Annotated in this window: 104 protein-coding genes, 3 tRNA genes, 1 pseudogene and 3 other annotated features (1 of these 111 running past the window's edge); of the genes and pseudogenes, 14 read left to right on the top strand and 94 right to left on the bottom strand. The window is 35.0% G+C overall.

Annotation, left to right across the window (positions count from 1 at the left end; all coding sequences use genetic code 11):
* Window positions 1-1,439 carry the 3' portion of an N-acetylmuramoyl-L-alanine amidase gene (locus tag ACTNDN_RS00540; RefSeq protein WP_031540608.1) on the top strand. The gene continues 88 nt to the left of window position 1, outside the view, so the window shows 1,439 of its 1,527 coding nt (coding positions 89-1,527); its start codon lies beyond the left edge, outside the window; it ends in the stop codon at window positions 1,437-1,439.
* A gap of 97 nt (window positions 1,440-1,536) precedes the next feature.
* Here the strand turns inward: ACTNDN_RS00540 and dtd are convergent, their stop codons facing one another.
* From dtd to ACTNDN_RS00495, 9 genes are all read right to left on the bottom strand, one after another.
* A complete protein-coding gene (gene dtd, locus ACTNDN_RS00535; RefSeq protein WP_031540609.1) occupies window positions 1,537-1,977 on the bottom strand; it encodes a D-aminoacyl-tRNA deacylase in 441 nt (146 codons plus the stop codon).
* 11 nt (window positions 1,978-1,988) lie between these two features.
* Window positions 1,989-4,184, bottom strand: coding sequence for a RelA/SpoT family protein (locus ACTNDN_RS00530; RefSeq protein WP_235247726.1), 2,196 nt, complete (start codon window positions 4,182-4,184; stop codon window positions 1,989-1,991).
* A 514-nt stretch (window positions 4,185-4,698) separates the two neighbouring features.
* Complete coding sequence (locus ACTNDN_RS00525) at window positions 4,699-5,211, bottom strand: adenine phosphoribosyltransferase (RefSeq protein WP_031540612.1); 513 nt, start codon at window positions 5,209-5,211, stop codon at window positions 4,699-4,701.
* Entirely contained in the window at window positions 5,202-7,322 is a 2,121-nt protein-coding gene (gene recJ, locus ACTNDN_RS00520) for a single-stranded-DNA-specific exonuclease RecJ (protein WP_441130425.1), read from the bottom strand. The genes ACTNDN_RS00525 and recJ overlap by 10 nt, the downstream gene beginning before the upstream one ends.
* 132 nt (window positions 7,323-7,454) lie before the next feature.
* Window positions 7,455-9,338, bottom strand: a complete 1,884-nt coding sequence (gene ltrA, locus ACTNDN_RS00515; protein WP_435406665.1) for a group II intron reverse transcriptase/maturase — start codon at window positions 9,336-9,338, stop codon at window positions 7,455-7,457.
* 710 nt (window positions 9,339-10,048) lie between these two features.
* Window positions 10,049-10,342, bottom strand: a complete 294-nt coding sequence (locus tag ACTNDN_RS00510) for a hypothetical protein (protein WP_251627463.1) — start codon at window positions 10,340-10,342, stop codon at window positions 10,049-10,051.
* A gap of 212 nt (window positions 10,343-10,554) precedes the next feature.
* Window positions 10,555-10,854, bottom strand: a complete 300-nt coding sequence (locus ACTNDN_RS00505) for a LapA family protein (protein ID WP_031540617.1) — start codon at window positions 10,852-10,854, stop codon at window positions 10,555-10,557.
* A 122-nt stretch (window positions 10,855-10,976) separates the two neighbouring features.
* Entirely contained in the window at window positions 10,977-13,229 is a 2,253-nt protein-coding gene (gene secDF / locus ACTNDN_RS00500) for a protein translocase subunit SecDF (RefSeq protein WP_031540618.1), read from the bottom strand.
* A gap of 389 nt (window positions 13,230-13,618) precedes the next feature.
* A complete protein-coding gene (locus ACTNDN_RS00495; RefSeq protein WP_031540619.1) occupies window positions 13,619-13,918 on the bottom strand; it encodes a post-transcriptional regulator in 300 nt (99 codons plus the stop codon).
* A 215-nt stretch (window positions 13,919-14,133) separates the two neighbouring features.
* Between ACTNDN_RS00495 and spoVB the strand changes: the two genes are divergently transcribed.
* Entirely contained in the window at window positions 14,134-15,678 is a 1,545-nt protein-coding gene (gene spoVB / locus ACTNDN_RS00490; RefSeq protein WP_031540620.1) for a stage V sporulation protein B, read from the top strand.
* Window positions 15,679-15,765: 87 nt separating this feature from the next.
* On the opposite strand, the gene ACTNDN_RS00485 is transcribed toward spoVB, so the two are convergent.
* Window positions 15,766-16,407, bottom strand: a complete 642-nt coding sequence (locus ACTNDN_RS00485) for a DUF421 domain-containing protein (protein ID WP_031540621.1) — start codon at window positions 16,405-16,407, stop codon at window positions 15,766-15,768.
* 231 nt (window positions 16,408-16,638) lie between these two features.
* Between ACTNDN_RS00485 and ACTNDN_RS00480 the strand changes: the two genes are divergently transcribed.
* Window positions 16,639-17,058 (top strand): TIGR04086 family membrane protein, encoded by a 420-nt coding sequence (locus ACTNDN_RS00480; RefSeq protein WP_311296540.1) that lies wholly within the window; start codon window positions 16,639-16,641, stop codon window positions 17,056-17,058.
* Window positions 17,059-17,139: 81 nt separating this feature from the next.
* Here the strand turns inward: ACTNDN_RS00480 and yajC are convergent, their stop codons facing one another.
* The 11 genes from yajC to safA form a co-directional block, all read right to left on the bottom strand.
* Complete coding sequence (yajC, locus tag ACTNDN_RS00475; RefSeq protein WP_031540623.1) at window positions 17,140-17,442, bottom strand: preprotein translocase subunit YajC; 303 nt, start codon at window positions 17,440-17,442, stop codon at window positions 17,140-17,142.
* Window positions 17,443-17,472: 30 nt separating this feature from the next.
* Window positions 17,473-18,612, bottom strand: coding sequence for a tRNA guanosine(34) transglycosylase Tgt (tgt, locus tag ACTNDN_RS00470; protein ID WP_031540624.1), 1,140 nt, complete (start codon window positions 18,610-18,612; stop codon window positions 17,473-17,475).
* 161 nt (window positions 18,613-18,773) lie between these two features.
* Window positions 18,774-19,802 carry a tRNA preQ1(34) S-adenosylmethionine ribosyltransferase-isomerase QueA gene (gene queA, locus ACTNDN_RS00465; RefSeq protein ID WP_251627458.1) on the bottom strand — a complete coding sequence of 343 codons (1,029 nt, stop codon included), beginning with the start codon at window positions 19,800-19,802 and terminating at the stop codon, window positions 18,774-18,776.
* A 37-nt stretch (window positions 19,803-19,839) separates the two neighbouring features.
* Window positions 19,840-20,046 carry a DUF2905 domain-containing protein gene (locus tag ACTNDN_RS00460; RefSeq protein ID WP_031540626.1) on the bottom strand — a complete coding sequence of 69 codons (207 nt, stop codon included), beginning with the start codon at window positions 20,044-20,046 and terminating at the stop codon, window positions 19,840-19,842.
* 144 nt (window positions 20,047-20,190) lie between these two features.
* Entirely contained in the window at window positions 20,191-21,186 is a 996-nt protein-coding gene (ruvB, locus tag ACTNDN_RS00455; protein WP_251627457.1) for a Holliday junction branch migration DNA helicase RuvB, read from the bottom strand.
* Between the two features lie 114 nt (window positions 21,187-21,300).
* The gene (gene ruvA, locus ACTNDN_RS00450) at window positions 21,301-21,912 is read right to left on the bottom strand and encodes a Holliday junction branch migration protein RuvA (RefSeq protein ID WP_441130420.1); all 612 of its coding nucleotides are present in this window, start codon (window positions 21,910-21,912) and stop codon (window positions 21,301-21,303) included.
* A 209-nt stretch (window positions 21,913-22,121) separates the two neighbouring features.
* A complete protein-coding gene (locus ACTNDN_RS00445) occupies window positions 22,122-22,652 on the bottom strand; it encodes an intercompartmental signaling factor BofC (protein WP_349204616.1) in 531 nt (176 codons plus the stop codon).
* 146 nt (window positions 22,653-22,798) lie between these two features.
* A complete protein-coding gene (locus tag ACTNDN_RS00440) occupies window positions 22,799-23,722 on the bottom strand; it encodes an NAD-dependent epimerase/dehydratase family protein (RefSeq protein ID WP_349204617.1) in 924 nt (307 codons plus the stop codon).
* A gap of 284 nt (window positions 23,723-24,006) precedes the next feature.
* Window positions 24,007-24,654, bottom strand: coding sequence for a YhcN/YlaJ family sporulation lipoprotein (locus ACTNDN_RS00435; protein WP_031540631.1), 648 nt, complete (start codon window positions 24,652-24,654; stop codon window positions 24,007-24,009).
* Window positions 24,655-24,763: 109 nt separating this feature from the next.
* Window positions 24,764-25,744, bottom strand: coding sequence for a phosphotransferase (locus ACTNDN_RS00430; protein ID WP_441130418.1), 981 nt, complete (start codon window positions 25,742-25,744; stop codon window positions 24,764-24,766).
* Window positions 25,734-27,455: a SafA/ExsA family spore coat assembly protein gene (gene safA / locus ACTNDN_RS00425; protein WP_441130416.1), complete on the bottom strand. Its 1,722-nt coding sequence runs from the start codon at window positions 27,453-27,455 to the stop codon at window positions 25,734-25,736. Before safA ends, ACTNDN_RS00430 begins: the two co-directional genes overlap by 11 nt.
* A 479-nt stretch (window positions 27,456-27,934) precedes the next feature.
* Here safA and ACTNDN_RS00420 point away from each other — a divergent pair, with 479 nt between their 5' ends.
* On the top strand, window positions 27,935-28,477 hold the full coding sequence (locus ACTNDN_RS00420) for a transcription repressor NadR (RefSeq protein ID WP_031540635.1): 543 nt from the start codon (window positions 27,935-27,937) through the stop codon (window positions 28,475-28,477).
* Window positions 28,478-29,044: 567 nt separating this feature from the next.
* On the opposite strand, the gene pheA is transcribed toward ACTNDN_RS00420, so the two are convergent.
* From pheA to ACTNDN_RS00280, 28 genes are all read right to left on the bottom strand, one after another.
* On the bottom strand, window positions 29,045-29,899 hold the full coding sequence (pheA, locus tag ACTNDN_RS00415) for a prephenate dehydratase (protein ID WP_031540636.1): 855 nt from the start codon (window positions 29,897-29,899) through the stop codon (window positions 29,045-29,047).
* A gap of 118 nt (window positions 29,900-30,017) precedes the next feature.
* Complete coding sequence (locus tag ACTNDN_RS00410) at window positions 30,018-30,473, bottom strand: ACT domain-containing protein (RefSeq protein WP_031540637.1); 456 nt, start codon at window positions 30,471-30,473, stop codon at window positions 30,018-30,020.
* 201 nt (window positions 30,474-30,674) lie between these two features.
* On the bottom strand, window positions 30,675-31,964 hold the full coding sequence (obgE, locus tag ACTNDN_RS00405; RefSeq protein ID WP_031540638.1) for a GTPase ObgE: 1,290 nt from the start codon (window positions 31,962-31,964) through the stop codon (window positions 30,675-30,677).
* 214 nt (window positions 31,965-32,178) lie between these two features.
* Window positions 32,179-32,730: a Spo0B C-terminal domain-containing protein gene (locus ACTNDN_RS00400; protein WP_031540639.1), complete on the bottom strand. Its 552-nt coding sequence runs from the start codon at window positions 32,728-32,730 to the stop codon at window positions 32,179-32,181.
* Window positions 32,731-33,231: 501 nt separating this feature from the next.
* On the bottom strand, window positions 33,232-33,522 hold the full coding sequence (rpmA, locus tag ACTNDN_RS00395; RefSeq protein WP_016201696.1) for a 50S ribosomal protein L27: 291 nt from the start codon (window positions 33,520-33,522) through the stop codon (window positions 33,232-33,234).
* A gap of 17 nt (window positions 33,523-33,539) precedes the next feature.
* Complete coding sequence (locus ACTNDN_RS00390) at window positions 33,540-33,872, bottom strand: ribosomal-processing cysteine protease Prp (protein ID WP_031540640.1); 333 nt, start codon at window positions 33,870-33,872, stop codon at window positions 33,540-33,542.
* 12 nt (window positions 33,873-33,884) lie between these two features.
* Window positions 33,885-34,193, bottom strand: coding sequence for a 50S ribosomal protein L21 (rplU, locus tag ACTNDN_RS00385; RefSeq protein WP_016201698.1), 309 nt, complete (start codon window positions 34,191-34,193; stop codon window positions 33,885-33,887).
* A 15-nt stretch (window positions 34,194-34,208) separates the two neighbouring features.
* Window positions 34,209-34,289: a sequence feature (ribosomal protein L21 leader region), on the bottom strand.
* A gap of 79 nt (window positions 34,290-34,368) precedes the next feature.
* Window positions 34,369-35,805 (bottom strand): Rne/Rng family ribonuclease, encoded by a 1,437-nt coding sequence (locus tag ACTNDN_RS00380; RefSeq protein ID WP_284561808.1) that lies wholly within the window; start codon window positions 35,803-35,805, stop codon window positions 34,369-34,371.
* Between the two features lie 167 nt (window positions 35,806-35,972).
* A complete protein-coding gene (locus ACTNDN_RS00375; protein WP_031537103.1) occupies window positions 35,973-36,839 on the bottom strand; it encodes a M50 family metallopeptidase in 867 nt (288 codons plus the stop codon).
* The gene (locus ACTNDN_RS00370; RefSeq protein ID WP_031537102.1) at window positions 36,832-37,602 is read right to left on the bottom strand and encodes a M23 family metallopeptidase; all 771 of its coding nucleotides are present in this window, start codon (window positions 37,600-37,602) and stop codon (window positions 36,832-36,834) included. The genes ACTNDN_RS00375 and ACTNDN_RS00370 overlap by 8 nt, the downstream gene beginning before the upstream one ends.
* Window positions 37,603-37,971: 369 nt before the next feature.
* A complete protein-coding gene (gene minD / locus ACTNDN_RS00365) occupies window positions 37,972-38,775 on the bottom strand; it encodes a septum site-determining protein MinD (RefSeq protein WP_031537101.1) in 804 nt (267 codons plus the stop codon).
* 1 nt (window position 38,776) lies between these two features.
* Window positions 38,777-39,454 (bottom strand): septum site-determining protein MinC, encoded by a 678-nt coding sequence (gene minC, locus ACTNDN_RS00360; protein WP_031537100.1) that lies wholly within the window; start codon window positions 39,452-39,454, stop codon window positions 38,777-38,779.
* 746 nt (window positions 39,455-40,200) lie between these two features.
* Window positions 40,201-40,716: a rod shape-determining protein MreD gene (gene mreD, locus ACTNDN_RS00355; RefSeq protein WP_031537099.1), complete on the bottom strand. Its 516-nt coding sequence runs from the start codon at window positions 40,714-40,716 to the stop codon at window positions 40,201-40,203.
* Window positions 40,713-41,600, bottom strand: a complete 888-nt coding sequence (gene mreC / locus ACTNDN_RS00350) for a rod shape-determining protein MreC (protein WP_031537098.1) — start codon at window positions 41,598-41,600, stop codon at window positions 40,713-40,715. The genes mreD and mreC overlap by 4 nt, the downstream gene beginning before the upstream one ends.
* A gap of 21 nt (window positions 41,601-41,621) precedes the next feature.
* Window positions 41,622-42,644, bottom strand: a complete 1,023-nt coding sequence (locus ACTNDN_RS00345) for a rod shape-determining protein (protein ID WP_441130410.1) — start codon at window positions 42,642-42,644, stop codon at window positions 41,622-41,624.
* A 169-nt stretch (window positions 42,645-42,813) separates the two neighbouring features.
* Entirely contained in the window at window positions 42,814-43,488 is a 675-nt protein-coding gene (radC, locus tag ACTNDN_RS00340; protein WP_441130565.1) for a RadC family protein, read from the bottom strand.
* A gap of 70 nt (window positions 43,489-43,558) precedes the next feature.
* The gene (locus ACTNDN_RS00335; RefSeq protein WP_031537095.1) at window positions 43,559-44,137 is read right to left on the bottom strand and encodes a Maf family protein; all 579 of its coding nucleotides are present in this window, start codon (window positions 44,135-44,137) and stop codon (window positions 43,559-43,561) included.
* A gap of 301 nt (window positions 44,138-44,438) precedes the next feature.
* A complete protein-coding gene (locus tag ACTNDN_RS00330) occupies window positions 44,439-45,536 on the bottom strand; it encodes a hypothetical protein (protein ID WP_441130408.1) in 1,098 nt (365 codons plus the stop codon).
* 118 nt (window positions 45,537-45,654) lie between these two features.
* Window positions 45,655-46,401 carry a hypothetical protein gene (locus ACTNDN_RS00325; RefSeq protein WP_048716622.1) on the bottom strand — a complete coding sequence of 249 codons (747 nt, stop codon included), beginning with the start codon at window positions 46,399-46,401 and terminating at the stop codon, window positions 45,655-45,657.
* Window positions 46,398-47,027, bottom strand: coding sequence for a hypothetical protein (locus tag ACTNDN_RS00320; protein ID WP_031537092.1), 630 nt, complete (start codon window positions 47,025-47,027; stop codon window positions 46,398-46,400). Before ACTNDN_RS00320 ends, ACTNDN_RS00325 begins: the two co-directional genes overlap by 4 nt.
* A complete protein-coding gene (gene pilM, locus ACTNDN_RS00315; RefSeq protein ID WP_251627444.1) occupies window positions 47,028-48,014 on the bottom strand; it encodes a type IV pilus biogenesis protein PilM in 987 nt (328 codons plus the stop codon).
* 11 nt (window positions 48,015-48,025) lie between these two features.
* Window positions 48,026-48,772, bottom strand: a complete 747-nt coding sequence (locus tag ACTNDN_RS00310; RefSeq protein WP_441130406.1) for a prepilin peptidase — start codon at window positions 48,770-48,772, stop codon at window positions 48,026-48,028.
* Window positions 48,773-48,790: 18 nt separating this feature from the next.
* Window positions 48,791-49,267 carry a competence type IV pilus major pilin ComGC gene (locus ACTNDN_RS00305; RefSeq protein ID WP_349204805.1) on the bottom strand — a complete coding sequence of 159 codons (477 nt, stop codon included), beginning with the start codon at window positions 49,265-49,267 and terminating at the stop codon, window positions 48,791-48,793.
* Between the two features lie 103 nt (window positions 49,268-49,370).
* Entirely contained in the window at window positions 49,371-50,582 is a 1,212-nt protein-coding gene (locus ACTNDN_RS00300) for a type II secretion system F family protein (RefSeq protein WP_349204803.1), read from the bottom strand.
* A complete protein-coding gene (locus tag ACTNDN_RS00295; RefSeq protein ID WP_441130404.1) occupies window positions 50,569-51,621 on the bottom strand; it encodes a type IV pilus twitching motility protein PilT in 1,053 nt (350 codons plus the stop codon). The genes ACTNDN_RS00300 and ACTNDN_RS00295 overlap by 14 nt, the downstream gene beginning before the upstream one ends.
* Before the next feature lie 11 nt (window positions 51,622-51,632).
* Window positions 51,633-53,288, bottom strand: a complete 1,656-nt coding sequence (locus tag ACTNDN_RS00290) for a GspE/PulE family protein (RefSeq protein ID WP_349204801.1) — start codon at window positions 53,286-53,288, stop codon at window positions 51,633-51,635.
* A 69-nt stretch (window positions 53,289-53,357) separates the two neighbouring features.
* On the bottom strand, window positions 53,358-54,689 hold the full coding sequence (locus tag ACTNDN_RS00285) for a VanW family protein (RefSeq protein ID WP_031537084.1): 1,332 nt from the start codon (window positions 54,687-54,689) through the stop codon (window positions 53,358-53,360).
* Between the two features lie 73 nt (window positions 54,690-54,762).
* Entirely contained in the window at window positions 54,763-55,533 is a 771-nt protein-coding gene (locus tag ACTNDN_RS00280; RefSeq protein WP_441130401.1) for a hypothetical protein, read from the bottom strand.
* Window positions 55,534-55,739: 206 nt separating this feature from the next.
* Between ACTNDN_RS00280 and ACTNDN_RS00275 the strand changes: the two genes are divergently transcribed.
* Genes ACTNDN_RS00275 through ACTNDN_RS00265 form a run of 3 tightly spaced genes read left to right on the top strand, consistent with a single transcriptional unit; the run spans window position 55,740 to window position 58,387 of the window.
* The gene (locus ACTNDN_RS00275; protein WP_031537081.1) at window positions 55,740-56,210 is read left to right on the top strand and encodes a type IV pilus modification PilV family protein; all 471 of its coding nucleotides are present in this window, start codon (window positions 55,740-55,742) and stop codon (window positions 56,208-56,210) included.
* Window positions 56,211-56,224: 14 nt separating this feature from the next.
* Window positions 56,225-56,680, top strand: a complete 456-nt coding sequence (locus ACTNDN_RS00270) for a PilW family protein (RefSeq protein WP_441130399.1) — start codon at window positions 56,225-56,227, stop codon at window positions 56,678-56,680.
* Window positions 56,681-56,698: 18 nt separating this feature from the next.
* On the top strand, window positions 56,699-58,387 hold the full coding sequence (locus ACTNDN_RS00265) for a hypothetical protein (protein ID WP_031537079.1): 1,689 nt from the start codon (window positions 56,699-56,701) through the stop codon (window positions 58,385-58,387).
* 91 nt (window positions 58,388-58,478) lie between these two features.
* Here ACTNDN_RS00265 and ACTNDN_RS00260 read toward each other — a convergent pair whose 3' ends face one another.
* The 5 genes from ACTNDN_RS00260 to spoVID form a co-directional block, all read right to left on the bottom strand.
* Window positions 58,479-60,194, bottom strand: a complete 1,716-nt coding sequence (locus ACTNDN_RS00260) for a sensor domain-containing diguanylate cyclase (protein WP_441130397.1) — start codon at window positions 60,192-60,194, stop codon at window positions 58,479-58,481.
* Window positions 60,195-60,377: 183 nt separating this feature from the next.
* The gene (locus ACTNDN_RS00255; RefSeq protein ID WP_441130395.1) at window positions 60,378-61,679 is read right to left on the bottom strand and encodes a bifunctional folylpolyglutamate synthase/dihydrofolate synthase; all 1,302 of its coding nucleotides are present in this window, start codon (window positions 61,677-61,679) and stop codon (window positions 60,378-60,380) included.
* 150 nt (window positions 61,680-61,829) lie between these two features.
* Entirely contained in the window at window positions 61,830-64,475 is a 2,646-nt protein-coding gene (locus ACTNDN_RS00250) for a valine--tRNA ligase (RefSeq protein ID WP_441130394.1), read from the bottom strand.
* Window positions 64,476-64,540: 65 nt separating this feature from the next.
* Window positions 64,541-64,768 (bottom strand) — a binding site (T-box leader).
* 161 nt (window positions 64,769-64,929) lie between these two features.
* The gene (ysxE, locus tag ACTNDN_RS00245; RefSeq protein WP_031537072.1) at window positions 64,930-65,991 is read right to left on the bottom strand and encodes a spore coat protein YsxE; all 1,062 of its coding nucleotides are present in this window, start codon (window positions 65,989-65,991) and stop codon (window positions 64,930-64,932) included.
* A gap of 239 nt (window positions 65,992-66,230) precedes the next feature.
* Window positions 66,231-67,403, bottom strand: a complete 1,173-nt coding sequence (spoVID, locus tag ACTNDN_RS00240; RefSeq protein WP_035416366.1) for a stage VI sporulation protein D — start codon at window positions 67,401-67,403, stop codon at window positions 66,231-66,233.
* A gap of 310 nt (window positions 67,404-67,713) precedes the next feature.
* Here spoVID and ACTNDN_RS00235 point away from each other — a divergent pair, with 310 nt between their 5' ends.
* Together ACTNDN_RS00235 and ACTNDN_RS00230 are read left to right on the top strand one after the other, a co-directional pair.
* A complete protein-coding gene (locus ACTNDN_RS00235; RefSeq protein ID WP_441130392.1) occupies window positions 67,714-68,463 on the top strand; it encodes a polysaccharide deacetylase family protein in 750 nt (249 codons plus the stop codon).
* A 10-nt stretch (window positions 68,464-68,473) separates the two neighbouring features.
* The gene (locus ACTNDN_RS00230) at window positions 68,474-69,439 is read left to right on the top strand and encodes an ABC transporter substrate-binding protein (RefSeq protein ID WP_031537068.1); all 966 of its coding nucleotides are present in this window, start codon (window positions 68,474-68,476) and stop codon (window positions 69,437-69,439) included.
* A gap of 290 nt (window positions 69,440-69,729) precedes the next feature.
* Here the strand turns inward: ACTNDN_RS00230 and ACTNDN_RS00225 are convergent, their stop codons facing one another.
* The 8 genes from ACTNDN_RS00225 to hemA form a co-directional block, all read right to left on the bottom strand.
* Complete coding sequence (locus tag ACTNDN_RS00225; RefSeq protein ID WP_251627424.1) at window positions 69,730-70,482, bottom strand: ABC transporter permease; 753 nt, start codon at window positions 70,480-70,482, stop codon at window positions 69,730-69,732.
* A gap of 2 nt (window positions 70,483-70,484) precedes the next feature.
* Window positions 70,485-71,222: an ABC transporter ATP-binding protein gene (locus tag ACTNDN_RS00220; RefSeq protein ID WP_235247781.1), complete on the bottom strand. Its 738-nt coding sequence runs from the start codon at window positions 71,220-71,222 to the stop codon at window positions 70,485-70,487.
* Window positions 71,223-71,658: 436 nt separating this feature from the next.
* Window positions 71,659-72,948, bottom strand: a complete 1,290-nt coding sequence (gene hemL, locus ACTNDN_RS00215; RefSeq protein WP_031537063.1) for a glutamate-1-semialdehyde 2,1-aminomutase — start codon at window positions 72,946-72,948, stop codon at window positions 71,659-71,661.
* Between the two features lie 14 nt (window positions 72,949-72,962).
* Window positions 72,963-73,937 (bottom strand): porphobilinogen synthase, encoded by a 975-nt coding sequence (hemB, locus tag ACTNDN_RS00210; protein ID WP_031537062.1) that lies wholly within the window; start codon window positions 73,935-73,937, stop codon window positions 72,963-72,965.
* Between the two features lie 17 nt (window positions 73,938-73,954).
* Window positions 73,955-74,719, bottom strand: coding sequence for a uroporphyrinogen-III synthase (locus ACTNDN_RS00205; RefSeq protein ID WP_031537059.1), 765 nt, complete (start codon window positions 74,717-74,719; stop codon window positions 73,955-73,957).
* Window positions 74,712-75,647, bottom strand: a complete 936-nt coding sequence (gene hemC, locus ACTNDN_RS00200) for a hydroxymethylbilane synthase (protein ID WP_031537057.1) — start codon at window positions 75,645-75,647, stop codon at window positions 74,712-74,714. The genes ACTNDN_RS00205 and hemC overlap by 8 nt, the downstream gene beginning before the upstream one ends.
* Window positions 75,648-75,688: 41 nt before the next feature.
* Window positions 75,689-76,513, bottom strand: a complete 825-nt coding sequence (locus ACTNDN_RS00195; protein ID WP_031537056.1) for a cytochrome C assembly family protein — start codon at window positions 76,511-76,513, stop codon at window positions 75,689-75,691.
* 206 nt (window positions 76,514-76,719) lie between these two features.
* On the bottom strand, window positions 76,720-78,069 hold the full coding sequence (gene hemA / locus ACTNDN_RS00190; protein WP_031537055.1) for a glutamyl-tRNA reductase: 1,350 nt from the start codon (window positions 78,067-78,069) through the stop codon (window positions 76,720-76,722).
* 370 nt (window positions 78,070-78,439) lie between these two features.
* On the opposite strand from hemA, the gene ACTNDN_RS00185 reads away from it, so the two are divergent.
* Window positions 78,440-78,928, top strand: coding sequence for a LiaI-LiaF-like domain-containing protein (locus ACTNDN_RS00185; protein WP_031537053.1), 489 nt, complete (start codon window positions 78,440-78,442; stop codon window positions 78,926-78,928).
* A 130-nt stretch (window positions 78,929-79,058) separates the two neighbouring features.
* Here ACTNDN_RS00185 and yihA read toward each other — a convergent pair whose 3' ends face one another.
* The 14 genes from yihA to ACTNDN_RS00115 all read right to left on the bottom strand — a co-directional run bounded on the left by yihA (window position 79,059) and on the right by ACTNDN_RS00115 (window position 98,307).
* A complete protein-coding gene (gene yihA / locus ACTNDN_RS00180; RefSeq protein ID WP_031537052.1) occupies window positions 79,059-79,646 on the bottom strand; it encodes a ribosome biogenesis GTP-binding protein YihA/YsxC in 588 nt (195 codons plus the stop codon).
* Window positions 79,643-81,970, bottom strand: a complete 2,328-nt coding sequence (lon, locus tag ACTNDN_RS00175) for an endopeptidase La (protein WP_441130386.1) — start codon at window positions 81,968-81,970, stop codon at window positions 79,643-79,645. Before lon ends, yihA begins: the two co-directional genes overlap by 4 nt.
* Before the next feature lie 544 nt (window positions 81,971-82,514).
* Complete coding sequence (lonB, locus tag ACTNDN_RS00170) at window positions 82,515-84,188, bottom strand: ATP-dependent protease LonB (protein WP_031537050.1); 1,674 nt, start codon at window positions 84,186-84,188, stop codon at window positions 82,515-82,517.
* Between the two features lie 612 nt (window positions 84,189-84,800).
* Complete coding sequence (clpX, locus tag ACTNDN_RS00165; protein WP_031537048.1) at window positions 84,801-86,066, bottom strand: ATP-dependent protease ATP-binding subunit ClpX; 1,266 nt, start codon at window positions 86,064-86,066, stop codon at window positions 84,801-84,803.
* 363 nt (window positions 86,067-86,429) lie between these two features.
* A complete protein-coding gene (tig, locus tag ACTNDN_RS00160; protein WP_441130383.1) occupies window positions 86,430-87,716 on the bottom strand; it encodes a trigger factor in 1,287 nt (428 codons plus the stop codon).
* Window positions 87,717-87,931: 215 nt separating this feature from the next.
* Window positions 87,932-88,951: a tetratricopeptide repeat protein gene (locus ACTNDN_RS00155; protein ID WP_441130381.1), complete on the bottom strand. Its 1,020-nt coding sequence runs from the start codon at window positions 88,949-88,951 to the stop codon at window positions 87,932-87,934.
* A 226-nt stretch (window positions 88,952-89,177) separates the two neighbouring features.
* Window positions 89,178-89,768 carry a 3-isopropylmalate dehydratase small subunit gene (gene leuD, locus ACTNDN_RS00150; protein ID WP_031534703.1) on the bottom strand — a complete coding sequence of 197 codons (591 nt, stop codon included), beginning with the start codon at window positions 89,766-89,768 and terminating at the stop codon, window positions 89,178-89,180.
* A 14-nt stretch (window positions 89,769-89,782) separates the two neighbouring features.
* Complete coding sequence (gene leuC / locus ACTNDN_RS00145; RefSeq protein WP_441130379.1) at window positions 89,783-91,195, bottom strand: 3-isopropylmalate dehydratase large subunit; 1,413 nt, start codon at window positions 91,193-91,195, stop codon at window positions 89,783-89,785.
* 144 nt (window positions 91,196-91,339) lie between these two features.
* Window positions 91,340-92,440: a 3-isopropylmalate dehydrogenase gene (gene leuB / locus ACTNDN_RS00140; protein ID WP_441130377.1), complete on the bottom strand. Its 1,101-nt coding sequence runs from the start codon at window positions 92,438-92,440 to the stop codon at window positions 91,340-91,342.
* Window positions 92,441-92,488: 48 nt separating this feature from the next.
* A complete protein-coding gene (locus ACTNDN_RS00135) occupies window positions 92,489-94,024 on the bottom strand; it encodes a 2-isopropylmalate synthase (RefSeq protein WP_031534714.1) in 1,536 nt (511 codons plus the stop codon).
* Window positions 94,011-95,033, bottom strand: a complete 1,023-nt coding sequence (ilvC, locus tag ACTNDN_RS00130; RefSeq protein WP_031534716.1) for a ketol-acid reductoisomerase — start codon at window positions 95,031-95,033, stop codon at window positions 94,011-94,013. Before ilvC ends, ACTNDN_RS00135 begins: the two co-directional genes overlap by 14 nt.
* Window positions 95,034-95,082: 49 nt before the next feature.
* Entirely contained in the window at window positions 95,083-95,601 is a 519-nt protein-coding gene (gene ilvN / locus ACTNDN_RS00125; protein WP_031534718.1) for an acetolactate synthase small subunit, read from the bottom strand.
* Window positions 95,598-97,313 carry an acetolactate synthase large subunit gene (ilvB, locus tag ACTNDN_RS00120; RefSeq protein ID WP_031534720.1) on the bottom strand — a complete coding sequence of 572 codons (1,716 nt, stop codon included), beginning with the start codon at window positions 97,311-97,313 and terminating at the stop codon, window positions 95,598-95,600. The genes ilvN and ilvB overlap by 4 nt, the downstream gene beginning before the upstream one ends.
* 116 nt (window positions 97,314-97,429) lie before the next feature.
* Window positions 97,430-97,683, bottom strand: a binding site (T-box leader).
* A 432-nt stretch (window positions 97,684-98,115) separates the two neighbouring features.
* Window positions 98,116-98,307: a YolD-like family protein gene (locus tag ACTNDN_RS00115; RefSeq protein WP_031534722.1), complete on the bottom strand. Its 192-nt coding sequence runs from the start codon at window positions 98,305-98,307 to the stop codon at window positions 98,116-98,118.
* Between the two features lie 572 nt (window positions 98,308-98,879).
* Between ACTNDN_RS00115 and ACTNDN_RS00110 the strand changes: the two genes are divergently transcribed.
* The gene (locus tag ACTNDN_RS00110; protein WP_441130374.1) at window positions 98,880-99,305 is read left to right on the top strand and encodes a general stress protein; all 426 of its coding nucleotides are present in this window, start codon (window positions 98,880-98,882) and stop codon (window positions 99,303-99,305) included.
* A 379-nt stretch (window positions 99,306-99,684) separates the two neighbouring features.
* Here ACTNDN_RS00110 and ACTNDN_RS00105 read toward each other — a convergent pair whose 3' ends face one another.
* The 9 genes from ACTNDN_RS00105 to ACTNDN_RS00065 form a co-directional block, all read right to left on the bottom strand.
* On the bottom strand, window positions 99,685-100,299 hold the full coding sequence (locus ACTNDN_RS00105; RefSeq protein ID WP_441130372.1) for a LysE family translocator: 615 nt from the start codon (window positions 100,297-100,299) through the stop codon (window positions 99,685-99,687).
* A gap of 1 nt (window position 100,300) precedes the next feature.
* Complete coding sequence (locus tag ACTNDN_RS00100) at window positions 100,301-100,780, bottom strand: Lrp/AsnC family transcriptional regulator (protein WP_235247797.1); 480 nt, start codon at window positions 100,778-100,780, stop codon at window positions 100,301-100,303.
* Window positions 100,781-101,271: 491 nt separating this feature from the next.
* Window positions 101,272-101,344: transfer RNA gene (locus ACTNDN_RS00095), tRNA-Arg, on the bottom strand.
* Between the two features lie 411 nt (window positions 101,345-101,755).
* A complete protein-coding gene (locus ACTNDN_RS00090; protein ID WP_031534730.1) occupies window positions 101,756-102,172 on the bottom strand; it encodes a hypothetical protein in 417 nt (138 codons plus the stop codon).
* 80 nt (window positions 102,173-102,252) lie between these two features.
* The gene (locus ACTNDN_RS00085) at window positions 102,253-102,726 is read right to left on the bottom strand and encodes a VanZ family protein (protein ID WP_048717716.1); all 474 of its coding nucleotides are present in this window, start codon (window positions 102,724-102,726) and stop codon (window positions 102,253-102,255) included.
* Window positions 102,727-102,771: 45 nt separating this feature from the next.
* On the bottom strand, window positions 102,772-103,125 hold the full coding sequence (locus ACTNDN_RS00080; RefSeq protein ID WP_031534734.1) for a hypothetical protein: 354 nt from the start codon (window positions 103,123-103,125) through the stop codon (window positions 102,772-102,774).
* Between the two features lie 16 nt (window positions 103,126-103,141).
* Window positions 103,142-103,783, bottom strand: a complete 642-nt coding sequence (locus ACTNDN_RS00075; RefSeq protein ID WP_031534736.1) for a hypothetical protein — start codon at window positions 103,781-103,783, stop codon at window positions 103,142-103,144.
* A 23-nt stretch (window positions 103,784-103,806) separates the two neighbouring features.
* Window positions 103,807-104,349 (bottom strand): helix-turn-helix domain-containing protein, encoded by a 543-nt coding sequence (locus tag ACTNDN_RS00070; RefSeq protein ID WP_031534737.1) that lies wholly within the window; start codon window positions 104,347-104,349, stop codon window positions 103,807-103,809.
* Window positions 104,350-104,998: 649 nt separating this feature from the next.
* Entirely contained in the window at window positions 104,999-105,580 is a 582-nt protein-coding gene (locus ACTNDN_RS00065) for a recombinase family protein (protein ID WP_441130368.1), read from the bottom strand.
* A gap of 548 nt (window positions 105,581-106,128) precedes the next feature.
* On the opposite strand from ACTNDN_RS00065, the gene ACTNDN_RS00060 reads away from it, so the two are divergent.
* On the top strand, window positions 106,129-106,833 hold the full coding sequence (locus ACTNDN_RS00060) for a class I SAM-dependent methyltransferase (protein WP_031534740.1): 705 nt from the start codon (window positions 106,129-106,131) through the stop codon (window positions 106,831-106,833).
* Between the two features lie 106 nt (window positions 106,834-106,939).
* Here ACTNDN_RS00060 and ACTNDN_RS00055 read toward each other — a convergent pair whose 3' ends face one another.
* The 8 genes from ACTNDN_RS00055 to ACTNDN_RS00020 form a co-directional block, all read right to left on the bottom strand.
* Window positions 106,940-107,986, bottom strand: a complete 1,047-nt coding sequence (locus ACTNDN_RS00055) for a tyrosine-type recombinase/integrase (RefSeq protein WP_441130366.1) — start codon at window positions 107,984-107,986, stop codon at window positions 106,940-106,942.
* Window positions 107,987-108,130: 144 nt separating this feature from the next.
* Window positions 108,131-108,207: transfer RNA gene (locus ACTNDN_RS00050), tRNA-Arg, on the bottom strand.
* A 159-nt stretch (window positions 108,208-108,366) separates the two neighbouring features.
* A tRNA-Arg gene (locus ACTNDN_RS00045) sits at window positions 108,367-108,440 on the bottom strand.
* A 130-nt stretch (window positions 108,441-108,570) separates the two neighbouring features.
* Window positions 108,571-109,080, bottom strand: a complete 510-nt coding sequence (locus ACTNDN_RS00040) for a metallophosphoesterase family protein (RefSeq protein WP_441130364.1) — start codon at window positions 109,078-109,080, stop codon at window positions 108,571-108,573.
* 1 nt (window position 109,081) lies between these two features.
* Window positions 109,082-109,687, bottom strand: coding sequence for an XTP/dITP diphosphatase (locus tag ACTNDN_RS00035; RefSeq protein WP_441130362.1), 606 nt, complete (start codon window positions 109,685-109,687; stop codon window positions 109,082-109,084).
* 268 nt (window positions 109,688-109,955) lie between these two features.
* Entirely contained in the window at window positions 109,956-111,023 is a 1,068-nt protein-coding gene (locus ACTNDN_RS00030; protein WP_441130360.1) for a GerMN domain-containing protein, read from the bottom strand.
* 165 nt (window positions 111,024-111,188) lie between these two features.
* Complete coding sequence (gene racE, locus ACTNDN_RS00025; protein WP_251627410.1) at window positions 111,189-111,986, bottom strand: glutamate racemase; 798 nt, start codon at window positions 111,984-111,986, stop codon at window positions 111,189-111,191.
* A 9-nt stretch (window positions 111,987-111,995) separates the two neighbouring features.
* Window positions 111,996-112,454, bottom strand: a complete 459-nt coding sequence (locus ACTNDN_RS00020) for a MarR family winged helix-turn-helix transcriptional regulator (RefSeq protein ID WP_251627408.1) — start codon at window positions 112,452-112,454, stop codon at window positions 111,996-111,998.
* A gap of 196 nt (window positions 112,455-112,650) precedes the next feature.
* Here ACTNDN_RS00020 and ACTNDN_RS00015 point away from each other — a divergent pair, with 196 nt between their 5' ends.
* Window positions 112,651-113,508 (top strand): manganese catalase family protein, encoded by an 858-nt coding sequence (locus ACTNDN_RS00015; protein ID WP_031534757.1) that lies wholly within the window; start codon window positions 112,651-112,653, stop codon window positions 113,506-113,508.
* Between the two features lie 317 nt (window positions 113,509-113,825).
* On the opposite strand, the pseudogene ACTNDN_RS00010 reads toward ACTNDN_RS00015, so the two are convergent.
* Window positions 113,826-113,915, bottom strand: a pseudogene (locus ACTNDN_RS00010) (DNA-binding response regulator); the annotation flags it as partial.
* A 709-nt stretch (window positions 113,916-114,624) separates the two neighbouring features.
* Between ACTNDN_RS00010 and ACTNDN_RS00005 the strand changes: the two are divergent.
* On the top strand, window positions 114,625-115,083 hold the full coding sequence (locus ACTNDN_RS00005) for a hypothetical protein (RefSeq protein WP_152910813.1): 459 nt from the start codon (window positions 114,625-114,627) through the stop codon (window positions 115,081-115,083).
* Window positions 115,084-115,343 lie beyond the last annotated feature (260 nt).

Genomic DNA, 115,343 nt, shown 5'->3' with positions numbered 1-115,343 from the left:
CGAATACGGTGGTAAATGTTAGAGAAAATCCCGGGCTTGATCAAACCGTAATTGGAAAAATGGAGATAGGAAAAGCGTATCCCTTATTAAAAGAAGAAAAGGATTGGATAGAAATTCAATATACTTCTAGTTCTACTGGATGGGTTGCTGCTTATTTAGTAACAAAAAATGGTCAGAACACTGATAATGGAACAATAGAAACGGAACAGTCCACTTCTATTTCAACGAAAGCGACCATCACAGAAAATGGTCTCCGCTTACGAAAAGGACCTGGTACGAATTACCAAGTCATTACAACTTTGGGAAAAGGGATTGAGGTTACTGTTCTTTCCACTAGTGGAGATTGGTATCAAATCAAAACAAGTTTAGGATCTGGCTGGGTACATAATGATTATCTTCAATTTGGAAAGTCCGAAAGCCAATCAAGTACAATTGAGGAGACGGAAGATTCTAATCTGCAATCAGCGACTGTTATAGAGGATCAAGTTAATCTTCGCAGTAATCCATCTACAAACGCTGATATCATTGGCAAAATCAGTATAGACACTGTAATTACCATTATAGAAGAAGAAACGGAATGGGCAAAAATTCAATACTCTGGTAATATTGGCTGGGTACATAAAGACCTGTTAGAAAGTGGTGATATCGAAAGCAGAAAAGGACAAAAAACAGATAAAACGATTAAGCTTCTTTATGACAGAACAAATATTAGAAGTGATGCAACCGTAAATTCAAAGGTTTTACTTATTGCAGATAGCGGTGCAACCTTTCAAACCGTAGAAGTACTGGATGATTGGTATAAAATTAAGCTTTCAAACGGTGAATTCGGATATATTGCAGAATGGATTGTAGAAGACATCGCAACAGAAAGCGAAGATGCTAATGAAGGAAATTCTACTGATTTAAAAGGAAAGACCATTGTTTTAGACCCTGGTCATGGAGGAAAAGATAGCGGCACAATTGGGGTAATAGGTACATTAGAAAAGGATTTAAATCTTCGTACAGCTAAATTGCTTGCCAATAAACTAGAAGCTTCTGGCGCAAACGTAATCCTTACCAGAAAAGATGATATATTTATATCACTGCAAAGCAGGGTCGATATTAGTCATTTCTATCATGCCGATGCTTTTATCAGCCTTCATTATGATAGTATTAATGATAGCTCTGTTAATGGTGTCACTAGCTATTACTATACATCTAATCAGAAAAAACTTGCTACTAGCTTACATAAAAGTATTATTGATGCAACAAATCGAAAGGACAGAGGTGTTAGAAAAAATGAGTATGTTGTTCTAAAGCAAAATAGACAAGCAGCAACTCTATTAGAATTAGGCTATTTAAGTAATCCTGCTGAGGAACAAACTATGCTTTCTAGCAAATATCAAGAAACCATTTCTACGGCTATTTATCATGGTTTGGAGAATTATTTTAGTTATTAAGTTATGAAAAGGAAAAAACTTAACATAAGCAAAAAAGAACTTTCAAAGGATCAAATTCTTTGAAAGTTCTTTTTTATTTTCTTTTTTAGTAGTAGGATTATTTACTATCCAATATCAGTGTTACAGGTCCGTCATTGACTAGATGTACATCCATCATGGCACCAAATATGCCTGTTTCGACGGTTAGGCCGTGATTACGTAAAAGCATATTAAATTGGTCATATAGCTCTTTTGCCTGATCTGGTTTTGCTGCATTCATAAAATTGGGCCTTCTCCCTTTACGAGTATCTCCATAAAGGGTAAACTGAGAAATCGAAAGAATCGAGCCTTGTCTATCCAAAATACTTTCATTCATCTTCTCGTTTTCATCCTCAAATACGCGAAGATGGGCAATTTTATCTGCAAGATATTTCGCATCCTCTAGCACATCGCTATGTGTTATGCCAACTAGAAGAACAAAGCCTTTCTCTATAGATCCAACTACTTTTCCATCTACTTCTACCATTGCTTCTTTTGACCTTTGCAATACGACACGCATATCATTACTCCTTAGTTCATTATTCTTCGAACAGAATAGACATCTGGAATTTGTTTGATACGATCCACTACTTTATGAAGATGATTAACATTTAAAATCATTATGCTCATATTAATCGTAGCGACTTTGTTACGGTCAGATTTGCCAGATACTGCCGATATATTAGTTTTTGATTCATTTACTGCCTGTAGAACTTCGTTTAATAAACCTCTTCGATCATAGCCGCTTATTTCAATTTCGACATTATATTCTTTTCGATTATTTAAATTCGTTTCCCATTCAACTGGGATTAATCGAGCTTTTGCATCCTCTGTATCAATATTCGTACAATCCGCTCGATGGACTGAAACTCCTCGTCCTTTTGTAATGAATCCAACTATTTCATCACCAGGAACTGGGTTACAGCAGCGAGATAGACGGATTAATAAATTATCAATTCCAGTAACTCGAACACCTGAAGCGCTTTTTTTATTATTAGGGAATGACTTCAATTCCGCAACAGCATTTGTAATGGTAGATATTTGTTCTGCATCTCTCTTTTTACGCCATTTTTCTGTTAATCTATTTGCTACTTGGAGTGCAGTTATTCCATTATAGCCAACAGCTGCATACATATCATCTTCCGTCATAAAATTAAATTTCTCAATAACAATCTTTACATTTTCTGGTGTAAGAATTTCCTTAATATCAAACTCCATATTACGGATTTCTTTTTCAACTTGTTCCTTGCCTTTTTCAATATTCTCTTCGCGCCGTTGTTTTTTGAAAAATTGTCTAATTTTATTCTTTGCTTGGGAAGTCTGGGCTATTTTTAACCAATCCTGACTTGGTCCATAAGAATGTTTACTTGTATGAATTTCAATTATATCGCCTGTTTTCAACTTATAATCGAGGGTTACCATCTTTCCGTTCACTTTAGCACCAATGGTTTTATTCCCTATCTCTGAATGGATTCGGTATGCAAAGTCAATAGGTACAGAACCAGAAGGTAACTCAAATACATCTCCTTTTGGTGTAAAGACAAATACCATATCAGAAAATAAATCAATTTTCAGACTTTCCATAAACTCTTCCGCATTGACGATATCATCTTGGAATTCTAGTATTTCTCTAAACCAAGTTAATTTTTCTTCAAGAGAAGATCCTTCATTTACCGACTTTCCTTCTTTATATGCCCAATGTGCAGCAATCCCATATTCTGCAATTCGATGCATATCTTGTGTACGAATTTGTACTTCTAATGGGTCACCTTTTGGGCCGATTACAGTTGTGTGTAAGGACTGGTACATATTAGCCTTAGGCATTGCAATATAGTCTTTAAAACGACCTGGCATTGGCTTCCATCTTGTATGAATAATGCCTAAAATCGCATAGCAGTCTTTAATACTATTGACAACAATTCGAACTGCTAATAAATCATAAATTTCATTAAATTGTTTATTCTGAATAACCATTTTGCGATAAATGCTATATATATGCTTTGGTCTACCTGAAATATCAGCCAGAATATTTACTTCCTTCGTTCCCTCACGAATTTCAGTGATTACCTCATCTAAGTATTGTTCTCTTTCCGCTCTTTTTTTCTTCATCAAGTTTACAATACGATAATATTGCTGTGGATTCATATAACGTAATGCTGTATCCTCTAGTTCCCATTTAATAGTAGAAATTCCTAGACGATGTGCAAGTGGGGCAAAAATTTCCAAGGTTTCATTTGAGATGCGGCGCTGTTTTTCAGCCGGTAAATGCTTCAGAGTTCTCATATTATGAAGTCTATCTGCAAGTTTAATTAAGATGACACGAATATCTTGCGCCATAGCTACGAACATTTTACGATGATTTTCTGCTTGCTGTTCTTCATGAGATTTATATTTAATTTTCCCGAGTTTCGTTACACCGTCAACGAGCATGGCCACTTCACTGTTAAATGCTTTAGTTATATCTTCTAAAGTAATTTCAGTATCTTCAACAACGTCATGGAGAAAACCTGCTGCAACTGTTGCTGGATCCATTTCTAAATCAGCCAAAATGCCTGCTACTTGGATTGGATGAATGATATATGGTTCCCCAGATTTTCTATATTGTTCACGATGAGCATCTCTTGCATATTCATAAGCCTTTTCAATAAAAGCTACGTGCTCCTCGTTTAAATATCCTCTAGTCTTATCGATGACTTGTTCGGCGGTTAATACTTGATCATTCGCCATGTAATCACCTTTCATATCACAATTATATTATTATATTTAAACATTCTTTCTATTTCACTATTTTTAAGCTAAGCACATTAAAAAGAATAAAATTTATTTTAGAATGATTATTACTATTATCGAAAAAAAAAGGAAGATTGTAAAGGGATTGGAAGTAAATTTTATACAGAAACATAGAAAAATGTCGAATGAAGGCGATTTCTATAAAAAACTAGTGAATTTTCTTCCTTTTTTCCGTTTTAAATTAATTTCTTTTTATAATATATTTGTTGCAATAAGTGCACCGTCTAAAATTCATGTTTGATTGCTTTGGTCTAGCTCAAGCCTAACTTAGCTTCTGGGAAGCCAAACCCTTATCTTAGTCCCAATAATATGTCTACATATAGTCGGCTGGTCCCTTATGCTTAAAAATATCTACAAGAAAAAACTTAGGAAACTGCCTTAGTTTATGAAAAAGAGCGCTCTTAATTAGCGCTCCCTCAAAATATTTAAGCTACAACAATCCTTCTATGGGTTAATATTCCATTAATGTTAAAACATCGTATCCATCTAAATTTTTACGTCCTTCAAGATAAGATAATTCAATTAAAAATGCAATACCAGCTACAATGCCACCAAGCTCTTCTACTAATTTAATTGTTGCTTCAATTGTTCCACCTGTTGCTAATAAATCGTCTGTAATTAGGACACGCTGACCTGGTTTAATAGCATCCTTATGGATTGTTAATACGTCTTTACCGTACTCTAATCCATATTCTACTTTAATTGTTTCTCTTGGCAATTTTCCTTCTTTTCGCACTGGTGCAAAACCCACTCCAAGGGAATATGCAACTGGACAGCCAATGATAAACCCTCTAGCCTCTGGTCCTACAACTATATCAATTTCTTTTTCTTTCGCATACGCTACAATTTGATCTGTTGCATATCTATATGCTTCGCCATTATCCATTAATGTTGTAATATCCTTGAATCTGATCCCTTCTTTTGGCCAATCTTCAACGATCGTAACAAATTGTTTTAAATCCATTCTTTTACTTCCTCCTCATTATTAACGGATTTTATTAGAATAAGATCAAACCAATTTTTTAGTTGCTCATAAGATGAATAAATTAATTCATTTTCTAGCTCAAATTGCGCTTGCTTTTGTTGAAATGAGATCGACTCTGATAAATCTCTTTTCGGTACATTCTTATTCAATGAAATAAATCCATCCTTCATTGTAACAAAATTTAGTTCAAAAAACACCTTTGACATAAAATCTACCGTTTCTTTGCTCCAACCTTTCCTTCTAGCAAGCTCGCCACCAAATTTATCAAGGTGAAACATTCCCTGTTTTGCCAAAAATGCATAGAACCATTTGAAATGGTCACGAGTTGGCATTGTACTAAAAAAATCACTTTGTTGTTTATAAAAAACGGCATAGATTCTTTCAGGTTGATTGTTAGCAAGCAATGTTTTTAACATATCCAAATTTGGAGGATAATCTGCAAGGACGATAGACTTATCCACCGAAACAAGTAAGGCAGCATCCTCTATCGTTTCAATTACCTGGTAGGAGACTCGCTGTTCCATCCCTTTTAGAACAGAATCTTGATGGAAAAAGATCCAGAGAGCATCATTAGGAACTGTTTCATATAAATGATCCATTTTCCTTAAACTTCTATAGTCAAACAACTGCCAGTGAGAAACCTCCATATCTTGTATAAAGATTTGTGGTTTTTTACGATTATTCCATTCATTTATTGAAAGCTCACCAAGAACAGATACCTTCGCACTTGGTGAAATATGATCACATAGCTCTCCAATTCCAAATCCTATTCCATCTAAATCAAATTCGTCTTGCTTTAAGATAATCTTTAAATGGTTTTGATTGGAGCCTATTTTCCTCATATTCTCTATTTCTAGGTCATGAAAAGTCATTTTCGGCTTGGGATTATCTACTCCAAACGGAGCAAGCATTTGCATATCTTCGATTGATTTGATGGAAATCTCTTTTAGAGAAAAGCTTCCATCCACCTTTGTTAGTGGAACGAGATTGTCTTTCGTTAGTTGTTCAAAGGCTAATTTATTTAAGTTACTTCTAAGCACTTCTACATCATCTATTTTTAATGACATTCCTGCTGCCATAGGATGTCCACCAAAATGAGGAAGAATATCTCTGCATGTGGATAAATTATGATACAAATCAAAGCCTTCTATACTCCTAGCAGAACCTTTAGCAATTCCCTTTTCATAATCAAAGCTTAATACAATCGTTGGACGGTAAAATTTCTCCACTAATCTGGAAGCAACGATTCCGACCACACCAGGATTCCAGCCATCTTTTCCAACAATAAGAACATTATTTTCTGTTAAAGGATAATATTGTTCAACTTGAGCGATAGCTTCCTCTGTTATTTGATTAACAATTGCTTGTCTCTCTTTATTTGTTTCTTCCATTTCTAGTGCAAGTTCTTTGGCTAAGCCGGGATCTTCTGTTAGCAATAGCTCTACAGCAGGATCTGCACTACCAAGTCTACCAATTGCATTTATTCGTGGCGCTAGCATAAACCCGATTGTTTCTTCATTAATGGAATTTTTCTCCACATTCATTTGACGATATAAAGCATTTAAGCCAATATTATCTGTTTCTTGTAAGGCTTTTATCCCTTTTTTGGCAAGGAGACGATTCTCACCAGTCAAAGAAACAAGATCGGCAATTGTTCCTATTGCAGCAAATGGCAATAAAGGAAGGGGAGCATGGCCAAGTAGTGCATGGGATAACTTGAAGGAAACACCAACCCCTGCTAAATCACGAAAAGGATACTTGCTACCCTCTATTTTCGGATGTATGATTGCAAGAGCCTCTGGCAAAATCGGACCTGGCTCATGGTGATCTGTAATGATTAGATCTATCTCTAATTCTTTTGCCACTTCTGCTTCATGAACAGCAGCAATACCTGTATCAACCGTGATAATTAATTGCACTCCAATGCTTTTTGCATAACGAAAAGCACCTTCGTTTGGTCCATAGCCTTCTGTAAATCGGTTTGGAATATAAAATTCTACATTAGCACCAAGACTCTCTAATGTTTTCATCATGACTGTTGTACTGGTTACCCCATATAGTGATAGGTAAAATTTTGATACAATCTCCACTTTTTCCCCCACTTCACACCGTACGTGAGAGTTTCCCCTCATACGGCGTTCCATCGAGAATGTTCAAAGCTATTTTAATCTACATAACTTAACAGAATTCACTTTTTCACAAAATTAGTTATATAAGTCCGTTTATATCGTTATTTCATCAAGTTCCATTTTCTTACGTAAGGTGTTCAATTTATTTAAACTTTGTTTATTAGGTATAAGTTGAATGTATCTAGAGATTGTTTCTTCATCAACAGCATGTAATAAAATGTGAATTTCCCTATCTATTAAACAGAGGTTTTTGTATTCATCAGTTCCTCCCATAGTTCTTGGGATAATATGATGACAATGTATCGAGTACGGATTAAGTTCATTTCCTGTAACTCTACATTTACCTCTTTGTCCACTAAATAAAGCAATTCTATTGTCGTTATACTCCACACTTCTGTTTCTAACTGGATTTTCCATGAGAAATCTCATTGTTGATATATTAACTGTAGTTAGATTCTTGTGTATTTCTAAGCGACCTTCTTTAGTATACGCATTTACGATGTTCCTTTTCATCATTGGACTTTTGTGCTTTATAAATCCAATAGGTAGAAAAGGGTCGGTTGAGACAAATCGCATTTGCTTGCTGATTCCGTATTCTTTTCTGATGAATTCAGATGATATGTGACCTGTCTTTTTGACCCGTCTTTTCATACGGTGGTCTTTAAGACATGCATTAACTTCATATGCTATGTTGCCCATATCTTGGGATATCATTGTTGCAATACGGAAGTATTGATGAAGCCCTATGACGGTTGAGTTGTATAATGCTACCTTTCGCTGTTGGTCATTAGTTCCACTATCATATCTAATTCCATTAATAAGTTCTTTTAGATTGTCTTTGGTTCTTTGTTTCGCTTTATCACACATTTGACTTTTGACAATCCATCTGCTTCCTTTTGGAATAAGTTTCATTTTAAAGCCAAGGAATTCTGAATAATCCTTTTTGAGATTTACTATTTTGGATTTCTCTTCGCTTATTTCTAGGTCAAGTCTATCCTTTAACCATTTCTGTGTAGCTATAAAAAGCCTCTTAGCATGGTTAGGGTTATTACAGAATACTTTGAAGTCATCCGCATATCGAACAATGTAACATTCTTTAAGCTTTGTTTTTCTCAGAGTTCTGTATTTGTATCCTTTATCAGCGTGTCCATCCTTTTTCTTATGATATTGTAATAAGTTCTTTTTGGTACGGATGTTTTCCCACTGACTTTCAATCCACATATCAAGTTCGTTAAGAACTATATTTGATAGTAACGGAGATAGGATACCACCTTGAGGTGTGCCTTTTGGATTTTCAATTATTTCCCCATTCGGTAGCTTGATTTTAGCTTTAAGCATTTTGGAAATTATGCATAGTAAATTTTTATCTCTTATTCCTAGTGTCCACATTTGTTTAAGAAGCTTCACATGAGATACATTATCGAAAAAACCTTTAATGTCTATATCAATCACATAGGACATTTTGGATTTCTGCATTAGCCTATAACTTTGTGCTATTGCGTTTTCAACTGACCTATTTGGTCTGAATCCATGACTTCTATCTGAGAATTTTGCTTCAACAATCGGTTCTAGGACTTGTAATATACATTGTTGGATTACTCTATCCCATATGGCTGGTATTCCTAGTGGTCTAGTTTCACCGTTTGGCTTTGGTATTTCAACTCTTCTTACTGCTTTAGGTTTGTAGTCTCTTAGCTTATTCCTTACATAGCCTATAAATTGTTCCTCTGTAAGTTTTGCAATGTCGGTAATCTTACGACCATCGACACCAGCCGTTTTACTCCCTATGTTTTTCTTGATGTTACGATACGCTAATTTAATGTTTTCAGATGAACTAATGATACCCATTAAATTCTTGAACATACTACCAGATTTACTTTGTTCATGTAGCATGTCAAACGTATCTTGCATTCTGTAGTATTCGGCATTTCTTAGCTTGGACTTTTTAACATTTTGTACGATTCGTGAATTTGCCACAGCCATCAACCCCTTTCTCAAGTGGTGATTCTATTAGTCATACTCGAATCTGTGTAAATGTTATGCATTTATTAGCCTTTGAATTTCCCGACTAGAGCCTATCCCTCCACCACTTGTTATCATGGTTTCAAAGGTACTATGACTCCACTCTCACGAAGATAAATCAGTTTTAGTAGGGGCAATGCCTCTTTATTTACTGAACTGCTTCAAAGGTAGGTTAATACCTCCACATTCTTCGCTTTCCACGTTCCGATTCCTCTATCCTTACATATATCCTTAGGTTTCTCCTATGGTCCTGTATGCTAGAGCTTGCCTGTAACAAGCTATGGGCTTTCATAACGCCAGATTCTTACTTACCCACACATACGATGGCACTGCCACCTGTTGCATTTCTACAACATCTACGTCTAGACCCGTACATTCAGAGATTCGTCAGTGCTTATGCAGCACATTCTAACCATAGATTTTTATGGACTCCCGGCATATAGGATACACCATCCACCTCTGGACAGCTTTCGTGTTAGTTATGACCTAACTTACGATATCTCTCTGCCGACTTTACCGAGCTTCATACCCTTCTATTTAACCTTAGAAAAGGCATGTCGGAGTATCAGAGTAGGCATTTCAAGGCGTTACCCTATCATTCTACCTATCAAGAAATCAGTTCTCCTAGGGATATTAAGCGACTCCCTAGTGCCTAACCTTTTCAGTTAGGAACGTGTCGCACCCGCGTCATAATCACCAAAGATTAAAATTGATTCCTTATTAGCGATTGCTTTTCGTATTCTTTCCACCGCTATGTCCATTCCTAATAACAAAAACGGGTCATGAAATTCATTATTATCATCATATAAAAATGCTTTTGCCTCTTGTGTTGTATGATATCCTCTTTTTAATAATAGAGAGGCAACAATTGGGGATATTTTTAATTCTTCTGCTAATACAGATGCTTTTTCTTTATTTGGGATTTCTTCTTGTATCCATCTTTTTTTAGAACGTAACATTCAATCACCTCAATCTAACTATTATACAAGTTAAAAGAAGTGGTTTCAATCTAAGATCAATGGAAAAAGCCTTACGCTATTTTTACAAAAAATTCACCTTTTGCAAAGATTTATGAATAGGGGGTAATATTTGTTTATCCTATAAAAAGATGCCTATACAGAAAAGAATGATAGTAATAAACAAAGCATCTTCTCTGCAAGGCATCTAGTTTTTATTTTGAATCTATGGGAGCATCAAAATTTTTATTTTTACTATTGTTTTTTTCTTCCCGTTCTCTTTTTTCTTTCTCTAATTGTTTAACACGTCTTTGCAATGAATAAATACGAATCATTCCAGCTGATCCAATAATTAGACCGCCAAGAAGAACAGAAATTAAAATAACTAAAATAAGCGGCCATTGCCCTACCCCAAATAAATAATTAACAGATACTGAATCTACATTAATAACTGCGAATACTGCAACGATTAATGCAAAGATAATTCCAAACAACATATTCCATTGAATTTTCACTTTCTTCCTCCCTTTTTCATACTTTCTATCCTTATTATTTCCTAATTTCCTATTTCTCACTAAATTAAACGAAAAATGGCCTGCCTCCAATTAATTTAGGGGACAGGCATCTATTAAAATTATTACACTTGTGGCTCATCAGAAATTGGACGTTTTTCCTTATACGTAACTAAGACACCTTTTCTCTTCAATTCCTTCTTCTTCCACACATACCATAGCTGTGATGCAATAAAGATAGAAGAATATGCACCACCAATTAAACCAATTAATAAAGCTAGTGAGAAGTTTGTTATTGCATTGCTACCAAATAGTAATAGAGCAACTACACAAATGACAACTGTTAATACTGTATTTATCGAGCGAGCAAATGTCTGTCTAATACTCGTATTAATAATATCTTTTATTTCTTGCGATGTTTTAATGCGCTTCTTCTTCGCTAGATTTTCTCTTATACGGTCAAAGGTAACAATTGTATCATTAATAGAATAACCTACAATGGTCAACACAGCTGCAATAAAGGTAATATCTACTTCCAGTCGCGTAATACTAAAGATTACTAAAATAAAGAATGCATCATGAAGAAGTGCTATTACAGCAGCCAATGCCATATAAATTTCAAAGCGAATCGTTACATAAAGAATAATCCCAATAGAAGAAAAAACAATTGCATAAATAGCATTTTTAGCAAGTTCTTTTCCAACTGTTGGAGAAACACTGCTTACATTTGGATCATGACCATACTTATTTTCAAATTCTGCTTTAATTGTATTAATTTTATCTTGGCTTAAATCACCTTTAATACGAATAGCAGCTACATTTTGCTCATCACCTGAAATAATAATATCATCTGCTTTTACATTCAGCGTGTCCAATTGATCCTCAATTTCAGCAGTTGTTAATGCTTTGTCTGCCATTACTTCTATACGTGATCCACTTGCAAAATCAATTCCAAGGTTAAGCTTGAATATAAACATAATGACAAGCCCTGCAACAATTAAAATACTTGAAATAGTAAAAAATACATTTTTATATTTCACAAAATCTAGGCGATCGAATTTTGTTGGCAAGGTTAATGTATCATAATTTTCATTTATGTGTTTTACATCTTTCTTGTTTACGCCAAACCAGGTAATCTTTTTATCAAAAGCCTTACTCTTAACAAGTAAACCAAGCAATAAACGCGAGCCGTAGACTGCAGAAACAAAGCTCATTAAAATACTGACAATTAACAATGTCGCAAACCCTTTAACAGAGCTTGTCCCATAAACAAATAGAATGATAGCTGCAAGCATAGTTGTTAAATTGGCATCAACTACGGTTGAAGTTGAATTTTTATTTCCAGCCTGAACAGCAGCTCTTAGTGACTTTCCTACTCTTAATTCATCCTTAATTCTTTCATAAGTAATGATGTTTGCATCTACTGCCATACCAACCCCGAGAATAAGTGCTGCAATACCTGGAAGTGTTAGTACACCATTCATTAAGTCCAGGACGAGCAGATTTAAATAAACATAAATAGATAGTGTAATAACAGCCACTAATCCTGGTAGACGATAGTATAAAAGCATAAATAAAAATACGATTCCTACACCAATTATACCCGCTTTTACTGTATCTTTTAATGCCTGATCTCCAAACTGAGCGCCAACACTAGTGGAATATTCCTCAGTCAATTTTACTGGTAAAGCTCCTGCATTTAATAATTCCGCTAATCGAGTAGCCTCATCCACTGTAAAATTACCAGTGATAGAAACCGTATCGGAATTAATGACTTCACTTACCATTGGTGCTGATAAATATTTAGGCTCTTCCTTTGCTGCCTCTTCACTATAAGAATCTCCATCTTCAAAATCTAACCAGATTACCAATGGACTACCTAAAACAGATTCAGTTACTTCTTTAAACTTATTTGCATCTTTAAGCTTTAAAGAAACACTAGGTTTGCCATACTGATCAAATTCTTGGGCAGCTCCACCTTGCACTAGATCAGAGCCATCCAGTAATTTCTTATCTTGAATATCTCTAAATGTTAAATTTGCTTCTGTTGAAAGCATTTCTCTAGCTTCATTTTGATCTGTAATTCCTGCTAGCTGTACTCTTATTCGGTCATTGCCTTCAATTTGGATAACTGGTTCACTAACTCCTAAAACGTTTATCCTTTTATCCAAAGCTTGGGCTGTGCTTTTTAATGCCGATTCATCAATTTTCCCTTTTCCCTTTTCCAGTGGCTCTACTTTATATAGCACTTCAAAGCCACCTTGCAGGTCTAATCCTAGCTTAATCTCACCTAAAATCTTATTGGTTGTTCCTCCCATTAATCCTGCCGCCAAAACAATGATTAATAAAAAAGCAACAATTCTACTGCGTTTAACCATTATGTATTAATCCTCCTCATGTAATACAAAGCAGAAACTTCCCCACTTATGGCCATACTTTACCGTTGGTTGGCCAAACTAAATGATGTCATCTTTTTAATATGAACCTTTCAATCGGCTGTTATTCTATTTTCTAGATGTCTCACTTCTTTCAAGTAACTTAATAATAGCAAGTACTTCAAATTATTTAGAATAAACTCATTATGGAACAGTTTATCATGACTGTCAATTTGTATAAGAAAAATATACTAGTAAAATTATTCTACCTGTCACATAAATTTAACGCCTTTTTGTTCATCCCTATTCTTTCCTTTCTAAATCCTTTAAAAATAGCTCCAAAAGAAGTTAAGAGGAAGCTTTTTTGATTATTCCTTCGACAGAAGCTTTCTTTATTTCAATAATTCTTTTTTCTCTTCTTCTGATAAGACAGAAAGCAAATCTGTTGTTTTGAATGCCTCGATAGTAGCATAGTTCATGAAGTTTGCTACCTTAACATTAAGTATATCCTGCACTAATTCTGCGATTCTAATAGCTTCAGAGGGCTTTTTCCATTTTTTCTTTGTCAAAAACACCCACAGCTCGTCTTCCTTAATGGTGTCATAACCAAGTAAATGAAACTCTTCTATTTTACTATTTAATGCAGGCTTTACTTGTGAACGATACTGGTCATATATATGTGTTGACGACATTCCAATCCACTCCATTACAGTCATTTTATGTTTAATCTATAATCATGAGCAATCTCTGTTACCAAAGCAACAATATTTTGAAAACAACCCTTTATAAAATAGCTTCTTTGCAATCAACACGTTTACTTTTAAAAAACCTTGTCATGCTTTGTCCACATTGTTGCATATAGATAATTGTATAGTATTATTCGCTATTTGAGAAGGCAGGGAATAAAATGTCTAAGTTTTTAAAAGGAACAATGATTTTACTTATAGCTGGATTTATTACCAGAGTATTAGGATTTATAAATCGAATTGTGATTGCACGGTTTATTGGAGATGATGGGGTTGGGCTTTATATGATGGTATATCCAACAATGATTTTAGTTGTTACCATCACTCAACTTGGACTACCTGTTGCCATCTCTAAAAATGTGGCAGAAGCGGAAGCGGAGGGTAATTTACGTAAAGTAAAGAGCATATTAATTGTTTCATTAAGTACAACCCTAGGCTTAACTCTCCTATTTACACCAGCTTTATTTCTTTTGGCTCCTTATCTTTCTCAAACATTGTTTACAGATGAACGGACACTTTTGCCGCTTCTTGCGATTACGCCAATCATACCAATTATTGCTGTTTCCTCTGTATTAAGAGGATATTTTCAAGGAAGACAAAACATGAAGCCTGCAGCAACCTCGCAAGTAATTGAACAAGTCATTCGTATTGCATTGATTGCCACCTTAACAAAAGCGTTTTTACCACTTGGTGTTGAATATGCTGCAGCTGGCGCAATGTTAGCATCTGTTCTTGGTGAACTAGCTTCCTTGTTTTATTTACTAGCATCCTTTAAATGGAGAAAAACATTCCATTTACGGAAAAGGTTCTTTCAATACGTACATAATGGGAAAAGTACTTTTCAAGAGCTAATGACTATTGCATTACCGACTACAGGGAGCAGAATGGTTGGAAGCATCGCTTGGTTTATTGAACCAATTGTTGTTGCTCACAGCTTATCTATAGCAGGTCTCTCTGCTGTAAATGCAACAAAACAGTATGGGGTATTAACTGGATTTGCGCTTCCACTCTTGATGCTGCCATCCTTCTTTACTCAATCCTTATCAACTTCTCTTGTTCCTGCAATTAGTGAAGCCAAAGCAAGTAATCAATTAAAGCTAATTGAGCATTTATTACAGCAAGCACTTAAATTTACCTTTATGACGGGTGGCCTAGCCATTATTGTGCTCTATGTATTAGCAGAGCCTTTAATGACCATTATGTATGGAAGTACAAGAGGAACCTCTTTCATTCAATTAATGGCACCTTTTTTTATTCTCAATTATTATCAAGGACCTCTCCAAGCAGCTTTGCAAGCCTTGAATTTTGCCAGAGCAGCAATGATTAATAGTTTTATTGGCGCCGGTGTAAAAACAGGGTTGATTTTGCTTCTTGCAAGTAGGCCAGAATTCGGAATATACGGTGTAGCCATTGCGTTAATTGTGGGGTTTGTTTTAGTAACAATGCTCCATTTTGCAACAATCTTAAAGACAATTAGCTTTTCTATAATTGTCAAAGATTATCTGAAAATGCTACTTAGTATTTCCTTAACGGCATATTTAGGAACCTTTTTAGTCAAGACTATTTCATTTTCTTCTATCTTATTGCAATTAATTAGTATTACAAGCATCATATGTATTTTTTATGTAATATTGCTTTTCCTTTTCCGTTTAATGACCAAAAAAGATTTAGCAAAAATCCCATGGTTTGGCCGCTTTTTCTCTTAAATATTTATTTTACTAGCAATCAGCAGATGTTGAAAAACATTCCACTGATTGCTTTTGCTATCATGTAAACGATTGTCAGAATGTTTTTTAATGATCCATTAAATCAATATAAAATTCCCCATCTTGGTAGCTGCAAAATGATATGTTTTTAATATTGGTATAGCCTTTTTCTTTTAATTGCTGCCTAAGCCATAAATTTGTTTTGCCTATTTTTGTTAAATTACTTTCTTGAATGATCCCATCCATAATGAGTGGGATGGTAATAGATAGTTTATTTTTTTCTTTTTCAAATACAGATAATTTTCCTGATGTTTCCAATATCGCAAATTCTACATCTGCAATATTGCGGATGTTTTTTTCTCTCAGCTGAATTAATAAATCATCATAATTATATCGCTGACTTTTCATTGCTGTTTCATCAATTTCACCATTTTTGATGATAAAGGTTGGTTCTCCTTCAATAAAATCGCGCATTTTTTTGCTTTTCAAGGATAAGAATGCTAGTAACACTTGAATGGATAAAAGAATAAACATTGGCAATAAAGTTGGCAATAGAGGATCCTGATAATCTTCTATTGCGACAACAGCTATTTCAGCAATCATGATGAAAACAACTAAATCTAATATACTTAATTCTCCTATTTCCCTTTTTCCCATTAAGCGAAAAATAAGAACGATAAGCACATATATCAAAATCGTTCTAAACAAAATGATCAAATATTGTTCCACATTATCTCCTCCGATCAAATATGTTCCCTATTTAATCTGCACCATACAGAAAAAATAATACGAGAAAGAACACGTTGACACATCACCAAACACTGAAAAACTGCTATCTAAATAGGGATAATCTGAAGGTGATTCTTTCATTTTGCACATCTTAATCAGAAAAATACGATTTCAACTATTTTTTTATTCTATTTTTACTTGTACTGAATATGCTTGTACTAGAATACTTTTATAGAAGATTTAAGATGGGGTGGAAAGGAGAGGTTTACAATCGAAGAGAGTAAGCATGTTGGCAGTTCTGTTTTATACGGATTAATTGCCATTTTCATTATGTTAATAACGAGTAGTTTATTCTTTTCCTTATTATTAAGATTTACATCTATTCAAGAATCATCTCTGCAATATATTATTACTGCTGTATCGTTTATTACTTTGTTTGCAGGTGGTTTTATTTCAGGTGGGAAAGGGAAAGAAAAAGGCTGGTTTCTAGGCGGTCTTACAGGGCTAATCTATTCTACCATCATTTTTTTATTTTCCTTTTTAGGATCTGATCAGCTATTTACGATGGAGCAAACAATTTATCATGTATGTTATACGCTTATTTGTATGATGGGTGGAATTTTGGGTGTAAATCTTTCAAAAAATAATTAATAACACACTTAAAAATGTATATTTACCGCAACTAAAAAAATAAAAAGTGCAATCTTATTGGTAAGACTGCACTTTTTGCTCTTATTCTTCTACTTTGTCTAAAGTTGGGCTTGCAACTGTTGCGGAAGATTCTACAACTTCACGAATTGCATTGCGATCAAAAGTTAAGCGTGAACCATCTTTTGATTTTAATACAATTGTCCCCTCATCAATTGCATCGATTGTAGCATGCATGCCGCCAATCGTGACAATCTTATCCCCTTTTTTCAAGCTACTCTGCATATCGCGTACAGATCTTTGACGCTTTTGCTGTGGACGAATTAGCAAGAAATAGAATAATACAAACATTAAAATAAACGGTAATAAACTTGCAAGTTGTGCCATTTATATTTCCCCTCCTTTCAAGTTCTTCTATTAAAAGTTTTTAGCGTTCGGTTTATTAAATCCATAACGTTCGAAAAACTCTTCTTTGAAATCTCCTAAACGGTCATTTCTGATCGCATCTCGGACATTCTCCATTAAGTTTAACAGAAAATATAGATTATGGTAAGATGTAAGCCTTATTCCGAATGTTTCGTCACATCGAATAAGATGACGAATATACGCACGACTGTAATTTTTACAAGTATAGCAATCGCATTCTGGATCTAAAGGTCCAAAATCTCTTGCATATTTAGCGTTTTTAACGACTAGTCGTCCTTCGCTTGTCATCACTGTTCCATTTCTTGCGATTCTTGTCGGCAATACACAGTCAAACATATCAATCCCACGAATAGCACCCTCAATTAAAGAATCTGGTGAACCTACTCCCATTAAATATCGTGGCTTATTATCTGGCATTAGAGGGGTTGTAAACTCAAGTACACGATTCATAACGTCTTTTGGTTCACCAACCGATAATCCACCTACTGCGTACCCAGGTAAGTCTAATGAAACAAGGTCCCTTGCACTTTGCTTGCGAAGTTCCTCATATTCTCCACCTTGAATAATGCCGAATAATCCTTGATCTTCTGGACGATTATGTGCCTTTAAGCAACGCTCTGCCCATCGGGAAGTTCGTTCCACCGATTTCTTCATATATTCATATTCCGCAGGATAAGGAGGACATTCATCAAATGCCATCATAATATCTGACCCTAAAGCATTTTGTATTTCCATTGCTTTTTCAGGAGAAAGGAATAATTTGTCCCCATTTAAATGATTTCTAAAGTGCACGCCTTCTTCTTCAATTTTGCGGAAATCACTTAAACTAAAGACTTGAAACCCACCAGAATCCGTTAAGATTGCCTTATCCCAATTCATGAATTTATGAAGACCACCAGCTTCTTTCACGATTTCATGTCCTGGTCTTAGCCATAAATGATAGGTATTACTTAAAATGATATTTGCTCCCATTGATTTTAAATCTTCTGGAGCCATCGTCTTCACGGTTGCTAATGTTCCAACCGGCATAAAAGCAGGTGTCTCAAAAGAACCGTGTGGTGTATGTACTATGCCCAATCTGGCACCTGTTTGCTTACATGTTTTTATGAATTCATAACGTATTGCTGTCAAATTATTTTCTCCTTTATATAAAGTGAAACTTCCATCGATTCATCAACTTCCTATCGTTTTTTACATAATGATATTTATTAAACAAACTTATAGAATCAACTATATATTGTAATGAATATCACTGCGAAACTCAAGTAATTCGTGAAACTATCTTCCTTTATCTAACGTATAAACATAGCATCGCCAAAACTAAAGAATCGATATCTTTCTCTTACTGCCGTTTCATAGGCATGAAGTACATTTTCTCTTCCAGCTAGTGCACTAACTAACATTATCAAAGTTGATTTAGGTAAATGAAAATTCGTAATCATTCCATCAATTCCTTTAAACTCATAGCCAGGATAAATAAAGATACTTGTCCATCCACTGCTTTCTACAAATTTTCCGTTATTTGCGGATGCAATTGTTTCAAGTGTTCGAGTAGACGTTGTCCCAACGGAAAGAATCCGCCCACCTTCTGCACGTACTTTATTTAATAATGATGCCGTTTCTCCATTAATTTGATAAAATTCGGCGTGCATTTCATGCTTATCTACTTCTTCTACATTAACAGGACGGAAGGTACCAAGACCAACATGAAGAGTAATAAATGCAATATGTACTCCCTTTTCTTTCAAAGCATCCAATAAATCAGTTGTAAAATGTAGTCCAGCTGTCGGAGCAGCCGCAGAGCCTCTTTCTTTTGCATAAACTGTTTGATAACGATCTTGATCGTCTAATTTTTCTTTAATATATGGCGGCAACGGCATCTCACCAAGTTGATCTAGAATCTCATAAAAAATCCCTTCATACTGAAAATCGAGAATCCGACCTCCGTGCTCTAATTCTTTTACACACACAGCTTTTAATTTACCGTCTCCAAAGGTAATAATCGTACCTTCTTTTACCCTTTTAGCAGGCTTGACAAGTGTTTCCCATTTGTCTTCCTCTTGTTGCTTTAATAAAAGCACCTCGATATGTGCTCCAGTATCTTCTTTCTCGCCATGTAATCTTGCTGGCAATACTCTTGTATCATTTAATACTAGACAATCACCAGGATTGATATACTCATAAATATCCTTAAATTTGCGATGCTCTAATTCACCAGTATCTTTATTTACAACCATTAATCGACTACTTGTGCGATCCTCTAAAGGAGTTTGTGCGATTAATTCTTCTGGTAAATGAAAATCAAATAAATCTACTTTCATGTCTGTCACCTATTCTTTCTTTCATGCAATTAAAATCTTAACGAAATTTTCCTATAAAATAAAAAACGAGCGATAAAACAATACTAATTACAATGCAAGTTGTAATCGGAAAATAAAAAGTCGAATGTTCTTTTTTTATTAGAATGTCACCAGGAAGCTTTCCAATAGGGACAAATTGCATGATAAGCCCGATCAGAAATACAATTATGCCGATGATCATTATATATTTGGAAATTTCATTCATCATTCTCTTCCTTTATATCATTTGTTTTATTTTATAGATTGGCTGTTTTCGTAAAGTTTGTTGCGATTACCCGCAGCCAACTAATTCTTTTTTCCTATTGAAAAAACAACAATCCTTTAGAAAACAGCCTATAGATTAGAAAATTTATTCAGGTTTAATATTTAAATGATCATAAACAAGATGTGTAACACTTCTCCCTCTAGGAGTTCGTTGCAAGAAACCAATCTGAAGCAAATATGGTTCATAAACATCTTCAATTGTATGAGCTTCTTCTCCAATAGTTGCTGCAATCGTTTCTAATCCGACTGGTCCACCCTTAAATTTATGAATCATTCCTAGTAATAATTTATGGTCAATATGATCTAACCCTAAACGGTCAACCTGTAAAAGTTCAAGTGAATTGTCCGCCAAATCTTTAGTAATCATCCCATCTCCCTTTACTTGGGCAAAATCACGTACTCTTCGTAAAAGGCGATTGGCTATTCGGGGAGTCCCTCTCGAACGTCTTGCTATTTCCCATGCAGCAAGTTCTTCCATCCCAATTTGTAGAACATCAGCTGTTCTCACAACAATATCTTTGAGCTGTTCTATTTCATAATATTCTAGTCTAGATAAAACTCCAAACCGATCTCTTAACGGTGCAGAAACAGAACCAGCTCTTGTTGTTGCACCAACGAGAGTGAAAGGGGGCAAATCAAGCCGAACAGATCGAGCACTAGGTCCTTTCCCAATAACAATATCTAAACAATAATCTTCCATCGCTGGATATAAAACTTCTTCTATTGCACGTGGCAACCGATGAATCTCATCTATAAACAGCACATCCCCGGGCTCTAACGCAGTTAATATTGCTGCCAAATCACCAGGCCTTTCAATCGCTGGACCTGCAGTTGTTCTAATATTAACACCCATCTCATTAGCAATAATCGTCGCAAGCGTAGTTTTCCCAAGTCCTGGTGGTCCATATAATAAAACATGGTCCAGTGCTTCTTCTCTAAATTTAGCAGCCTCAATAAACACCTTTAAATTGTCTTTTACTTTATCTTGACCAATATACTCATGTAATTGAATAGGACGCAGACTTTTTTCAAACGATAAATCCTGCGTATCTGCTTCACTTGAAATGATTCGATCATCCATACCATTCACTCCCTTCCATAAGTCCTCAAGTAAATCTACGTATTTACTACTACTCTTTATTCAATCTATTGATTTCCCCTATGGAAAAACAAGAATCTTAAAAAAGCTAACATCTTATCTTTTTAACAGAAGCTTTAATGCCAGCTTGATATATCCATCTGTTGTTAACTGCTCCCTTTTTAAATGAGGAGAAATTTTCTTCACCTCTTTTTCTGAATATCCAAGAGCTGTTAACGCTAGAATCGCCTCATCCATTGCTGAATCACTTTCTACTTTGGCTAATTGCTTATCTACTGTAAATAAATCTGGGGAGGAATCTTGCATAAAATCAGCTAATTTCCCTTTTAAGTCCAGAATCATCTGTCTTGCTGTTTTCTTTCCAACGCCTGGAAATTTCACAAGAAACGCTTCATCTTCTGCTTCTATTGCAGATATAACCTGACTTGGTTCTCCAGATGCAAGAATAGCCAATGCTCCTTTAGGTCCAATTCCAGAAACATTTAGAAGCTTTGTAAATAAGGCTTTTTCATCTTGTGAACGAAAACCATATAAACTAATATTATCTTCTCTAACATAATGGTAGGTAAATACTGTAATCTTGTTACCCGAAAAGGCTGAAAATGAAAATGGATTAGGTGTTTTAATCTGATAACCAATTTCATTATTTTCGATTACGATATATTCGGGTCCAACAAATTCTACATTTCCTTTTATATATTCATACAAATTAAATTCTCTCCCTTATAAAGAACAATTCCATTAGTTGGGGTCTCACTTCCCATTAAGTGGGGGATAAATCCTAAAGCTTATTTTATCATACTATTTTATTGAACTGCTATTATAGATGATTTTCATAATATTCTTTAAAAATAAAAAAACAGTGATCAGAATGGCACTATTTTCTGTGCTTCTTCTGTTCACTGGGGGTGATTTTCTTAATTCGTCGTTTCGATTGTTGTTAAATTTTTAAAGGTTTCAAGTACTTTTACATATCGATCCCTTGATTTAATGGGAATTCCTTTTTGTAGGTCTTCCTGCTGCTTTGATTCCAGTTTTTTTAGATCAATTTGGAAAAAAGACTGAATAATGTTTTCCTGAGCAGGTTTTCCATTATAAATGGTTAAAATCCCCTCGTCATTAATGCCAAAATATCCATTAGCCTTTAATAGTGGAGATATATCGTCGATTTCTTGTTTAAATACAAGCTCTTTACTTGTCATATCTACCAACTGCCATTTATCGTACTTTGACCAGAAATCTTCCATCGACCATACTGTTTCTTTTACCACTTCTTCGCTCACTTCTCCATCTAAATAAATCCTTTTCAACACCACTTCCAATTTCTTAGGATTTTCATTCAAAGAATGTGTGCTTCCACTCTTTCCATAAACTTGTCCAGTTGATGAAATGATTGTTATAAAACTGACAAGAAGAACAGCTGAAAATAAAAGGAATCTGGTTTTCATTATAACCACCTCTTCACATTACTCAAAACAGCTTCGTTATTTCCAAGGAAATAGGGTACTGTCAATCTAAAGTCTAGGTTTGAAATAACCTAACTCTCTATTATTCTCACCATAAATAATTTTTTCATTCCAAATTCATAGCAATCTTATTTTAATGTTCTATTTATCTGTTCAGCTTGATGTTTTATATTTTTGATTGTTAAACGAATTCCCTCCGAAAATGGTACACGAGAATGCCATTTCAGATCCATTTGTGCCTTCGTTGTTGATATTCTACTTTTCTCCCCTTCTTCTAACGAATGAAGTACATCTTCTTTTATAGAAGAATGAATAATGGAGACAACTTCCTTCATAGAATATATTTCCTTAGGACAAATATTATATACTTGATTCTCTCCATTATTTAAACTTGAGATAATTGCTTGAATGGCATCACTTATGTAAAGAAAGTGCTTCTTCTGTTCTCCATCATCAAATACGATAGGTGGACGATTTTCAATCACTTTTTTAATCGTTGATTCTATCATACTCTCTGTATTCATATGTTTGGAACTTGCTCCATAAATTATGGGAAAGCGTAAAATTGTAAAAGAAAGACCGTAAAGAGTGTGGTAGTTTTGTATATATTTCTCCTCAATCTTCTTAGAAAGCCCTTCAAAAAGTACAGGTTGCAAAAGCTTTTCTTCCGTTATAGCTCCTTCTATGTCCCCATAAACAGCAATCGTGGAGGGGAAGATGATTTTATGTACTTTTGCTTGCACACATGCTTCGAGCACTTCAATCGTACAAGCAATATTCTCTTCTGACTGTTCAAATGAATCCTTCATGCTGTTGGATGTTATGGCCTTGTTCGATAGATGGATAACGCAATCTACCTGGTTCTCCATCAGTATGTCGGCTAATTCCATCCCGTTTAAGAAAGTGTATACATCATTATGTACTAGAGTTGAAATTTCACTATGTTTCTGTTGCTTTCCAGCTACTATACAATAAACATTATTCTTTGAAAGTTGTTCCTTTAGAGCAGTTGCCATTTCACTCTCTTGTCCACCTGTAATTAACACTCTCACTTTGAATCCCTCCGCACTTTTTGCCTCTATGAAAAAATCGATTAATAAGTTCTTTATAACGAATAATTATTTCATTATAAAGCATAACTCTTTTCATTCGTAATATCAACAAATAAATTCATTATATAGAACAGTTTTATAAATATACACTTTTAACTTCTTAAAAAATGTCTTTTAAATCCATTATTTGTGATAAATCAAACCAATCAATTCGTTTCCAATAAAGAACATATGATAAAAAACTAACTTCGAATGGGGCGAACCTTTTCGAAGTTAGTTTTTTATTATCTGTTTTCTTTTGTCGGATTTAAGCGATTAAAGATATTTTCTATATTATTGTTAATCGTTTGCTGCGGTTGACCATTTTTTATTGAACGATTTATATCCTCAATGCTCGTAAATATTCCTCTATCTGTCACTACAGAAATATCTTTTCCATTTAAAGAATCATTTAACTTATCTTTTACTTTTGCTTTTGTCTGATCAACAATTTTCGTATCGTCTACTTCAAGTGCAACCAAAACGTTTTCTCCATAAACAATTGAACGTGCATTTTTTACATTATCCATTTTAGCAGCTGCATTTGATACCTTTTCAGCTAACTCTGTATCATATGAAACGCGATTATCTTGATTATCGTTATTTCTATTCTCTCTCGTAGTATTTTTATTGTTAACATTTTGGACACCAACACCATTTTTATTATCTTCATCCCCAAAGGTATGGTCCATCATTTCTGTAATTGGTCCGTCATTGTCTGTTGTAAAACTGTTATTATTGTTTACATCATGTTGTTCATTGGAGTAATATCCAATCGGTCTAGCATTATTGAGACGATTTTGATCTGCGGTTTGGTCATCGTTCACACCACAGCCAGCCAAGCCAAAAGTTACCGTTAAAAGAACTGGAGCAACTAACTTATTTTTATTCACAGTAATATTCTCCCCTTTATTTAATCTAGAGCAAGACGTTGCTCTTTTTTATCTTCTGCTCTTCGGAGAGAATCATACTGTAAAGTCTAGCCATTATAGAATTGCCCGATTATATATCTACAATTTGTCTTAGCTTTTGGTAAAATTTCTTTCTTTTTTCATACTGATCTGTTGTTAAGTCAAGCACTTGTTTTAATAAAAAGTCATTTGAAAGATGTTTGTTTCTGATTATTCTATTCCATTCTCTAAGAATATCTGTTGGATACATTAAAGCAATTAAAAACCATTCCTCTTTGAATAACTGAGAATATCCACTCATCTTTTGTAATTGTTGGAGGGACCAACCTATATTCGGCAAAATCCGATTAGCAAACTGCAAATAATCGCCAACTCTTGGACCAATACTAATTAAATCAAAATCAATTAGATATAGTTTATTATTAATGTCACGCATAAAATTATGGTGGGCTACATCCCCATGCAATATAACATTTGATTTTGTATGAAGATATTCATTATGCTCTTGTATATAAAGAAAGGAAATATTAGCCCATTCGAAAATTTCCTCCACGATTTCCATTTTCAAAAAATGCTCTATTATTGACTTATTACTTCGAAATTCCACTAACCGTTGTTCTAATTTTTTCATTAAATGAAAGGAAGGCAATATATATTTATAAATTTCTACAAGACGTTCTGTAACTGTATAATAGTGTTCTAATAATTGAAGGGCTTCCCTTCTATTGCCTTTACTACTATATGTAAAGGAATCTTTATGAGGAGAAATGTATTCAATCATACCAAACACCATCTCATCTATAATGATCGGTTCATCATCGAACACATAAAATTGGTACGTATGTGTGAAGCCCTCCTGTTTTAGCGCTCTTGTAAAAGCCTCTTGAATTTTTAATTTTTGATAGCTATTATATCCTTTTAAAATCATCCAAAATTGATTGGTTTTAACTAAGTATACCTCATTCCTAATTCTGCTTATTTCTAAAATCTTAGCAGGAATTTTTTTTTCTAATAAAGAAAGGAGACGATAATAAAAAGTATCGTCCCCTCTATGATAAAAATCATAAATCACTGCTTTCGTCCTCTTGGTATCTTGGCATTCCAAATGGAGTCCCTTGATTAACGCCATATGGATTCATATATGGCGGCTGCCCTATAGTAGGATTATACGGAGGGGTAAATACTGGTGCATTGCCTCCAGGTCCATAAACTGGCGGGACCATTTCTTGTGCAACTGGCTGCCCAATACTTGCTTCATAAGATGGAGAATCTCCAACTGGACTATTATTTTCTACCTGATAAGGCATTGGTGTATTCCCGCCCATACCTTGAGGATAAGGAGATTGCATCATTGGTCCCATTTCTGGGCTAAATCCTTGCGGCATTGGCGCCATTCCCATTCCTGGTGCATATCCTCCTACTATCGGTCTCATTTCTGGACCGAATCCTTGTGGCATTGCTGGCATTCCCATTCCTGGTGCATATCCTCCTGCCATCGGGCCCATTTCCGGGCTAAATCCTTGCGGCATTGCTGGCATTCCCATTCCTGGTGCATATCCTCCTGCCATCGGCCCCATTTCCGGGCTAAATCCTTGCGGCATTGCTGGCATTCCCATATCTGGTGCATATCCTCCTGCCATCGGTCCCATTTCTGGGCTAAATCCTTGTGGCATCGGCGCCATTCCCATTCCTGGTGCACCTCCTGCCATCGGTCCCATTTCTGGACTGAATCCTTGCGGCATTGGCGCCATTCCCATTCCTGGTGCATAACCTTGCCCCATTCCCTCTAATTGAAAACCTTCGCTTGCTGGAAACGCTGATTGTTGCGGGAATGATGGAGCACCACATCCACAATCCTCCTTATAAGGAAGGTTATAGGATGGTAATACTGGCGCTGTATGCGTAGGGGTAGGGACAAAGGGTTGATGTCCTAATCCGGCTATGTCTGAAGATTCTTTTTTATGGTGCTGATGTTCCACAGGCATTTGACCGTACTGCACTAATGGCTGTTGATAATAGTCAGGGGGCACATTACTGCCGTGTACCGGCGCTTCGCCATGTGTATAAGCAGAATAAGAAGATGAAGACTCTTCCCATTTATGCTTATCTGTAAAATCTACACCTGGTAGTGGCTTAGCTTGTGAACCTAGTTGTTCTACTGGTATTCCAGCTGGAGGGCATACTCCTGGAGGAAAACCGCTTCCTGGCATCATTGGAGAAACTTCATAACAATATGGCTGATAAGGCACAATAGGCGGACACTCATCTTGTTGAACTACTGGTTTTTCGGGTTTTACTGCCTTTATTGGCTTTACTGCCTTTTCTTTAGGTACTACTGGTGCAGGCTTTGGTGGCAAAACTACCTTTTCTTTCATGTCCACATCAACATCTACGTCCACATTCGTCATATTCATGGAATAATAATTAGTTACATCAATTTCTGGAATGATTGGCTTAGGCATTTTAGGAGTGTATGGTTTTTCCTTTGGCGCTTCTTTTTTCGGCATTTCCTTTTTGGGCATTTCTTTAATAGGCATTTCTTTTTTCGGTGCTTCCTTTACAATTGGCTCCATTGCTATCGGCATTTCTTTTTTTGTTCCCATAATAGGAGCTTCTTTCTTTATATTTCCTCCTGAAGTTGGAACTTTAATTTTCATGCCGGGCATAATCATATCTGTATTACTCAATTGGGAATTTAATGCTTTTAACTCTTCGAAATTCACCCCGTATTTTTTTGCGATTTTCCAAAGAGTATCCCCTTTCTGAACAATATGGATCTTCACTATAGATTCCCTCCTATGCATATGTCCATATAGTCTATGTTCACAATGCAAAATGGTTATCATTCTATTCAAAAATCTATGCGCTTTTTTTCAAATTATGTGTTTTAGCAACATAAAGATAGGAGATCCTTTGTCCTTCTTTTCAACTATATTTTTGTTACCAAGAACCTATCAAAAATCAAATTTATTTTATTCAATTTATAGAGACTTTTGATAAAATAGAAAGGAAAGAATATATAAACAAAATCCACCAATATATAAAGAAAAATTATTTTTAATCCTTTCTTTATTAAAAAGAGACTTTTCGCAAACGTTTTTGCTATTTTCTGCAGCCTGAATATAGCTAATTAATGGCATCTTATATATTTTGTCTGTTATTGTTTTTTGAACAATGCAATTCTTAATAAAACTCTAAACTATAGCAAGAGTATACGTATAACCTTTTACTAAAAAGAAAGAATCATTAAAGGAGAGATTAGATGACAGAATCAAAGAAAATGCTTGGAGAAGAAAGAAGAGCTTACATCCTTTCCTTATTAAAAGAAAATAATCGCCCTTATACCGGTAGCGAGCTTTCCAAATTGACGAATGTTAGCCGACAAATCATCGTCGGAGACATTACCCTTCTAAAAGCGAAAAACGAACCGATATTGGCTACTAGTCAAGGCTATTTATATTTACAGGAATCAAAACCATCTCTTTATGAGAGAATTATTGCTTGTAATCATCCTCCAGAGAAAACAGAAGAAGAATTAAATATCCTTGTTGATAATGGAGTAACGGTTAAAGATGTTAAAATTGAACATCCAGTCTATGGGGATTTAACAGCTTCTATTCTCGTTTCTAATCGAAAAGAAGTTAAGCAATTTATGAAGAAGATAAAGCATACAAACGCAGCCTATCTATCAGAATTAACTTCTGGTATCCATTTACATACCATTACTGCACCTTCTATTGACACATTGATAGAGGCAGAAGAGGCTTTACGCAAGGCACATTTTTTAATCAAAGAAGAGACTTAAAGAAGTTGAAAAAAGAGGCTAAGACATAAGTATTCCAGCTTAAAATAAACCCTAATGATTATACGAAGATGCCAATGAAAGGTTCGTATAATCATTAGGGTTTTTTTATTCGTTTAAAAAGGATGTTCCATGAAGTTTGTTGCTATTCCGCAGCCTGAATATACTTCGCTTGAGACCACTGAAAAACTGCAATATAATCATAATTGTTGGTGGCCGACTTTTAAATTCGGGTATTTCATTTGTTTTCCGAGGCGACAGCTTGCTTTCCATGGAGCGAGCGCCGAGCCGCGGTCTGCTTCCGCCTGCAGGGTCTCAGACTGTCTCGCTAATCCCACAGGAGGCTCAGGCTTCCTCCCCGCGAAAAGGAAGTGTCCGTAGCGCAATGGAACGAATTGTTTTTTACACTTGAATATATTTATAACCATAAATAACTAATATGAAAAAATAGTCTTTATTTAAGAGCTAAATTAGAGATTGTTCGTCTTTACAGATTGGCTATTTAGTTTTGTCCCAGCCTCTTTTTTTAGCCCTTCTCCTTTTATACTCAAAGCCTTCAATAGATTAATTTTATTTCTCTAAATTATAAAAGGGATAACTTCCAAGTATCTTTACTTCACAACCGATTGCTTCCAGTTCTGCGATCGCTCCAGGTATTAGAACATCGTCCATTTTTCTATCTAAATCAATAAGAAAGAAATAATTTCCTAAGCCGGTTTTAGTTGGTCTCGATTCAATTTTCACCAAGTTCAATTTTCTCCAAGCAAAAGCGGATAATACTTGATGTAAGGCACCAGAACGATCAGATGGCAAAGTGACCATTAAACTCGTTTTATAACCTGCCAAATTACTTGAAGGTGCCGTATAGCTTAGAGGGTTCTTTGAAAGAATTAAAAACCTTGTATGATTGTTATTGGAATCATGAATATGATGTCTCACTATTTCAAGCCCATATTCTTCAGCTGTTAGCGAATTTCCTATTGCTGCACCATTTATATTTGAGTTCTCCTTAACAAACTGAGCTGCTGCTGCTGTTGAGGTCATATACTCACAAACAATCCCGTTAAATTCTGTATGTAAAAATTTATGACATTGAGCAATTGCATGGGAATGACTATAAACAACATCAATTTCTCTCCATTTATCTTTACGAAGGGGATGAACCATTAAATGTTGTTTAATCGGAACGGTCACTTCTCCGCAGATAGGTAAAGATACTTCATGAATTAAATAATCTAGGGTGATATTGACAGAACCTTCTAATGTATTCTCAACCGGTACTAAAGCAACATCCACTTTGTCTTCCATAACAGCATCAAAGCAATTTGGAATCGTAAGAAATGGGATTGATTCAACACCAGGAAATTGCTGATTTACCGCCATATTTGTAAATGTTGCTTTTGGGCCTAAGTAACCTACTTTCACCTGTTTCTCCTCCAAAAAAATTATTTATTCTGAATTTATCTACTATAGAAGAAGAAAGACTTAAATAAGCCTTCTTCCTACAAGAACGCTAAAGCTATTCTAACCATTTTAGAAGTATTTAGCCTCCGGAGCTTAATACATCAACCTTTTCGACAAATTCAAGCATACGCAAACGCTCTAGCAACATATCAATAGAAATCTCCATTTCTGCTGTATTTAGAGATAATGTCACATTTGCTCTTCCTTGAAGCGGAATTGTTTGATGAATCGTAAGTACATTACATCCTCCAGAAGCAACCACACTTAATAGCTTGGATAAAGTTCCCGATCGATCTTCAATATAAAAGAATAATGTTATTAACTTCTCCTTCACGATTGTGTGAAAAGGAAAAATTGTATCTCGATATTTATAAAATGCACTTCGGCTTAAATCGACTTGCTTTACAGCTTCATGTACTGATTCTGCTTTTCCTCTTTCCAATAGTTCTTTCGCATCCAAGGTTTTTCGCATCGCTTCAGAAAGTACATCTTCTCTTACTAAAAAAAATTTCTGATCCAATTTACTATGTTTCATCTGCTCACCCCTCAAGGCATAACGGAAACTTCATTATGTATGATTAATATAAATTTCAATTTTTATCCATTATTAAAAAAGCTATTTTAAATATATTCATTCGTCTTTTCTGTAGAAAAACTCCCCTCCCGTCTAATCCATTCGACGAAAGGGAAGATCTTCTATTACCACTTTTAATGTTCTTAGGCTTATTTCGATTTATTAATCGATAAATTCAAATTCATACTCCATTAATTTTACTGTATCGCCATCTTTTGCACCACGTTGACGCAATGCTTCATCAATACCCATTCCGCGCATTTGGCGAGAGAATCTACGAACAGACTCATCACGGGAGAAATCTGTCATCTTAAAGAGTTTTTCAATTCCTTCACCAGATAGGACAAAGCTTCCATCTGGATCTCTTGTAATATAGAATTGTCTCTCATCGACTTCATGCTTGTACACAACACGGTGAATCCCTGCTTCTTCTTCCACTTCTTCTAATGGGAATTCTGATGTATTCTCTAATTTATCAGCAATAGCAAAAAGGAGTTCACGTAAACCAGATCTTGTTATCGCTGAAATAGGGAATATCGGATAGTCATCTTGCAGTTTCTCTCTAAACGCTTGTAAGTTTTCTTCTGCATCTGGCATATCCATTTTATTGGCAACAATAATTTGCGGTCTTTCTAATAAACGCATATTGTATTCTTGAAGCTCGTTATTAATTGTAACATAGTCTTCATATGGATCCCTGCCTTCTGTAGCAGCCATATCAATGACATGGACAATAACTCTTGTCCGTTCAATATGACGAAGGAATTGATGGCCTAATCCAACACCAGAGTGTGCTCCTTCAATCAGTCCTGGCAAATCTGCCATTACAAAGCTTCTGTTATCTTCTGTTTCCACCATTCCTAAATTAGGCGCAATCGTTGTAAAATGATAATCTGCAATTTTCGGTTTGGCTGCAGATACCACGGAAAGTAATGTAGATTTACCTACACTAGGAAAACCGACTAAACCAACATCTGCTAATACTTTTAACTCCAGTATAATATCTCTTTCTTGACCTGGCTCGCCATTTTCCGATAATTCAGGAGCTGGGTTAGATGGGCTTGCAAAGCGGGAGTTCCCTCTTCCCCCACGACCGCCTCGTGCAATAATCGCTTGTTGCCCATGTTCTGTTAAATCAGCGATCACTTCTTTCGTATTTGCATCTGATACGATTGTACCAGGTGGAACCTTTACAATCATATCCTTAGAATTACGCCCATGCTGATTTTTAGACATTCCATGCTCGCCACGCGGTGCCTTAAAATGACGTTGATAGCGGAAATCCATTAATGTCCGTAAACCTTCTTCCACTTCAAATACTACATTTGCTCCTTTACCGCCATCTCCACCAGCAGGTCCACCTTTAGGGACAAATTTTTCTCGGCGAAAGGCTACCATTCCATTTCCGCCGTCTCCGCCCTTCACATAAATCTTAACCTGATCCACAAACATAAATTCATTTCCTCCTATTAAGAAAAACATATGCAGCTTGCATGTTTAGTATAGAACATGAGAATATCTTATGATTTATTTTACTTGTAAAGCTTTAGGATATCCTATTTTCGAACTTACAGGCATTTACAGCTACTATTTTTCTATAACTCACAATTTTTCTTTTAAGTAATTTGACCGAATCTAATTGATTTTAGTCAACGAGTTCTTCTAATTATTTACCTGTTTTCTCTCTAATCATCCAGACTTCAAATACCAGCTCTTTATCACTAATTTCTATATTTTCCACCGCCAATTGTTTGGAAAACGGTTGTTGAAGAAATGGAATTATTGACTCTGCATTTAATAGCTGGCCGTTAAAATCAACATACAACCGAAGCCCTTCCACCATGGAATGAATGGAAATGAATAAGTGATTGTCTGCAAAAGGTTTACTATGCTGATTTAATGTCTGAAAAAACAAGGTTATCCATGGAGTAAGCGTTTCGTCTTCTGTTAATTGACATTTTTCTTCTGCCAACACTTCATATTCCAACCTAAAATAATAATTTTCCCAGTTTGCTATTAATAACTTTGTAGCAAATTGCGGTATATTAAGATTAGATAACTTAGCTTCTTGTTTTGTCTCTGTAATAATCTCATTTATTATTTCTTTTACTCGCTCTGGTTTATTTAAATCCAAATTCCCTTTAATTAATTGAATTTTATTTAGCCAATCATGGCGAACATGTCTTAAAAAATCTATCGTATTCCAGTCTTTATTCATTCTTGTACTCCTAAAAAGGTTATTAAGTCTTAGAAGACTGCTTTTAGTAAGTATAACAAAAAATGAATCATCTATGAACAAAAACGATAACTCGCTAAGCCTTGACGATTAACATTCGACTGATTTTAAAGTTTTTAATCGATGGGAATAGGAAGAAGCATACAACTCCTAGATATATAAAAACTCTAAACAGTAATTATAAAGAGAGCTATTTTGAATTAATTTGATAAAGAAATGTTGAAAACGAAGTGTATTAAGGCTGTGGTAACAACAAACTATACATAAGAGCCAAACTTTATCCTTTGTTAGCATACGAAAAAGCAATTGATTCCTCTCTCTATTTTTCAACACTTAGACAAAAAGCCCCTCCTGCTTTTTGTCTAAGTGTTGAAATCCTCCACAACTTATCTCTTGTATCAACATTCATTTTAGTTCAAGAAATCAATCCCTTAACAAACAGATAGGCTGACCCTATACGAGCCAGCCTATCTAATCATTAACTTATGCTTCTTGTGCTACTGGGTATACGCTAACTTGTTTGCGATCACGACCAAGACGCTCAAACTTAACGATTCCGTCAACTTTTGCGAATAGTGTATCATCGCCACCACGACCAACGTTTACTCCTGGATAGATTTTTGTACCGCGTTGACGGTAAAGAATGCTTCCACCAGTTACTAATTGACCATCTGCACGTTTAGCTCCTAAACGTTTAGAAATGGAGTCACGTCCGTTTTTAGTAGAACCTACCCCTTTTTTAGATGCAAAAAACTGAAGATCTAATCTTAACATTTCGTTCCACCTCCTATTTAATTATAAGTGATAGTTACGTATTTTCCATAGTCTCTTTCAATTGTTTCTAATGAAACAACCATTCCTTCTAAAAGAAGTTGAATTTTTTCTCTTGTTTCTTCCGGAATATTCTCAGGAATTGTACAAGAGATAAAACCTCCATCTTTTCCTTGCTTAATAATAGGTGTAATACCAGTAAGGGAAATAACGGCATTAATGCTTCCAAATGAAACAGCCGATACTCCTGCACATACTATATCATTCCCACTATTTGCAAAAAGGGCATGACCGCTAATGGTAAACGAATGAATGAGACCATCGTTTGATTTGTCAATCGTTACTTCAATCATACAAATTCAACCTTAAGCGTTAATCTTTTCGATAACAACTTTAGTGTAAGGTTGACGATGACCTTGCTTTTTATGATAATTTTTCTTCGCTTTGTATTTGAAAACGATGATTTTCTTTTGACGGCCTTGTTTTTCAACTTTAGCTGTAACAGTAGCTCCTTCAACAACTGGGCTTCCTACTTTTACATTTTCTCCGCCAACGAAAAGGACTTTATCAAAAGTAACCGTGTCACCAGCTTCACCGTTTAATTTCTCGATGTAGATAGCTTGACCTTCTTCAACTTTGATTTGTTTTCCGCCTGTTTCAATAATTGCGTACATTAAACTGCACCTCCTTAATAGACTAAGACTCGCCAATGACAGGCGTTTTGCTAAAGCAAAAGCTTCATTACCTGCTATGCGCGGTTGTAGAGCACGGGTGCTACAAACAACATTAAAATACTAACATGTTTACATGATACTGTCAATCATATTCTAATTAATCCCTGTTGAGTATTCATTTAACCATTCGGATAAAGTAGTCTGGCTTTGGAAATGGAGCTGCTTCTATCTTAATTGTAATACCTAATGCTTCTTCTAGCCGCTTTTTATGAACATTTCCTTCACCACTAAATATCTTAGTCACTTCTTCCGTTGCTTGTATCTCTACAAGAGCTATATCTTTATTTCGATATTCCCAGAGCTCTCTTTCTAGTTGAAATGCCATACTTTCAGCACTCTTTACAACGCCTGTACCTTCACAAGTCATACACTTGCTCTGTACCGTTTCAGATAAAGATTTCATGGTCTTTTTTCGCGTTAATTGTAATATCCCAAGCTCTGTAAATCCTACTACTCTTGATTGCCTATTATCCCTTTTTAATTCCTTAAGCATACTATCAATAATCTGCTTTTCTTCCGTTTTTCTCATGTCTATAAAATCAATTAAAATAATCCCAGAAATATCTCTTAGGGCAATTTGTCTTGCTACTTCTTTTGCAGCAAGCATATTTGTCTGAAAAACGGTTTGTTCTAGCTGATGCTTTCCTTCATATTTGCCTGTATTTACATCTATAATCGTCGCTGCCTCCGCCTGATCAATAATCAAATATGCACCATTGCTTAGCCAAACAACTCTTTTTAATGCTTTCTCTATTTCGGTATCAAGCTGATAATGTGTGAAAATATCCTCGTTTCCTTGATGGAAGGAAAATATTAAATGGGGAAATAATTCTTGCCAATGCTTCCTCTCTTCTAACCTATCGACTATCACTTCTCCCTCTTTCATTTGTTTAAACAGATAGAGTAGCTGTTTGTTAAACTCATTAGTCTCCTGTAAAAGCATGACTCTTTTCTGCATAGCTTTCTTTTCCAAGTCGCAATATTGCCGACGTAAAATTTCCAGTTCCTCTATTAGGTCCGCTTCCGAACAATTTGCTGCTGAAGTACGAAAAATTAGCCCTTCCTTCTCTGACTTGATGGTATCTCCAAAGCTTCTCAAATTTACTTGAGCAGCTTTGGAGTTTATTTTTTTAGATACAGCAACATATCGGCCATAAGGCATATATACTAGATTATCACCAGATATCTCAATAATGCCCGTTATTTTTGCTCCTTTGGGTCCTGCAGCATCTTTTATTACTTGAACTAGTACTCGTTCCCCTTGTTTAATATAAGAGGATACACTCTTCTTTTTTTTCTCTTCTAAAGTTCCCTCATCTCGAACAAAGGAAATCATTTTTTCTCTCGGTAAATACGCACCTTTTCCTTCTCCAATTTCAACAAATGCTGCATTCATCCCTGGAATCACCTTTGTCACTTGTCCTAAATAAATATTGCCAACAGTCGTTTTATATTGAGGCTGCTGGACATAAATTTTCTCTATCTTTCCATTTATCAGATAAGCAAATCTATTTTCTCTTGTTCTCATATTGACGATTACTTGGTTCAACATCATACATCCTCTTTTTATGGTTATCTTACTATTTTAGCTTAGATGAAATGTTTTAGTAAACTCATACATCTATTTAATGATGCTAACTTCCTTTCCGCTCAAATTTCGTTTACCTAAACACACTTATTAAAACAGAAACATCTGTAAACATTCTTTTTTATGTATACCTATAAAACAGCGATTATATCCTTTACCCTAGCAGTCACATTCTTTTCTTTAAAATAGACGTATAATAGCTCATTTTCATCCAGCATCGTATTATCCCCACTCTTTGCCTTTACAATAATCGGATGCTTACACCCTCTGTGAAATCGTTCTAAAACGTCCAACAGATGATCCTCTTCCTGAACTTCTAACGGCAGTAATTTTCGAAATTCATTTGTTTTTCCATAGTAACGTTCGAGTAAAAATCGCATAAATAAGAATCTTCTTTGTTTCCATTCATAAAAAATAGAAAAAAGTAAGAAACTTATGATAATCCAAGCATTTATATTTGTTGGCATCTTAATTAGGACTGTTATTAGAAAGATAAAAACCCCGAAAATGGAAAAATAAAGCGTCCATTTATGCGACTTAGGAAAGGAATTTTTTAAGGAAAATAAAAGAAACATTAGCTTACCGCCATCAAGCGGCCAGATGGGAAGTAAATTAAAGAAAAATATCATGATATTATATTGGGTGAATGTTTGATATAAGGAATCAGTAAGAATCTCTCCTTGCCATAAAAGAAAGCCTAGCCCTACTAGCCAAATATGCTGGATAGGTCCAGAAATAATGACAATTGCCTCCTCTAGCAATGGTCGATTTCCATGTTCATCCATTTCCGCCACTCCTCCAAATGGCAATAAAGATATTCTCTTTATTCTCCATGAAAAAAAAGCAGCAGCAAATGCATGACCTAATTCATGGATAAGGATGATCATAAACAATAAGCATAATTCATAAAAATGGGCAGTCATTACACCGATAGCAATGACAACCCATAATAGTGGATGAATATGGAGGCACTTAAAAACACCAAGGAACCTATTCAATTTCGATCACCTGTAAAGGATCGATAAAATCATCATTTTTCTTTATTGCAAAAAAGAATAAACCTAGTGCTTCATCTCCTTCATACCTTGAGGCACTTCCTACTTTTGTTCCTTTGTTAATATTTTCGTATAACTTTACATCCACTTCTTCTAAGTTTCCATACCATGATTCACTTTGGTCACTATGCTTAATGACAACTGTTTTCCCAAACCCTTCTTTCTCTCCTATAAAGGTTATTTGTCCTTCATTAAAAGATTGCACCGTTGTATCTGTTCCTGTTTCTATTGCGATTCTTTGTCCATTTTGCTCAAATTCCTCTAATACTTTACCAGATGCAGATAATGCATATTGCTGTAATTGCTCTGTATCTTGTACCTGTTCTTTTTGCTCTGGTAGAAATGCTAATGGTTTTCCAAATTTATCTTCATACCAATCTGTTACAACCATAAAGTTAAATTCCTGCGACATCACCTGTTTAAGCGAATTCTCTACTTTCGCAAGTTTTGCAGATGGATGATCTACAATGATTGCAACAGCAAGAAAAAGAACGGCTGCTCCTAGGATTTTTAACATGAATAAATCTTTCCGAAATAATGGATGTATCTTTGTTGGATAATTTTCCTCTTTACTTGTAAAAAGGTAGTCTTGGCTCTCCTCTTCATCTGACCATAACACTCGACTATCGATATTTTTTTCTATCCTCGCCCGTTCTTTTCTTCTTTTTTCAATTTTTTTTCTAACATCATCGTTTCTTGACCCCATTTACTCCTCTCCCCTACATACTTGTCCTTTTAATCCTATATTTATGTAACGATGAAACAAAGTATGCCTTTAATCAGGGTGTATGCATTACGAAAAGATAAGGAACTAATCCTCCTAATCTTAAAGTAAATAGGAAGGGTACAAAAAGCCCTGTAAAGCTGTAGAATGATTCTTCCGAACCAATATCTACGGCTTTACAGGGCTAATTTAAAAACAGAGCATATAGTCTAAGGGCTATAAGATTAAATCTTCCTTCATTATCCAATTAAAATAGATAAGAGCTTTATTCTCCGTAATCTTTGCTTACTTCTAATACGTCCTATTTTATGTACGTATGCCAGCAAAAAATCGACTAACCTAGTAGCTTTCCTATCTAGCACCAAAGAATGTCTTAATCTTTGCAAAGACACCTTTTGATTCTTCTTCCAAGTGTTGCAAGGGAACCGTTTCTCCTAAAATTCTTCTAGCAATATTGCGATAAGCAATGGCAGATTTACTATTTGGATTTAAAGCGATTGGCTCCCCATTGTTAGAAGCTCTGATGACAGCATCGTCATCTGCAACAATACCTAATAGATCAATGGACAGATGGCTTGTTACTTCATCAATATCTAGCATGTCCCCATTTTTCACCATATGATTTCTAATTCTATTAATAACAAGCATTGGTGGTTCCATTTGTTCTTCTTTTTCTAGTAATCCAATTACCCTATCTGCATCTCGTACAGAGGATACTTCAGGAGTAGTAACCACGATAGCTTTATCCGCACCAGCCACTGCATTTTGATATCCTTGTTCAATTCCTGCAGGGCAATCAATGATGACATAATCATAATCCTGCTTTAGGCGAAGAACTAACTCTCTCATTTGATTTGGTCGAACAGCTGTTTTATCACTCGTTTGTGCAGCAGGTAATAAATATAACAAATCATCAAATCTTTTATCTTTAACAAGTGCTTGATGAATTTTACATCTTTCTTCTACCACATCTACTAAATCATAAATGATTCGATTTTCTAATCCCATTACGACATCAAGATTTCGTAAGCCAATATCTGTATCTACTAAACAGACTTTTTTTCCTTGTAATGCAAGTGCTGTTCCAATGTTTGCAGAAGTGGTCGTCTTTCCAACTCCACCTTTACCTGATGTTATAACAATTGCCTCTCCCATCTTAATATCCTCCTTCCAATTTCACCAAATTTGGTCTTAAATGTGGTAATACTTGTAATCTATCTATCTTAATTACACTATTATTCACATATGCACATTCCATTTCTCTCGTATTTTCAGAAGAGGCATCCTTTACCTCTCTCTCGATAAAATGGCTAATGCGAATTTGCGTCGGTTTCATAATAGAAGCAGCGATGACCGCATCATCATTTCCATTATATCCAGCATGAGCTATTCCTTTTAACTGGCCCATGATATAGATATTGCCCCCAGCAATAACTTTCCCACCTGGATTTACATCTCCGATTAGCAATAAATCACCAGGAACTTCTAGAATTTGACCTGACCGCACAATACTGGTAATCGATTTCACTTCATTTTGTCTTAGCCAAGTTTCCGCTTCTTTCTTTGTAACTAAATTACTATTAATAGATTGAACGGATAGATTTTGTTTTTCCTGAATTAAATGAACAATTTCTTCTTTTTGTTCATCTGTTACATATCTATTTCCAAGCTCTACTGTCACTTTTATATCTCGTTTTTCATTATGCAGACTCGAGCTTTCATTTAATTTAAACTGGAGTTCTCTTAATAACTCTTCATATGAACAATTATCATTCAGATGTAGGCCCAGTCCATTCTTCGTTCCTTTAATTGTTACTAGCTGCCTTTTTTTCATATCAAGTTGTTCACCTCTGTAAGAAAAGCGTAAGCGTCTCCTTTCATCCCGTAACCACTAAAATACATAAAATACTTCTGTTTATGCTATTGTACAAACAGGATATAGTTTTAACCACATTAGGCAAATGGACGCAAATGCTCGATATCGTAATACTTATAAATCTCACTTTGCATAAAAAAGCGCAATCATCCTAATCAAATAATGTAGTGTTATCAAACCTGAATAAATATGGTGCACACATATTCAAGCTCACCTTTTCATTTGATAGATGGTTGACACTTTAGCTAGAGCATTTACTCTTTTCATAAATGCGTTTTAACATACAAAATATTTTCCCCTTACTTCTTGCCCTTTTAACAAGCGTCTTATCCAAATCCATACATAACATTAATTCTTAAGGACTTTAGAGCTCTATTCAATGGTTTCTAATTCCTATTTAATATCATTCGACAAACGTTTTTAAAATTCCTTTTCAAGCAAAATATATTTCTCAAAAATTAGTAATATGTAAGCGCCTTTTCTCAAATATGATGAAGAAACAGGAAAGACTGGTAGCATTTGTTGACGTGCAATCCTAAAAAAGGAAGACTTACAGGGTTGTCTGCTTGTGCTAGACACCGAATAGACTAAAGATAAGCTAAACTCTTTTTTAACCTTAAAGTGGAAGACAGTTCTTCAATCAAATAAATTTCAGATCGAGACACGAAATGTCCAACCTGAAATTTATTTCACTTCTAACTATATCATTCTTTTAGCTCTGCTGCATACTTCTCGAATAAACGTTTATATGGATATGCGACAATTACGATAAAAATAAGATTCAGCCCAAGAGAGGGAAAAAGTCTTAAATGAAGGAAGTTCGCAAAATCTATTGTTGTAAGATTTATAACTTTTATCACTTGATAAACAATTATTTCTAGCGCCGAGACAGCAAGCAAGCACATCACGGAAACAACCACAATATTGCTATGAAAAATTTTCATCAATTTATTAAAAATATAGATGATAAAAGGGAAAGCAAAAAAATAGATACCTAAAATTTCTGTATAAACAATATCAAAAAGTAATCCAAAAACAAAACCATAGATCACACCAACATTTCTATTTCCATAAACAGAAAAGAATAGAATGGTAATGAGGAGAAAATACGGAACGAATATCAAATTCCCTCCAAAAAGGTCTGTCGGTAATAATTCCAGAAAAACACTCTCTAATATAAACATAAATGAGATTAAGCAACCAATTAAAACTTTTCTCATTGTTCATCCTCTTCAGGGGATAAAGCTTCCCTATCTACTACCATTACATGCTCAATATCATAGAAATCCGCTGCTGGTTTAATGAACACTTTTTTCTGCAGACCATTTTCATCAGGCTCTACTTTTTCTACTGTTCCAATTGCTAAGTCTTTCGGAAAGACTCCACCCATTCCTGATGTCGTAACAAGCTGTCCTTTTTCCACTTTTAATCCGTTCGGGACTTCTTCCCATGTCATAATCAATTGCTTCGTCTCTTTATCATAATCAGCAATAATGCCAAAAACATCTGTTTTATCTTTATTCTCTTCTTCATCTTTTGGCTGAATAAAAGCTGAGATTCGATTAGCCGGATCTTCAGAGCTCAATAGTTGCACAGTAGCAGTATTTGGAGCGACTGATTTTATTTTCCCTATTAATCCAGCAGAAGTAATAACAGCCATATTTTTCTCTACGCCATCATTTTCCCCACGATTAATGGTAACTAGCTCCGTCCATTGCGATGGATTTCTGCGAATTACCGTTGCTTTCATTAGGGTATAATCGCTTAATGATTCTTTTTCTTCTAATGTTTCTTGCAATGCTTGGACATCTTTTTTGAGACCTTGAACCTGGTATTTAAGCTGAGCATTTTCCTCTAGCTTCGCCTTTAATTCCTTATTCTCTTCGTATGTATCCTTTAATGCTTTGACATTATCAACAAAACCCACCACAAAATGGGCAGGTCTGGAAACAAGGGTTTGAACCCAGCCGGTTGTATCTTTTACAAATTGCTCCGGCCAGGTTAATTTATTTCGGTCACTCAAAGAAAACCCTATTAATGCCACGAGAATAATGATGCTAACAAGCAAAATAATCAGGCGTTTATTCATAAAAAACTGTGGCATGCTTATACACCTCGAGTAAAATTATCGTGAATCTTTTGCTTTATTTTTGAATAAATGAATATGGTCTAAAGCTTTACCAGTTCCGATGGCAACACAATCCAATGGATCTTCTGCTATGACAACAGGCATACTCGTTTCTTCACTGATAATTTTATCAAGATTTCGAAGCAATGCTCCACCACCTGTTAAAACAATTCCGCGATCCATGATATCTGCTGCTAATTCTGGCGGTGTTTTTTCTAATGTTACTTTCACTGCATCTACAATCGCAGTGACTGTATCTTTTAATGCTCTAGCAATTTCATCTGCAGTAATTTTGATTGTTTTTGGTAGTCCTGTTAATAAATCTCTACCACGAATATCCATGTTTTCAATTTGGTCCGGATTTCCAGCACTTCCAATTTCCATTTTAATGCTTTCAGAAGTTCTTTCCCCAATCATTAAGTTATACGTTTTACGAATATAATTAACGATCGCATCATCCATTTCATCACCAGCAATTCGAATCGATTGGCTAGTAACAATACCACCAAGAGAAATAATGGCTACTTCTGTTGTACCACCACCGATATCCACTACCATGCTTCCTGTTGGCTCCCATACTGGAAGATTCGCCCCAATTGCAGCAGCAAATGGCTCTTCAATTGTATAAGCATCTCTTGCACCCGCTTGACGTGTTGCATCGATTACAGCTCTCTCTTCAACGGCTGTAATTCCTGAGGGTACACAAACCATTACATAAGGTTTGCCTGAGAAATAGCCCTTATTTTTAATCGCTTGCTTAATATAATATTTCATCATTGTTGCAGTTGTTTCATAATCAGCAATTACCCCGTCTTTCATAGGACGTAATGCAACAACATTCCCAGGCGTTCTACCGATCATATTCTTCGCATCGTTACCAACTGCTACAATACTCTTTGTATCTGTTTGTAGTGCAACTACAGAAGGCTCTCTTACTACAATTCCTTTTCCTTTTACATAAACTAGCGTGTTTGCTGTTCCTAAATCAATTCCAAGATCTCTTGTTCCAAAACCTAACATAAATGTATCTCCCTTTCTGAAACTAATGCAATATTATAAAGTAGGTAGATATTCTCCTCTTTGTAATTATCTTCTAATTGTTACATATCTATATTTTGTCATGATTAGACAGAAATAGCCAAAAAATCATAAAATATATTATAGCTTATATCTTCAAAAAAGAACAGCATCATACGTAGCCTTTTTCTTTTAAGCTGATAAATTTATTTTCCCCAATTATGATATGATCTAGCAAATCAATTCCAATAATTTTCCCGCATTCGACTAACCTTGTTGTAACTTCAATATCTTCTCTGCTTGGCGAAGGATCACCAGAGGGATGATTATGAAGACAGATAATCGATGCTGCAGATCTTCTAAATGCTTCCTTATATACTTCCCGGGGATGGACAATACTCGCATTTAAACTTCCAATAAAAACAACTTGCTTATGCATTACTTGGTTTTTAGTGTTTAAATATAAACAAACGAAATGTTCTTGCGTTAAAAATCTCATTTCATTCATCATATATTTGGCAGCATCTTCTGGAGAACGAATACAATATCTATCTGTGAATTCTAAATTGGAAACACGTCTACCTAACTCGATTGCTGCCATCAGTTGTATAGCTTTTGCTGTACCAATCCCTTTTATCGCTTTTAACTCATCAAGACTTGCATCCTTCAGTAAACGAAGTCCATCAAAATGGATTAAAAGCTTATTCGCTAATGTTAGAACAGATTCGTTTTTGGAACCTGTTTGAATCAATAAGGCGATTAATTCATGATTAGCCAAGCTCTCTGGTCCCTGTTTGATAAAACGTTCTCTCGGTCGTTCATCATCTGGAAAATCTCTTATTAACATAGAATCCATTTTTATTTGTTCCTCCCTTATCTGTCGATTTTGGGAAGAATAGAATAAGGGTCCATTGATTTTAATGAGGCATACTGAAGCCTTTTGCTTTTAATTCGCGTACTGTTCGAGAAATCGGAAGACCAACTACGGTGAAATAATCTCCTTTAATTTCTTTCACTAGTATTCTGCCTACTCCTTGAATTCCATACGCACCTGCTTTATCAAATGGTTCCCCGGTGTCTAAGTAATCGTGTATTTCTTCATCTATTAATTCCCAAAATAACACGTCCGTTTTTTCATAGAATGTAGAGCATATTCCATTTGCCATAATAGCGACACCAGTATATACAGAATGCGTTTTTCCTGAAAGCTGACTCAGCATTTGAGATGCTTCTTCCCTTGTACGAGGCTTTCCTAGTATGACACCATCTAGACATACTACCGTATCGGCACCTAGTATAAATGATTCTTTGTCATTAGAATAAACTGCTTCGACTTTTTTTCTCGCTAAATACATAACAATTTCTTCTGGGGCAAGAGTAGGATCAAAGCTTTCATCTACGTTACTACTGGATATAACAATTGGTATTTGGAGTTCTTCAAGGAGCTCTTTTCGTCGAGGAGAAGAAGAGGCCAATATGAGGGTTTGCTTTAACATTATTACACCTACCTACTTTTCAAATTGAGAGATACAAATTAATCCTATCAAAGAATGACAGGATACACAATTTTGAAACGTAATTTTTTATCGAATAGTAAATGAAATGTAATATGCCGAAATTTGTAGAAATATTCCCATAATTATTTTGATATAATAAATGCTGTTTTAATTGCTATACTATTACTTTGTTCTCTACCATTGATAGTACATCTAATAAGCATTCTCCTCTTGAAAAAACAAAAAAGGAGCGCTTCGTTAATAACGTTTTTCGCTCCCTACTAATATTCTACTGAAAAAATCATAACGCGACATATGTGGCTAAGTAATCTAACAATTGCTGTTGAACTGCCTCTATTTCTTTTTGACTACTATTTGTTGTTAAATTCATTGCAAGCTCGCCACCCTTCGCTAGGTGTGTTGCCATGGTTTGAATTTTTTCATTTGTAATAGCAGAGACATTCTTCTCATCCACTATCGCAAGCTCCTCCTCCAACTTACTTCTATCATCCTCAGAAATTGCTTTATCAAATTGAGCACTTGTTACGATTTGGAGAACAGAATAATAAATAGCTGGCGATCCTTCAATAACAGCTTTCTCTTCCTTAGAGACATTATTTACTTCTTTCCCATTAAAAATCATCTCTTTTGCATAGGATCCTTCTACTTCCTTTTGCCAGATTTTCGCATCTTCTAAATTACTCGTAACCCCTAACAGAAGGAACTGTTTTTCTTCTAAAGGAATAATTTGGCTAACTGTCCCTTCTTCTGTTAATTTTTTTTGATCATTTTTTGCTCGCTCTTCATTAGAAAAAACATTCGCTTGAAGGACATATGTGCTAATATCTGCTTTTGTAGCACTTTCCGTAGCAGAAGAAGCTTGTCCATCATTATTTTGAGAAATATTGGCTGAAGCAGTTATATTCCCATTTGTCGTGCTAGTCTGATCACTACTTACCATGTTTAATAAAATAAACCCAAAGCTAGTTCCTAATATGACTGCAAAAAAGACGGCAAAGAAAATAGAAGCTACAATCTCCTTAGGCAAACTCTTTTTTTTGCCTTCTTTACTTTTAACACTCTTTGAAAAAGATGTTGGCTTGTCCTTTTTACTCAAAGGTGATTGAAAGCTAAACATGCTTTTCTCTTTATTTTTTGCTGGCATTTCCTCTGGTGCAGGAAGAATCCAATCAAAGCTTTCTTCTAGCTCTGCTTCTTGTCCAGCTGCAGACTCTTCGCTAAAAACAGTATCTTCCTTTTTTTTATTATTTTGGTCCTTATGAAAAACAGAAGGTTCATTCCGTTCCATTGTTTCATCTGTATCCTTTTTTTGGAATGGACGGTCTTTTCCGTTGATTTTTATCGTTATCGTTTTGCGATTCTCCGGTTTTTCATTCACTCGTCCTACCCCCATTTTCATTTATTTTGTTTATCCTATCATATAAGCAAAAAAAAATAACAAGACTTTTGTCGTCTTGTTATAGAATGATTTCGTCAAATTATTTAATTATTCGCCATTAGTTAGCAAAAGGATTTATTTTATTGCCAGGTGACGGAACATCTAGTTTAGGCAAGCTTTCTTGTAAATCTACTAGTTCCGGCATATAGAAGACGGAAAAAGTAACATAAAATGTTACTAACTGATTTTCTTCATCTGAAACAGTCGTTTTTTCTTCTTCACCAGAGAAGTTTATATTTCTTACTAATACAATCCGCTCATTATTCTCCATTTCAGATATAAACTTTTCCAATCCAAAGTAGTCCTGTGCTTGTATTTCAAGAGTAGCAGTCATCTCTTTCATCCCAGAAGGCATTTCTATAGATGAAAGCTCCGTTTCCTCGGAATTCTCCTCTTTCGTCTCTTCCTCGGTTTCTAGGCTTGTGCTTTTATCAAATTGTTGTTGTAATATCCCGATATCATCCGTAGAATCAACTTCTACCTCACCATCACTAAATACCATATTCTGTATCGTCGTTTCTGAAAGTAGCTCTGCTTTTTCGATATCGATTAACAGTTGATCTGTTAGCGGTTTTATCGGAACACTTTTTTGCAATTCAAATGTATTTTTTTCTCCAGATTCTTTCTTCTCTTGAATATTTGTTTCTATCACTGATAATAGCTGTTGCTCTGTCTCAATCTGATCATTTTTTTTATTATTTTCAACAATCTTAGGCTGTAAATAAAAGAAATACATTCCTGCTAAAAAACAGAATATAATCAGCATACTACTTATGGTAAACAATCTATGCCTATCAAGGTTCATGAATTAGAATCTCCTTGTTCCTTTTCTTGCTGATCCATTTGCTCCTCCTCTTTAATCGTTTCTTTATTTAGGAAGATTTGAAAAGAACCAATGTATCTTTGTACATCTTGCTCTGTAGAAAGAGCTCCTTCATCAACAGAAGTAGTAATGGTCGTTGTTGATAGTTTAGAGAGTGTAACATCAGTAATCCACGCTGAATCCATTAATCTCTTTAAATAATAGGCAGCTTCTCTAGTTGTATCAAATTGAGCCTCTAATTGAATTGTTCCATCTTCATTATAAAGAAAAGATAGAATAAACCCCCGCTCTGGTAGGTAGGAAGTTAACTCTCTTATTACTGGAACGGTTTTTAAAGGATAGTCCTCTGCCCAAATGACTGCTTTTTCTAATTCTGCTGCAGCATTTGAATTTTCATAGGTAGTAAGCAGCGTTTGAGATGATTCCACTTGTTCCTTCATTGTATTTACTTGTTTTGCCAATTCATCATTCTTTTTCTGAATGGATTGGCCAATAAACAGCATCACAATTATACTAAGCAGTGCCACCCCAGCAAAAATAAAAAGAATATAAACGGATTTTTTACTTCTTTTTTCTCTTTTTGGGAGTAAATTGATATCCACTAACATCTATTTCACCTCTTTTAAAGCTAATCCTAAAACAAGGTGAAAGCCACTTGGCAAAGATCGCTTAAATCCAGTTAATAGGCTATCTACTTCTGGCATAATAATAGGCAGCTCAAAACGAGTAGATAATTCTTCTTTCATGGATGGTAGCATAGGGTGATCACCCGTCAAAATAATTTTCATCAATTGTTCTCTTCCTTGATGAATAGAATAACGATAAAAATCCATTAATCGGTTTACTTCTCGAAAAATATTATCGTATTCAATCATGAGCTCCTCGATATCTCCTTGAAAGAAAAGCTCTGATTGCTGTGACCGATTTACTCGAATTTCCCAATCCTCGCGTATAAAGGTAAGCGGCAAAAAGTGGGCAAAAATCGGATATCCATGTTCAAAAATAGTTATATTCACATTTTCTAAATCCATATGTACAAATAACAGTCTCTCCTCTTTGGCAGCTGTATAAAGTCGTTCATATATACGGAAGGCTGCTAACGAGGAAATATCTGCAGCAACTGGATATAGCTTTGCTTCTGTTAGAGCATCCACATATTCCTGAACTAATTCTGCTTGTGCAGCAATGAATAAAACTTCCTTTTTTTCGTCTTCTTCTTTTAGAACAACCGTATCAAAGACCGGCTCTTCAAATGGGAGATGGATGGATGTGCCAATTTCTAAGTATAAATACTCTTTTAATTCATCTTCTTTTATATCTGCTGGAATGGATATTTTCCGAATAATAATTAGCGCATCAGGAACGACCATCTGAATGTCCCTTTTCTTTATTTTCCAAGTCTCCGCACATTCTTCTAAAATTAACTGCAAGCTTTCTTTATTGACCACTTTTCCATTTCTAATGATACCTTCTGCCAAAATCCTTTCCCCCCATTTGATTGGTTGAGGAGGATTAATTTGTTTCATTTCCATATATCGAATGGAATGATCATTAAAAATGAGCTGGACAGTTCTTTTGTTTCGAAACAACCCCATATGATATCTCCTTATATGTTAAGAAGTTGAAAGTAAAAATCTAGTAACTCCAATCCATAAAAATAGGCGATAAGCGTGCCTAAAACAATATATGGACCAAACGGAATTGGCTCCCTCTTCTTAAATTGCTTTAATAACATTCCAATTATACCAATTAAAGCACCAAATAAGGAAGCAAGGAAAAAAGCTAGTAAAACTAATTTCGGACCAAGGACAAAGCCAATGACTGCAAACAGTTTGATATCTCCGCCGCCCATGCCACCTTTACTAATAACGGCAAGGAATAACAATAAGAAAAAGCCAACAGCTGCCCCTGAAATAGAGAAAACCCAAGAATTTTGGGGAATGAATATTTTTTCTATAATAAGGAGGATGGAAAATACAATCAATACCTTATCTGGAATGATCATATAAGCAAGATCGGACACCAATATAATCATAAGCAAGGAGATAAGTGTCCAAGCAACAAAAAGTTCAGTTGACCATCCTAATTTAACTGGTGCCAAAATAAACAAAAGACCGGTTATCAATTCGACAATCGGGTAAATAGGGGAAATTGCAGTCTTACACTGACTGCATTTCCCCTTTTGAAAAATATAAGATAATACAGGTATTAATTCATACCAGCTTAAAGTATGTCCACATTTTGGACAGGCTGACCGCGGAGCAACAATCGACTGATTAACAGGGACTCTTAGACCGACTACGTTAAAGAAGGAGCCAAAGAGGAGTCCGTATAGGAAGATTAGTAATAGCATTATTATTTACCGAGCTTATTAATTGGCTTCAGTTATAGGTTCAACTTCATCCCTAGCTAATTCTGCTTCTGCTGTTTCGTCTATTTGTCGTTCATTACCAACTAATTTAACAGTATAACTGTATTTACCTTCCGTACCTTTTGTAATTTTCACATAAGAACCAGTATCATCAGTTTCAGAAGTGCCTTTCTCATATTCTCCACCATCTGGATCTTTCACTACATCTAAATAACCCTGTTCCTCTAAATAAGCCATGGTGATAATCTTCGAACCCGAACTCGGCAACAACCCAGTATCAGCCGATACAGCCAATTTAGCAGAATTAATCATTTGCTGTGCGTTTGCCACATGAGCATCTTTCTTTGTGTTGTCGATTATTTTCCCAACACTCGGAACAGCGATTGCTGCAATAATTCCAAGAATAACGACAACTGCTAATAGCTCAATTAACGTTAAACCTTTTTGATTTTTTATACGATTTATTATTTTTTTCATTTTTTATTGCCTCCCTAGTACTTTTTTACTATTCTAAGTAGTACTTTAGCAGATTCTCTTTTTAAAAGGAAGAATTATTTTTTTGGAATATTACATATTTTTCTTAGTAATTATCCACTTGGTTAAAAATTTCAAACATTGGTATCATCAGCGCGGAAACGATAACCCCAACAAGGCCAGCTAAAAGAACAATTAATAAAGGTTCCAAAATGGCTTTTAGTCGATCTGTACTAACTTCCACTTCTTTTTCATAAAAGTCAGCAACTTTCCCAAGCATGAGGTCTAAGGAGCCTGTCTCCTCCCCAATGGCAATCATTTGGGTAATCAGAGGGGGAAAGGCCCAGTGCTTTTTCATAGGCTCAATAAGCGACTGACCATTTTCCAATGCAGCATGGGATTTATGCACCACTTCTGCAATTACTTTATTTTCTACTACTGATTCAACAATGGTTAATGCTTGCAATATTGGGACAGAACTAGAAAATAACGAGCTTAGTGTACGTGTCATTTTTGCTAGTTCTGCCTTCTGTAGTAGCTTCCCAATAACCGGCATCCTTAATACCGCATAATCCAAATAATATTTAGACGTTTCATTATTTCGAAGCAGTATAAACACAATCGTAATTAGTATCACCACAAATGCAATTAACCACCAGTAAGATTGGACAAAAGCACTTGCATCTAGCACAAATTGGGTAATGAACGGCAATTTTCCGCCTAAACTAGCAAACATTCCAACAAAAATTGGCACAACATAAATTAACAAAAAGACGACAACAAAAATAGAAAGTAATCCAACAGCCGCCGGATAAGCAAGTGCAGAAATAATCTTTTGTTTTGTAAAATGCTGTCTTTCGTAATGGATAGCTAATCGTTCAAGTGTTTCATCCATATTACCACTCGCTTCTCCAGCTCGAACCATATTGATGAACATTGGCGAAAATACTCTCCTGTGCTTTTCTGCAGCATTAGACAGAGGATTTCCTTCCCTTAAATCCTCTTCCACTGCTTTTAAAACCTTTCGTAGTACTTTACTTGAGGTTTGCTCTGCAAGTATTCTTGTGGAATCGATAATGGAGATTCCTGCAGACAAAAGCGTTGCAAACTGTCGTAAATAAATGACCATATCCTGCAATTTCACAGGATTGCCAATGACAATATCCTTTGTAAAGAATGATTCTTTGACTTCCATTATTTCTGTAACTCGAATACCTTGTTCCCTTAGTGTCAATAATGCCTCACGCTTTGATGATGCATTAATGCTTCCCTCTCGTTTTCCTTGTATCGTTCTACCGGTATACTTAAATCGAGCCATTAATTGACAACTCCTGTAAATATTGCGCAGCTAAATCTTGATGAATATGCCCAAATTGAACAAGCTCTTTAATGCTATTTTCTAATGTTATCATTCCTTGTGATTTGGATGTTTGCATAATATTCATGATTTGATGTATCTTCTCATTACGAATCAAATTAGCCACTGCTGAATTGTTTAGAAGAATCTCCAAAGCAACGACTCTGCCTCTTTTATTGGCTGTCGGGAAAAGGCGTTGAGACACAACCGAAACTAAGACAGAAGCTAATTGAATTCTAATTTGTTGCTGTTGTTCTGGTGGAAACACATCAATTATTCTATTTATTGTTGCTGGTGCTCCAGAGGTGTGTAATGTTCCCAATACGAGATGACCCGTTTCCGCTGCAGTAATTGCAGTTTGAATCGTTTCTAAATCTCGCATTTCCCCTACTAAGATTACATCTGGATCTTGCCTTAATGCAGCACGCAGCCCATTTGCAAAATTATTTGTATCAAAGCCAACCTCTCGTTGGTCAATAATCGACATTCCATGTGAATGATAATATTCAATTGGATCTTCAAGAGTAATAATATGCTTATGGGATGTCTCATTTAAATACCGAATCATTGCTGCTAAAGTGGTCGATTTCCCGCTACCAGTAGGACCTGTTACAAGTACAAGACCTTGTTGTTTTTCCGCTATTTTACGTAGTATAGCTGGCATACCAAGCTGTTCAATCGTCGGAATGGCTGTTGGCACAATTCTCAAGGCAATGGATACTTGTCCACGCTGTTTAAAGATATTGACTCTGAAGCGAGAAAGACCCTTTATTTCATAGGAGAAATCTAATTCCCCTTTTTCTAAAAAAGTTTCCCATAACGTTTCAGGAGCAATTTCCTTTGCCATTCCTTCTGTTTCAGCTTTCACCAAGCTTTTTTCACCAATCCTTTTCAATTCTCCATTTATGCGGATAACAGGCGGTATCCCTACCGTTAAATGAACATCAGAAGCTCGATTTTCATAAGCAGTCTTCAAAATCTCATCTAATTTCTCTTTCAAGATATTCCCCTCTATTCAGGAAGAACGACTCTTAGTACTTCTTCCGTTGTTGTAATCCCTTGTTTCACTTTTAATAACCCATCATCAATTAAAAACACGGTTTTATCCTTTTCTGCTTGCTCTCTTACCTTTAGAAAAGATTCACCGTTCATGATCAATTTTCTTATCTCTTCATTCATAACTAGGACCTCATGAATCGCGATTCGGCCGCGATAACCTGTCATATTACAAGAAGAACAGCCTTTTCCGCGAACAATATGCTCAATAGACATACCTCTTCTTGCAAAAATCTCTATTTCTCTTTTGGTAGCCGCTTCTTCTCTTTTGCAATCTCGACATACTTTTCTTACTAATCGCTGTGCAACGATTCCATTTAAAGAAGATGCTACTAAGAATGGCTCTACTCCCATATCAATTAAGCGGGTAATCGTTCCTATAGAATCATTCGTATGAAGAGTACTGAGCACTAAATGACCAGTTAAGGAAGCGCGAATGGCCACTTCTACTGTATCCTTATCACGAATTTCTCCGACCATGATAATATTTGGATCCTGCCTTAAAATAGAACGCAAACCAACTGCAAAGTCCATGCCTGTATTTACATTTACTTGAATTTGATTAATCCCTTCCAATTGAAATTCTACTGGATCTTCAATTGTTAAAATATTGACTTCCTCATTATTCAACTGATTTAATGCTGCATATAAAGTGGATGATTTACCTGATCCTGTTGGACCTGTTATCAACACAATCCCATTCGGCTTCTGCAGCATTTTATTAAATAATTGGAGATTGTAGGGATGAAATCCAAGCTTTGTAATGTCATTTAAAGCACTCCCTAAGTCAAGTATCCGCATTACAATTTTTTCCCCATATACAGTCGGGATGGAGGAAATGCGCAAATCTACTGGGTGCAATTCCAGATTAAACTTAATTCTGCCATCCTGTGGTAGACGATATTCGGTAATATCAAGATTAGCCAATATTTTTATCCGGGCAATCAAAACACTTTGCATATGCTTTGGCAAAATTCTTTCTGTGCGAAGAACTCCATCAATCCGATAACGAATCGTTACCTTTGTTTCATGGGGATCAATATGAATATCACTTGCTTTTGCATGAATAGCATTTGTTATTAGCTGATTGACTAGCCTAATAATGGGAGAATCTTGAACAACATCTAAATCAACTTCTTCCTCTTGTTCCACAGGAAAAAGCAATTCTTTAAACTCATCATCCACATCATAGTATTTATTAATGGCCCGAATAATATCATCTCTTGTTGCTATTGCCGGCTCAATTTGAAATCCAGTCGTTAGGCGAAGGTCGTCAATGGCAAAATAATCCATAGGATCCGCCATCGCAACAAAAAGTTTATCTCCCTCAATTTTTAAAGGAATAAGAATATTTCTTTTGGCTGTTTCCTTTGGTACGAGTGAAAAAAGATTTTGCTCAAAAGGATACCGATATAAACTAATATGAGGAATTCCAAGCTGAAATTCCAGCACTTCTATAAGCTGCTGTTCCGTGATTAATCCTTCTTTAAGCAAGGCATCTCCAAGCTTTTGATTAGAACTTTTTCTAGCCAATGTCTCGTCTAATTGTTCTTGTGTTATCAGATTAGCCTCTATTAATAAATCCCCTAGTCGTTTACGAGTATTCTTCATTATCATCTTCCTTTACCTATTTGGTATTATGTATGAAAAACGATATTTTCCTTAATGGATGTTACTTGGCTATTTTTCAATAATTTGGTCATCATCTATCGAATCGTTTAGATCATCATCTTCCTTTTCCTGATCGATTTCTTGATTTGGATTATTCTCTTCGTCCATTGTGGATTCTTCTATTGCAGGATCATTTAAATCTTCCTCTATTGGTGCCTCTTCGCCATCTTCCATACTATCTGTTTGCTCTATGTCCTTGTTATTTGGCAATCCTCGAACTTCTACCCTATAAATAGGTGGATAATAGTCCGTAGCGATTGATTCTCTTTTTACCTGATCTCCGTTTTTATCCAGTACTTCTTTGATGACACCAACAGAGATACCATTTTTCCCTTCCTGTTTAACCTTTACCTGATCGCCCTCAAGCAAAGAATCAAATTGGACAATTGTTTTTGGTTCATATTCTTCCTTCTCCTCTATAACAATCTCATAACGGTTCGGAAATTCTTGCCCCTTTAATTGAAGGATTAATTGATTCTCCTCTACCTTAAGAGCGATAAGATAAGCATGTTCATTTGGATTAGTAAAGCGTAAATCTAGTTGACTACGAAAGCTTGCTTTCGCTTCATAACCAACATCTACATAATCAGGAAGCTCCTTGCTTATTGTACGCTCTCTTATGTCAAAATTGGTTTGAAGAACTAATTGATAAATACCTGTTGCCAGTATACTTACCGTTTCATCCTTTGCGCCTTTCTGATTTACATCCTCTAATAATCCTAATAAAGAAAAAGTTGTTTTTGGTAATATAGTGATTTCTTTAATAGTTGGAATAACGGATTCCAATTCTTCTATTTGATCAGGCACTGTCATTTCGACGGTATTTAACAAATCTTTGCCGGAAACATAGGAGGCAAAGTATTCTTCTACAGCTATTTTCTTATCTACTTGAAGAATGGATGCAGCTTCTAATAATGCTGATTTGAAAAGATCAATATCGATATCTTCCATAGAAAACGAATTATACTGTTCCAATTCCGTTTGTAAAACTTCTTCCCTTACATTTACAACAAAATCATTTGCACTGTTTTCCGTTATATTCTTTAGTGTTTCTTCTACATCAAAGACAAATATATCATTACTTATCTGAACCGTTTTTTCTTTATATTGAAACTCATATATAGCATTGGCTTTCCAACCAATAAGATGATTTTCAAGCATATTTTTTGCCTCTAATTCTGTTAATCCTCCAATGCTTATCCCAGCTACACTTGTATTTATGGGGTAAAGCTCTTCTTTATCTGCCTTCTGAAAGGCGTAAACACCTAAACTGGTGCCTCCAAAAAGGAAAAATGTTGCTATAAAAAGCCTAATAAATAAAGTGAAAGTTTTTTTATCCATTCTGTATTCTACCTTTCTAAAAAAACGGCTTTAGAGACTCCTTTTGTTTGCACTTAAATTTTCAGATCAGTTTTTAATCCTTATCTTTTGGTAAATTACTGTTGTCTAAAATTCTAATTTTTTCTAACCTCTCTAAATATCGTCTGTTTGGCTTTTCTTCTATTTCCTCTAGTTGTTCTTCCTCTTTATCATTATCTTTATTAGCATTTAATTCTTCTAAAAAAGCTTCAATCGAGTTTTCCCTGACCATTACATTATCATTTTTCCAATAATCCTCTTTTGGATGAGCCTCGGTAGTATTTAATGTAGCATAGACCCAATCCTTTTCCTCTTCTTGCTTATTTACATTCTCTGTTTCCTCTGAAGAAACCATTACACTAAAGTTGTTGTCCACTTTAATGGGCGGAAATTCTTCTTCCTTAATAGGTTTTCGTTCGGATTGTTCTACTTCTTCCACTATTGTGTTAGATGTTATTTTCCCCTCTTTTTTTAATGCAGGCTTCCCTTTATCCATAATTAACAGCTCTTCTTCTAATTCTATATTCTGCTTATTCATGTCTTTTGCCGTATACGTTGTAATGTATTCACTATGTATTTCTTCTTTAAAGAAAAAACGAGCGCTTTTTTGCATTAATAAAGGTAGCATCAAAACTAAAAGCAACAGACTACCTAAACTAATCATATAATTCTCATATAAATATTGAACAGCCAAGCCGATATTTGATAGCACAAAAGCAACCACAACCACTACAAATCTTCCCTTGATTGTCATACTAGAAGGAAAAACAACAAAAATTATTGTAATAATTAGTAAACAAACGATAGAGATTAATAATACTTGCATTTTAATCACCACTATTCTAAATAGTAAGAACAAACTAGAGTTTATTTATTTTCCAATGCATTTAGTCCTACAACTTTTCGTTTTTTCTTATCCTATGTATTGTATAATAGAATCAATTATTTTAAAAGAATAGGTCAATAGTTTCACATAATATTTTTCTTATTCTTTCTCTTTTAAATTTTCCATTTAGGAGTGGAGGCAAAAGCATGCCGTTTAAGCGTTTCATACAAAATGATAAAGGCATTTCATTAATAGAAATTTTAGTTTCGATTGTTTTGTTAAGTATTCTCATTACGTCCTTTCTCACTTTTTTCCCTCAAGTATCTTCCTTTAATAAGAAGACAGATGAGAGGTTAACAAGTGTTACACTAGCAAAGAGTTGGTTAGTCCAAGCACAAAATAGTGAAAGTACTTTATATAAACAATTGATTAATCTAACAGATAATCCATCAGCTTCAATAAATGCAAACAATTTGCCATTATTAACAAATATAAACAGAAATTCAGATGCTATAGAATTAATCTTTAAAGAAAATAACTATTTTATTCATCTTTATCTATATTATCGGGAGGAAACATTAAAGGGAGCAAATACGCTTTATAAAATACGCATTGACGTTTTTGATGAACAAGATAAATTAAACAGCAATATATACGGATATATTACGAAAAAATAAAAGGGAGAAAAAAGATGACGATTCAAAACGAAAGAGGATTTACTTTAATTGAATTGCTAGTTTCTATTGCACTCGGTTCGATTGTGCTAGTCCTTATCTATCAGTTCTTTTTTCAAGGAATTCACTTCTCGAAAGTAGTCAATGATAAAACCTTATTACAACAAGAAGCGAACTATATGGTTTCAAGTATGACAAAAATACATCAAACCTCTGATTCGTATTCTATTACATTTGATCAAAATCCAAATGCATCGTATATTACGGTGGATGGGAAGCAAAAGATTACCTTTCAGAATAAAAAATTCCGATATGAATTGATGAATAAAAATGGAACAAATAATAGCTATATTCCTAATGCATTTACTGTTAATCCTCTCAAAGAGGATGTCATCCTAACCATTAAAATTACGAGCAAAGATAAGGAAAACCAAACCTATCAAACAACCGCAACCTTATCACGATTAAAATAGAAAGGAGGGAATTTGTCATTGCGTTATTTTAACGAAAAAGGAAATACACTTATATTGATTCTTGTCCTTATATCCGTCTTTAGTATTCTTTATATCTCCATTGTTGGTGTATCGATTACTAATTCTAAACAGATTACGATAACAGAAGATAATGCACAAGCTGTTTCCATTGCCGAGATGGGAATCACCTATTATAAAACAGCCTTATACAATAAAAGTAGCGAAGTAAAAGCAAATAGTGCTTTTAAGGATAGTATCAATCAATCGATTTCAAAACAAATAAGTGACACATTCGGAAAAATTACAGCTAATAATAAGGAAACTACAGAAGCAGAAATCAATAAAGTAGATTATTTTAATAAATTAACTGCAATTGCTTCCAATCAATATATGGAGAAAATAAAAACGGAACTAGAAACAATAAATCGTAACTTTTTTCAAAACGTAGCTGTTTCTGTTGATAGTTCGGCGGGGAGCTCTTTTATTATTTCAAATATAAAGCAAACTAGTAATCAGGATGGGATTACCTATACATTTGATAGTAAAGGAATCGATGGGGATAAAGAAATCACATTATCATCGGTCTTTACCATTCCGATAAAACTTGATCCTATTGTATTGGAAACAGAAGCTAGTACAGAAACAGGAGATGGTACTAGTGAGGGCAACACTGACACTTCAGATGACCAAGCCACTGTAAAGACAGGTTTGACTGGGAACGATGTTCAAGATCCTGGAGTATTGACAGCTTGCGGGAGTGAGGGTGAATTTCCAAATCAATTTTCAAGCAAGTGTCAATATAACAAAAACACAACGATAACCAACAATACAAGCATTACTAATAGTGCAATTTTAAAAACGAATGGTACTTTAACAATGTCCAATATTAATCAGTTTACTGATTCAACAATATATACAACTAATGATTTCTATTCCACTGGTAATATAAATGGGATTTCTTCAATTAAAATTCATGTAGGTGGAGAGGCGAAATTTAACAATTTAAACAGTTCCTTAAATAATTCAATTATTGAAGTAGCAAAGGATGGAACTTTCGAAAACATCAGTACAATTGACTCCTCTATTTATGTTGGTGGGAAAGCTACCTTTAGAAATGGAAATAGCTTCACAAAGACCAAATTAGAAGTAAAAGGTAATTTTGAAAGCAAAAATTGGAATAATACATCTGATAGCATTATTTCAATTGGCGGCACAGCAGAGATCGATAATATAAATAGTTCCTTTAGTAATACAGTTCTTTCAATAAAAGGAACAGCAACTATCAATCATATTAATAACCCTGGAGATAATAGTATAATTAGTATTTTAGGGAATGCAACCATTTCTACTATAAATAACCCCTCAAAAACAGCTATTTATATTGGCGGTGATGGGACAATTAACAATATAAATATGGGCAATGATTCAAAAATATGCGTAAGAGGCACTATAAGTAACCCTGGAAACTTTAATCTAAATGGAAATGGCAAAGTATATGCTTCGGCAATATCTTCTGATACAAATAACAACAATAGAAGTAAAATTGACACGAATCCTACTAATTTTGCAACGAATTGTAATAGTGGATTTAGCGATGGGGATGAAAATGATGGAGGAAGTACTGCACCAGAAACTGTTTATATACCAGCGATTGCCAATGATTTACGAGTAGAGGATAGTGAAATTAATGTCGATTATAATTATTAATTTCAGAGAATCTTCCCTATTTTAATAAATATGTATGTAAAGAAAAAAGGAAGATTATTTAAAATTCTTCCTTTTTCTTTTTTTATTCCAGTCATTTCACATAACTGCCAACACGGTTACGCCCTGCTCTTTTTGCTCCCACATATAATGCTCTATCTGCATGTCGAATCAATGCCAACGACTCATCGGCATCTTCTGGAGCATAAGCTAACCCTAGAGAAGCTGTGATATTTACATTTTTTATTTTTTGACAATAGTCTATATTTTGTTGAATAACAAAGGGTCTAGATGCAATCATCTTGCGGATAAACTCAGCTAGATCAAGCGCTTCTTTTTTTGCAATATTGGTCAGAAGAATCACAAACTCTTCTCCTCCGTATCTAGCAACAATTCCGTGGTCACCAATAAGCTTTTGAATTCTTTTAGCAAAAGCTTTTAATATTTCATTTCCTGCCTGATGACCATATTGATCATTTATCGATTTAAAATGGTCAATATCTAGCATAATCAGCGCAAGATTGTCCAATTTCTCCTCATTAAGCTCCTTGAACTGGTCACTTAATAGCTTTTCGAAATAGCGGTAATTATACAGCTTGGTTAAAGCACATTTCTCACTATTTTCCTTTGTTTGCTCAAAGTACTTTGCATTTTCTAGCGCAATGGCAAATTGGGTACATAAAAGATCCAATACCATTAATTTTATATTGGCAAATGCCTTCTTTTTTTTACTTCCCAATAATAATACACCAATCACATTTTTATTTTTAATGAGCGGCATGCATAATACACTTTGAATTCCTTCAGGCATATAGCCCTTATTTACATTCTGCCAATCTTGCTTAGAATGAAATACACTTGATTCCTTGGAGGCTAACACTCGACCACATATACCCTCGTTTTCATGCATCACTTCAGAAAAAATTGGTAGCTTTTCCTGTTGCTCCACACGCGAAATCATTTCTAATTGATTATTTGCATTTACTTGATGGATAAACACAAAATCAACTTTAAATAACTCATATAGCTTTTCAATAAAAAACTCAACGGTTTCATTCACATATAAGTTTTGAGAAAGTTGATGTCCAATTTCTGCTGTTTTTCTTAAATAGTCATTGGCAGTTTGACTTGAATGATACAGCTTTAAAATGAGCGATAGGCTTATAAAGGGTACACCTATTAGAAGTAATGCAGCTAGCCCCACATATTGATACATAATATATAACGCAATACCTACTGGATAGGTAATAACCGTTGTGAATATTTCCCATATTAAATCTTTTTTAATGAAACGATCTTTTCTTTTATAGATAAAACGGTCTATCAAAAAGATTCCCAACGTATTAAGCAACAAATAGGAAACAAGATACAGACTTATCAAAACAAATAAATGGAAATTGAAAGCTAAATCGAATCCGTGTTTTCCTCCAAAACTATAGTAGATAATGCCACTAAAAAAAGAGACAAGAAAAAACATGATTGAATTCATAGGCAAACGAAAAAGTGTCTTTTTATCCAACTTCGCTTGATATAATACTGCTATTAACGCAATTTGAACGAGGATAATTTCAAAAAATAATCCGAATATTAGAAAAACAGACAATGTCGCCCACTGTAAGAAAAATACCGGCGTACCATTTATGATCATTGGCATACTCGCCACAACTGTCATAAATATTAGAAATGCAAGAATCTCCCATTCATTCCCCCGAATTTGCGGAGGATAGATATTATGAGAGAACCATAGACCAAAAGGGAGAAGGAATATCCAAACTGCCCATATTATTTTTTTATAGCTTGGTTTTACCATTCTCTTCCCCCTTCTTTTGAACCAATATATTCGTATTGCAAGTATAATAGCTATTCATTTTGTTATAATATATCGTTAAATAGAGAATATTTTACCATATTCTTAAAATTCCCACATTTCAAACCTGATAAATATATACTACCCTTTTCTTTCCTAATAATCTAGATATTTTTTTTGATATAGTTATTTTTTGAAATTTTTCCAAAATGTCTTAACTTCTGAAATAAAATACAAGGACCCAGTTATAAGGAGCATCTCATCCTTTTCAATGTTTTCCATATGTTCAAGAATTGCTTTTTTCCAGTCAGTGTTTTGGTACCTGAATGGATGGTTACTTTCTTTATATAATGTGCGACAATCGGCAGCTCTTGGAAAGTCAAATGTTACAAAGGTAATCGTTGAAGCAACTTGATCAAGTTTAGTGATCATTTTATCTGTTTTTTTATCAGAGAGTGCTGCAAAAATAATTTTTTTCTTCTTCCCTTTATAGCGATTTACTAATACATCCACTAATGCCTCGATTCCTTCTTCATTATGTGCACCATCTAATACAACTAGGGGTTCTTCTGAAATAATCTCAATTCTCCCTGGCCATTGAGACAGCATTAAGCCCTTTCTAACACTTTCATCATTAATTGAAACAAATTGGTCACGTAAAAGCTCGGCACCTATTACTGCCAATGATGCATTTTCTATTTGATGCTTCCCAAACATTGTTATTTGCAAATCCTCCCATTTAAAAAATGGAGACATTAAGTTAAAAGATTCCGTTGTAGACTTCGAATGATAGCCAGCTATCGTAAAATCTTTATCCAATAAGTAAATTGGTGCTTCCATCTTGTTAGCCTGTTTTACAATGACAGCTTGCGCCTCTTTTTGTTTAACAGCCGCAATAATAGGGGTTCCCTTTTTTATAATTCCAGCTTTCTCAAATGCAATTTGATCATAAGTGTCCCCTAATATTGCTGTATGGTCTAAGCCGATACTTGTAATGATAGAAAGTAGTGGGGAGATGATATTGGTTGAATCAAATCGACCTCCTAATCCCACCTCATATATAACGATATCCATTTTATGCATATAAGCAAAATAGTAGAAAGACATTGCAGTAATGATTTCAAATTCGGTTGGACCGCCAATTTCCATTTTGTCCATTTCTTCCACAATCGGATGCAATTTATTAGCTAATGTGAGAATTTCTTCGTCGCTAATTGGGTTTCCATTCACACTGATTCTCTCATTGAATTGTTCTATGTAAGGAGATGTAAAGGTTCCAACTGTTAATCCTGCTTGTTGAAGAATATTTCTTAAATAAGTAACGGTAGACCCTTTTCCATTTGTTCCACCTATATGAACTGTTTTTATCTGTTTTTCTGGATGATTTAGCTTTTCCATCATCATTTCCATTCTAGTTAACCCAGGCTTTATTCCAAAACGCAAACGAGAATGAATCCAATTTAATGCTTCTTCATAACTATGAAACATTGCTACACCCTCTTTTATGAATAATGATTGTTATGGTACATCTATACTTACCTTTATCTAGTATCATCTTAAAAAGTAACTGCTTCATCCATAGAAGAAGGGTGCCTCAAAGGTTTGGATAGTGGAGACACCCTTCTTTCAACTATGAAATTAACCTTTTAATTCATTTATACGTGCTTCTACTGCTGCACGCTTTTCTAAATAGTCTTTCTCTTTTGCTTTTTCTTCGTTAATCACCTTTTCTGGCGCTTTTTTCACGAAGCCTTCATTGCTTAATTTCTTTTGAACACGTTCTACTTCTTTATTCCATTTCTCTAGCTCTTTATTTAATCGAGCTATTTCTTCTTCCATATTAATTAAACCTTCTAAAGGAAGAATGATTTCAACACCTGTTACTACAGCTGTCATCGCTTTATCCGGAACAGCAATATCTGTATCGATACTTAATGTTTCTGGATTACAGAAACGCTCAATAAAAGATTTATTTTCAAGGAGCGTAGCTTCTACCTCTTCATCTTTAGCTTTTAATAAAATACTGATTTTCTTGCTCATTGGTGTATTAACTTCCGCACGGCTATTACGAACAGAACGGATAATCTCCACAAGCAATTTCATATCATTAGCAGCCTTCTCATCTGTAAACGCAGGATTTACCTCTGGCCATTTCGCAATAGTAATCGATTCGCCATCATGCGGAAGGTTTTGCCAGATTTCTTCTGTGATGAATGGCATAAATGGATGTAATAAGCGCATTGTATTATCAAGAACATACGCTAAAATCGAGCGAGTTGTCAATTTAGCCGCTTCATCTTCACCATATAATGGAAGCTTCGCCATCTCAATATACCAGTCACAGAAATCATCCCAGATAAAGTTATAAAGAACTCTTCCTACTTCTCCAAACTCATAGCGATCAGATAGACGTGTTACTGTTTCAATTGTTTCATTTAATCTCGTTAAGATCCACTTATCTGCCACTGATTTTTCGCCTGATAAATCAATTTCATCATAAGCTAAACCATCCATATTCATTAATGCAAAGCGGGAAGCATTCCAAATTTTATTTGCAAAGTTCCAAGTTGATTCAACCTTTTCAATGCTGAAGCGCAAATCTTGACCTGGTGAGCTTCCTGTTGATAAGAAATAGCGTAAGGAGTCTGCACCGTACTTAGCAATAACATCCATTGGATCTACACCATTTCCTAAAGATTTACTCATCTTGCGTCCTTGCTCATCACGAACAAGTCCATGGATCAGTACATCTTTAAATGGTCTCTCTCCAGTAAATTCTATCCCTTGGAAAATCATACGAGATACCCAGAAGAAAATAATGTCATATCCAGTTACTAATGCAGCAGTAGGATAATAACGCTTATAGTCCTCTGCCTCTGTATTTGGCCAATTTAATGTAGAGAATGGCCATAACGCTGAACTGAACCATGTATCTAATACATCTGTATCCTGCGTCCAATTTTCAATATCTGCCGGCGCTTCATGGTTTACATAGATTTCTCCTGTTTCTTTATGATACCAAGCAGGAATACGATGCCCCCACCAAAGCTGACGAGAAATACACCAATCGCGAATATTTTCCATCCAGCGCATATAAGTGTTTTCAAAACGATTTGGCACAAAGTTTACTTTTTCTTCTTCTTTACCTTGTAATGCAATTGCTTCATCAGCCAATGGCTGCATTTTAACAAACCATTGAGTAGATAGATATGGCTCTACTACAGCACCGCTTCGCTCTGAGTGTCCAACTGAATGCATATGCTCTTCAATTTTGAATAGTACGCCCATTTCCTGTAAATCTTTTACGATTTGTTTACGACATTCGAAACGATCCATTCCCTCATATTTTCCTGCACGCTCATTCATTGTGCCGTCTTCATGCATTACAAGAATTCTTTCTAGATTATGACGATTACCAACTTCGAAATCATTTGGGTCATGGGCAGGAGTCATTTTAACAGCACCTGAACCGAAATCCATTTCCACATAATCATCTGCAACAATCGGAATCTCTCTACCTACTATTGGCAAAATTACTTTCTTGCCAATTAGATGTTGGTATCTTTCATCTTTCGGATGGACAGCAACACCTGAATCGCCTAGCATCGTTTCTGGGCGAGTTGTTGCTACTTCAATATAACCAGTTCCATCTGCTAAAGGATATTTCATATGATAGAATGCACCTTGTACATCCTTGTAAATTACTTCAATATCAGAAAGAGCTGTTTTGGTAGCTGGGTCCCAGTTAATAATATATTCGCCGCGGTAGATAAGCCCTTTCTTGTATAAAGAAACAAACACCTCGCGAACTGCTTTTGAAAGACCTTCATCAAGCGTAAATCTTTCTCTAGAATAATCTAAGCCTAATCCTAATTTAGACCATTGTGCACGAATATGGCTTGCATATTCCTCTTTCCATTTCCATGTTTCTTCTACAAATTTTTCACGGCCAAGATCATATCTGCTAATCTTTTGGGCACGAAGCTTTTCTTCTACCTTTGCTTGTGTTGCAATACCTGCATGGTCCATACCAGGTAACCATAATACATCATAGCCTTGCATTCTTTTCATTCTTGTTAAAATATCTTGTAATGTTGTATCCCATGCATGCCCTAAATGCAATTTACCTGTTACATTTGGAGGCGGAATTACGATTGTATAAGGATTTTTCCCTTCATCTGGCTTCGCCTCAAAAAACTTGCCTTCTAACCACCAATCATAGCGACCCTTTTCAATACTTGCTGGATCATACTTTGTCGGCATGGAGATTTCTTTCATTTCCATCCTAATTTCCTCCTAATCTTGTTCCTTTGTCCTTTTTAAAGCAAATAAAAAAACTCCACTCGTCTGAAAAGGACGAATGGAGTTTGTTCGCGGTACCACCTTTTTTCCAACACAAAAAGTGCTGGCTCTTTCAAAGATGATATCGGATACTGTCCGTCTTTTACTAATAAGCACACCGTTCGCAAAAGAAGCTCGAGGGCTACCTTCCAATGGGTTGAATAGAAATCTCGCAGCAGATGATTTCCTCTCTTTGAAACAACGTACATTGTACTACTCCCCGTCATTGCCTTAATAATTTATTTATATATGCTATACTACCGAAAAAAACTAATTCTCGTCAATAAGGATTGCCGATTTTTTTTCATTTTATTCCTATCTATTTTTTGTTTATCTTTAATATATGTGCCTGGGAAAAGATCGTTACAAATTTAGGAACAATAATAGACCCAAGATTTTAATCCTGAGTCTCTGCTTGTTCCGCTTGTTCTGCCGCTTCTTGCTGTGCTTTCTTTTGTCTTTCTATTTCATCTACTCGCATCACAACATATTCTGTATTTTTTAAAAGCCAATATTGTTTAAGTAGTTTTTGTGCATATTTGCGTTCATTGATCGCTTTCTTATCTGCTTTCATATATTTCTCACAAATACGAAGAACTGGTCCTGGATGAGCCAAATAACTTAAAAACAACAGCATTTCATCATATTTTAAAGGATTATGATTGAAATACGTATAAAGCCACTCAATACAGTCCTCATTTTGCTTAGGTGCTGTCCTCAAGGAACGGGACAGAAACGGAAGCAGGTCATGGCTTGCCGATCCATATCTAGCATTTTCAAAATTAGTAAAGTAGCCATACCCTCTATCATCATAAAGAAAATGTTCTGGTGATATTTTCCCGTGGATAATGGCGACTCTTGCCTTTTCATCCTCTTTCGTTTCCTCATACCATTCCTTCAATTTAGTCTCTGAATAAATCAAAGCCTGCCGAATGTCATGATAATACATACAAAACATTAACTCAAACGGTGACATATATTCTTTATTTTCACATTGCTCAATAAAACCAGCTAGAAACTCTTGTTCTTTCTCCATTTCTAATTGTGTATTCTCAAAATGCTCTTGTCGATCTTCCTTTTCAATTTTTACTTCTTTAGAACTTAAAATATGGAGCCTTGCTAGCTCTCGAAACATTTGTTGATGTTTCTTGAAATATGTTTCTCTTTCTTCATTTGGCAGCCAAGGCATTAAATAATACAATTGATTGTCATAAAGAATCGCATATCTTCCATCCACCGCTGGATATATTGGCACAATTCGATTATACCCTTTTTGATACAGCATTCTTATATGACGTGTAAAATCAGCCCCATTATGAGGATCAATTCGTTTTAACGCAAAAGTACCTTTATTGCTATATATTTTGGCAACTTTGCCAAACTCTTCAACAAAATTCGGTACTACTGCGTATGATTTTAAGATAGGTGAATATTTGTTTAATATATTTTTTTCATTCATATCCGCCCACACTTTCTTATCAAGTGAAAACTCCCATCCTTTTCTTATTTTCTATAGATGGTTAGCTATATAATTCGGGCATTTACCAAAGTGTCAAGATCGAATACTACCAAGCTCTTAAAATAATCTATTTACTCTTTAACCCTTTAATCGATTTTCCCCCTCAAAAAACGATTGAACAAAGCAAAAAGAAAACAGTCAAGCAGGAAAAACCTCCTGCCTGCTCCAGTTTATTGTTCTTATTTCTCTACGAAATTTCCTGGTATATATAAAACTTGCCCTTCATAAACATCTTGATTTGCTTCCATTCTATTTTCTTTCAATAATGTATGGATATTGACATTATAACGATTACTTAACTTTTCTAATGTATCGCCTTGCTGAACAATACAAACTTTCACTTTTGTATGCTTCTCTTCTTCTTTTCTAGCAAAAAATTCTGTAAAGGTTAGAGATTTTGTTTTACTAAATAGCCCTTTTTTCTTTTTTGGTTCTTCATTAGGAGAAGATGATGATTCTTCTAATTTCTCTTCTTCCAGTAAAAGTTCTTCCTGCTTCGATTCAGATGAAGATTCTTGTTGTGGCTTTTTAAATACATCTTCTGCAGAATAGACATTTTCCTCACCTCTGAATAAAGAAACCTTCATCTCAGGTTCTGAAGAGGTAATCTCTTCTTCTCTAGTTTCCTCAGAAAAATAAGGTACTTTAGCATTTTCATTCGTACCCCAATCATCCTCTTCTTCTGGTGACTTTCTAACCTCAAGTTCGAATGGGGAATACAAATCATCGTCTTCTGCCTTCTCTTCACGCTGTTCTTCTAAAAGTGGACTGACATTTTGAAATGGACTAACAGCTATTTCAATAGGTTCTTCTATTGATTCATTTCCATTTTCATCCTCATCCACTGAACCTCGCCAAGCTAATTCTAGTTCTTCTTCTACATTCTCTTCTTCAACACTCTCTTCTTCATCACTCTCTTCTTCTTCAGAAGCAAGACCTGAAATAGTTAAATCTGCTGTCAAATTCAAACAGCTTCTTTCCGGGAAGACATAATCAAAAGTATCAATCTCAATTTCAACATCTTCAAGACTAGTGACTCTCGAAAGGGGCATGGTAATATCCACCGGAAAATGGTGTAAAAATTCACACACTCCTTCCTCTCTTTCCATTATTGAATGAATTAATTTAGGAGCCTTAAAAGCCTCCTCTTCTTCTTGTTCCCCTTCATTAAAGCGCTTGTATTCACCACTTAACTCTAAAGAGCCTTGAATGATAATATACTGATCGTTCTCTTGGATTGTTATATTGGGATCAAGTGAAATGGAAAGCAGATCCTCTACTTCCTGTCCTTTTTGAAACCAGACGGACTCTTCCAACGAAAACCGCAAAATAGACGAATTTTCTTGAGACAAAGCGACTCCTCCTCTCATTCCTTTCACGTATATATCACTATTGTCTTTAAAAACTTATGATTGTCTGTAACACTTTATGAATATTTCTTTCATTTGTTTGTCTTAACAATAGAGGAAAATAGACTATTTCCACTTGATTAATCTTATTTTTCAGAATTCATACACCAAATTGTTAAAACTAATTGCTTTTTCTAGCCCTTTTTTTAGTAAAGGTTTTATATAATAAAAGCAGATTTTACAAGTTATCAAAATTATTTAAATTGGAAATGTAGACCAATTTAGATTTTTTATCTAAAAAGGAGGATCTATTATGGCTTTTCCCGTGCTAATGTATCACGAAATAAGAAAAGAAGAAGATTTTCATGCAACCGAACAGCATCCAATCGATGTAAAGCAAAATTATAAAGATTTCTTGCCTTCTCCACTTTTCATAACACTTGAAAAATTTGAACAGCAAATGGAGTATTTATTTATCAATGGTTTTCACCCTTTAACTCTAAATGAAGTAAAAGCATATTACGAAGGAGGTCCTTTACCGGAGAAATCTGTATTACTTACTTTTGATGATTGCTTTCAATCCATAAAGGAATATGCGTATCCAATTCTAAAAAAATACCAATTTCATGCAACAGCTTTTGTTGTAACAGGGTGGCTGCATGATAGTAAAAGACAATTTGAAAAAGAAAAATCTGTCTGCTTATCCATAAACGATTTAAAGGAAATGGCTGATGTTTTTGAATATGCCAACCACACTCATTGTATGCATGTCCGAACAAGTGAAACAGAAAGTTTATTAATGACATCTAGTAAAGAAGACTTTGCTAAAGACTTAGATGAATGTAATAACCATTCACTAATCGAGCATAAAAATGTATTCGCCTATCCATTTGGACTATTTAACGAATCCAATGTTTTAACTTTAAGAGAAAAAGCGTTTAAACTCGCCTTCACTTGTGAAAATGGTCACAATGATAGAAAAAATGATCCACTTTTATTAAAAAGAAATGCTATTCCCTATTTAATGGACTTAGAGACATTCAAAAAAATCATTACAAATTAGGAGAAAAAAGATGAAAAAAATAATGACGCTATCCTTATTAATCGTATTTGTTTTACTTTCTGCTGCTTGTGGAAAGACTGCTACAACCGAAACAGATAAAAACGAAAACAGCAACACAGAAAAAACATCTGGAGAAGAGCTAACCATCGGAATATTGCCGGCAGAATCGGCGATACCTATTATTTTAGCAGAGGAAAATGGATACTTTGACGAAGAAGGAATAGATGTATCCATAAAATCCTTTTCTTCGCCAACAGATCGAAATGTTGCAATTCAAGCGAATGAACTAGATGGTACAATCGCTGATGTGATGACAGCGGCAGCATTTATGGAAAATGGAATTAATATGAAGATTACTTCCGATATAAGTGAAGATTTTAAAATCCTCTCCTCTCCTAATTCAGGAATTACAGAGATGAAAGATTTAAATGGGAAAAATGTTTCGTTAGTGCCGAACTTTATCTTGGAATATATTATGGATGATTTCGCAGCTAAAGAAGACTTCACCTATAATATCGTGGAAATCCCTTCTTTTTCTGGTCGTGCAGAAGCGCTGATGGCAGACAAAGTAGATGGAGTTGTATTTACAGAACCACAGGCTAGTATGCTAGTTAGCCAGGGAGCTCACCTTTTAGGTAGCTCAACAGATGCAGGAATTAAAGGAGGGACGATTCTTTTTTCAGATGAAATGATTTCAACCAAATCAGCGGACATCAAAGCTTTTTATAAAGCGTATAATCAAGCAATTGACTATATGAATAATACGAAGGCGGAAGAATATGGAGATATATTAACTAAATATCAATTCCCAGATGCAATGAGCAACTATTTATCAACAAAAGATAGCTTTCCTTATGCAAGTATAGTTTCAAAAGATACCTTTGATTCGATTGTTCAGTGGACGAAAGATAAAGGGCAAATTACGAAAAACTATTCTTATGAAGATTTAACAGACTTCACATTGTTACCGAATTAAACCAAAAAGAGGCTGGGACAAAACTAAATAACTAATCTTTAAAGACGAGCAATCTTTAATTTAGCTTTTATATAAAGCTACTTTCTCATGATGGTTATCTATGTTTTTAAATATAGCTAAGTATAAAAACTAAGTCGTTCCATTACGCTACAGACGCACGATGCGCCGGGGAGGACGCTCCATTTCACTTCGTTTTTAAACCTTTATCTAAAAAAAACGAACGTTTATGCAATTTAATTACATAAACGTTCATTTTTGTTTTCGGTTGAAATGCTTATGTCCAAGCCTCTTTATTTATGATTCCAAGGGGTAACTTTTAACTCCAATTTATCTAATATGATAAATAACAATAAACCGATACATCCTAAGGTGACGATCCCTGCAAACATTTCTTCATAATTCATTTTCGTCCATGCACTGATTATATAATAGCCAATTCCATAAGTTGTTGCATAGTTTTCTGCAAAAAATAATGTTGCTAAACTAATGCCAATACTAATTCTTATCCCTGTAAATATGGAGGGAAGTATGCTCGGGAAAATTAAGTAGATTAATTGCTGGTAAATTGGTGACCGAAAGCCGTGCATCACTTTATAATAACTTGCTGGAATTTGTAATACACCATCTCTAACCGATAAAATGATTTGAAAAACAATAATCCAAATAATTAGGGTAATTTTAGATTGGTTTCCCAGCCCATACAAAATCATAAATACAGGTAAAAATGCTACTTTGGGTATTGGATATATATAATATAGAAAAGGTGATAACAAGGTATTAATCTTCTTATTTTTGCCTAAAATAAACCCCAATGGAATTCCTATTAACAAAGAAATAAAAAGAGCAATGGTAATTCTCAGTAAGCTCGCTCCTGCATGCAGAAGCAACATCCATTTTTCGTTCCATATATAAGTAACTGTTAAAATGGGTGATGGGATGGTATGTGACTGTACTAAAAAATAGACAATATACCAAAATAGAGTGACACTTATAAAGCCTACGATTAGTTGATTTCTAAAGACTTTCCGAATGATTTTCTTCATTATTATACCGCCGCTAATTTTCTTCGAACTTCAATACAAGCTTTATAAAAAGACAAATTTTCTTTCGCTTTTTCTACCCCGAATAGCGGATTATAAATAGTCTCGATGTCTCCATTATCTTTTAGCAATAGAATATACTCACCAAGAAGTACTGCTTCTTCTATATTATGAGTTACAAAAAGTAATGTCGTTTGTCTTTTTTTAATCTGCACATATATTAGCTGTTGAATTTGTTCTTTTGTCAGTTCATCTAATGTAGAAGTCGGCTCATCCATTAACAACAACTCAGGCTCATTAATTAATGTTCTTGCTAATGCTACCCTTTGCTTTTGTCCACCACTTAACTCTGCCGGATATTTATGCTCCATTCCACTTAATCCAACTTCTCTTATTAGTGCTGTTACTCTTTCTTTGATTTCCTGTTTCGTTTTCCGTTTATCTAATTTCAACGGCATCGAAACTGCATCGCGAACTTTTAGCCAAGGAAAAAGACCTAAGTCCTGAAACATAAAACCAATATCCTTGCTAGGTTGCTGAATTCGGTTTCCTTCGATTAACACTTCTCCTTCAGTTGGGATCAGGAAACCTGCTAAAAGGTGGAGAAGTGTACTTTTTCCAACGCCTGACTTACCGATTAATGCATATGATTTACTCTTTTCTAGAGTTAAATTTAGCTTTTTTAAGATTGTATTATTTTCATAAGTAAAACTAACGTGCTGCATCTTTACAAATGAATCCATGAAACATCCCTTCTTATCGCTTATTACTAGTTGCATCATATCATATTAGTCACCTTCATACAGTGGCAAAAAATCGACAGTTCTAGATAATTCGGAGTAAATAAGAAAATGTCTTTTGCTTAATTAATTTCTACATAAAAAAAAATGAAAGAAACTGGGCACTTAAGTATTCCAACCAAATATAAACCCAAACAATTTTACGGAGATGTTAAAAACATTCGTATAATTGTTTGGGTTTTTAAATTTTTTAAAATAGACGGTTTTTGCTTATCACCCGCAACCTAAATACATTTCGCTTTCCATAGGATGGGGCAATCGGCAAGCCTCCCCGACGCATCGTGGGTCTGTAGCGCAATAGAACGACTTAGTTTTTACACGTCCATTTTGTCCTAGACTCTTTTTTTAAAAACAATAATCTTCTAAAACAAACTCGTTTTTAAGCTTTCAATGTAGAAAAGGCATGTTTAGCTGCATGAATGGTTTGCTCAATATCATCATCCGTTAATGCAGTTGACAAGAACATCCCTTCAAATTGAGACGGTGGTAGAAAGATGCCTTGTTCTAACATGCTATTATAAAAGCTAGCAAAGTAATCAAGATTGGATGTTTTAGCACTTTCATAATCTTTTACATCTTCATTGGTAAAAAAGAACCCAATCATAGATCCCGCGCGATTTACTGTAAACGGAATTTCATATTTCGCAGCAGCTTCTTTTAAGCCTTCTTCCAAACGATCTGCTTTTCGGATAAATTCTGTATACGTTTCTTTCGTTAATTGAGATAATGTTTCAAACCCTGCTGTCATAGCAAGTGGGTTACCCGATAAGGTGCCTGCTTGATAAATAGGACCGCTTGGGGCAATTTGATTCATAATTTCTGCTTTTCCGCCATATGCACCAACTGGTAATCCTCCGCCAATTACTTTACCTAAACAAGTAATGTCAGGTTTAATGCCAAAATAACCTTGTGCACAACCATAATCCACGCGGAAACCTGTCATTACTTCATCAAAAATAAGTAAAGCGCCATATTCTGTTGTAACATCACGCAAGCCTTGTAAAAAGCCTGGTTTCGGTGGAACAACACCCATATTTCCTGCAACTGGCTCAGCAATAATGCCTGCAATATCTTCTCCATATGTAGAGAATGCATATTTAACACTTTCTAAATCATTATAAGCAACGGTAATGGTATTCGCAGCAATGCTTTCTGGAACTCCAGGGCTATCTGGTAAACCTAGTGTTGCTACACCTGAACCTGCTTTAATAAGCAAGGAATCCCCATGTCCGTGATAACATCCTTCAAATTTAAGAATTTTATTTCTGCCGGTATAGCCTCTAGCTAAACGAATAGCACTCATTGTAGCTTCTGTACCAGAAGACACCATGCGAACGATTTCGATGCTAGGAACACGTTCTTTCACAAGAGCAGCAAGTTTGTTTTCAATTAAAGTTGGCGCCCCAAAGCTAGTACCTTTTTCAGCAACCTTCTTAATTCCCTCTACTACTTGATCGTCAGCATGCCCTAAAATAAGAGGTCCCCATGATAATACATAATCAATGTATTCATTGCCATCAATATCATAAATTTTAGAGCCTTTCCCAGAATCCATGAATACTGGATTTCTTTTAACCGATTTAAAAGCACGAACGGGGCTATTTACACCACCTGGCATTAATTCTACTGCTTCTTTATATGCCGCTTCTGATTTTTGATAGGAACGCATTATGACTTCCTCCCTTATTGTTCTTTTAGCATACGTGCTACATCTTTAGCAAAATAAGTAATAATTAAATCTGCCCCAGCACGTTTCATGCTAATCATCGTTTCCATAATTATTCTTTCTTCGTCAATCCAGCCATTTTGTGCTGCCGCTTTAACCATGCTATATTCACCACTAACATTATAGGTAACAATTGGCAAATCCCATTCATTTTTCATGTCTCGAACAATATCAAGATATGGAAGACCTGGCTTTACAATAAGAAAATCTGCGCCTTCTGCAACATCACTTTCCGCTTCTCTAAATGCTTCAAGACGATTAGCAGGATCCATCTGATATGCTTTACGATCTCCAAATTGAGGTGTACTATCAGCTGCTTCTCGGAACGGCCCATAAAATGCTGATGCGTATTTGACACCATAACTCATAATAGGAATATCCAAAAATCCGGCTTCATCCAACCCTTTTCGAATTGCTGCTACAAAACCATCCATCATATTAGAAGGTGCAATAATATCTGCTCCAGCAGCAGCTTGGCTAATTGCTGCTTTCACAAGCAATTCTAGAGACTCATCATTTAATACTCTTCCTGCTTCAATTACGCCACAATGTCCATGGCTCGTATATTCACATAAGCAAGTGTCAGCAATAACAATCATTTCAGGATAGTTCGCTTTGATGTACTTAATTCCTTCTTGAACAATACCATGATCATGAAAGGCTTGTGTTCCACATTCATCTTTTTCCTTTGGAATTCCGAATAATAACACAGATTTGATTCCAAGCGCCTGTACTTCATCCATTTCTTCTTTTAAACGGTCAATCGAAAACTGATAAATGCCAGGCATTGAAGAAATCTCACTCTTCACATTTTCTTCTTCTGTTATAAATATCGGATAAATTAAATCATCGATATGTACATATGTCTCTCTAACTAATGCTCTCATATTAGCAGATTGTCTTAATCTGCGATGACGTTTGAATTCAACCATTTTTTCTTGCCTCCAACTTAATTTGTTAAATACTGCACTAAATGTTCTAGAACGCTATCTGTTGTATAAGGCTCCGCTGTTATTGTTACAGGTAAACCATAGGATTCCAATGTTTCTGTCGTAATCGGTCCAATGCTAATAACAATACAACTTTCCAAATTATTCATTAACTGATATTTTTTTATCACTTGCATAAAATGTTGTGCGGTGGAAGAACTGGTAAAAAGCAATATCTCTAAATCATTCTTCTTTACCTCTTCCACAAGCAGTTCTTCACTCTCTTTCGGAAAATACGTTTCATACAATATGGCTTCATCCACTTGCAAACCGTCTTTCCTTAATGCTTCTGCTAGAAATTCTCTCGATTTATTTCCTTTTACTATTAAGATCCGCTGATTCTTTTCGGTAATGGTAACGAACTCTTTTGCAAACTGTTCTGCAACAAATTGTGACGGAATGAAATCAGCTTGATATCCATGTTCAGAAACAGCTGCTGTCGTCTTTTCACCAATGACAGCAATTTTAGAGACAACTGTTAATTCTACTCTGTTTATCTCTTTAAAAAATGCCTCTACACCGTTACGACTTGTAAAAACAAGCCAATCATATACTTGGCATTTTAATGAAACAATCACTTCTTCAGGAAGAGGTTTTTCTCGAAAAGCGATAAGTGGCACTTCAACTGGAATTCCACCTAAATCGTTAATCCGCTTTGATAATACACTTGCTTGTTTTTTAGAGCGGGGAACGAGAATTTTTTTTCCTAGAAGGGATTTAGCCATCTATTATATTCTCCTCTTTTAATCGATCAATTAATGCTTTTGCACCTTTTTCTGTTAAAATGGCAGCTGCTTGTTCCCCTACCTCTAAAGGGTTTTTCCCTGTAACTTCTTCCTTATAAATTTGTTTCCCATCAGGTGAAATGACTAATGCTGTTAATGCCACTTCATCATCCTTAACTTGTGCAAAGCCAGCTATTGGCACTTGGCATCCGCCTTCCATGCGCTGCAAAAATGCTCTTTCCGCGTAAACAGTGCGAGTCGTCTCCTGGTTTGACAACTTGCTTAAAAGCTCTAGCACTTCTTTATCATCTTCGCGACATTCAATAGCAAGTGCACCTTGCCCCACTGCAGGCAAACATACTTCCGGATCTAAAAACTCCGTTACTACATCGCTTGTCCATCCCATTCTTGCTAATCCAGCAGCGGCTAATATGATTGCATCATATTCTTCTGTGTCTAGCTTGCTAAGACGAGTATCGATATTTCCGCGAATCCATTTGATTTCAAGGTCAGGTCTAACAGCAAGTAATTGTGCACCTCTACGCAAACTGCTTGTCCCAATGATTGCACCTTCTCTTAGCTCCTTTAGAGGAATATGGTTCTTACTTATTAAAGCATCACGATAATCCTCACGCTCTGGAATACACCCAATTGTTAGCCCTTTTGGAAGGATTGCAGGCATATCTTTCATACTGTGTACAGCAATATCAATTCCCTTATCAAGCATACTTTGCTCTATTTCTTTAACAAATAGCCCTTTTCCCCCAACTTTAGATAAAGTGACATCAAGAACAACATCTCCCTTTGTCACAACTTCTTTTACTTCAAAGTCAAAAGAAGAATCTAATTTTTTCAGCTGATTAATTACCCAATTCGTTTGAGTAATGGCTAGCTTACTTTTCCTTGATCCAACAATTATTTTGCGCATTAACAGTACCTCCAACATTGATTCCTTTATGTACTTTCCATTTAATAATGAAAAGTTGAAAAATTGCCTACTAAAAAGAAGTTAATAAGCATAATAAAAAAACTGGCAATATTTAAGAGGGCAACATTTTTCCCCCTTAACTTTTTTGAAACACGTAAATACAAAAAACTGCTATAGACTAATAGCACAATGAACGAGCTGATAATTTTCGGATCATACCAAAGAAAGTCTGGTCTTTGGATAATAGCCCATTGAACACCAAGAATTAAGCCAATTAATAACAATGGTACACCAAAGACGCTTAATAGGTAAGATATATGTTCTAATTTGGCCAAATCTGCAATCCTCATTACTCGTTTTCCCCATTTTTTCTGTTTTAGTAAATCATATTGAATACAATAGAGGACAGAAAAAATAAATGAAATTGTAAACATCCCATACGCTAAAATAGCCGCTGTTACATGTATGAACAGCAACTCCGATACAACCTGCTCTGCATGTGTAAGAGCAGAATCACGTGCAGGAGCAAATGTATGTATTGCCATAATAACAAATCCAAGGACATTCGTAAAAAACACGATAAAATCAATTTTCAACCATTTATTAATTACTAAAGAAAAGGTTACCAATACCCATGAATAAAAGTAAAGCCCTTCCATGATAGTTAAGATTGGGAATCTATTCATCTCCACTATATAAATACTTAAAAAAGACGATTGCAAAATCCAGACAAATAAAAGTAACCAGAAAGCTACTCGATTTGCTCTCTGGTTATTATGCAGAAAATCAAAAAAATACAATAGCACAGATAAAGCATAAAGAATAATCATGAATTCATGAAGTCTAGTCATAAAAATATCCTGCATCGACATTCCCCTTCAAACATAAAAGATCCTACTAATACCCCAAGTCTTCTATAACTTAATATAGGCTTATTTCTTAATCCTCCACTATATTTTAACCGATGAAAAGAAAAGTGAAACGACCATCCGCAGAGATTTTTTTACAGGATAGCAATTTAAAAAGCAAACTTTCCGTTTAATAGAGTAAAAGCATTCATTCGTTATATTTATCACACTTGAATGGACGGCTGAGTGATTGGAGAAAATGCTTCTTTCTCGTCTTCCTTTACGACATTATTCGATTCTTTTTGTGTATCGGCTTCTAAATTGAAGATTTTCATAAATAGCTGCATCGATTGGTCAGCATCTGGAAGTGCCGCAAGTTCCTTCGCTTGAAGAATCGGATCCTTTAACATTTGATTCACAATACTTTTCGTATGCTTATTTAAAATCTTTCTCTCTCTTTCACTTAAATGAGGGAGCTTTCTTTCTAGGCTTTTCATTGTTTCACTTTGAATAGCTAGGGCCTTTTCCCGAAGTGCAGAAATGACTGGCACGACGCCTAATAAATGAAGCCATTGATTAAATTCAATAATTTCCGCTTCTATCATAATCAATATCTTTTCTGCTTCTTTTTGGCGTTCTTGGAGGTTTGCTTCTACAATTCCTTCTAAATCGTCAATATCATAAAGAAATACACTTTCTAATTCAGTTATTTCAGGATCTAAGTCACGTGGGACCGCAATATCCACCATAAACAACGGATTACCTTTGCGGATTTTTTCAACTGCCTTCATCAATGCCTTTGTGATAACGAATGTGTTAGACCCAGTTGAACTAATGACAATATCTGCATCAATTAATGCACATTGCAGCTCATTCATCGGTTTTGCTTGCCCTTCAAAACGATCTGCAAGTGTTTCCGCTTTTTCAAATGTGCGATTTATCACAGTTACATTTTTAGCACCGTTGCTATACAAATTCTGAATAGCAAGCTCGCCCATCTTTCCTGCACCTAAAATGAGAACATTCTTATTTTGCAAGGTACCAAATATTTTTTTTGCCAATTCTACTGCTGCATAGCTTACAGACACAGCGTTTGCGCCAATCTCTGTCTCTGTGTGTGCTTTCTTTGCAAAAGTAATAGCCTGTTTAAATAACTGGTTAAACACTGAACCAGTAGATTTAATGGATTGTGCTGTCAAGAAGCTTGTGCGAATTTGGCCAAGAATCTGTGTTTCTCCGACAACCATTGAATTTAAACCACAAATAACTTGGAATAAATGATTTAAAGCTCCATCTTGTTCATACACAAATAAATAAGGAACAAACTCATCTTGTTCCAACTGAAACCATTCTGCTAAAAATTGCTTTATATAATATCGACCAGTGTGAAGCTGATCAACTACTGCATATATTTCCGTGCGATTACATGTTGAAATAATAATATTTTCTAGTATACTTTTTTTATTTTGTAATTGATTCATAGCTTCCCCTATTTGCTCTGAATCAAATGTTAAACGTTCACGAATTTCTACTGGGGCCGTTTTATAATTTAGTCCGACAGCTACTATATGCATTTTACCTAATGACACCCCCAAAAAGTTGTTCTTACCTTGTTAATCATAAAGAACATTTTAAAAACCATTTATATAAATAAATTAAATTATAATAATTATTAACACGTAGTTATTATAACAAAATCATTTCAAAAATGGGAAACATTTTGCCCTATAAATGTGAACAAATTGTGAATTCGTATGGTAAGATATAGTATTAATAACAGTAAAAGAATTATACTTACGTTATTTACTAGTAATAGTTTATACTTCTTTTATAAAATTATCGTTGTAATCTTAGTTTTTTTGTTAAATATAGTACTTTACTCATTGTACAGTAACAAAAATCTTCTATGTATTCAAGCTGAGTTTTTTGGAAGTGGAGGAAATAATGAAAACACAAAAATGGTTCTCCGGTATCGTATTAATTGGTTTTGGATTTTATTTTATCTTAAAAGAATTTAATATTACCATTCTACCCAATCTATATACATGGCCAACCCTATTAATTATTATTGGGATTGCCTTTCTTTTTCAAGGCTATAGTGGGAAGGATTATGCTGTCATTTTACCAGGTGTGATTTTAACTGGCTTTGGCTTACACTTTCACTTAGTGAATAAGCTTGCAATCTGGCCAGATCACACAGGTACATTTATTTTAATTATTGCTCTTGGCTTTATTCTTCAAAATCAGAAAATGGGGCAGGGAATGTTAAATGGTCTTCTATTTCTCTTGTTAGCTGTTCTTTTGCTTTTTTATCAAGAAATTCTCGGCTCGTTAACATTCTTAAAGATTAGTCCACATACTTTAAATAACTTGATACCCATTCTATTCATCATCGTTGGGGGATATTATTTAGTATCGAAAAAGAGGAAATAAAAGTGTTATACATAATACAAAATGGCTACGGTCATGATTGTAGCCAGAAAGTTAAATCTATACATCTATACTAAAATAAAAAATCGACTCACTTTTCAACTAGTTATGCTAGCTGATGTGAGTCGATTTTTTATTTATTTGCTAAATGTTCTAGCAGAGACCAAACTTTATCTTTTCCTTCTCCCGTTTCGGATGAGAATAGGATTAAGTAATCATCTGCACTAAGCCCTAATGTTTCTTTTGTTACTTTTAAATGTTTTTGCCATTGTGATTTTGATATTTTATCTGCTTTTGTAGCAATTACGACACATGGTATTCCATAATGCTTCAAGAAGTCATACATTAAAATATCATCAGCAGTTGGCGGATGGCGAAGATCTGTAATTAAAACAACTGCTTTTAACTGCTCTCTTGAGGTAAAATACGTTTCAAGCATTTTTCCCCAAGCTTCTCTTTCTTTCTTAGAAACTTTTGCATAACCATAACCAGGTACATCAACAAAGTGCAGGATTTCATTGATTAAATAAAAATTCAATGTTTGTGTTTTTCCCGGTTTGGACGAAATGCGAGCTAACGCTTTTCGTCCAAGCATACGATTAATAAAGGATGATTTCCCCACATTCGATCTTCCAGCTAAAGCAAACTCTGGTAGATTTCCTTCTGGATATTGATTGGGTTTTACGGCACTAATTACTATTTCTGCTTGATTAACTTTCAAAGATTTACACTTCCGTTCAACGCGTGTTTTAATACTTCATCTACATGTGAAACTAAAATAAAGTCTAGTTCTTCTCTTACACTCTCAGGAACATCGTCGATATCCTTAGCATTATCTTTTGGTATGATAATGGTCTTTAAACCGGCACGGTGAGCACCAAGGGATTTTTCCTTTAATCCTCCAATTGGCAGAACTCGTCCTCTGAGCGTTACCTCTCCTGTCATCCCTACTTCTTTCTTGATAGGTTTGCCAGAAAGAGCAGAAACAAGAGCAGTTACCATTGTAATCCCTGCAGATGGTCCATCCTTTGGTACTGCACCTTCTGGGACATGGATATGAATATCATATTTCTCATGGAAATTCGCGTCAATTCCTAGCTCTACTGATTTAGAACGAATATAGCTAAATGCAGCTTGAGCAGATTCCTTCATTACATCACCTAATTTTCCGGTCAAAACTAATTTACCTTTTCCCGGAGCCAAAGATACTTCAATTTGCAAAGTATCTCCCCCAACTGTCGTATAAGCAAGGCCAGTTGCAACACCAACTTGATCTACTTCTTCTGCCTGACCATAATGGAAAATAGGCTTACCAAGGAAATCTTCAATATTTTTAGCAGTTATCACTACTTTTTTCTTTTCACCTGTAACAATCATTCTTGCCGTTTTGCGGCAAATGGTTGCAAGTTGTCTTTCTAAAGTACGGACTCCTGCTTCTCTTGTATATAAACGGACAATTTTTTGGATGCCATCTTCTCTAATTTGAAGCTGAGATTTAGATAATCCATGGTCTTTAATTTGTTTAGGCAATAGATGATCTTTCGCGATATGAATTTTCTCGATTTCTGTATATCCAGCAATTGAGATAATTTCCATTCTATCACGCAATGGCCCAGGTATGGTAGCTAAATTATTGGCTGTAGCAATAAACATAACCTTCGATAAATCATATGTTTCTTCAATATAATGATCGCTAAAATTATGGTTTTGCTCAGGATCAAGTACCTCAAGCATAGCAGAGGAAGGATCTCCACGGAAATCATTGGACATTTTATCGATTTCATCTAATAAAAATACTGGATTAATCGTCTCTGCTTTTTTCATTCCTTGAATGATTCTTCCTGGCATTGCTCCAACATAAGTTCGTCTATGTCCTCTTATTTCCGATTCATCACGCACTCCACCTAAAGAGATGCGAACAAAATTACGGTTTAAAGAGCGTGCTATAGAACGCGCAAGACTCGTTTTCCCGACTCCAGGAGGTCCAGCTAGACAAAGAATAGGGCCCTTTAAAGAGTTTGTAAGCTTTTGTACGGCTAAATACTCTAATACCCTTTCTTTTACCTTTTCAAGTCCATGATGGTCGTCATTCAAGATTTTTTCCGCTTTAATTAGATTCAAATCATCTTCTGTTGCATTCGTCCACGGTAACGCTAATAGCCAATCGATATAATTGCGGATGACAGAGCTTTCTGCAGAGGTGGAAGGAATTTTTTCATACCGATCTAATTCCTTTAAAGCAGTTGCTTTTACATGATCGGGCATTCCTGATTCCTCAATTTTTTCAAGCAGTGTGCTTACTTCACCACTTTTTCCATCTTTATCGCCTAGCTCTTTTTGAATAGCTTTCATTTGTTCCCGTAAATAGTATTCCTTTTGTGTTCTTTCCATGGATTTCTTTACACGTTGACCGATTTTCTTCTCTAAATTTAAAACTTCTTTTTCGTTTTGAATGATATCAATCACATAATTCATTCTTTGCTTATTGTTTAGCATTTCTAAAATCTCTTGTTTTTCTTTTAATTTAATGGGTAAATGAGAAGCAATAATATCAGCCATTCTACCTGGCTCTTCCATATCAGAAACTGTTGCATATGTTTCATGGGATATTTTTTTAGAAATTTTTATGTATTGCTCAAAATACTGCAGCATTGTTCTCATTAATGCTTCATCTTCTACATCTTTTGAAGTTTCTTCTTCGTAAAGGTGCAGACTTGCTGCAAAATATCCATCTTCCTCCATTAATTCTTCCAGCTCTGCTCTTTGTACCCCTTCAACAAGGACTCTTATTGTTCCATTTGGTAACTTTAACATTTGTTTTACTTTTGTTAATGTTCCAATTTTATATAAATCCTCTTCTTCGGGTTCGTCTATATCCATATCTTTTTGCATTGTTAGAAAAATTAAATGGTCTTCTACCATTGCTTTTTCGAGAGCTTGAACAGATTTATCACGACCTACATCTAAATGAAGTACCATCGTTGGATAAACCAGTAATCCTCGAAGCGGCAGGAGGGGGACTATTGTTTTTTTATTTTCCTCCATGACGTTGCACCTCCAGCTTAAAAAATCCCTTACTTTTAGCGCCTAATCGCACTATTTCTATCGATATAGGCATCCCTTGCATTCTAATGCTTTGTACAATTCTATCTCATTTATGAAAATGTGTCTATTAACTAGAGTTATTAGACAGTCCGAAAAAATAGAACTAATTTTTCGATTCCCCTTTTCTACTCTTCTTAATCTGTATTTTGTTTACTTAGATAGAATTTCACGAGGAGAAATAACTTTTAAAAGACATTATCCAAATAATGCATAGATCCATTTAAAATAAGCCTTCTCTAATAAAGTGGCTTATTTAGGTGGTTTCCATTCAAAAAAGAAAAATATCAACACCTATTCTCCTCTTTTTCATTATATAATAATCTTTTCATTTATTAAAATATAGGTTATATCTACAGGTTTTCTTTTATTATCTTCCCCCCATACATACGGCTTCACAAAAAACTGCCGACCAACTCTCTCTTAACTGAATTAGCCGACAGTGAAAATGCTTTTACTGAAAGCATTTTTTATGTAATATAAGGAATTAAATACTTTCTTTCTTTGTCCATGCAATTGTAGACGCTGGAATTGCTTCTTCCTTCCATTCTTCCTTAAGTAATGCATGCTCGATAACTTCATTAAGTGATTGAACCGGAACAATGGTAATGTCCTTTATTTCCTCCAATATAGCCTGCATATTCTCTTGTGGAATAATAACTTTTTGAACGCCTGCAGCTTTAGCTGCTTTCACTTTCGCTACTACTCCTCCAATCGGTTTTACTTTTCCATGAATACTAATTTCCCCTGTCATTGCTACTTTTCGATCTACCGGTTGCTTGTAAATAGCAGAATAAATACCAGTTGCCATAGAAATACCTGCTGACGGTCCATCAATCGGTATACCACCTGGAAAATTGACATGGATGTCAAATTGGTCTGCTGGAACGTCCATTGATCGTAAAACCGTAATAACATTTTCTATTGAACCCTTTGCCATGCTTTTTCTTCGAATCGATTTACCTTGTCCTCCAATACTCTCTTCTTCCACAATACCGGTAATATTGATGCTTCCCTTCCCATCTTTTGCCGGAATAACAGTTACCTCAATCTCTAATAAAGCTCCAATATTGGATCCATAAACCGCAAGCCCGTTAACTGCTCCAATAGTAGAATGTTTATTAATTTTTCTTTCCATTCTAGGAGAAAGCTGACTTGAATTAATAACCCATTCTACCTCATCATCCTTAATAAAGCTCCGCTCCTCACCTATCGCAAGGCCAGCGGAAATCTGAACCATATTAACTGCTTCTCTTCCGTTTCTTGCATACTCTGAAAGGGTATCGAGAGCTTTCTCACTTATGGACATATTCACTTTATCTGCAGCTTTTTTGCCAATTTTTATAACTTCTTCTTTTGTTAATTCTCTAAAGAATACTTCCATACATCTTGAACGAATTGCTGGAGGAATTTCGTTTGGTGTTCGAGTTGTTGCTCCAATTAGTCGAAAATCTGCAGGCAATCCATTTTTAAATATATCATGTATATGGGAAGGAATTTGTGTATTCTCTTCATTGTAATAAGCACTTTCTAAATAAACTTTTCGGTCTTCTAACACTTTTAAAAGCTTATTCATTTGTGTTGGATGTAGTTCTCCAATCTCATCAATAAATAAAACTCCACCATGAGCGTTAGTAACTGCTCCTTGCTTCGGCTGTGGGATACCAGCTTGTCCCATCGCTCCAGCCCCTTGATAAATCGGATCATGAACTGATCCAATCAACGGATCTGCAATACCCCTCTCATCAAATCTAGCTGTTGTAGCATCTAATTCCACAAACACAGAGTTTGGCTTAAAGGGTGACTTCTGGTTCTTCTTTGCTTCTTCTAATACCAGTCTTGCTGCCGCTGTTTTACCGACCCCTGGAGGTCCATAAATAATAACATGCTGTGGATTTGGACCACAGAGTGCTGCTCTTAATGATTTAATGCCATCTTCCTGTCCTACAATATCAGCAAAGCTTGTTGGACGTACTTTTTCAGAAAGCGGCTCTGTTAAGGATATGGCACGCATCTTTCTTAGCTGATCCATTTCTTTTTTTGATTCACGGTCAATCGAAACCTTTTGTGTTCTCTGACTCTTTAATAAGTTCCAGAAATAAAGTCCGATAATAATCCCGAAGAATAATTGTACAAATAAAGCGATCTCCGCCCAATTCATAAATAATACCTCCTATAATCATGTTGTTTTAGAACCTCACATATGTATGTCCCTTAAAAAATCTACAGATAGGGGCAAATCTTTCATTCACTCTTTTGAGTAGGTTCTTCGGTAAGCATGCGTGTATGTTCCTTTACTCTTTACATAAGAAGTGAGATAGCATGTCAATTCCGACATTTTTACCAATTAAGGATTATTGATTTACTATCTTAATGAATTATACAAAGATTGATGAAATGCTCATTTCCAATAAGCGTAGACACCAATGAAAGACCACATACCTAATAGTGCCTTGTCTTTAAAAAATAGTATCTCCTTCCCTTTGTTGGAATAAACAAGTTTTCATGGAAAAAATATGTGGAGTATGTAGAAATTTAAAGTGGAACTTCCAACAATGGTGGTTTTCCTTCTTAGTAGTTGACACAAGAGTACCTTATGGACAAGTATATTCACTATCTTCCTTGCGTTCTCATTAGCAAAGAGTGAAAGTCTACTGTCCAGTGCGATAAAAAAGGGGTTCTCTCCTATTGTTGTTGATGGGGAATAAAATCACATAAAAAAAAAGAGAATCAATGGTGGTTTACACCAAATGATTCTCTTTTATAACTGTTGTTATGCAGATGTTTTTGTTTCTTTCTCCACTACTGTTCCATCTTCTAAAACAAGTTTTGGAGATGCATTTTCCGTTACTGTTTCTTTTGTAATAATACATTTGACAATGTCGTCTCTTGAAGGTAAGTCAAACATTATATCTAACAAAATACCTTCAATAATAGATCTTAATCCACGTGCCCCTGTTTTTCTTTCAATTGCCTTCTTAGCAATTTCCTTTAGAGCTTCTGGTTCAAATTCTAATTCGACATCATCTAATTCCAGCATTTTCTTAAATTGCTTTACTAAAGCATTTTTTGGTTTCGTTAAAATCTCAATTAATGCCTCTTCGTCTAATTGTCCAAGACTTGCAATAACTGGAAGACGTCCAATGAATTCTGGAATTAACCCGAAGCGTAATAAATCTTCTGGTAATACTTTCGCAAGTAAATCTTTATCTTCCACTTCTGCCTTTTTACCATCTGAACCAAAACCAATTACTTTCTGACCTAAACGTCTTTTAATAATCGGTTCGATACCATCAAATGCACCACCACAAATAAATAGGATATTCGTTGTGTCAATTTGAATGAATTCTTGATGAGGGTGCTTTCTGCCACCTTGAGGCGGAACACTAGCTACAGTACCTTCTAGAATTTTTAATAATGCTTGTTGAACACCTTCACCAGAGACGTCTCTTGTAATGGAAGGATTTTCTGATTTTCGTGCAACTTTATCAATTTCATCAATATAAATAATACCTTTTTCTGCTTTTTCTACATCATAATCTGCAGATTGGATTAATTTCAAGAGAATATTTTCTACATCTTCCCCAACATATCCAGCTTCTGTTAGACTTGTTGCATCTGCAATAGCAAATGGTACATTTAATATTCTTGCTAATGTTTGTGCAAGAAGTGTTTTACCACTACCAGTTGGCCCAATTAACGCAATATTACTTTTTGATAATTCCACATCATCAATTTTACTATTTGAATTAATGCGCTTGTAATGATTATACACTGCAACAGAAAGAGCCTTTTTCGCTTGATCCTGTCCAATGACATATTCATTAAGGATATCGCGAATTTCTGCTGGTTTCGGTACATCTTTAAATTCTACTTCTTCTTCTGTACCTAATTCTTCTTCCACGATTTCTGTACATAGCTCTATACATTCATCACAAATGTATACACCTGGACCAGCAACTAATTTACGAACTTGATCCTGTGTCTTTCCGCAGAATGAACACTTTAACTGGCCTTTTTCGTCATTAAATTTAAACATGCCTTCACCCCTTAATACTTCTTTTTGTATATTTTTACCGTTACGGAATATTATTGGTTTGAAACAAAACTTACTTTTTTCAACAGTTATGTATTGAATTGTATCACATGATGGTAATGTACAGGAAATAATTCAGCTTGGGTAATCAGCCCTAATCATCCAATAACGGTAAAATGTATGTACTTTCTTAAGCATAACCAGATTTCGCTTCTTTAAATCTGGAAATATTATCTCTTGATTTGTCTGTATATTCCTGTACGGTAGAGTAACTTATATTATAGTTACCCATATTATATGTTATTTAACACTAATATAAAACTAAGGCACGAAATAGTCGCGCCTTAGTTTTTTTTCTTACTTCTATTATGCAACAGTTTTGCTGTTTTCTACAAGGAAATCGATTGCTTTTCTCATTTTAATGTCCATTTGTAAGTTTTCTACACCGCCAAGTGCTTGTTTAATAGCATCTACTGGCATATTGTACATTTGAGACATATTTTCAAGTTCAGCATTTACTTCTTCTTCTGTTACTTCAATATTTTCTGCTGCAACAATTGCTTCAAGAGTTAAGTTAGAACGAACACGTTTTCCAGCGTCTTCTTGCATTTGCTCTTTTAAAGCAGCTTCATCTTGTCCAGAGAATTGGAAGTATAATTCAAGGTTCATACCTTGCATTTGAAGACGTTGTTCGAATTCATTCATCATGCGATCAATTTCTGTATCGATCATTGCAGAAGGGATATCCATTGTTGCATTCTCAGAAGCTTTTTCTACAACCGTATCACGTACTGTATGTTCCGCTTGATGTTTCTTATCATTTTCTAGACGAGTTTTAATTTTTTCTTTTAATTCAGCTAATGTTTCAGCTTCTTCATCTACGTCTTTTGCAAATTCATCATCTAATTCAGGAAGTTCTTTTCCTTTGATCTCATGAATTGTTACTTTAAATGTAGCAGGCTTTCCAGCTAAATCTTCAGCATGGTATTCTTCTGGGAATGTAACTTCTACTTCTGTCGTTTCGCCAGTAGCAACTCCTACTAATTTTTCTTCAAATCCAGGAATAAATTGACCTGAACCAAGTTCTAATGAGAAGTTCTCAGCAGTTCCGCCTTCGAATGCAACTCCATCTTGGAATCCTTCGAAGTCCATAACAACTGTATCGCCTAATTCAGCAGTACCTTCTTCTTTTACTACTAACTCAGCTTGTTTTTCTTGCAATGCTTTAATTTCAGCTTCAACTTCTTCATCTGTAACAGTTGTTTCAACAGCAGGTACTTCTAACCCTTTGTACTCACCTAATGTTACTTCAGGCTTCACTGTAACAGTTGCTTTGAAAATTAATGCTTTTCCTTTTTCGATTTGTTCAACATCGATTTCTGGACGATCTACTGGCTCAATTTCAGTTTCTTCAATTGCATTTGCATAAGCTTCTGGTAAAAGAATATCAATTGCATCTTGGTATAAAGATTCAACACCAAAACGTTGTTCGAACATTCCACGTGGAATTCTACCTTTACGGAATCCAGGAATATTTACTTGCTTAACTACTTTTTTAAATGCTAAATCTAAACCTTCGTTTAATTTTTCTGCATCTAATTCAATTGTAAGAACGCCACGGTTCCCTTCTAAAACTTCCCATTTAGCTGACATACTATAATTTCCCTCCAACAATCTATTCTACTTTTTCATTACTTCTACTTAATGTATAGATAAACTTCTTTATTACTGTTTGAAAGCTATTTCAAACGAAAAAGCTCACACCTAATAATGGCAGAAAGTTATCTAGTAAGAAATAAACATATTCGCATTTTCTAAATGCAACCATTACATTATATCATAGGTTCTAGTTGTTTCAACATCCTTGCCTAAATATTAGGATAAGAAATTTCCTCTAGTTGATAAATGAAGGCTTTAGCTTGTTCAAAATTATCCTCATTTACTTCATATATTGAGAGAATCTCTTGTGTATCCTCTTGGCCAAAATATTCATTTACGACAGCATGATAGGATGCGGCCCATGTTTCAGGACTATAATCTTCAAGTACCAATGGATAAAGCAAAAAAAATTGTCGATCCATTAACATTTTAATATTTTCGAATAAAACGGGATCATTACTTTCAACATAATCAATCAGAAATGTCATTATCTTTTTATATTGATCTTGCTCTTTAATATCCTTTAAATTGGTTGGCTTTACGGTTATGGTTCGAGTAAATTTATGAATCACTACTTCTTTGTCATAATCCTGCTCTCGCAAAATATTAATTAACATCGTTTTTAAAAACGGGTTTTTTTCGTCCTCCTGAAGAAACTGTTTTACTTGTTCAATAGAAGCTCGGATGTTTTGACTAGACATTTTAGCAATAAGAAGCATTTGTTCCTGTGGATCTTCTAATTCCATTAATCTCTCCGTTTCACCCGTAGTTTCTTCCATTAAATTATCCTTTTCTGTTAGTGGAGAAGACTCTGCCATTTTTCTACTAAAAGTAAGCATTTTTGAAAAGTGCTCGATTTTATTGGCAGGAATTTGGTGATCTTCTAACAATACTTCAATCGTTGAAACAATTTCTTCATATTCATGTAGCTGCACAAGGATCATGATATATAAGTCCAACACATGTATATAGTCACCCTGTCCCTCTTTCAGCATTTCTTTTGCTAAGTATTTTGCCGGTTCCAATAAACCTAGCTCGTAATAAGACAGAATTAACCCAATGTTAATTTCACTATGAAAAGGATTTCTCTCTTTTGCTTCCTCTAGATAAGCAATTGCTTCTTTATATTGCTTATCTGAAATGGCATCTAAGCCCTTTTGTAATAAACGTTTATCTAAATCGGGAAAAAAAATAACATTATCTTTTTTTTCCTGCTCCCGTTTCTTCATCCTTTTAACCGCCTATACATTCTTTTTGTTGCTAGTGTAGCTTTTTTTCTATTTAGATGCAACCTGAACTTTTCATTAACTCTTGATAATAATGAAAATGTTAAATTTAATTTTATAATGAAGTAATAGTAATCATTTTAACTATAAAATAGGCTCAAAAGAAAAAAACCTTTAGAAAGGCAGGAAAGCACCTGTTTTCTAAAGGTTATCTAAGCGAAGTCAACTGCTAATTTTGTGTAACAGACTTTTCATAATCTGCTATTTTATCACTGTACTGGATCGTAATTTCAATTTCATCCCAGCCGTTAGTCAACATTTTTTTCCAATATGGATGGATAGTAAATGTTGCAGTAAAGCCCTGATCATCTTCTACTTTTTCCTCTTCTAAATTAATATGAAGAAAATAAGGTTGATTTTGGGCTTCCTTTAAAAGATACTCCACTTCTGCTGTAGGTAATTGAATAGGAAGCATTCCATTTTTCAAACAATTTTGATAAAAAATATCTGCAAAGGATGGAGCAATAACGACAGAAAACCCAAAATCCTGAAGAGCCCATGGTGCATGCTCTCTGGATGATCCACAACCAAAGTTTTTATTAGCGATTAATATAGAAGCTCCTTGATTTTCAGGATAGTTCAACTCAAATTCTGGATTTGGTTCTCCATTTTTCAAATAGCGCCAATCAAAAAAAGCAAATTTTCCAAATCCCGTCTTTTCGATGCGCTTTAAAAATTGCTTTGGAATAATCTGATCTGTATCTACATTTACTCGATCCATTGCTACTGCCTTTTCATAAAGCTTCTTAAAACCACTCACAATTGCTTCCTCCTTTACGTTGTAGCTTGTAATTCTACATTCATTTTTCGGATATCAACAAATCGTCCATATAATGCTGCAGCAGCAGCCATCGATGGACTAACTAAATGAGTTCTGGCACCGGCTCCTTGCCGTCCTTCGAAATTTCTATTTGAGGTCGAAGCACAATGTTCCCCACTTGGAACCACATCATTATTCATACTTAAACACATACTGCAACCTGCGTCTCTCCATTCAAAACCAGCTTCTACAAATAGCTTATCCAGTCCTTCTTCCTCTGCCTGTTTCTTTACTTTTTGAGAACCTGGGACAACTAGTGCCCTCACTCCTGGATATACCTTTTGGCCTTTAATAACACTCGCTGCTTGTCTTAAATCTTCTATTCTGGAATTTGTACAGGAACCTATAAACACATGCTGAATTGCAATATCGGTAATGGCCATTCCTTCTTTTAGCCCCATATACGAAAGCGCACTATGTAGGGCACGACGATCTGTTTCGTCTTGATAATTTTCTGTTGCTGGAATTTTTCCATCTACTTTTGCAGTCATAGATGGGTTTGTACCCCAACTAACCATTGGCGCAATATCATGACCATCAATCGTAATAACTTTATCGTAGGTAGCATCTTCGTCCGAAACTAAGCTACGCCATTCTTGTACTGCTTTATCCCAGTTTTCTGGTGCGTGTTTTCTTCCTTTTAAATAGGAGAAGGTCGTTTCATCTGGACATATTAACCCTGCACGGGCTCCGCCTTCAATGGACATATTACAAATAGTCAATCTTTCTTCCATTGAAAGATTACGAATTACATCCCCTGTATATTCAATAACATGGCCAGTACCAAAGTTAACTCCATATTTAGAAAGTATATAAAGAATAACATCTTTCGCATTGACACCATGAGCAAGCTTACCGTTGACCTCTATTTTTAATGTTTTTGGTCTAGTTTGCCATAAAGTTTGTGTAGCAAGAACATGCTCTACTTCACTTGTGCCTATTCCAAAAGCAAGGGCTCCAAAAGCTCCATGGGTCGATGTATGACTATCTCCACAAACGATTGTTTTTCCTGGCTGTGTCAATCCAAGCTCTGGGCCTATTACGTGGACAATCCCTTGTTCAGGACTATCTAGCCCTGCTAAAGGAATATTAAATTCTAAGCAGTTTTTTTCGAGAGTAGTCATCTGGTTTAACGCGATTTCATCATCTATTTTATAACGGTTAAGTGTTGGAACATTATGGTCCATCGTTGCAAATGTACGATCTGGTCTTCTTACTTTCCGATTTTTCATTCTTAATCCAGAAAATGCTTGTGGAGAAGTAACTTCATGAACAAGATGCAGATCAATATACAATAAATCTGGCTTCCCTTCTTCTCTATGCACTATATGTTTTTCCCAAATTTTATCGATAATGGATTTCCCCATTACTTTGCCCTCCAATCCATTTCTTTTATTTCCTTTTTGTAGATTAAAGGGCTGTCAAATTATTCTTTTGACAAGCCCATAAACATGTTTCTTTCTATTATTAGTCCCCTATATCCCAATTACTGCCGCTCTATCTTCTCTTTTTTATATAGCATGTGTCGATGCTACTAACTCGAAAATTTCTTTGTTAACAGCTTCTACCATTTCATTTGTAGAAACAATTTTACAATTTGGTGAAAGAATATCCCTTGTTCTATATCCTTTATTCAAGACATTATTTACAGCCTCTTCTATTACTGTTGCTTCTTTATCTAGCTGAAATGATAATCGTAGCATCATGCTTGTCGATAATATCGTCGCTAATGGATTGGCAATATTTTCTCCTGCAATATCTGGTGCAGAGCCATGGATCGGTTCATATAAATATGGCCCCTCTTCTGATAAACTGCTTGAAGCAAGCATCCCTAATGAACCTGTTAAGACAGATGCTTCATCACTCAAAATATCGCCGAACATATTTTCCGTAACGATGACATCAAATTGCTTTGGATTTCTAATAAGCTGCATTGCTGCATTATCTACAAGCATATGCTCAAGCAAAACATCCGGATATTTCTCTGCTACTTGATTTGCAATCTCTCTCCATACTCTACTAGTCTCCAAAACATTTGCCTTATCAACAGAAGTAATCTTTTTTGATCTTGTTTTTGCGACTTCAAATGCTTTCTCGATGACACGCTCTATCTCTTCATTTTTATATTGCAGTGTATCTACAGCACCTGGCTTCCCATCTATTTCTCTACGTTCGCTTGGTGTCCCAAAATAGATGCCTCCTGTTAACTCACGCACAACAATCAAGTCCACACCTTCAATAATATCTTTCTTTAGAGGGGACGAGTCAGCTAAACTTTCGTAACAGGTTGTCGGCCTCAGGTTCGCAAACAAGTTCAATGCTTTTCTGATTTTTAATAGTCCTTGCTCCGGACGTTTTTCAACAGGAAGAGAATCCCATTTCGGACCACCTACTGCCCCTAATAAAATGGCATCACTATTTTTGCATATCGTAATTGTTTCATTAGGTAATGGAGTCCCTGTTTTATCTGTCGCACATCCACCTATATCTGCATAAGTTAATTCGAACTGATGGCCATATAAAGTTTCAATTGTTTGCAAAATTCTGACTGCCCCAGCAACTATTTCAGGTCCAATTCCATCACCTGGCAATACAGCGATTCTTTTGTTCATCTTCATTCGCTCCCCTATATCAAAGGCTTGGTTTTCAGACCTTAAAGCCTACACTTTTTCCAAAAATTGTTCTTTTGCAAGAATAGCTCTATTAATAGCATTTATATATGCTTTAGCGGATGCTATTAAAACATCTTGATCCAATCCTCTACCTGTACTTTCTTTTTGGTCATATTGCACTCTTACAAATACTTGAGCTAAGGCATCTCTACCTGCACCTAATGATTGTATTCGATAATCATTTAGCGTTACTTGACCAGAAATAGACATTTCAAGTGTGTTATACAGCGCTTCTACACTTCCTGATCCTGTGCCATGTTGAATGATTAATTCATTTTTCGGCCCAGAAAGCTTAACGACCGCATCTGCTTCATTATCATTTTTATGTTGAACCTTAACCTCAACTAATTCATAATACTTCTCTTCCTTAGCAAGCTTGTTCTCTAACACAATAGCAATAATGTCTTCATCAGAGATTTCTTTTTTATGGTCTGCCAAATCCTTAAAGGCAATAAAGAGATTCTTTACATCCTCTTCCTTTACCTGAAGCTCTAGTTCTTGCAGCTTTGTTTTAAATGCATGGCTGCCTGAATGCTTTCCTAACACCATATTGTTATTGTTCACATAGCCAACAAGTTCTGGAGAAATAATTTCATAGGTAGTTTTCTCCTTAAGAACCCCATCCTGATGAATACCAGATTCATGCGCATATGCATTGCGACCAACAATTGCTTTATTCCCTGGTACTACCATTCCTGTTAATTCACTAACTAAGCTACTTGATCTACTAATCTCTTTCAGATTAATTCTTGTTCTTTCCTGATAATGATCATTTCTGATATGAAGCGCTACCACAATTTCTTCCATCGAAGCATTGCCTGCTCTTTCACCTATGCCATTAATAGTGCATTCTACTTGTGTTGCTCCATTTTCAATGGCTGCCAGTGAGTTAGCTGTGGCCATCCCTAAATCATCGTGACAATGGGTTGATAAAGAAACTTTATCAATGGATGGAACATTATTTTTTAAATATTGAAAAACTTCTCCGTATTCATTTGGCGTAATATACCCTACAGTGTCTGGTATATTTATTATTTGTGCTCCAGCTTGAATTACTTCTTCGATTATTTCTGCTAGAAATGGAAGTTCCGTGCGACAAGCATCCTCTGCACTCCATTGTATGACAGGAAATCTTTTAGCAGCATATGCAACAGCTGAAACCGCTCGCTCCACAACTTGTTCTTTCGATAGTTTCAACTTATATTGTCTATGAATGGGGCTTGTTGCTAGAAAAACATGGATTCTTGGTTCTGCCCCATCTTTTAAAGCTTCCCAAGCAGTATCTATATCCGATGTTACTGCCCTTGCTAGACCAGTAACAGAACTATTTTTTATCGTTCGCGCAATTTGTTGAACAGATTGAAAATCACCTTTAGAGGCAGCAGGAAAGCCTGCCTCTATGATATCTACATTCAACTTTTCTAACTGTTCAGCAATTACCAACTTCTCTGCCAAATTTAAATTAACACCTGGCGATTGCTCCCCATCTCTTAATGTTGTATCAAATATCTTAATTTTTGCCACTACCCACCACTTCTTTCTTCCTAGAGCTTTTAACAAATGGCATCATTGCACGCAATTCTTTTCCGACCTTTTCAATTAAATGCTCACTTTCTCTGTCATTAATCGCATTAAATACTGGTCTATTTGCTTGATTTTCTAAAATCCAGCCTTTAGCAAATTTCCCTTCTTGAATATCTGTAAGTACAGCTTTCATTTCTTTCTTCACATCTTCTGTTACAATACGTGGCCCTGTTACAAAGTCACCCCATTGTGCTGTATCAGAAATGGAATATCTCATTCCAGCCATTCCATCTTCATACATTAGGTCAACAATTAATTTCAACTCATGCAAACACTCAAAGTATGCTAATTCTGGTTGATATCCTGCCTCTACCAATGTTTCAAAGCCTGCTTTTACTAGTGCTGTCAACCCTCCACAAAGAACCGCTTGTTCACCAAATAGATCCGTTTCTGTTTCTTCTTTAAAAGTCGTTTCTAATGCACCGGCACGTAATGCTCCAATTGCTTTTGCATATGCAAGAGCAAGTTCTCTCGCTTCACCAGTAACATCTTGATAGATTGCAAATAATGCTGGAACTCCTGCTTCTTGTTCAAATGTTCTTCTAACAAGATGACCTGGGCCTTTTGGAGCAACCAATAAAACATCACTCTCACTTGGAGGAACAATTTGACTAAAATGAATGTTAAATCCATGCGCAAACATTAAAGCTTGATTTGTTAAATTTGGTTTAATTTCTTCATTGTATACTTTTGTTTGCAACTCATCTGGAAGTAAAATCATGACAATATCAGCCTTAGCTGTTGCTTCTCCAACCGGGAATACGTCAAATCCATCTTCCACTGCTTTATTCCATGAATTTCCTTTTCTTAATCCGATAATAACATTTACTCCACTATCCTTCATATTTAAAGCATGAGCATGCCCTTGAGATCCATAACCAATTACTGCAACTGTTTTCCCCTCAAAATATCCTAAATTTGCGTCTCCGTTATAATACATTTTTGCCATTTTTCTTCTCCCTTTCGTCTGTAAAATTTAGATTTATTTAATATTAGATTTAAACGATAGAATAGTTACTTTTATGAGTTGCTGTTTTTTGAGATCCACGTGGGAATGCAGTTGTGCCAGTTCTGGCCAATTCTTTAATTCCATACGGTCTAAGCAGTTCAATAAAAGCTTCAATTTTGGTTGATTCTCCTGTAATTTGGATAACGAGACTTTCTTTACTTACATCGATTACAGAAGCCCTAAATGGTTCGATTACTGAGTATAATTCATGCCTTGTCTGCGGTGTAGCAAGTACTTTTATTAAAGCTAGCTCTCTTGCAACAATTGCTTGGTCAGTGATGTCAACCACTTTCAATATATCAATCTGCTTATTTAACTGTTTTGTTATTTGTTCAATAATTCCATCACTTTCTACATGTACAACACATGTAATTCGAGAAACACCTTCATGCTCTGTATGCCCTACAGATATACTTTCAATGTTATAATTTCTTTTCGAAAAAAGATTTGTGATTCGATTTAATACACCTGACTTATTCAAGACAGTCAAACTAATTATTTTTTTCATGGCTTCATCCCTACCATTTCATGTAATCCTTTTCCTGGTGCTATCATTGGATATACATTCTCGTTTGGATCAATACGGAAATCTAATAATACAGGTTCCCTTACCGCTAATACTTCGTCCAGAATGCTTGCAGCTTCTTTAGCAGATGATATTTGGTATCCTTTTATTCCATATGCTTCTGCTAAAGCGACAAAGGAAGGCTGAAAAGACTCCTTACTATGGGAAAAACGAGACTCATAGAAAAATTCTTGCCACTGTCTTACCATTCCTAACGCCTGATTATTAAAAATAATAATCTTAATTGGTAAATTTAATTCCCTAATTAATGCAAGCTCCTGGCTACACATTTGGAAGCCTCCATCGCCGCTAATTGCTAGAACCGTCGCTTTTGGATCGGCCAATTGTGCACCAATACTTGATGGTAGCCCGAACCCCATTGTTCCTAATCCCCCAGAAGTTACCCAACGGTTGGACTCTTTAAATTGATAGTACTGTGCAGCCCACATTTGATGCTGTCCAACGTCCGTTGTTACAATTGCTTCTCCTTTTGTCTTTTCAAAAAGCAGCTCCAATACTTGCTGTGGTTTAAGAAGATTAGACTCCTTATAGTAGTAAGGATATTCATTTTTCCAATTTTCAATCTTTTCTAACCAATCTCTATGCTCTGAATGTAGACCTTTCTGCTTAATTAACATGCTCAAAGCTTCTTTCGCATCTGCTACAATCGGGATTTTCGTTGGAATTATCTTGCCAATCTCTGCTGGGTCGATATCAATATGTGCTTTAACAGCATTCGGTGCGAAATGTGCTAAGTTTCCAGTTAAACGATCATCAAATCTTGCCCCAACATTAATTAATAAGTCTGATTCATATAATGCCATATTGGCAGCGTAACAACCGTGCATCCCTCCCATACCAACAAATAACTTGTTATCAGCTGGAAAGCCTCCTAATCCAAGAAGTGTATGGACGACTGGTATTTGTTGTTGTTCTGCATATTCAAGTAATTCAGCACTAGCTTTTGCAAAATTGACACCTGCACCTGCTAAGATTACTGGTTTTTTTGCTGCACTTACAGCTTCTGTTAATTTTCGAATCTGCAAATAATTCGGTTGTGTTGTTGGTTGATAGCCAGGAAGGTCTACTTCCTTTTCATCAGGAACACTTGAAATGGTAGCCGCAATATCTTTCGGAAAATCAATTAACACAGGACCTGGTCTTCCACTTGTTGCAATGTAGAACGCTTCTTTTATGATTCTCGGTATATCTTCAAGATTTCGAACCTGACAATTATATTTTGTTATTGGGGTCGTAATCCCTAAAATGTCGGCTTCTTGAAAGGCATCTGTTCCAATTACACTTGTTGCAACCTGACCTGTAAATACAACCAGCGGAAGAGAATCCATCATTGCATCAGCAAGTCCTGTTACAATATTAGTTGCTCCAGGACCAGATGTCGCAATTACAACTCCTGGTTTTCCAGAGATTCTCGCATACCCTTCAGCTGCATGGATTCCTCCTTGCTCGTGTCTTGGCAGAACATGAAAGATTTTAGAGTCATAAATCTTATCATATATTGGTAAGACAGCTCCACCTGGATATCCGAAAATAAATTCAACATTTTCCTTTTCCAAAGCCTGTAATAAGAGATCAGCACCAGTTAACGGTTTCACTTGGGCCTTTGTCTTTTCAAAGGCAGTCTCCTGTAACATTTGTATAACCTCCCTAAATTACTTTCCTATTACTTAATTAATTTGTATCAATAGAAGGGCTCTTTCCATGAAAAAAGCCTTCCCACCTCCAATGATTACTAATGTTTTTTAGTAATCAAAGGGGTGAAAAGGCATTCCTTTCCACGGTACCACCCTTATTCATACACTTTCGAAAAGCGTATGCACTTAATTGAACGGTTCGTTCTCTTTTGGTAACGAGTGGAAACACTCGGTTAGCTCTACTAGGATTACCTTTCAAGCTAACACTCTGAGGTGAGTTCATTTCCTATTGGTTCACCGGTTCACACCAACCACCGGCTCTCTTTGGAATCCAAAATAGAAAACTACTTATCCTCATCATCGAATTAATCTATTAATCATGTCAAACAAATTCAGTTAGTCATGGTGTCTATTTGCTATGCTAAATTAGCATGTAACATTTTGTGTTTTTCATTTGTTGAGGTTATCTTACGCTGAATTTAAACAAGAGTCAACAGTATTTTTGAGAATTGTTTGATTATTTAAACAACGAAACCACACTTAGAAAACGTTTACAATATTGCTGTATAAAGAATGCATGTACTTTTTTAATGAATTAAAAAATTTAAAAAATTCTTTTTTCGCTGAAAATATTCTAAAAAAATCCTTAATATGGTTCATTATAATAAAATAATTCTTTACTTAAAACTAATATGTAATAAAATCTTACATTGTTTTTTCATTTTGTTTCATATAATTTAATTTCAGACAAAAAAATGCAACCGCAAAAAAAGAAAGCGATTGCATTAATTAGGTAATCAAACTAAGATACCGCACATATATCATGAATCCATGATAAACGAATTTGATACGTGTTTTCTTTATCATCTTTTAAATCAATGGTTTGATCTATTAGATTTAGCTTCTGAACTTGTCCCTTACATGTTTCTAAAAAACCATTCTTATAATAATTAATAACAATTAGCCTACTTCTTCCTAATTCTTTGAGAATCATGGTGCACGTCTCCTTCTATATAATGTTAGTCATGTTCATCTATTCACATTGTTTCATCTTTTGATTATTTTACTTAAGTCTATTATACACGATAACAGTAAGCGTTTTCAAGTGTTATAAGTGATTTTCTGAACATTATTTTTCTTACTTCCATTATTCGCTATTTTATTCCTAATTATACCTTTGTAGGTGAAATAATGTGTAACTTCCATTAGTTAGGTATTAGTTAAATCATCCAAACCTTCGTAACCCGTGCGATTGTCCTTGAATGAGGATGAGTCTTAATGAAAATTAAAGAGCAGAATATTAAAATAGAAATCTTTCTATACTTACATTGCTTGTGATAAAAGATAACCAATAAAATATTAAATAGAGGATTTAACAGGAGATATTTCTCTATCATTATTCTAATATAAGGTACAACTATTTCTTTATTTTTTATGGGAAAAAAGTTTGCTAATTCACAAAAATAGGAATTTTTGTTGAGACAGAAAATCCACTGTTTATTCCCTCTGACTAGTGGGAATATAAAAAATATGCAAGAACTATTTGTTTAAAGGAGGAATAGGTATATGACAAAAAGTGTTGTAGGTATATATGATTCTCCTGAAGAAACAGTAAATGCTATAGACGAACTTCTCTCTAAAGGATATTCACCCAATCATATTTCCGTTATTACAAGAAACGAACAAACGGCATTAATTGAACAAGAAACAGAAGTAGATACTGCTACTGGAATAGAAGAAGTAGATACTGCTACTGGAATAGAAGAAGTAGAGCCAACATCCTTTTTAGATCGATTAAAGACATTCTTTTCTGACACCGATCTTAAGCCATATGAAAAGGAATTACAAGCAGGAAAATATATTGTTCTCTTAGATAATGAGGGAGAATTAGAACAAGAGAATCTAAATAAACTAAACTTCGATAATAATGAAGTAGAAGTCATGCCATCTCAAACAATGCATACCACAGTTGAACGAAAGAAAGTGGAATAAGAAAAAGATGGTGAGATAAACCTATTTTCACTTTGAAAAAACTAAGCAGTCTGAATCCATGTAGACTCCAGTTCGATTCATGGGAAAGCATATTTGAAAGTAAATAAACGATTGGTTTGGAGAGGTGAGCGTCGGAGGCTGTTAAAAAAGTTCAAAATCTTGCCAGACGACTCAAGAGCAAGCCCGATAAAGCGACGTATTTTCAGGATGTGAATAATATTACGAAAACACCTTTTTTCCATAACTAATAATAACTCCAAACGATCAAACTATGATTGTTTGGAGTTTTCTTTGGTCGTATTACTTCTCTGTCAACCCCTTTATGTAACGACAGAGGAATACTTTTTAACTACTTCTAGAAATGTAGATATATAATACATTATATTAATCCATATAAAGTGATACCACCAAAAATAATAATGATTAATCCTGATAATCGATTAATAATCGTTAAAGATTGGCCACTAATTCGATTTCTAAATAATCCTACACTACTACTTAATATTACCCACCATAAAGTAGAACCACAGAACACCCCCATCACTAAAATAACAGAAGAAATGATAGTGTTTTCTGAGTTTGAAATACCTAAACCTGCAAAAATGGCAATAAATGATAGAATGGTCATTGGATTTGTTAAAGTCAAAAATAAAACTGATACGAACGCATTTATCCTATTTTTCTTTTGAGTATCTGACTGTGTAAAACTAGCCTTAGAAGTCAACGTTTTTATTCCCAAATAACAAAGAAAAAATCCACCTATTAATTGAATCCAAAATTGATGACCAATTAATAAATTAGTAATGACAGTTAAACCAAATCCCGCAATTAATCCATAAATTCCATCCGCAGCAGCTGCTCCTAATCCCGAAACTAATCCCACTATTCTTCCATGTGCTAAAGTTCTTCGGATACATAAAACGCCAATTGGTCCAACTGGTGCTGCAATTGATAAACCAATTAGTAATCCCTTTATATAAAATTCAATAAGCATCTTACTCTCCTTCCTCTATTAAAAATTTATGTTTTTGTAACGGCATTCGAAAAGTTTCTTTTGTTGTATCCATGACAATCGTTGTCTTTGTTCTGATGATACCTTTTAAACCTTTTATCTCATGACTAATCACACGATCTAAATCCTTTGTATTTCTACTTCTAATTTTAAGTAAATAGTCATCTTCTCCTGCAATATGATGACATTCTTGAACTTCTTCTAATTTATTTACTAATTCTAAAAAAGGACCTCTATTTTTCGGATGCTCCAATGATACTGCAACAAATGCAGTTAATTCGCTCCCTACTTTTTCAGAGTCTAATAAGACACTAAAATTCTTAATTACACCTTGCTGAATTAATCGGTTAACACGTTCAGCAGTTGCTGGCGCCGACAACCCAACTTCCTTTGCCAAATCCGCCCATTTAATTCTTGAATTAGCCATTAAACATTCAATTATTTTCAAATCATAAGAATTCATCAATATACACCTTCTTTTTATAAGTTTTTTTATATTTTACTTACATTATGAAAGTTAGTCAATTAAATTTAAGTAGTCGTTCGCCTAAATCGTACTCCATTTGCTAAATTTCACTTGTAAAATAGGCTTAATCTATTACCTAAAGCAAAGAAAAACTCCCAATACGTTAAAAACCCTCCGCAAAATTATTACATTATGATAAAAGAAGGGAACGACTGTTATAGTATCTACATTTAAGATACACTAATGGTCTTGAATAGAGGAGGTAACAGAGAATTAGTTGGTTTATCAATGGAAGATAGTAAATTTCCCGTTAACTTTGGATTTACTTACTTCAAACACATATATCCTTTTGTAAAATTTGTGAATAAGAAGCACCTTTATCTTTTTATTTGTTTCCTTTTCTTCCAAAAAAAAGATGCTTCAAACCCTTAAAATAAGGATTTGAAGCATCTTCATATGGTTCAAACTTTCTCTTTCCGAACCCTTGACGTCCCAGGAGAGATTCGAACTCCCGACCGTACGCTTAGAAGGCGTATGCTCTATCCTGCTGAGCTACTGGGAGGAATACTGTCCCTTATCAGCCAAACAACAGGCATATCAAAGGTTAACACAGACTAAATTTTCACTGTCTGTCTACAATGTATTATAGTAGGGATTAGTACAATTCCCTAACAAAGTTCTATTACCTTATATCAACAGAATAACTCAATTCCTGACTAAATATCATGGTTTATCTTCTAATTCAAGTTGCAAATTTATAGCTTATTGTTGAAACAGTTCCAAACTGTTATCTAGACATTCAGCAGGTATAGTCAAAGTAAAAAAAGTATGCTTACTCCTTTTCCTTCACAAAGATAAGGGACTTACTAAAATACAAAAATGGTTAAAAGGCATATCAGATTATTAATACATTTAAATTTTAGGAATATAAAAGGAGAGGTATTAAGTTGCCTCTCCTGTTTCATTATTTTATTAATGATATTGAAACCATGCAAACCATTTATTATTTTTATCTTTTACAATATAAAGCTCCCCTAATGATGCACTTTGAGCAGGAAGTAGTCTTGGAAACCTTAACCTAACAAACCATGAATGATCTGCTACTTCTTTCCCACAAAAGTGTATTGCCATTTTGTAATAATTCTCCTCAAAACCTGTAAGACTTGGCATAGGTTCAATAATTTCAATTTCCCATTCTTTATGTTCAAAACCTTTACCATATACTTTAGGAATAATTTCATTCAAGGCTTTTACTAGTTCATCTTTATCTTTATCAGTAGTCATCACAAGATTTTCAGGTTTAGGGCATTCTGAACCCAGTATGTCCCCTAAGGATACTGTTGGAAACATAAAAATAAATAAAATAAAGAGCAAGAGTATTTTTCTCATATTTTCACCTCTAAATTATTCTGTCTTTAACTTAGAAAAATATGAGAAGTTTTACATCTGCCCTACAAATAAACAACTGTCTATCTAAACTTGTGTATGATGATCCTTTTTCTAAATTTTATATATTGACTTAAAATGCAAAAGCCTATAACAACACCAAATAGATTTAGAATAATATCATCAATATCAAAGACACCTAACAAAGTAAAATATTGAACAATCTCTATTGTCAGGATACCAATAAAAGATGCTAGGATTAACTGTTTAATACCCTCTATCTTAGTAAAGATAAGTGGAAGTAGAATTCCTAAAGGCATAAACAATAAAACATTGCCAAAAGTATTATAAAACCAAGTATTAAAATTATAATGATGAAAATTGGTTAAATAAGTCCCTATGGTTTCAAAAGGGATTAAATTGTGTGATACATCATCATATTTTCCTAAAAGCCTTTCTGGAAAAGAAACACCAACACCAATAAAACTAAATTTCAAGACTAAGGCAATGTAAAAACAAAAAAGAATAATAATGTATTTATTGCTAACAAGCTTCAAGACACACACCTCCCTAAAGAGAGGTATATGTCCAAGACCTAGTATTTATTCAATTGCTGAGTTAAGTATTGATTTTTTATCCTTGTTCAATAAATTGTCCAACATATCAGGTTCAGTGTTAAGCATATCCATAAACAAATTATATGCCTTTGGATTAAATGATCCTTTTAATATGCTCTTTATTTGGACAGAAGGGATAGTATAGCCTATTGGAGTTTTTCTAATTTCAGAAACTGTGAGACCTTTGACATAATGGAGAAACAAAATAGCTCCTAGTATTTCTCCTGTGTAACCCTTGCTTTCTGAATTAATTCTCAGGAGGTTATAAGACTTCTTACTAAATACAGGAGCTTGATTCTCTGAGACTCTCCAAGTATTAAACAGATAATGAATACTCATTTGACTTTCTCCTCCTTTAGAGTAACCCCTCATTTTTCAAATCTCTTAAAAGAGGCATTATGTCTTGCCTTAAATGCTCTAGCTTGTGAATTTCTAATCCCATCTGACTTAGATGAACTCTCTTTCCTGATGGAGCATTAAAGAACCTATCTGCTGTAGAAACTAATTTCCTATCAGTCATGATACTTTTTACCATTGCAAAAGAACCATTGATACTCATCATAATTTCTTTTAACTCAGCTATATCTGCCTCTATTGATTTAGGGCTTGTCTCAGCTATGAAAACATATTTTAAGTTATTAAATATCTGCCTAGCCTGAACATACTTATCAAAGAAAGTTTCTACTACATTACTCAGTTCCTGATTAGACTTGTTAGCCATTGCTACAACAGATGCCTCCTCTAATGTAATCTCTTGAGTTAGCTCTGTAATTGTGATGATTGCTTTTTTGACAGTTACTTTATCAGTGGCAGTTGCTTTTGCCTCCTCAGCCTCAGTCAATCTATCTTTTAATGATTTTATATATTCATTGTCCTTTTTCTCCTGCTCCTCTATCTCCTCTAAATATGTCTCTATTGCCTGTCTTGAAGTTTTTAGCTCATCAAGTTTAGCAGCCATATTATTTTTTACAATTTGTTTATTAATCTCTGTTCTCATTTTAAATTCCCCCAAATAATTTATTAGTCAATTTCAATTGCATCTAATTCCTGATACTCCCTAGAAAGCTCATCTTCTCCTGAGTACACCTCATAATCCAGATAGCAGTTGATTGGATGATAAAGATAAAATTCCTGACCATCTTTTTTCCTTAGCTTTATAGCCTCCAAGAGCTTTTTATTTAGATAAACATTGCTTAACAAAAACTTATGAACTACAACACCTACTTGCTGTCTTGAAAGTCCTACTAGATTTCCAATGCTCTCCTGTGAAATCCAAGCATAACCATCCTTATCAGTATGAGATGCAATAACAAGTAATACTTTTAATGCTGATGGATGAAGTTTGGACAGTCCCCCTTGAGCAATAAAATCTTTGTCTAATGATAGATAAACTTTTTTATCAATTTCATCAGTAGTAAAATTGTAAGATTCTTTTACTGACAGATGAACAAAAGGCTCTTGTTCTATATCAGTATTAGAAAGCCTTTCACTCAGCAGAGTCTTTCCTTGTTGTATGGTATCTCTAGGAATATGTTTTGAGTTTTTTTCATTCACTACATTCATTTACTTACCTCCTAGTAATATTGTTGTTACTCATATTGATACAATGTTGTATTAAATAGTTGTACTATCCATCCTTTACAACCTTTAAAATCTTTCTCTACTTTCATGTCTTTCAGTTCTTTAGTGTTAAGTAGACATTCCCCCTTAAAATGTTAGACAGTTAGAATTGATTGACTGCCCATAACTATAATTAGATGAGAAATGGAAACTGTGAAATGATATTCCCTTCCCTCCAACCTTTATTTAGATGATTAAATTTTGCTGTGACAGGCTTTACAATTTCTTACTAAACAACCTGCTCACAAAACTATCATTAGAAATTCAATGCAGAACTGTGACAGATTGTTATGAATATATATGGAATCCCTTTTTCATTTATGGAGTAAGTAAACAAGAGGAATGTTAGGGGAATGCCTTACCTAGAGAGAAAATTGAAATTATTGACTAAGGCAATTTACAGGAATGGATAAGCTGATCTTGGATTTTCTATAAAGTAGGAATGTTGTTATATCAATGTTTCTAACCATGCAACATCCAAGAAATGCAGAGTATCTCAAATCATAAAAATATTTAAAGTTTGTATTTTCCACAGATCACAGGGAGAAGACCACTTAAAAAAAGAAAAAAAAGAGCATCACATTGATTGCCCTTAAATAATCCCCTTCTCTTTTGCTATATTGTACAGGGATGCTCTACTAATTTTAGTTATCTCACATATTTCGTTTACAGTCTTACCATTTGTTGCTCTGTTTGCAAACAACTCTAAAGCATGGACTAGAGCAGGATTTTTATCTGTGTATTTCTTAGGCTTACCCTTGTACTTACCTTGAGTCTTAGCTATTGCAATACCTTCTCTTTGTCTCTCAAGTATCATTTCTCTCTCCCACTCAGCTACAGAGAGCAGTATATTCCTCAGGAGCTTTGAGGTAGCTGTACCATCAAACAATCCCATATTAAGTACATGGAGCTTTATTCCCTTCTCTGCTAATTCATCTATAAGCTGTATGCCTTCCTTAACATTCCTAGCTATCCTATCTAACTTTGTTATCACAAGGGTATCTCCAACATCTAGAATACTCAGGAGAGACTGGAAGCCATCCCTTTTAGTATTTCTACCTGTTGCTTTATCTTTGAAAATCTCAGATACTCCAGCCTCTTTTAAAGCCTGTATCTGTACCTCAAGACTTTGCTCTGCTGTTGAAACTCTTGCATATCCATACTGTTTAGCCATATATGTATCCTCCTGATGTATGTAGATAATTAAATAGACATTTAAAATAGACACTAGAAACTCAGTATAATCCAGTGTAGTTATTTTGTCTAATTAAGGTAGAGTCTATTTAGAGACTGAAAGCCCAAAGGGGGGTACAGGGGGGATTAGGGGGTATGGAGCAGGGGGAGAAGTGCTTGAAAAATATCCACAATAAAAAATACCTTGTATGGAAATAAGCACCAAATAACAAGTTATTCCACTGCGTTTTGTAACCTTAATGTAACATTTGTAATGTATTAATGCAGTTTCTATTTTATAACCACTTCCTCAAACACATTTAAAGTGGTTTATTTTTGATTTTTAATAAAAGAGGTAGGTTACCATTCAGTAATATATTGTATGAGAATTCAGTGGCTCACAAATCTCTTAAAGGGCATATACTAAATGACTTTAAGTATAATTTTTGGTATGAAATAATATTTTCTTAATCTTCTCTTAACATTAACATTTGTAAAATTTGGTATAGTTAGATAGCAAGCTAACATGTTAGAAAGAGGGGATAATCTTTGAAAGAAGTAATTGGTGAACACAAAGATATATTAGTGATGTTAGATCATTTGCTAAAAGAGCAGTCAAAGTTCAACTGGGATAACTTTTATTCTGAAAGAGATAGGGGGATACCTTTTTTTGTAAACTATCCTGATGAAAATTTAGTTAGTTATTTTGAAAATAAACTTTTTATGCCAGGAAGAGTACTTGAATTAGGTTGTGGACCTGGTAGGAATGCCATTTATTTTGCAGAAAGGGGTTGCAGTGTTGATGCAGTAGATCTTTCTCAAGAGTCAATTCAATGGGCAAAAGAAAGAGCCACTGAAAAAAATACAAATGTTAATTTTATAAATAAAAACATATTTGAATTAGAAATAACAGAAGGTCAATATGATATTGTTTATGATTCAGGGTGCTTTCATCATATTGCTCCACACAGAAGAATGAGTTACATAAATTTAGTTAAGAAGGCATTAAAGCCAAATGGTTTCTTTGCTCTCACTTGCTTTATTCCAGGTGGAGAACTTGGTGGAGCAGAAATATCAGATTGGGATGTTTACAGGATGATGAGTTTAAAAGGTGGTCTAGGCTATTCAGAGGAAAAGTTAAGAGAAATCTTCAAGGATTTTAAAGAAATTGAAATAAGAAAAATGCTTGAGATAGAGCAACCAAATAATTTATTTGGAGTTAAAGGGTTAACTACAGCTTTATTTCAAAAATAATATCTATATGTATTTGCACAAACTGACAGGGCTAAATGCTCTGTTTTTTTTATTGAATTTTTTTAAAAAGAAAACTCCTGCCTCAGATGTAGCAGGAGTAATTCTCTTATAGGTATTCCCTTAAATTATCTACAACTTCCTCAACATCTAAATCAAGATACTGAGTAGTAACTGCTAAGTTAGAATGTCCAAGAGCCTTTGATATTAGTGCAAGATTAGCTCCTTTATCTAATAAGCTCTTTGCATATCCCCTTCTAAGAGCATGAGGATTAATGTTATTTAAGCCATATCTTTTAGAATATTTGTGGAGCTGCTTAGAAATGGCATTATTAGTTGACTTTGTATCTAATGATGTACCTTTGTAGCTTATAAACAGATAAGAATTCTTCTGACCATAATACTGCCTTATCTTGTCATTCTGCATGATTAAAATCTTTAGCAAGTGTATTAACTCATCATCAAGAGGTAACTTTAACAGCTTGTGGTTTTTTAGTATTGTGCCATCCATACATAATAGCTTATTCTCAAAATCAATATGTTTCTCTTGGAGCTGACCTAATGTATTTATCCTAACTCCTGTCCTATACAGAGTGAGAACTGCCACAGCATCCCTCAAACCTATAAAGGTATTCAAGTCTAACAAAGAGAGTAAAACCATTACATCATCTTTCTTAACACCTTTCTTGACCTGTTTATCAACTTTAATGTTAATGCCATTCCAAAACTTTGATTGTACCCATCCATTATTAAAACACTTGCCTAGAATAGCCTTGAGGCATTTTAGCCTAGTCAGTTTAGTCTGATTGGATACATCCATTGAATTGAGCCATGAGTATATAGTATCTGTTGTTATTTGCTCAAGATATTTTACATTTGTGGCTTTCCTAAACTGTACCATGTAGTTTAAATAGTCAGTAATAGTTCTTTCTCTGTATCCACTAACTTTCATTTGCTGAATGATAATTTCAATAACACTGTCTAAATCTCTGCCTTCTTCCTTTACAGCTACTGTTACAGCTACTGTTGTATGAGCTGAGGATGTCCCTGAGTACTTAGACTGTCCAGAGAGCTTAGTCTCTACTCCTGATCCAATGCCCTGCTTAAACAGGTTAATATCTGCTCCTACATCAAAAATACCTTTTTTCTTTGTCATGCTATCTCCTCCAGTAAAATTAACTTGGAGGCAATAGAAAATTGTAGGGATAAAAAAAGAGATGCTCCCACAGTGTTATAATCTGTGTTAGCATCCCTTATCTGTCAAAACCCCTGTCATATCAAGGGTTAAACTGTTATGTAATGGCGTCCCAGGAGAGATTCGAACTCCCGACCGACGGCTTAGAAGGCCGTTGCTCTATCCAGCTGAGCTACTGGGACATGGTTTATTTGATTATTTTCGAAACAGTTACCTAAAGTATTGTATCATAACCTTTTAAAAAATCATAGTCTTTCTTTATAATACCTATAATTTAAGTGTTACTAAGTTGAAAATAATCTATTAAAATATACTTAAAATAATTTAAGTTTATAAAAATACGTCCCAGGAGAGATTCGAACTCCCGACCGACGGCTTAGAAGGCCGTTGCTCTATCCAGCTGAGCTACTGGGACATGTTATGTATTTGCTTTAGTCCTAATGAGGACAATAATTATTATATGACTATAGAAAAACAAAGTCAATAGTTAATTAAAGTTTTTTTCCTAATGAGGAATTTTTTTCTCCTCATTAGGAAAAATCATACTAAAGAGAAAAATCATTCTTTAATTCTGGAAGTAAACCTTTATGAAAATCATAGACCTCAGTCTCTAACCGATCACGCTCAATCGTTAAAATCACATATGTTTGTTCCATTCTTCCCCTAGGCAGACGCAAACTACCAGGATTGATGAATAAAACATCATCAACTACTTCCATCCCTAAATAATGAGAATGACCAAAGCAGGCGATGTCTGCCTGTACTTCCTTTGCTTTATACAATAGGCTATTAAGAGAAGACTTTACACCATATAGATGCCCATGAGTTAAAAAAATCTTCTTTCCTGCGATTTCTTGAATTGTTTCGGTTGGATATTTGTCCTCATAATCACAGTTACCTTGAACGGTAATATATCCCTCCATCACATCTTCACTTGCAGCTAACTCTGAATCTCCACAATGTAGAAATAAGTCTACTTCTTTTCCATGTCTTTTCTTTAAAACACCTAATTCGGATACCATACCATGACTGTCACTAACAATCAAAACTTTCATCCTAGTTCCCTTCCTTAAAAACAGCAGGTAACTGTTCTTTGAGTTTTTTCAATGCATTTGCACGGTGACTAATAGTATTTTTTACTTCTGGAGGCAATTCAGCCATCGCCTTTTGCTCTTCTACTACATAAAAGATCGGATCATAGCCAAATCCATATTCTCCTCTTCTTCCCTCCAAGATAACCCCTTCACAGGTGCCAGTAAATGTTAGAGAGGCTTCATTTGGAATAGCAACCGCTAATGTACAGCAGAAGCGAGCTGTTCTCTCTTCTGTTGGAATTCCCTCTAATTCACGTAAAACCTTATCCATATTGTCTTGATCGTTTTTTTGTTCTCCAGCATATCGAGCAGAGTATACTCCTGGTCTACCATTTAAAGCATCTACCACAAGACCAGAATCATCAGAAATAACGACACGATTTAGTAGTTTAGAAATCGTTTCTGCTTTGAGAAGAGCGTTTTCTTCAAATGTACTTCCTGTTTCCTCTACATCCGGCACATCTGGAAAGTCTAAAAGTGTTTTTACTTCATAGCCAAGTGGCGAAAACATTTGAACAAATTCCTTCGCCTTACCTGTATTCTTTGTTGCAATTATTATCTCTTTCATCATAATTCTCCTTAATTAACCAAAAATGTCATTTCCTTTACTTTAACATAAAACAAACTATATTCTTAAGTTTACTACGCTAAAAAAAATGTGTCTATATACACAGTATATACCCTTTCTTCCTTAATTCAAAAGGCGGTTTTGTGAAGTTTTTTCCAATCATTAAACATAAATGGTAGTGGCGAGGTAATAAATTTATTATTTTTTCTGCACTAAATAAAAAGAAGCCTAGGAGTATCCCAAGCTTCTTTTGCATCTTAAACTGACCTTAATAACTACCTGTATTCACATTTTCTGGACGAGTTACTGGTTTAGTTAAGCTTTCACCCTCTGCATTTACTAAATCAGCCTCTCCATTGACTGTAACAGCAACACTTTCAATGCCTTCTTGTTCTGTTAAAGAAAGTACTAAGGAATTTAATATCTCATTAGCGACTACCTTTTCTTCTCCATCTAGTCCGCTTGAATAAATATTTTCATTGAAATTCAACGTAACCTTACCATCCTCAACTACCGGATCGTCTAATAGCTTAACATCCTCAGGTAATAAGCTCGTTAAGGATGGTGATGCACTCATACCTGGTCCTTCTATTAGCTCCCCTACTGCTGCTGCTACATTATTTTCTTCCCCATTGCTGACACGCTTTGTTACTGGAACATAATAGGACGACTCTAAATCTCCGCCAATATAATAAACAGTCAACGGCTTTGTATTTGTTATATCTGTCACGTCATCTGTATTAATATTTATGCCATCTGCTCTTGTCAAAGCACCTTGAATCGGTGTTTTATTTACTGGCATTTCTGTCAATGCATGACCGTTTAGAGATATCTTTACAGAATCAATGGAATCAAACTGTGTCAATGTCCATGTGATAGATTGTAAGATTTTCTCTTCATCCTTTGCCTCATACTCTTTAAACTCATTTGAAAAATCAACAGTAGCCACTTTATCATCATCGACATTTATACTGATTTTTGTATCTTGGGGAATAACTGCCTGAAAATCATTTGGCAGCATTTCCGTTACCTTTCCACCCGTAACTAAATATTCAAGGCTTTCTTGTGCAATCGAGTTTGTTTTTGGCAAGTTTAATGTTTGAGGGACAACATAACCGTATTTATCCATTAAATATAATTCAATAGGCATTGTATCCTCTGCTGCAACTTCACCTGTTGTTTCTTGGTCAGCATTTTCCTTAACTGCATCATCCTCATAAGTTGTAGATTGAGGTGGGTCTACGTTTTCTTTATCTCCCAATAAGCTACAACCAGAGATCAACACAGATGATATGATAACCGCTGAAACTATGGTCAATTTGTTATTCTTAGACATCTTCATCACTCCTAAGACAGTTTGTACTAATATATATACGAGCCTATATTATTTTTAGACCGCCTTTAGGAGATTTTTTTTTAAAAAAGACCATCTTCCGGTTTTCATCCACTTTAAATATCTAAACAATGACAGTGGATGTACCTATAAGACAGTCTTAATTGATTATGTCAGCTTAATTGTTTCAACAGAATCTATTTTTTGATTAAGCCAGTTTGAAGCTATCCTCGCAAAAATATCCTTCGACCCAGTAGTATAAAAATGATGTTCTACTTCACTTTCTCCTGAAGCAAGTTGGTCATTATGATTTAAAATGGTACTAACTTCTCGTGCCGTTTCTGCTCCAGAACTAATCACCTTTACCTTATTCCCCATCTCTTCTCGAATTACTTTTGCCAACAAAGGATAATGGGTGCAGCCAAGTATTAATGTATCAATCTCTTTGTTCTTTAACGGCCACAGCGTTTCTTTCACGATTTTCCTTGCTACCGGACCATCATATTCTCCGCTCTCTACCAAAGGAACAAATTTTGGGCATGCTAAACTAACTGTTCTTACTCGATTATTAATCTTCTTTAGTGCTTTTTCATACGCTCGACTTCGAACAGTACCAATTGTTCCAATCATACCGATATAATTATTATTTGTTACCTTTAATGCTGTTCGTGCCCCGGGAACGATTACTCCAATTACTGGAATAGATAGTTGTCCTCGAATCTCTTCCAATGCTACAGCAGTAGCAGTATTACAGGCAATGACAAGCATTTTTATATTTTTCTCCAACAAGAACCTAGTCATTTCCCAAGTGAATTTTTTCACTTCTTCTCCCGTTCTTGGTCCATATGGACATCTTGCCGTATCTCCTAAGTATACGATGTTCTCAAAAGGAAGCTGGCGTATAATCTCCTTTGCTACCGTTAATCCACCAACTCCAGAATCTATAACCCCTATAGCTCTTTCCAAAAAACCGCCTCATTTTTCTCGCATTACTTGATGTAAACGCATGAAATTTTTCTTTAATTCTTCGATATCATCAGTCGTATAGTCATTCAGTACCTCTTGAAGATAGCCTTGACGCTTTTTGATTACTTCGTCAATTAGCCTCTTCCCTTCTTCCAGCATATGAATACGAACGACACGTCGATCATTCGGATCCTTCACTCTTTGTACTAATTTATTCTTTTCCATACGATCAACTAAATCAGTTGTTGTGCTAAAGGCTAGGAACATTTTATTCGACAATTCTCCTATCGTCATATCCCCCTCTTCAAATAGCCATTGCAGGGCGACAAATTGAGGAGGAGTCATTGTATAATTACTTAATATTTCTCTCCCCTTTTGTTTGATGATACCAGATATGTATCGCATATCCTTTTCGATTGTAGCTATATTCTCTAAGTATTCCTTTGCGTTTTTCTCTTCAGTCATCATGATTCCAACTCCTACTTATAAATATACAAATATAATTAATTTCCGACAAATTTCATATCTTCTTTATTTACAATTATAATCTACAATTATTAAATCGTAAATGTGTTACCCTTTCCCATTCCTGACAGGAAAAAACTAACAGAATAAAAAGAATGATTTCCCTCACAATATTAAAGATATAATTGGAGGTGTTAGGATGTTTTTTCATGTGAAAGAATTGCAATACATAGCTAAACCAGATAACCCAGATCCTATTTATGCAAAAAAGCTTCAGGAAGTGTTAGGTGGCCAATTTGGAGAAATTTCGGTTATGATGCAATATTTATTTCAGGGTTGGAATTGCAGAGCTGAAAAAAAATATCGAGATATGCTTTTAGATATAGGTACTGAAGAAATAGCTCATGTTGAAATGTTAGCTACCATGATTGCACAATTACTTGACAAGGCTCCTGTAGAGGAACAAGAGCAGGCGGCCAAAGATCCAATAATTGCTAGCGTTATGGGCGGAATGAATCCACAGCATGCAATAGTTAATGGTTTAGGAGCTAGCCCAAACGATAGCGCAGGCTATCCATGGAATGCTCGCTATACCATTGCAAGTGGAAATCTTCTTGCAGACTTCAGAGCAAATCTAAATGCCGAATCACAAGGAAGACTCCAAGTCGTTCGTCTATATGAAATGACAGATGATAAAGGTGTAAGAGATATGCTTTCCTTCTTAATTGCACGTGACACCATGCATCAAAACCAATGGTTAGCCGCAATCGCAGAATTAGAAGAGAAAGAAGGCAAAGTAGTACCAAGTACCTTTAATCGCCAGTACGAAAAATCTGATGTTGCTTATAAATTCATAAGCTGTTCTGAAGGTACTGAAAGTCAAGCCGGTAGATGGGCAAAAGGTCCATCTATGGATGGCATGGGACAATTTGAATATGTAGAACATCCTGTTGGAACAGGGCAAGCTCCCGAGTTAGAACAAGCTCCAGGGTATATTCATGGAACACCCAAAAATATGCAAACAATTTTCTTAAAAGATAATGGAGTTTCAAATTAGAAACTCGTTTAAGCATTAATTATAAAAGGAAACAATAAAAAGCCACGGGATGACTAATTCCTCGTGGTTTTTATTGGTAAAATGACAGCCAAATAAAAGACAAAGGTAAATAAAAACAGTCCTCATTAAGAATAGGTCTAATGATCTATTTGTGTTTATTTTCTGACTTCTATGATCATTCTTCTCATTCTATAGTTTTTTCTCACTTAGCTTTCCTATTTTAAAGTCAACAATTAAACAAACTAAAAAGAAGATGACCCATATAAGCGGCAAAGGAGTGGAATTTCCTCCCCGCTTATACGAGATCATCTTCTTTATTATAGCTCTAATTCTCCCATTCTTAGAAGCTCTACAACAGCCTGTGAACGCCCCTTCACGCCCAGCTTCTGCATAACATTGGGAATATATACCTATTGCATACTAAAAACACATAAGTACATCCATCTTTATGATGGTGTGTAAACGTGATCTATTAAGGCTTTGAAACAATTAGTATTTCACAGTTCATTTATTCCTCATCTGAAGAATTAGAATATAAATCCTTTTCAACTTGAACCCACTTGATAAGACCCTGTCATTTAGGATATTCCTTTTCGTAATCTATATTAGAATTTATTTATTCCGTTCCCTTTGTAGTTATCCCTGCTGGTTTAATAGAAAAATAATCTCCTACTCTTAAAACACGTTCTAAATACCCTTCATTTTCTAAAAAGCTGATAAAGTTTTCAAACTCTCTTTGTTTAAATCCGTTTTTTTCACTAAATCACCAGAATAATAGAAAAATAAGGAAATATGAATATTTTATTTGTCTAAACAAAAGTATAGAATAATCACTAATATATACTATTGTAAAATTTTACGAATTTTTTGTAAAAAAAGGAATTTAGATACTTGATGTTTAACTGTAAATATATGGTGTCTAGCTATATATTGAGGGGGAAATTTTTTGAATAAGTTAAATAGTTATCTTTTCTTAACACTTTTAACATTATGTTTAGGCTTTTCTTTTGAAAATAAAGTATTGTATCTGCTGAAGATGATACTTTCGAGGAGATCGTTGACCCAGATTATGTTCTAACTGAAATAATTATTGAAGATAGTCAACAATCTAATATATTGATTCCTTCAATTGGTACAGGAACTGGAGGCATAACACCAAATGCATATATGTTTACAGAATGGAGAATTTATTCAAAATCTCAATTAAGTGATGTATATGGAAGTTGGATAGCAGGTCCATCTGGGTGGGGACCATCAAGACTTTCATGGTCAGATAGAATAGGAGTTTCTAACTCTTATACAGGTACATTAAAAGTTAGCAAGTCTGCAGTCGATGCTTCAGTAGGTTTTTCCATTAGTACATCATATACTAAAACCGCTACTTACTCAGTTGAACCACCATGCAACCAAGAATGGACGATTATGTATCGAAAACGTTATGATAAATGGAAGGTAACTCAGCGTACTTATAGACATGAAGGTTCTACACATTATTGGACTAGTGATTATGCATATGTTTATCCTAAAAAGTTTGATAACTTTAGTTATGATTACAACGTTACCGACACTCGATGAAATTTTATAATTAACTTTAGAATTTAAATAATATAAATAAATATAAAACAGCTATCCCCTGAAAAAAATTAGGAGGTAAATATGAATAAAAAAATCCTATATTTAATTATTTCATTATTAATTTTATGCACTTTTTCTTTAGTTTTTTTAAAAAATAGCAATTCCAAAGCCCCCTCTGTTAGGATAGATGTCGTACGATACTTTAGTGTTATACTTTAAGTAAATAACACGGAGGTCGATCGATATGAAAGAAAAAAATG

Source organism: Niallia sp. HCP3S3_B10, from assembly GCF_052064465.1.
GTDB lineage: Bacteria > Bacillota > Bacilli > Bacillales > Cytobacillaceae > Niallia > Niallia hominis.
Note: the sequence above shows the minus strand (reverse complement) of the source record. Positions and strands in the feature narration are given on the sequence as shown.

Coding starts and splice junctions, on each gene's coding strand:
- dtd (WP_031540609.1), bottom strand. CDS start 1,977: ATGCGTGTCGTATTGCAAAGGTCAAAAGAAGCAATGGTAGAAGTAGAT.
- ACTNDN_RS00530 (WP_235247726.1), bottom strand. CDS start 4,184: ATGGCGAATGATCAAGTATTAACCGCCGAACAAGTCATCGATAAGACT.
- ACTNDN_RS00525 (WP_031540612.1), bottom strand. CDS start 5,211: ATGGATTTAAAACAATTTGTTACGATCGTTGAAGATTGGCCAAAAGAA.
- ACTNDN_RS00510 (WP_251627463.1), bottom strand. CDS start 10,342: ATGTTACGTTCTAAAAAAAGATGGATACAAGAAGAAATCCCAAATAAA.
- secDF (WP_031540618.1), bottom strand. CDS start 13,229: ATGGTTAAACGCAGTAGAATTGTTGCTTTTTTATTAATCATTGTTTTG.
- ACTNDN_RS00495 (WP_031540619.1), bottom strand. CDS start 13,918: ATGTCGTCAACACATATATATGACCAGTATCGTTCACAAGTAAAGCCT.
- spoVB (WP_031540620.1), top strand. CDS start 14,134: ATGTCTAAGTTTTTAAAAGGAACAATGATTTTACTTATAGCTGGATTT.
- yajC (WP_031540623.1), bottom strand. CDS start 17,442: ATGGCACAACTTGCAAGTTTATTACCGTTTATTTTAATGTTTGTATTA.
- queA (WP_251627458.1), bottom strand. CDS start 19,802: ATGAAAGTAGATTTATTTGATTTTCATTTACCAGAAGAATTAATCGCA.
- ACTNDN_RS00460 (WP_031540626.1), bottom strand. CDS start 20,046: ATGAATGAAATTTCCAAATATATAATGATCATCGGCATAATTGTATTT.
- ruvB (WP_251627457.1), bottom strand. CDS start 21,186: ATGGATGATCGAATCATTTCAAGTGAAGCAGATACGCAGGATTTATCG.
- ACTNDN_RS00445 (WP_349204616.1), bottom strand. CDS start 22,652: ATGAAAACCAGATTCCTTTTATTTTCAGCTGTTCTTCTTGTCAGTTTT.
- ACTNDN_RS00420 (WP_031540635.1), top strand. CDS start 27,935: ATGACAGAATCAAAGAAAATGCTTGGAGAAGAAAGAAGAGCTTACATC.
- ACTNDN_RS00410 (WP_031540637.1), bottom strand. CDS start 30,473: ATGAAACATAGTAAATTGGATCAGAAATTTTTTTTAGTAAGAGAAGAT.
- obgE (WP_031540638.1), bottom strand. CDS start 31,964: ATGTTTGTGGATCAGGTTAAGATTTATGTGAAGGGCGGAGACGGCGGA.
- ACTNDN_RS00400 (WP_031540639.1), bottom strand. CDS start 32,730: ATGAATAAAGACTGGAATACGATAGATTTTTTAAGACATGTTCGCCAT.
- rpmA (WP_016201696.1), bottom strand. CDS start 33,522: ATGTTAAGATTAGATCTTCAGTTTTTTGCATCTAAAAAAGGGGTAGGT.
- ACTNDN_RS00390 (WP_031540640.1), bottom strand. CDS start 33,872: ATGATTGAAGTAACGATTGACAAATCAAACGATGGTCTCATTCATTCG.
- rplU (WP_016201698.1), bottom strand. CDS start 34,193: ATGTACGCAATTATTGAAACAGGCGGAAAACAAATCAAAGTTGAAGAA.
- ACTNDN_RS00380 (WP_284561808.1), bottom strand. CDS start 35,805: ATGTTGAACCAAGTAATCGTCAATATGAGAACAAGAGAAAATAGATTT.
- ACTNDN_RS00370 (WP_031537102.1), bottom strand. CDS start 37,602: ATGGGGTCAAGAAACGATGATGTTAGAAAAAAAATTGAAAAAAGAAGA.
- minD (WP_031537101.1), bottom strand. CDS start 38,775: ATGGGAGAGGCAATTGTTATAACATCAGGTAAAGGTGGAGTTGGAAAG.
- minC (WP_031537100.1), bottom strand. CDS start 39,454: ATGAAAAAAAGGCAGCTAGTAACAATTAAAGGAACGAAGAATGGACTG.
- mreD (WP_031537099.1), bottom strand. CDS start 40,716: ATGAGAAAAGTTTTAATTGGTTGCTTAATCTCATTTATGTTTATATTA.
- mreC (WP_031537098.1), bottom strand. CDS start 41,600: ATGCCACAGTTTTTTATGAATAAACGCCTGATTATTTTGCTTGTTAGC.
- ACTNDN_RS00345 (WP_441130410.1), bottom strand. CDS start 42,644: ATGTTAGGTTTTGGAACAAGAGATCTTGGAATTGATTTAGGAACAGCA.
- radC (WP_441130565.1), bottom strand. CDS start 43,488: ATGTTAATAAGAGATTTTCCAGATGATGAACGACCGAGAGAACGTTTT.
- ACTNDN_RS00335 (WP_031537095.1), bottom strand. CDS start 44,137: ATGTTAAAGCAAACCCTCATATTGGCCTCTTCTTCTCCTCGACGAAAA.
- ACTNDN_RS00325 (WP_048716622.1), bottom strand. CDS start 46,401: ATGAACCTTGATAGGCATAGATTGTTTACCATAAGTAGTATGCTGATT.
- ACTNDN_RS00320 (WP_031537092.1), bottom strand. CDS start 47,027: ATGTTAGTGGATATCAATTTACTCCCAAAAAGAGAAAAAAGAAGTAAA.
- pilM (WP_251627444.1), bottom strand. CDS start 48,014: ATGGGGTTGTTTCGAAACAAAAGAACTGTCCAGCTCATTTTTAATGAT.
- ACTNDN_RS00310 (WP_441130406.1), bottom strand. CDS start 48,772: ATGCTATTACTAATCTTCCTATACGGACTCCTCTTTGGCTCCTTCTTT.
- ACTNDN_RS00305 (WP_349204805.1), bottom strand. CDS start 49,267: ATGAAAAAAATAATAAATCGTATAAAAAATCAAAAAGGTTTAACGTTA.
- ACTNDN_RS00300 (WP_349204803.1), bottom strand. CDS start 50,582: ATGGCTCGATTTAAGTATACCGGTAGAACGATACAAGGAAAACGAGAG.
- ACTNDN_RS00290 (WP_349204801.1), bottom strand. CDS start 53,288: ATGAAGAATACTCGTAAACGACTAGGGGATTTATTAATAGAGGCTAAT.
- ACTNDN_RS00285 (WP_031537084.1), bottom strand. CDS start 54,689: ATGGATAAAAAAACTTTCACTTTATTTATTAGGCTTTTTATAGCAACA.
- ACTNDN_RS00280 (WP_441130401.1), bottom strand. CDS start 55,533: ATGCAAGTATTATTAATCTCTATCGTTTGTTTACTAATTATTACAATA.
- ACTNDN_RS00275 (WP_031537081.1), top strand. CDS start 55,740: ATGCCGTTTAAGCGTTTCATACAAAATGATAAAGGCATTTCATTAATA.
- ACTNDN_RS00270 (WP_441130399.1), top strand. CDS start 56,225: ATGACGATTCAAAACGAAAGAGGATTTACTTTAATTGAATTGCTAGTT.
- ACTNDN_RS00260 (WP_441130397.1), bottom strand. CDS start 60,194: ATGGTAAAACCAAGCTATAAAAAAATAATATGGGCAGTTTGGATATTC.
- ACTNDN_RS00255 (WP_441130395.1), bottom strand. CDS start 61,679: ATGTTTCATAGTTATGAAGAAGCATTAAATTGGATTCATTCTCGTTTG.
- ACTNDN_RS00250 (WP_441130394.1), bottom strand. CDS start 64,475: ATGGAAATGAAAGAAATCTCCATGCCGACAAAGTATGATCCAGCAAGT.
- ysxE (WP_031537072.1), bottom strand. CDS start 65,991: ATGAATGAAAAAAATATATTAAACAAATATTCACCTATCTTAAAATCA.
- ACTNDN_RS00235 (WP_441130392.1), top strand. CDS start 67,714: ATGGCTTTTCCCGTGCTAATGTATCACGAAATAAGAAAAGAAGAAGAT.
- ACTNDN_RS00230 (WP_031537068.1), top strand. CDS start 68,474: ATGAAAAAAATAATGACGCTATCCTTATTAATCGTATTTGTTTTACTT.
- ACTNDN_RS00225 (WP_251627424.1), bottom strand. CDS start 70,482: ATGAAGAAAATCATTCGGAAAGTCTTTAGAAATCAACTAATCGTAGGC.
- ACTNDN_RS00220 (WP_235247781.1), bottom strand. CDS start 71,222: ATGGATTCATTTGTAAAGATGCAGCACGTTAGTTTTACTTATGAAAAT.
- hemL (WP_031537063.1), bottom strand. CDS start 72,948: ATGCGTTCCTATCAAAAATCAGAAGCGGCATATAAAGAAGCAGTAGAA.
- hemB (WP_031537062.1), bottom strand. CDS start 73,937: ATGGTTGAATTCAAACGTCATCGCAGATTAAGACAATCTGCTAATATG.
- ACTNDN_RS00205 (WP_031537059.1), bottom strand. CDS start 74,719: ATGGCTAAATCCCTTCTAGGAAAAAAAATTCTCGTTCCCCGCTCTAAA.
- hemC (WP_031537057.1), bottom strand. CDS start 75,647: ATGCGCAAAATAATTGTTGGATCAAGGAAAAGTAAGCTAGCCATTACT.
- ACTNDN_RS00195 (WP_031537056.1), bottom strand. CDS start 76,513: ATGCAGGATATTTTTATGACTAGACTTCATGAATTCATGATTATTCTT.
- hemA (WP_031537055.1), bottom strand. CDS start 78,069: ATGCATATAGTAGCTGTCGGACTAAATTATAAAACGGCCCCAGTAGAA.
- ACTNDN_RS00185 (WP_031537053.1), top strand. CDS start 78,440: ATGAAAACACAAAAATGGTTCTCCGGTATCGTATTAATTGGTTTTGGA.
- lon (WP_441130386.1), bottom strand. CDS start 81,970: ATGGAGGAAAATAAAAAAACAATAGTCCCCCTCCTGCCGCTTCGAGGA.
- lonB (WP_031537050.1), bottom strand. CDS start 84,188: ATGAATTGGGCGGAGATCGCTTTATTTGTACAATTATTCTTCGGGATT.
- clpX (WP_031537048.1), bottom strand. CDS start 86,066: ATGTTTAAATTTAATGACGAAAAAGGCCAGTTAAAGTGTTCATTCTGC.
- tig (WP_441130383.1), bottom strand. CDS start 87,716: ATGTCAGCTAAATGGGAAGTTTTAGAAGGGAACCGTGGCGTTCTTACA.
- ACTNDN_RS00155 (WP_441130381.1), bottom strand. CDS start 88,951: ATGAAGAAACGGGAGCAGGAAAAAAAAGATAATGTTATTTTTTTTCCC.
- leuC (WP_441130379.1), bottom strand. CDS start 91,195: ATGGGGAAATCCATTATCGATAAAATTTGGGAAAAACATATAGTGCAT.
- leuB (WP_441130377.1), bottom strand. CDS start 92,440: ATGAACAAAAGAATCGCTGTATTGCCAGGTGATGGAATTGGACCTGAA.
- ilvC (WP_031534716.1), bottom strand. CDS start 95,033: ATGGCAAAAATGTATTATAACGGAGACGCAAATTTAGGATATTTTGAG.
- ilvN (WP_031534718.1), bottom strand. CDS start 95,601: ATGAAAAAAATAATTAGTTTGACTGTCTTGAATAAGTCAGGTGTATTA.
- ilvB (WP_031534720.1), bottom strand. CDS start 97,313: ATGTTACAGGAGACTGCCTTTGAAAAGACAAAGGCCCAAGTGAAACCG.
- ACTNDN_RS00115 (WP_031534722.1), bottom strand. CDS start 98,307: ATGATTCTCAAAGAATTAGGAAGAAGTAGGCTAATTGTTATTAATTAT.
- ACTNDN_RS00110 (WP_441130374.1), top strand. CDS start 98,880: ATGACAAAAAGTGTTGTAGGTATATATGATTCTCCTGAAGAAACAGTA.
- ACTNDN_RS00105 (WP_441130372.1), bottom strand. CDS start 100,299: ATGCTTATTGAATTTTATATAAAGGGATTACTAATTGGTTTATCAATT.
- ACTNDN_RS00100 (WP_235247797.1), bottom strand. CDS start 100,780: ATGAATTCTTATGATTTGAAAATAATTGAATGTTTAATGGCTAATTCA.
- ACTNDN_RS00090 (WP_031534730.1), bottom strand. CDS start 102,172: ATGAGAAAAATACTCTTGCTCTTTATTTTATTTATTTTTATGTTTCCA.
- ACTNDN_RS00080 (WP_031534734.1), bottom strand. CDS start 103,125: ATGAGTATTCATTATCTGTTTAATACTTGGAGAGTCTCAGAGAATCAA.
- ACTNDN_RS00075 (WP_031534736.1), bottom strand. CDS start 103,783: ATGAGAACAGAGATTAATAAACAAATTGTAAAAAATAATATGGCTGCT.
- ACTNDN_RS00070 (WP_031534737.1), bottom strand. CDS start 104,349: ATGAATGTAGTGAATGAAAAAAACTCAAAACATATTCCTAGAGATACC.
- ACTNDN_RS00065 (WP_441130368.1), bottom strand. CDS start 105,580: ATGGCTAAACAGTATGGATATGCAAGAGTTTCAACAGCAGAGCAAAGT.
- ACTNDN_RS00055 (WP_441130366.1), bottom strand. CDS start 107,986: ATGACAAAGAAAAAAGGTATTTTTGATGTAGGAGCAGATATTAACCTG.
- ACTNDN_RS00040 (WP_441130364.1), bottom strand. CDS start 109,080: ATGAAAGTTTTGATTGTTAGTGACAGTCATGGTATGGTATCCGAATTA.
- ACTNDN_RS00035 (WP_441130362.1), bottom strand. CDS start 109,687: ATGAAAGAGATAATAATTGCAACAAAGAATACAGGTAAGGCGAAGGAA.
- ACTNDN_RS00030 (WP_441130360.1), bottom strand. CDS start 111,023: ATGTCTAAGAATAACAAATTGACCATAGTTTCAGCGGTTATCATATCA.
- ACTNDN_RS00020 (WP_251627408.1), bottom strand. CDS start 112,454: ATGATGACTGAAGAGAAAAACGCAAAGGAATACTTAGAGAATATAGCT.
- ACTNDN_RS00015 (WP_031534757.1), top strand. CDS start 112,651: ATGTTTTTTCATGTGAAAGAATTGCAATACATAGCTAAACCAGATAAC.